The 113,002-nt window shown below is 61.6% G+C and carries 111 protein-coding genes, 1 tRNA gene and 5 pseudogenes (1 of these 117 cut by a window edge); 67 read left to right on the top strand and 50 right to left on the bottom strand.

All coding sequences use genetic code 11. The features are described from left to right. On the bottom strand, positions 1-219 hold the 5' end (the start) of the coding sequence (locus N2600_RS00585; protein ID WP_017966815.1) for a sugar ABC transporter substrate-binding protein. It extends 801 nt beyond the left edge of the window; only the first 219 of its 1,020 coding nucleotides appear in the window; its start codon is at positions 217-219; its stop codon lies off the left edge, out of view. Positions 220-448: 229 nt separating this feature from the next. Here N2600_RS00585 and N2600_RS00580 point away from each other — a divergent pair, with 229 nt between their 5' ends. Both N2600_RS00580 and N2600_RS00575 read left to right on the top strand, forming a co-directional pair. After that, complete coding sequence (locus N2600_RS00580; protein ID WP_260297675.1) at positions 449-1,696, top strand: ROK family transcriptional regulator; 1,248 nt, start codon at positions 449-451, stop codon at positions 1,694-1,696. Continuing rightward, complete coding sequence (locus tag N2600_RS00575; RefSeq protein ID WP_260297674.1) at positions 1,680-2,150, top strand: RbsD/FucU family protein; 471 nt, start codon at positions 1,680-1,682, stop codon at positions 2,148-2,150. Before N2600_RS00580 ends, N2600_RS00575 begins: the two co-directional genes overlap by 17 nt. 115 nt (positions 2,151-2,265) lie before the next feature. Here N2600_RS00575 and N2600_RS00570 read toward each other — a convergent pair whose 3' ends face one another. Both N2600_RS00570 and N2600_RS00565 read right to left on the bottom strand, forming a co-directional pair. Beyond that, the gene (locus N2600_RS00570; RefSeq protein WP_260297672.1) at positions 2,266-2,748 is read right to left on the bottom strand and encodes a RidA family protein; all 483 of its coding nucleotides are present in this window, start codon (positions 2,746-2,748) and stop codon (positions 2,266-2,268) included. 19 nt (positions 2,749-2,767) lie between these two features. Next, the gene (locus N2600_RS00565) at positions 2,768-3,202 is read right to left on the bottom strand and encodes a cupin domain-containing protein (RefSeq protein ID WP_260297671.1); all 435 of its coding nucleotides are present in this window, start codon (positions 3,200-3,202) and stop codon (positions 2,768-2,770) included. Between the two features lie 116 nt (positions 3,203-3,318). Here N2600_RS00565 and N2600_RS00560 point away from each other — a divergent pair, with 116 nt between their 5' ends. The 7 genes and pseudogenes from N2600_RS00560 (at position 3,319) to N2600_RS00530 (ending at position 10,912) form a co-directional block, all read left to right on the top strand. Next, complete coding sequence (locus N2600_RS00560; protein WP_260297670.1) at positions 3,319-4,851, top strand: winged helix-turn-helix domain-containing protein; 1,533 nt, start codon at positions 3,319-3,321, stop codon at positions 4,849-4,851. A gap of 345 nt (positions 4,852-5,196) precedes the next feature. Then, complete coding sequence (locus N2600_RS00555; protein ID WP_260297669.1) at positions 5,197-5,871, top strand: hypothetical protein; 675 nt, start codon at positions 5,197-5,199, stop codon at positions 5,869-5,871. Positions 5,872-6,240: 369 nt separating this feature from the next. Next, positions 6,241-6,918: pseudogene (locus tag N2600_RS34570) on the top strand (diguanylate cyclase domain-containing protein); the annotation flags it as partial. 21 nt (positions 6,919-6,939) lie between these two features. Continuing rightward, complete coding sequence (locus N2600_RS34565) at positions 6,940-7,785, top strand: putative bifunctional diguanylate cyclase/phosphodiesterase (RefSeq protein ID WP_260298861.1); 846 nt, start codon at positions 6,940-6,942, stop codon at positions 7,783-7,785. A gap of 238 nt (positions 7,786-8,023) precedes the next feature. Then, positions 8,024-8,158 (top strand): annotated as a pseudogene (locus N2600_RS00540) (TetR/AcrR family transcriptional regulator); the annotation flags it as partial. 414 nt (positions 8,159-8,572) lie between these two features. After that, a protein-coding gene (locus N2600_RS00535) for an IS630 family transposase (protein WP_222282285.1) occupies positions 8,573-9,519 on the top strand; the annotation gives its coding sequence in 2 pieces (ribosomal slippage) (positions 8,573-8,911 and positions 8,914-9,519; 945 coding nt in all). A gap of 454 nt (positions 9,520-9,973) precedes the next feature. Next, on the top strand, positions 9,974-10,912 hold the full coding sequence (locus N2600_RS00530) for an IS110 family transposase (protein ID WP_260109994.1): 939 nt from the start codon (positions 9,974-9,976) through the stop codon (positions 10,910-10,912). A 175-nt stretch (positions 10,913-11,087) separates the two neighbouring features. Here the strand turns inward: N2600_RS00530 and N2600_RS00525 are convergent, their stop codons facing one another. The 5 genes from N2600_RS00525 to N2600_RS00505 all read right to left on the bottom strand — a co-directional run bounded on the left by N2600_RS00525 (position 11,088) and on the right by N2600_RS00505 (position 17,112). Further along, the gene (locus N2600_RS00525) at positions 11,088-12,125 is read right to left on the bottom strand and encodes a 4-hydroxyproline epimerase (RefSeq protein WP_260109968.1); all 1,038 of its coding nucleotides are present in this window, start codon (positions 12,123-12,125) and stop codon (positions 11,088-11,090) included. Positions 12,126-12,140: 15 nt separating this feature from the next. After that, positions 12,141-12,851 carry an SDR family oxidoreductase gene (locus tag N2600_RS00520; RefSeq protein ID WP_260297668.1) on the bottom strand — a complete coding sequence of 237 codons (711 nt, stop codon included), beginning with the start codon at positions 12,849-12,851 and terminating at the stop codon, positions 12,141-12,143. 9 nt (positions 12,852-12,860) lie between these two features. Next, positions 12,861-14,111 carry an NAD(P)/FAD-dependent oxidoreductase gene (locus tag N2600_RS00515; RefSeq protein WP_260297667.1) on the bottom strand — a complete coding sequence of 417 codons (1,251 nt, stop codon included), beginning with the start codon at positions 14,109-14,111 and terminating at the stop codon, positions 12,861-12,863. A 116-nt stretch (positions 14,112-14,227) separates the two neighbouring features. Then, positions 14,228-15,505, bottom strand: a complete 1,278-nt coding sequence (locus N2600_RS00510) for an alpha/beta hydrolase (protein WP_260297665.1) — start codon at positions 15,503-15,505, stop codon at positions 14,228-14,230. Positions 15,506-16,215: 710 nt separating this feature from the next. Next, on the bottom strand, positions 16,216-17,112 hold the full coding sequence (locus N2600_RS00505) for an aldo/keto reductase (protein ID WP_260297664.1): 897 nt from the start codon (positions 17,110-17,112) through the stop codon (positions 16,216-16,218). A 401-nt stretch (positions 17,113-17,513) separates the two neighbouring features. On the opposite strand from N2600_RS00505, the gene N2600_RS00500 reads away from it, so the two are divergent. The 3 genes from N2600_RS00500 (at position 17,514) to N2600_RS00490 (ending at position 20,073) form a co-directional block, all read left to right on the top strand. Further along, positions 17,514-18,863 (top strand): cation diffusion facilitator family transporter, encoded by a 1,350-nt coding sequence (locus tag N2600_RS00500; protein ID WP_260297663.1) that lies wholly within the window; start codon positions 17,514-17,516, stop codon positions 18,861-18,863. 72 nt (positions 18,864-18,935) lie between these two features. Beyond that, positions 18,936-19,214: a metal-sensing transcriptional repressor gene (locus N2600_RS00495; protein WP_024323399.1), complete on the top strand. Its 279-nt coding sequence runs from the start codon at positions 18,936-18,938 to the stop codon at positions 19,212-19,214. Positions 19,215-19,350: 136 nt separating this feature from the next. Continuing rightward, positions 19,351-20,073 (top strand): ABC transporter permease, encoded by a 723-nt coding sequence (locus N2600_RS00490; RefSeq protein ID WP_260297662.1) that lies wholly within the window; start codon positions 19,351-19,353, stop codon positions 20,071-20,073. Positions 20,074-20,181: 108 nt separating this feature from the next. Here N2600_RS00490 and N2600_RS00485 read toward each other — a convergent pair whose 3' ends face one another. The 5 genes from N2600_RS00485 to N2600_RS00465 all read right to left on the bottom strand — a co-directional run bounded on the left by N2600_RS00485 (position 20,182) and on the right by N2600_RS00465 (position 23,174). Continuing rightward, a complete protein-coding gene (locus N2600_RS00485; protein WP_260297661.1) occupies positions 20,182-20,817 on the bottom strand; it encodes a TetR/AcrR family transcriptional regulator in 636 nt (211 codons plus the stop codon). A 19-nt stretch (positions 20,818-20,836) separates the two neighbouring features. After that, complete coding sequence (locus tag N2600_RS00480; protein ID WP_260297660.1) at positions 20,837-21,508, bottom strand: class I SAM-dependent methyltransferase; 672 nt, start codon at positions 21,506-21,508, stop codon at positions 20,837-20,839. Between the two features lie 329 nt (positions 21,509-21,837). After that, positions 21,838-22,140: a hypothetical protein gene (locus N2600_RS00475; protein ID WP_260297659.1), complete on the bottom strand. Its 303-nt coding sequence runs from the start codon at positions 22,138-22,140 to the stop codon at positions 21,838-21,840. 153 nt (positions 22,141-22,293) lie between these two features. Then, positions 22,294-22,662 (bottom strand): cell surface protein, encoded by a 369-nt coding sequence (locus N2600_RS00470; RefSeq protein WP_260297658.1) that lies wholly within the window; start codon positions 22,660-22,662, stop codon positions 22,294-22,296. 191 nt (positions 22,663-22,853) lie between these two features. Next, positions 22,854-23,174: a hypothetical protein gene (locus N2600_RS00465; RefSeq protein WP_260297657.1), complete on the bottom strand. Its 321-nt coding sequence runs from the start codon at positions 23,172-23,174 to the stop codon at positions 22,854-22,856. A gap of 282 nt (positions 23,175-23,456) precedes the next feature. Here N2600_RS00465 and N2600_RS00460 point away from each other — a divergent pair. Next, a pseudogene (locus tag N2600_RS00460) lies at positions 23,457-23,693 on the top strand (hypothetical protein); the annotation flags it as partial. A gap of 348 nt (positions 23,694-24,041) precedes the next feature. Beyond that, the gene (locus N2600_RS00455; protein ID WP_064245140.1) at positions 24,042-24,287 is read left to right on the top strand and encodes a DUF982 domain-containing protein; all 246 of its coding nucleotides are present in this window, start codon (positions 24,042-24,044) and stop codon (positions 24,285-24,287) included. A 66-nt stretch (positions 24,288-24,353) separates the two neighbouring features. Here the strand turns inward: N2600_RS00455 and N2600_RS00450 are convergent, their stop codons facing one another. From N2600_RS00450 to N2600_RS00430, 5 genes are all read right to left on the bottom strand, one after another. Beyond that, positions 24,354-25,361: a COG3904 family protein gene (locus tag N2600_RS00450; protein ID WP_260297656.1), complete on the bottom strand. Its 1,008-nt coding sequence runs from the start codon at positions 25,359-25,361 to the stop codon at positions 24,354-24,356. Between the two features lie 202 nt (positions 25,362-25,563). Further along, positions 25,564-26,769, bottom strand: coding sequence for a hypothetical protein (locus N2600_RS00445; protein WP_260297655.1), 1,206 nt, complete (start codon positions 26,767-26,769; stop codon positions 25,564-25,566). A gap of 420 nt (positions 26,770-27,189) precedes the next feature. Then, positions 27,190-27,266: transfer RNA gene (locus N2600_RS00440), tRNA-Arg, on the bottom strand. Positions 27,267-27,388: 122 nt separating this feature from the next. Further along, positions 27,389-28,909 (bottom strand): ATP-binding protein, encoded by a 1,521-nt coding sequence (locus tag N2600_RS00435; protein WP_260297654.1) that lies wholly within the window; start codon positions 28,907-28,909, stop codon positions 27,389-27,391. A gap of 357 nt (positions 28,910-29,266) precedes the next feature. Beyond that, a complete protein-coding gene (locus N2600_RS00430; RefSeq protein ID WP_260109956.1) occupies positions 29,267-31,264 on the bottom strand; it encodes a methyl-accepting chemotaxis protein in 1,998 nt (665 codons plus the stop codon). A 418-nt stretch (positions 31,265-31,682) separates the two neighbouring features. On the opposite strand from N2600_RS00430, the gene rpmH reads away from it, so the two are divergent. The 8 genes from rpmH to N2600_RS00390 all read left to right on the top strand — a co-directional run bounded on the left by rpmH (position 31,683) and on the right by N2600_RS00390 (position 37,273). Next, complete coding sequence (rpmH, locus tag N2600_RS00425) at positions 31,683-31,817, top strand: 50S ribosomal protein L34 (RefSeq protein WP_003545006.1); 135 nt, start codon at positions 31,683-31,685, stop codon at positions 31,815-31,817. Positions 31,818-31,838: 21 nt separating this feature from the next. Further along, positions 31,839-32,240 carry a ribonuclease P protein component gene (rnpA, locus tag N2600_RS00420; RefSeq protein ID WP_017966790.1) on the top strand — a complete coding sequence of 134 codons (402 nt, stop codon included), beginning with the start codon at positions 31,839-31,841 and terminating at the stop codon, positions 32,238-32,240. Then, complete coding sequence (gene yidC / locus N2600_RS00415) at positions 32,240-34,033, top strand: membrane protein insertase YidC (RefSeq protein WP_260297652.1); 1,794 nt, start codon at positions 32,240-32,242, stop codon at positions 34,031-34,033. The genes rnpA and yidC overlap by 1 nt, the downstream gene beginning before the upstream one ends. A 153-nt stretch (positions 34,034-34,186) precedes the next feature. Continuing rightward, entirely contained in the window at positions 34,187-34,840 is a 654-nt protein-coding gene (gene yihA, locus N2600_RS00410; protein ID WP_017966788.1) for a ribosome biogenesis GTP-binding protein YihA/YsxC, read from the top strand. Positions 34,841-35,103: 263 nt separating this feature from the next. After that, complete coding sequence (locus N2600_RS00405; RefSeq protein ID WP_003588915.1) at positions 35,104-35,313, top strand: cold-shock protein; 210 nt, start codon at positions 35,104-35,106, stop codon at positions 35,311-35,313. A 132-nt stretch (positions 35,314-35,445) separates the two neighbouring features. Further along, the gene (locus tag N2600_RS00400) at positions 35,446-35,670 is read left to right on the top strand and encodes a hypothetical protein (protein WP_017966786.1); all 225 of its coding nucleotides are present in this window, start codon (positions 35,446-35,448) and stop codon (positions 35,668-35,670) included. A gap of 127 nt (positions 35,671-35,797) precedes the next feature. Next, a complete protein-coding gene (locus N2600_RS00395; RefSeq protein ID WP_003544996.1) occupies positions 35,798-36,073 on the top strand; it encodes a hypothetical protein in 276 nt (91 codons plus the stop codon). Between the two features lie 123 nt (positions 36,074-36,196). Further along, positions 36,197-37,273 (top strand): sensor histidine kinase, encoded by a 1,077-nt coding sequence (locus tag N2600_RS00390; RefSeq protein ID WP_260297651.1) that lies wholly within the window; start codon positions 36,197-36,199, stop codon positions 37,271-37,273. Positions 37,274-37,453: 180 nt separating this feature from the next. Here the strand turns inward: N2600_RS00390 and N2600_RS00385 are convergent. From N2600_RS00385 to N2600_RS00370, 4 genes are all read right to left on the bottom strand, one after another. After that, a protein-coding gene (locus N2600_RS00385; RefSeq protein WP_162115351.1) for an IS630 family transposase occupies positions 37,454-38,402 on the bottom strand; the annotation gives its coding sequence in 2 pieces (ribosomal slippage) (positions 37,454-38,065 and positions 38,067-38,402; 948 coding nt in all). 128 nt (positions 38,403-38,530) lie between these two features. Continuing rightward, positions 38,531-39,085 carry a fasciclin domain-containing protein gene (locus N2600_RS00380; RefSeq protein WP_222386630.1) on the bottom strand — a complete coding sequence of 185 codons (555 nt, stop codon included), beginning with the start codon at positions 39,083-39,085 and terminating at the stop codon, positions 38,531-38,533. 122 nt (positions 39,086-39,207) lie between these two features. Next, on the bottom strand, positions 39,208-39,927 hold the full coding sequence (locus N2600_RS00375; RefSeq protein ID WP_260297650.1) for an anti-sigma factor: 720 nt from the start codon (positions 39,925-39,927) through the stop codon (positions 39,208-39,210). Then, complete coding sequence (locus N2600_RS00370) at positions 39,924-40,463, bottom strand: sigma-70 family RNA polymerase sigma factor (RefSeq protein WP_260297649.1); 540 nt, start codon at positions 40,461-40,463, stop codon at positions 39,924-39,926. Before N2600_RS00370 ends, N2600_RS00375 begins: the two co-directional genes overlap by 4 nt. A 143-nt stretch (positions 40,464-40,606) precedes the next feature. On the opposite strand from N2600_RS00370, the gene argB reads away from it, so the two are divergent. Both argB and N2600_RS00360 read left to right on the top strand, forming a co-directional pair. Beyond that, positions 40,607-41,494, top strand: coding sequence for an acetylglutamate kinase (gene argB / locus N2600_RS00365; protein ID WP_018068726.1), 888 nt, complete (start codon positions 40,607-40,609; stop codon positions 41,492-41,494). Between the two features lie 68 nt (positions 41,495-41,562). Next, positions 41,563-42,711 carry an alpha-hydroxy acid oxidase gene (locus N2600_RS00360; protein ID WP_260297648.1) on the top strand — a complete coding sequence of 383 codons (1,149 nt, stop codon included), beginning with the start codon at positions 41,563-41,565 and terminating at the stop codon, positions 42,709-42,711. 171 nt (positions 42,712-42,882) lie between these two features. On the opposite strand, the gene N2600_RS00355 is transcribed toward N2600_RS00360, so the two are convergent. Together N2600_RS00355 and N2600_RS00350 are read right to left on the bottom strand one after the other, a co-directional pair. Beyond that, complete coding sequence (locus N2600_RS00355; protein ID WP_260297647.1) at positions 42,883-43,653, bottom strand: isocitrate lyase/PEP mutase family protein; 771 nt, start codon at positions 43,651-43,653, stop codon at positions 42,883-42,885. Further along, positions 43,650-44,726, bottom strand: a complete 1,077-nt coding sequence (locus N2600_RS00350; protein WP_260297646.1) for a bifunctional transcriptional activator/DNA repair enzyme AdaA — start codon at positions 44,724-44,726, stop codon at positions 43,650-43,652. The genes N2600_RS00355 and N2600_RS00350 overlap by 4 nt, the downstream gene beginning before the upstream one ends. A 102-nt stretch (positions 44,727-44,828) precedes the next feature. On the opposite strand from N2600_RS00350, the gene N2600_RS00345 reads away from it, so the two are divergent. Together N2600_RS00345 and N2600_RS00340 are read left to right on the top strand one after the other, a co-directional pair. Further along, positions 44,829-45,536 (top strand): pyrimidine 5'-nucleotidase, encoded by a 708-nt coding sequence (locus N2600_RS00345; protein WP_260297645.1) that lies wholly within the window; start codon positions 44,829-44,831, stop codon positions 45,534-45,536. Between the two features lie 104 nt (positions 45,537-45,640). Then, complete coding sequence (locus tag N2600_RS00340; protein WP_260297644.1) at positions 45,641-46,279, top strand: calcium-binding protein; 639 nt, start codon at positions 45,641-45,643, stop codon at positions 46,277-46,279. A gap of 98 nt (positions 46,280-46,377) precedes the next feature. On the opposite strand, the gene N2600_RS00335 is transcribed toward N2600_RS00340, so the two are convergent. After that, positions 46,378-47,244, bottom strand: coding sequence for an LOG family protein (locus N2600_RS00335; RefSeq protein ID WP_222386623.1), 867 nt, complete (start codon positions 47,242-47,244; stop codon positions 46,378-46,380). Positions 47,245-47,437: 193 nt separating this feature from the next. Between N2600_RS00335 and dapD the strand changes: the two genes are divergently transcribed. The 3 genes from dapD to N2600_RS00320 all read left to right on the top strand — a co-directional run bounded on the left by dapD (position 47,438) and on the right by N2600_RS00320 (position 50,176). Further along, a complete protein-coding gene (dapD, locus tag N2600_RS00330; RefSeq protein WP_260297643.1) occupies positions 47,438-48,298 on the top strand; it encodes a 2,3,4,5-tetrahydropyridine-2,6-dicarboxylate N-succinyltransferase in 861 nt (286 codons plus the stop codon). Between the two features lie 101 nt (positions 48,299-48,399). Further along, positions 48,400-49,593 (top strand): succinyl-diaminopimelate desuccinylase, encoded by a 1,194-nt coding sequence (dapE, locus tag N2600_RS00325; protein ID WP_260297642.1) that lies wholly within the window; start codon positions 48,400-48,402, stop codon positions 49,591-49,593. After that, on the top strand, positions 49,580-50,176 hold the full coding sequence (locus tag N2600_RS00320) for a hypothetical protein (protein WP_222292513.1): 597 nt from the start codon (positions 49,580-49,582) through the stop codon (positions 50,174-50,176). Before dapE ends, N2600_RS00320 begins: the two co-directional genes overlap by 14 nt. Here N2600_RS00320 and truA read toward each other — a convergent pair whose 3' ends face one another. The 6 genes from truA to N2600_RS00290 form a co-directional block, all read right to left on the bottom strand. Continuing rightward, complete coding sequence (truA, locus tag N2600_RS00315; RefSeq protein WP_260297641.1) at positions 50,177-51,001, bottom strand: tRNA pseudouridine(38-40) synthase TruA; 825 nt, start codon at positions 50,999-51,001, stop codon at positions 50,177-50,179. After that, positions 51,001-51,936: a methionyl-tRNA formyltransferase gene (gene fmt, locus N2600_RS00310; RefSeq protein ID WP_260297639.1), complete on the bottom strand. Its 936-nt coding sequence runs from the start codon at positions 51,934-51,936 to the stop codon at positions 51,001-51,003. The genes truA and fmt overlap by 1 nt, the downstream gene beginning before the upstream one ends. A 20-nt stretch (positions 51,937-51,956) precedes the next feature. Beyond that, positions 51,957-52,379, bottom strand: a complete 423-nt coding sequence (locus N2600_RS00305) for a type II toxin-antitoxin system VapC family toxin (protein WP_260297638.1) — start codon at positions 52,377-52,379, stop codon at positions 51,957-51,959. After that, complete coding sequence (locus tag N2600_RS00300) at positions 52,376-52,660, bottom strand: FitA-like ribbon-helix-helix domain-containing protein (RefSeq protein ID WP_260297637.1); 285 nt, start codon at positions 52,658-52,660, stop codon at positions 52,376-52,378. The genes N2600_RS00305 and N2600_RS00300 overlap by 4 nt, the downstream gene beginning before the upstream one ends. A 64-nt stretch (positions 52,661-52,724) precedes the next feature. Next, positions 52,725-53,240, bottom strand: a complete 516-nt coding sequence (gene def, locus N2600_RS00295) for a peptide deformylase (RefSeq protein WP_222292507.1) — start codon at positions 53,238-53,240, stop codon at positions 52,725-52,727. Positions 53,241-53,337: 97 nt separating this feature from the next. Further along, the gene (locus N2600_RS00290) at positions 53,338-54,834 is read right to left on the bottom strand and encodes a globin-coupled sensor protein (protein ID WP_260297636.1); all 1,497 of its coding nucleotides are present in this window, start codon (positions 54,832-54,834) and stop codon (positions 53,338-53,340) included. Between the two features lie 203 nt (positions 54,835-55,037). On the opposite strand from N2600_RS00290, the gene N2600_RS00285 reads away from it, so the two are divergent. The 3 genes from N2600_RS00285 to N2600_RS00275 all read left to right on the top strand — a co-directional run bounded on the left by N2600_RS00285 (position 55,038) and on the right by N2600_RS00275 (position 59,947). After that, a complete protein-coding gene (locus N2600_RS00285) occupies positions 55,038-56,264 on the top strand; it encodes a DNA recombination protein RmuC (protein WP_260297635.1) in 1,227 nt (408 codons plus the stop codon). Between the two features lie 104 nt (positions 56,265-56,368). Then, entirely contained in the window at positions 56,369-57,268 is a 900-nt protein-coding gene (locus tag N2600_RS00280) for a ribokinase (RefSeq protein ID WP_260297634.1), read from the top strand. 345 nt (positions 57,269-57,613) lie between these two features. Then, positions 57,614-59,947, top strand: a complete 2,334-nt coding sequence (locus N2600_RS00275; protein ID WP_260297633.1) for a methyl-accepting chemotaxis protein — start codon at positions 57,614-57,616, stop codon at positions 59,945-59,947. A gap of 88 nt (positions 59,948-60,035) precedes the next feature. Here the strand turns inward: N2600_RS00275 and ptsN are convergent, their stop codons facing one another. The 7 genes from ptsN to lptC form a co-directional block, all read right to left on the bottom strand. Then, a complete protein-coding gene (gene ptsN / locus N2600_RS00270; protein WP_017966761.1) occupies positions 60,036-60,500 on the bottom strand; it encodes a PTS IIA-like nitrogen regulatory protein PtsN in 465 nt (154 codons plus the stop codon). A gap of 70 nt (positions 60,501-60,570) precedes the next feature. Beyond that, positions 60,571-61,146 carry a ribosome hibernation-promoting factor, HPF/YfiA family gene (gene hpf, locus N2600_RS00265; RefSeq protein ID WP_017958734.1) on the bottom strand — a complete coding sequence of 192 codons (576 nt, stop codon included), beginning with the start codon at positions 61,144-61,146 and terminating at the stop codon, positions 60,571-60,573. A 293-nt stretch (positions 61,147-61,439) separates the two neighbouring features. Continuing rightward, positions 61,440-62,363 (bottom strand): DMT family transporter, encoded by a 924-nt coding sequence (locus N2600_RS00260; protein WP_260297632.1) that lies wholly within the window; start codon positions 62,361-62,363, stop codon positions 61,440-61,442. Positions 62,364-62,492: 129 nt separating this feature from the next. Continuing rightward, positions 62,493-64,052, bottom strand: a complete 1,560-nt coding sequence (rpoN, locus tag N2600_RS00255) for an RNA polymerase factor sigma-54 (protein WP_260297631.1) — start codon at positions 64,050-64,052, stop codon at positions 62,493-62,495. A gap of 155 nt (positions 64,053-64,207) precedes the next feature. Beyond that, a complete protein-coding gene (gene lptB, locus N2600_RS00250) occupies positions 64,208-64,984 on the bottom strand; it encodes an LPS export ABC transporter ATP-binding protein (protein WP_020486179.1) in 777 nt (258 codons plus the stop codon). A 40-nt stretch (positions 64,985-65,024) separates the two neighbouring features. Continuing rightward, complete coding sequence (locus tag N2600_RS00245; RefSeq protein ID WP_017966755.1) at positions 65,025-65,660, bottom strand: LptA/OstA family protein; 636 nt, start codon at positions 65,658-65,660, stop codon at positions 65,025-65,027. A 15-nt stretch (positions 65,661-65,675) separates the two neighbouring features. Then, positions 65,676-66,341 carry an LPS export ABC transporter periplasmic protein LptC gene (gene lptC, locus N2600_RS00240; RefSeq protein WP_017966754.1) on the bottom strand — a complete coding sequence of 222 codons (666 nt, stop codon included), beginning with the start codon at positions 66,339-66,341 and terminating at the stop codon, positions 65,676-65,678. A 225-nt stretch (positions 66,342-66,566) separates the two neighbouring features. On the opposite strand from lptC, the gene sppA reads away from it, so the two are divergent. The 3 genes from sppA to N2600_RS00225 all read left to right on the top strand — a co-directional run bounded on the left by sppA (position 66,567) and on the right by N2600_RS00225 (position 68,447). Then, positions 66,567-67,517, top strand: coding sequence for a signal peptide peptidase SppA (gene sppA, locus N2600_RS00235; RefSeq protein ID WP_260297630.1), 951 nt, complete (start codon positions 66,567-66,569; stop codon positions 67,515-67,517). Positions 67,518-67,546: 29 nt separating this feature from the next. Next, complete coding sequence (locus tag N2600_RS00230) at positions 67,547-67,846, top strand: integration host factor subunit beta (protein WP_003544934.1); 300 nt, start codon at positions 67,547-67,549, stop codon at positions 67,844-67,846. A 268-nt stretch (positions 67,847-68,114) separates the two neighbouring features. Beyond that, positions 68,115-68,447 (top strand): LapA family protein, encoded by a 333-nt coding sequence (locus tag N2600_RS00225; RefSeq protein WP_017966752.1) that lies wholly within the window; start codon positions 68,115-68,117, stop codon positions 68,445-68,447. Positions 68,448-68,486: 39 nt separating this feature from the next. Here the strand turns inward: N2600_RS00225 and N2600_RS00220 are convergent, their stop codons facing one another. Both N2600_RS00220 and N2600_RS00215 read right to left on the bottom strand, forming a co-directional pair. Beyond that, the gene (locus N2600_RS00220; protein ID WP_017966751.1) at positions 68,487-68,921 is read right to left on the bottom strand and encodes a GNAT family N-acetyltransferase; all 435 of its coding nucleotides are present in this window, start codon (positions 68,919-68,921) and stop codon (positions 68,487-68,489) included. Positions 68,922-68,958: 37 nt separating this feature from the next. Then, entirely contained in the window at positions 68,959-69,414 is a 456-nt protein-coding gene (locus tag N2600_RS00215) for an SRPBCC family protein (protein ID WP_017966750.1), read from the bottom strand. Positions 69,415-69,482: 68 nt separating this feature from the next. On the opposite strand from N2600_RS00215, the pseudogene N2600_RS00210 reads away from it, so the two are divergent. The 6 genes and pseudogenes from N2600_RS00210 to N2600_RS00185 all read left to right on the top strand — a co-directional run bounded on the left by N2600_RS00210 (position 69,483) and on the right by N2600_RS00185 (position 76,092). Beyond that, a pseudogene (locus N2600_RS00210) lies at positions 69,483-70,130 on the top strand (NUDIX hydrolase). 185 nt (positions 70,131-70,315) lie between these two features. Further along, positions 70,316-71,413, top strand: a complete 1,098-nt coding sequence (locus N2600_RS00205) for a class I SAM-dependent methyltransferase (RefSeq protein WP_222387260.1) — start codon at positions 70,316-70,318, stop codon at positions 71,411-71,413. Beyond that, the gene (locus N2600_RS00200) at positions 71,410-72,270 is read left to right on the top strand and encodes a TrmH family RNA methyltransferase (protein ID WP_017966748.1); all 861 of its coding nucleotides are present in this window, start codon (positions 71,410-71,412) and stop codon (positions 72,268-72,270) included. The genes N2600_RS00205 and N2600_RS00200 overlap by 4 nt, the downstream gene beginning before the upstream one ends. Continuing rightward, positions 72,267-72,770: a signal peptidase II gene (gene lspA / locus N2600_RS00195; RefSeq protein ID WP_017966747.1), complete on the top strand. Its 504-nt coding sequence runs from the start codon at positions 72,267-72,269 to the stop codon at positions 72,768-72,770. Before N2600_RS00200 ends, lspA begins: the two co-directional genes overlap by 4 nt. Before the next feature lie 55 nt (positions 72,771-72,825). Next, positions 72,826-75,108, top strand: a complete 2,283-nt coding sequence (locus N2600_RS00190; RefSeq protein ID WP_260297629.1) for a hybrid sensor histidine kinase/response regulator — start codon at positions 72,826-72,828, stop codon at positions 75,106-75,108. A 108-nt stretch (positions 75,109-75,216) separates the two neighbouring features. Next, on the top strand, positions 75,217-76,092 hold the full coding sequence (locus N2600_RS00185) for a GNAT family N-acetyltransferase (RefSeq protein ID WP_222387259.1): 876 nt from the start codon (positions 75,217-75,219) through the stop codon (positions 76,090-76,092). A 37-nt stretch (positions 76,093-76,129) separates the two neighbouring features. Here the strand turns inward: N2600_RS00185 and N2600_RS00180 are convergent, their stop codons facing one another. Both N2600_RS00180 and N2600_RS00175 read right to left on the bottom strand, forming a co-directional pair. After that, on the bottom strand, positions 76,130-76,669 hold the full coding sequence (locus N2600_RS00180; RefSeq protein WP_222387263.1) for a L,D-transpeptidase family protein: 540 nt from the start codon (positions 76,667-76,669) through the stop codon (positions 76,130-76,132). A 163-nt stretch (positions 76,670-76,832) separates the two neighbouring features. Further along, a complete protein-coding gene (locus tag N2600_RS00175; protein ID WP_162115403.1) occupies positions 76,833-79,115 on the bottom strand; it encodes an NADP-dependent malic enzyme in 2,283 nt (760 codons plus the stop codon). Positions 79,116-79,228: 113 nt separating this feature from the next. Here N2600_RS00175 and mutS point away from each other — a divergent pair. The 4 genes and pseudogenes from mutS (at position 79,229) to murJ (ending at position 86,859) form a co-directional block, all read left to right on the top strand. Continuing rightward, positions 79,229-81,953: pseudogene (mutS, locus tag N2600_RS00170) on the top strand (DNA mismatch repair protein MutS). 9 nt (positions 81,954-81,962) lie between these two features. Next, the gene (locus tag N2600_RS00165) at positions 81,963-82,238 is read left to right on the top strand and encodes a hypothetical protein (RefSeq protein ID WP_003544896.1); all 276 of its coding nucleotides are present in this window, start codon (positions 81,963-81,965) and stop codon (positions 82,236-82,238) included. 126 nt (positions 82,239-82,364) lie between these two features. Beyond that, a complete protein-coding gene (locus N2600_RS00160) occupies positions 82,365-85,271 on the top strand; it encodes a [protein-PII] uridylyltransferase (protein WP_260297628.1) in 2,907 nt (968 codons plus the stop codon). A 10-nt stretch (positions 85,272-85,281) separates the two neighbouring features. Further along, on the top strand, positions 85,282-86,859 hold the full coding sequence (murJ, locus tag N2600_RS00155) for a murein biosynthesis integral membrane protein MurJ (RefSeq protein ID WP_260297627.1): 1,578 nt from the start codon (positions 85,282-85,284) through the stop codon (positions 86,857-86,859). A 2-nt stretch (positions 86,860-86,861) separates the two neighbouring features. On the opposite strand, the gene N2600_RS00150 is transcribed toward murJ, so the two are convergent. Continuing rightward, positions 86,862-87,218, bottom strand: a complete 357-nt coding sequence (locus N2600_RS00150) for an endonuclease domain-containing protein (RefSeq protein WP_260298859.1) — start codon at positions 87,216-87,218, stop codon at positions 86,862-86,864. Between the two features lie 350 nt (positions 87,219-87,568). Continuing rightward, the gene (locus tag N2600_RS00145; RefSeq protein ID WP_260297625.1) at positions 87,569-87,997 is read right to left on the bottom strand and encodes a YcbK family protein; all 429 of its coding nucleotides are present in this window, start codon (positions 87,995-87,997) and stop codon (positions 87,569-87,571) included. Between the two features lie 188 nt (positions 87,998-88,185). Between N2600_RS00145 and N2600_RS00140 the strand changes: the two genes are divergently transcribed. From N2600_RS00140 to N2600_RS00060, 17 genes are all read left to right on the top strand, one after another. Beyond that, the gene (locus N2600_RS00140) at positions 88,186-88,584 is read left to right on the top strand and encodes a VOC family protein (RefSeq protein WP_260297624.1); all 399 of its coding nucleotides are present in this window, start codon (positions 88,186-88,188) and stop codon (positions 88,582-88,584) included. A 129-nt stretch (positions 88,585-88,713) separates the two neighbouring features. Further along, on the top strand, positions 88,714-89,778 hold the full coding sequence (gene trpS / locus N2600_RS00135; protein ID WP_017966736.1) for a tryptophan--tRNA ligase: 1,065 nt from the start codon (positions 88,714-88,716) through the stop codon (positions 89,776-89,778). Between the two features lie 84 nt (positions 89,779-89,862). Beyond that, positions 89,863-90,354, top strand: coding sequence for a universal stress protein (locus N2600_RS00130; protein WP_003544884.1), 492 nt, complete (start codon positions 89,863-89,865; stop codon positions 90,352-90,354). A gap of 219 nt (positions 90,355-90,573) precedes the next feature. After that, on the top strand, positions 90,574-91,140 hold the full coding sequence (locus N2600_RS00125) for a NifU family protein (protein WP_012755783.1): 567 nt from the start codon (positions 90,574-90,576) through the stop codon (positions 91,138-91,140). A gap of 88 nt (positions 91,141-91,228) precedes the next feature. Beyond that, on the top strand, positions 91,229-91,891 hold the full coding sequence (gene tsaB / locus N2600_RS00120; protein WP_260297623.1) for a tRNA (adenosine(37)-N6)-threonylcarbamoyltransferase complex dimerization subunit type 1 TsaB: 663 nt from the start codon (positions 91,229-91,231) through the stop codon (positions 91,889-91,891). After that, entirely contained in the window at positions 91,888-92,388 is a 501-nt protein-coding gene (locus tag N2600_RS00115; protein ID WP_205930524.1) for a GNAT family N-acetyltransferase, read from the top strand. The genes tsaB and N2600_RS00115 overlap by 4 nt, the downstream gene beginning before the upstream one ends. Positions 92,389-92,470: 82 nt before the next feature. Then, on the top strand, positions 92,471-92,899 hold the full coding sequence (locus tag N2600_RS00110; protein ID WP_017966732.1) for a Fur family transcriptional regulator: 429 nt from the start codon (positions 92,471-92,473) through the stop codon (positions 92,897-92,899). A gap of 27 nt (positions 92,900-92,926) precedes the next feature. Further along, positions 92,927-93,724 (top strand): lysophospholipid acyltransferase family protein, encoded by a 798-nt coding sequence (locus N2600_RS00105; RefSeq protein ID WP_260297622.1) that lies wholly within the window; start codon positions 92,927-92,929, stop codon positions 93,722-93,724. 96 nt (positions 93,725-93,820) lie between these two features. After that, positions 93,821-95,230: a tRNA (N6-isopentenyl adenosine(37)-C2)-methylthiotransferase MiaB gene (gene miaB / locus N2600_RS00100; protein ID WP_260297621.1), complete on the top strand. Its 1,410-nt coding sequence runs from the start codon at positions 93,821-93,823 to the stop codon at positions 95,228-95,230. An 18-nt stretch (positions 95,231-95,248) separates the two neighbouring features. After that, positions 95,249-96,301: a PhoH family protein gene (locus N2600_RS00095; RefSeq protein WP_017966729.1), complete on the top strand. Its 1,053-nt coding sequence runs from the start codon at positions 95,249-95,251 to the stop codon at positions 96,299-96,301. Continuing rightward, positions 96,301-96,816 carry an rRNA maturation RNase YbeY gene (ybeY, locus tag N2600_RS00090; RefSeq protein WP_162115410.1) on the top strand — a complete coding sequence of 172 codons (516 nt, stop codon included), beginning with the start codon at positions 96,301-96,303 and terminating at the stop codon, positions 96,814-96,816. The genes N2600_RS00095 and ybeY overlap by 1 nt, the downstream gene beginning before the upstream one ends. Continuing rightward, a complete protein-coding gene (locus tag N2600_RS00085) occupies positions 96,813-97,958 on the top strand; it encodes a hemolysin family protein (RefSeq protein WP_162115411.1) in 1,146 nt (381 codons plus the stop codon). The genes ybeY and N2600_RS00085 overlap by 4 nt, the downstream gene beginning before the upstream one ends. Positions 97,959-98,034: 76 nt before the next feature. Further along, entirely contained in the window at positions 98,035-99,639 is a 1,605-nt protein-coding gene (gene lnt, locus N2600_RS00080) for an apolipoprotein N-acyltransferase (RefSeq protein WP_260297620.1), read from the top strand. 152 nt (positions 99,640-99,791) lie between these two features. Then, on the top strand, positions 99,792-100,208 hold the full coding sequence (locus tag N2600_RS00075) for a helix-turn-helix domain-containing protein (protein ID WP_260297619.1): 417 nt from the start codon (positions 99,792-99,794) through the stop codon (positions 100,206-100,208). A 178-nt stretch (positions 100,209-100,386) separates the two neighbouring features. Further along, a complete protein-coding gene (gene metK / locus N2600_RS00070; protein ID WP_017966724.1) occupies positions 100,387-101,640 on the top strand; it encodes a methionine adenosyltransferase in 1,254 nt (417 codons plus the stop codon). Beyond that, a complete protein-coding gene (gene trmB / locus N2600_RS00065) occupies positions 101,637-102,341 on the top strand; it encodes a tRNA (guanine(46)-N(7))-methyltransferase TrmB (protein WP_170257379.1) in 705 nt (234 codons plus the stop codon). Before metK ends, trmB begins: the two co-directional genes overlap by 4 nt. A 229-nt stretch (positions 102,342-102,570) precedes the next feature. Then, positions 102,571-102,837, top strand: coding sequence for a DUF2277 domain-containing protein (locus N2600_RS00060; protein WP_162115414.1), 267 nt, complete (start codon positions 102,571-102,573; stop codon positions 102,835-102,837). Positions 102,838-103,210: 373 nt separating this feature from the next. Here the strand turns inward: N2600_RS00060 and N2600_RS00055 are convergent, their stop codons facing one another. Continuing rightward, a complete protein-coding gene (locus N2600_RS00055; protein ID WP_003556039.1) occupies positions 103,211-103,468 on the bottom strand; it encodes a BQ00720 family protein in 258 nt (85 codons plus the stop codon). 47 nt (positions 103,469-103,515) lie between these two features. Continuing rightward, positions 103,516-103,941 (bottom strand): Hsp20 family protein, encoded by a 426-nt coding sequence (locus N2600_RS00050; RefSeq protein WP_017966720.1) that lies wholly within the window; start codon positions 103,939-103,941, stop codon positions 103,516-103,518. Positions 103,942-104,218: 277 nt separating this feature from the next. On the opposite strand from N2600_RS00050, the gene N2600_RS00045 reads away from it, so the two are divergent. Then, positions 104,219-105,163, top strand: a complete 945-nt coding sequence (locus tag N2600_RS00045; protein ID WP_162115415.1) for a nucleoside hydrolase — start codon at positions 104,219-104,221, stop codon at positions 105,161-105,163. 42 nt (positions 105,164-105,205) lie between these two features. On the opposite strand, the gene grpE is transcribed toward N2600_RS00045, so the two are convergent. Both grpE and hrcA read right to left on the bottom strand, forming a co-directional pair. Further along, positions 105,206-105,838 carry a nucleotide exchange factor GrpE gene (grpE, locus tag N2600_RS00040; RefSeq protein ID WP_017966718.1) on the bottom strand — a complete coding sequence of 211 codons (633 nt, stop codon included), beginning with the start codon at positions 105,836-105,838 and terminating at the stop codon, positions 105,206-105,208. 111 nt (positions 105,839-105,949) lie between these two features. Next, positions 105,950-107,038 carry a heat-inducible transcriptional repressor HrcA gene (gene hrcA, locus N2600_RS00035; RefSeq protein ID WP_017966717.1) on the bottom strand — a complete coding sequence of 363 codons (1,089 nt, stop codon included), beginning with the start codon at positions 107,036-107,038 and terminating at the stop codon, positions 105,950-105,952. Positions 107,039-107,166: 128 nt separating this feature from the next. Between hrcA and rph the strand changes: the two genes are divergently transcribed. The 4 genes from rph to hemW are packed head-to-tail and all read left to right on the top strand — an operon-like array spanning position 107,167 to position 110,165. Further along, entirely contained in the window at positions 107,167-107,886 is a 720-nt protein-coding gene (rph, locus tag N2600_RS00030) for a ribonuclease PH (RefSeq protein WP_007633796.1), read from the top strand. Then, positions 107,883-108,308: a VOC family protein gene (locus N2600_RS00025; protein WP_260297617.1), complete on the top strand. Its 426-nt coding sequence runs from the start codon at positions 107,883-107,885 to the stop codon at positions 108,306-108,308. Before rph ends, N2600_RS00025 begins: the two co-directional genes overlap by 4 nt. Beyond that, positions 108,309-108,953, top strand: coding sequence for an RdgB/HAM1 family non-canonical purine NTP pyrophosphatase (gene rdgB, locus N2600_RS00020; RefSeq protein WP_260297615.1), 645 nt, complete (start codon positions 108,309-108,311; stop codon positions 108,951-108,953). 9 nt (positions 108,954-108,962) lie between these two features. Further along, positions 108,963-110,165 (top strand): radical SAM family heme chaperone HemW, encoded by a 1,203-nt coding sequence (gene hemW / locus N2600_RS00015; RefSeq protein WP_170257375.1) that lies wholly within the window; start codon positions 108,963-108,965, stop codon positions 110,163-110,165. Between the two features lie 67 nt (positions 110,166-110,232). Here hemW and N2600_RS00010 read toward each other — a convergent pair whose 3' ends face one another. Both N2600_RS00010 and dnaA read right to left on the bottom strand, forming a co-directional pair. Continuing rightward, complete coding sequence (locus N2600_RS00010; RefSeq protein ID WP_222332447.1) at positions 110,233-111,315, bottom strand: saccharopine dehydrogenase family protein; 1,083 nt, start codon at positions 111,313-111,315, stop codon at positions 110,233-110,235. Between the two features lie 136 nt (positions 111,316-111,451). Continuing rightward, positions 111,452-113,002 (bottom strand): chromosomal replication initiator protein DnaA, encoded by a 1,551-nt coding sequence (dnaA, locus tag N2600_RS00005; protein WP_222387245.1) that lies wholly within the window; start codon positions 113,000-113,002, stop codon positions 111,452-111,454.

Genomic DNA, 113,002 nt, shown 5'->3' with positions numbered 1-113,002 from the left:
CACCTGGCTTTCGCTGTCACCGTCGACCTTGCCGGCATAGGACTTCAGCGAGACGCCGAGTTCCTTGGCCTTGGCCGTCGCACCTTCCTTCATCTTGACGAAGAAGGGGTTGGTGTCGGTCTTGGTGATCAGGCAGGCAGCCACGTCAGCCGCCATGACAGGAGCGGAAAAGGTGACACCAAGCGCGAGCGCGCCGAAAGCGAGAACGGATTTCTTCATGGAACTCCTCCCAGAGTTTGCCGGCGCCGCCCCTGCGGGGCCGGAAGCTTAAGATATGACACTTCGCCGTGGATCGCTAATGCCTCCTAGCGGTCCCGTGCCCTTGACGACGGCAATTAAGAGCGAAAAGAAATTGGCTTGTCAATAAATAAATCCAATTGAATTATTAATTCGATGTGGCATGCTCGAACGAATTAGGGCAATAGGCCAACGATCGGGAGGAGCGGCCATGTCGTCCTTGGATGGACCGGAACACACGCCGGTCCCGCCACCAATTCTCAATCCGGCCGGAGGTGCGAACCAGGTCAGGGTGCGAGCCTATAACGAACGGCTCGTGCTGTCGCTGGTGCGTCTCTACGGCGCGCTGTCGAAGGCCGATATCGCGCGCCGCAGCGGGCTGTCGGCGCAGACCGTCTCCGTGATCATGCGGGTGCTGGAAAAGGAAGGGCTGCTGTCGCGCGGGGAACCGGTGCGCGGCCGTGTCGGCCAGCCGTCGATCCCGATGCATATCAATCCCGATGCCGTCTATTCCTTCGGCCTGAAGATGGGCCGGCGCAGCGCCGATCTGGTGCTGATGGATTTCGTCGGCCGCATCCGCATGCAGTTGCACCGGACCTATGCCTATCCGCTGCCGGATGAAATCCTCGCCTTCGTCACCTCGGGCATCCGCGAGCTCGAAGACCGGCTGGACGAAAAGCAGCGCGGCCGCATCGCCGGCCTCGGCATCGCCGCCCCCTTCGAGCTCTGGAACTGGGCCGAAGAGGTGGGTGCGCCGCCGGGCGCCATGGAGGTCTGGCGCGACGTCGACCTGCAGGCCGACATCGCCTCCCGCGTCTCCCATCCGGTCTTCATGCAGAACGATGCGACCAGCGCCTGCGGCGCCGAACTCGTCTTCGGCGTCGGGCCGTCCTACCCGGATTTCGTCTATTTCTTCATCGGCTCCTTCATCGGCGGCGGCATCGTCTTGAATTCGGCGATCTTTTCCGGCCGCACCGGCACGGCAGGCGCGATCGGGCCGCTGCCAGTGCGCGGCAAGAACGGCGAGACGAAGCAGCTGCTTGAAATCGCCTCGATCTTCGTGCTCGAGAACATGCTGCGCGAACGCGGCATCGATCCCGAGCCGCTGTGGTATTCCGCCGACGACTGGGTGGATTTCGGCGCGCCGATGGAAGCCTGGATCCGGGATAGCGCCAAGGCGCTGGCGCAGGCGATCGTCGCCGCCGCCTCGATCCTCGATTTCAGTGCGGCCGTCATCGATGGCGGCTTTCCCGATTGGGTGCGCAGCCGCATGGTGCAGGCCACCATCGACGAAGCTGCCAAACTCGACCTGCAGGGCGTCGTCATGCCTGAAATCATCGAGGGCGCGGTCGGCGCCCAGGCGCGCGCCATCGGCGGCGCCAGCCTGCCGATCTTCGCGCGTTACCTCACCGACCAGAACGTACTTTTCAAGGAGATAGACCATGCTGAAAGGACTTGATCCGCTGTTGAGCCCGGAGCTGCTTTTTACGCTTCGCGCCATGGGCCACGGTGACGAGATCGCCATCGTCGACGGCAATTATCCGGGCGTCGAACATGCCCGCCGGCTGATCCGGCTCGATGGCCACCACCTCATCCCGGTCCTCAACGCCGTGCTCAGCGTGCTGCCGATCGACGATTTCGTGACTGATGCGATCTTCCGCTCGACCGTCAAGGCCGAGCGCGACAAGCTCGACCCCGTGCACGAGGAGATGATCGACTGCTGCGCCCGCCACGAGCCGCATCGGCAGGTGGTGCCGCTGATCGGCCAGGATTTCTACGGTAGGGTGAAATCCGCCCATGCGGTGATCCAGACCGGCGAGCCCAGGCTCTACGCCAACATCATCCTGCGCAAGGGCGTGATCTATCCGAAGGAGGCGGACCCCCATGCTGAGGTTGATCCCTTCGTTTACTAGAGCATGATGCCGAAAGTGTGAGCGGTTATCGGACGACACCATGCTCTGACGATCTGGCGTGGAACAGGATTCAGATTTTAGGCCAAACTGGCCTAAAATCATCCTGTTCTGGCGGTCACCCGTCTATTTCGACTTCCGCTTCACAGTTTACGGGCGCATTCAAAGGGATGGCCATGCCGATTGACGAGCGGGCGTGGGCGCCAACGTTGGGGCCGTACAGCTCCAGTATCAGATCGGAATAGCCGTTTGTGACCAGCGGCGTCTCATTGAAACCCGGAGCAACATTCACCATGGCGAAGACGCGCAGCCAAGCCGTGACCCGATCAAGATCTCCGACAGCACGTTTGAGACTGGCGAGATGGGCCAGGGCAACGAGCCGGGCTGACGCGTAACCCTGCTCCGGCGAAACATCCGCTCCGACCTTGCCAAGCGGAGTTGCCAATGTCCCATCGCGGTTGCACGCGACGTGACCCGAAATGTAGGCGCGGGTGCCGCGCACCCGAACCCAGGCGAAGGGCATATGCAGCCCCTCGCGAACTTTCAAAGGTTCGGGCAATTCCAGACCGATTTCGGCCAGACGTTGTTCGATGATGGCCATGGTGCACCTCCGGGTGTGATTAAGGTACGATGTTGTCGAGCTCCGGCATCAGAACGACGCTCTCGTTAGCGGCAGGGTCGTTGCGGGCACCGAGGAATTCGGCGTTTTCGGTGCTGCGATTGACGGCCACGTGGGGAACGCCGGCCGGAATGAAGAGATAGTCGCCGGCGTGGACCAGTTCGCACTGTTCGAGCTCCGACCCCGACCAGATCTCGATCTCTTGGCCCGCAGTCATCAGAAGGGCCGTCTCGTGTCCCTCATGGCGATGGGCCTTGGTTCGTCTGCCTGCGGGCAGCGAAATCATCCCCAGCCACAGCATGCTTGACCCGACGCTTTGTGCCGAGACGCCCGAGCGATAGACCGACCCTTGCTCGGCGACATGGCTGCCGCTCCCGCGCACGACTTTCGCGGTTAATCCATGAGGATTTTTCGGTTGCGTTGCTTCGTTCTTCATCGCTCTCACCACTTCAACCGCTGCACTGGAGCAGACTCTGCGCGCTCAGCCGGCGCAAGTCCTGAAGCGGGGCCGAAAAATTCCGAAAAGCTGCGAAATCGCGTATCATCTCGGCCATGAACACCCAGCACCTTGCCTTCGGCAACTTCGAGTTCATTGCCGAGAACGGATGCCTGTTTCGCGACAATAGGCCTGTCGCTATTGGCGCCCGCGGTGCTTCCCTGCTTGCCGCTCTGCTTTCGGCACAGGGAGGTGTCGTCTCCAAGTCGGCCCTGATGGATGCGGTTTGGCCGGGATTGGCCGTCGAGGAAAGCAATCTTTCCGTTCAGATTGCCGCCCTTCGCAAGCTGCTCGGCCCTGCATCAGACGGCGGCGAATGGATCGTCACGGTCCCGCGGGTCGGGTACAGATTTGCCGGTCCGGTGGAGAGCCGGGCCGACGCAGCCGATAGCGGATGGCATGCGCAGACCAGTTCGATCCCGGCGATTGCCGTATTGCCGTTCGAAAATCTCGGCGGTGATGCTGAAAGACAGTATCTGGCCGACGGTATCGCCGATGATCTGATCATGGCGCTCGTTCGGTTCAGATGGTTCCGCGTCGCCTCACATGGGGCGAGTTTCACAAGGAGGGATGGCTCGAGGGATCCGCAATCTATCTCGCGCGAACTTGGCGTCGATTTTCTGGTGGATGGAGCTGTCCGGTATGCCGGCGATCGGATCCGAATATCGGTGCACCTCGCCGATGCAGCGAAAGGCGCCACAGTCTGGTCCGAACATTACGATCTTCAGGTGGCCGAGATATTTGCGGTGCAAGACGCCATCGCCGAGCGGATCGCGGCGGCGGTCGAGCCCGAGCTGCTGTTACGCCACGGGCTTCAGGTGGCTCCGCACACCGGCAACATCACTGCCTGGGACCTTGTACGGCAAGGCACATTCAAGTTCCACAAGGTCACGCAGTCCACCCACATAATCGCACGGCGATTGTTCCGCGAGGCTGCGGAGCTCGATCCCATGCTTCCGGAGGCGCAGATCTGGCGAGCGCGGGTCAATGCGGGCCTCATTGCCTACGGCTGGACTGATAACCCCGCCGCGGACGGGAGGGAAGGATTGGATGCGGCCCTGCGGGCGATCTATCTCGATGCGCGGAACCCATATTCGCACTATGCGCTGGCAATTGTGTCTGCCTATACAGGCAGGGCTGACCAGGCGATCCTCGCAGCGGAACGGTCCATTGAACTCGGTTCGAGTTTTGCCTTGGGCTATCTCGTCCTCGGCATGGCCCGTCTTTTTTCGGGGGATGCGGCCGGCGCGCGAAAGCCCCTGGCTCGCGGCCTCGAACTCAACCCCCATGATCAGCAGAATGGGGTTTGGTTCAGCCTCTTGATGCTTGCACTGTTCTTTTCGGGCAACGTCGAGAGCGCGCTCGAAACGGGACGTACGGCGCTAAAGGCGCGGCCTGACTGGCCGGCGCTTCTGCGCATTCAGGCGTGCTGCCATATGGCCGTGGGACATCGTGAGCAGGCTCGTCGCTTTGCTGCGGCTGCAAGCGATCTTTCCGAATCTGCCGGCGATGCGCTTGGTCCGTTCAGAGATGGCAACAAGGAATGGGCCACTCGCCTGAACGAACTGCTGCGAGAGGCAGAACTTTAAAACGGCCGGTTGGCAAAACCTGTTCAGGATAGGCGCCGAAGAAGGGGTGATCTATCCTAGAGGGCGGGGCCTGGGTGCCCGGCATGTACGATCCCCTTCGTCTGGAGGAACAACGGCAAAAGTGCGCAGCGGTTTGGTCATCGGTAAGCTTTGGCTTTCGGGCCGGCTAAGGTCAGTCTTTCGCCATTCGTTCGATAGATGTTATGGTGCGGCCGGTGCGTTGGTCCGCCGCGCCGGCAAATCGCTCGGCTGCGAACGGCGCCTCACCACCAGGAGCCGACGTCGCGCGGCTGTATGGAGACGTGCGGGATCAGGCCGGTGAAGCGATGAGGACACGGATCTCAGATGGCACCTGACATGAGCACGACTCCCCGTCGCAGCACCACCGGTCTGCGCAAGTTTCTGGATCCTGAGCAGCAGCGCGATTGGATAGAAGGCGAGGCGGAGTTGATCGACGCCGAAGAACGCGAGGAGTCCCTGGAACAGCGGTTCAGGTACGTCGCACGGTTCGAGAAGCTGCTTCGTCGCCCGCAGGCGCAAGATGTTCTGGAAATTCTCAGCGTATACGGACAAACCTGCATCCCCATCCCGCGCAAGACTGAGCGTCACTACTGGTCGGTTTCGTGCCTGCCCTCGACGTCCGACAAGCCGCTCATCCGCGTCAATGCGAGTTGGATGGAGCTTTTCACGCTCTACGCCGACGGCGAGGGCCTGCGTGCACGATTCCTGGTGCATCTTTCGCATTTCACCACCGACCATTCACCCGCGCAGGGCGATGTGGACGAGGCTTTTCTCGAGGACTGCGTCACGACGCTCGAAGACGTCGGTTATTTTTTCCCACGCGGCGAGGACATTTTCGGCATCACTGTGCGAGGCTCCGCCTCGATCCGCAAATTCCTGGCGGAGCGCCGCATCTTGCGCGCCATTCGGACTTTCAATGTGACGCACATGAACCGAGGTCGGAACGCCTATCAGGCAAGCCACTGCTACAGCCTGGGGGATAACATGCTGGCGGGTTGATCGGCCGTGGGATGCCCTACCCTGGCGAGACTGCGGAGCCGGCTCGCGGTCGCCGGCGACGCGCGGATGCTGACGGCGACCGGCAGACACCATCGAATCGAAGCCTCATCCGATTTACGGGAAAGATATCCAATTCACGCAGCGAAACGCTCGCACCTTCGTCAATACAAACGCGACATTAACCTTCGAAGGTGGACGATCTTACGGACTTGTCGGTGCTGCGCAGCTTGATCAACGACTGCAATGCCCGACGCGGCATTCGATGATACGAGCATCAGCCATGTCGGCTGTTGATTGAAAGCATCTTGGGGACGATGCGGTCCTTCGAGCTGGCCATGATGGCTCTTCACACAACAGGAGCCTGTTCATATGCCTCGCATCCAACCAACCAGACCGCAGGTGGAGATCGTTGCCTGGCTCGCGGTCTTCCTGCTTCTCTTCTGCCTGTCTTGTTTCCTCCAATGGCATGAAGGGCTGGATCGGTTCATCGAAAAGCATCATGACTATCCGCTGGACCATGCGCTCCTCGCCCTCAATATCTCCGGGTTTCTCGGGCTCATTTATTCCGCACTGAGAATCCGGGATCTTTCGAGGGAGGTCAATCGCCGGCTGCAGGCCGAAAAGAACGTAGACTGGATTGCCTGTCACGACACGCTGACCGAACTGCCTAACCGCAGGTTTCTGGATTCCGTATGCGCGCAGGCGATGACCGATCAAAGGGAAGAAGCCTACGCCGTGTTCAGCATCGATCTCGACGGCTTCAAGAAGGTCAACGACCTCCTGGGGCATGATCACGGTGATGCGGTGCTGAAGACTGTTGCTCAGCGGCTCTCTTCCCTCTTTCCCCGCGAACACGTTTTCCGCCTTGGTGGAGACGAATTCGTTGTCCTGGCGCGGCGAACCGGAAATCCCGATCTTGCCGTGTTGGCGAACCGCATAGTGACCGTGATCGGCAAGCCGTTCACATTCAATGGTGTCGGCGTTGACCTCGGCGCCAGCGTCGGCTTCGCGCTTTTTCCGGAGAACGGCGATGACCTCAGTCAAGTCATTCGACATTCCGACTGTGCGATGTATGTCGCCAAAAAGCAGGGGCGCAATCTGGTGAAGCCCTGCGTGCCTTCGATGCAGGACGAGTTGGCGAAGCGCATTCGGATGGAAGCCAATCTGAGAGCAGCCATCAGGAAGGCCGAGATCGTTCCCTACTATCAACCGCTCGTGGACCTGAAAACGAATAGGACTATCGGCTTCGAGGCGCTGGCACGCTGGAAGACGGCCTCCGGCGAATTCATCCGACCGAACGAATTCATTCCGGTGGCGGAGGAAGCCGGTCTGATCGTCGAATTGACCGACCAACTGCTTCGCCACGCCTGCACCGATGCGCTTTCCTGGCCAAGCGAGCTCGTCCTGTCATTCAACCTTTCTCCGATCCAACTGAGCGATCGGTTACTGGGGCTCAGAATTCTCAAGATATTGGGCGATGTCGGTCTGCCCGCGCACCGGGTCGAGCTGGAAGTGACGGAGAGCGCCATCATCCAGGACGCCGTTACGGCACGAATCCTCCTCGATGATCTGGTGAATGCCGGGGTCGGGATTGCTCTCGACGACTTTGGAACAGGTTATTCCAGCCTCTCGCAACTATCCAACTACCGGTTCGACAAGATCAAAATCGACAGGAGTTTCGTCTCTTCATTCGAAACCGACGATAAGCAAGACAAGGTGATCAGGGCGATCATCGCTCTCGGCGTGGGACTTGGCGTGACGATAACGGCCGAGGGTATCGAAGAGGAGAGCCAGCTTCAGCGGCTTCAGGACCTGGGTTGCGACATCGGCCAAGGTTATCTGCTTGGCAGGCCAGCGCCGGCCGAGAAGCTTGCCACAGGCCAGGCCAGCGCCAGAATTTTGCAACGCGGTTGATGGGCCGCGGTATGTCGGCTCTGAATCAGAGCCGACACGAGCTTACCGACTTCAAGTTACGCTTATCAATGCCTCACTTTTCGGTCAAAGCTGCTTGGCTTTGTCGGCATCGAACGCATAGGACCTGACGCCATCGGCAAACAAGCGCTGTCCATCTGGCCGACCAGCCGTTCCACACTCTCCAAAACGTTCATCCTAAACCTTAAGCGACGGATACTCACGCACTTGGGATGACCGAGGCAGCGAGGGTCACGTGGAACTCGGCGAACTCGTGCGCGCCGCCCGCGCCGTCACGCTCGACCGCCTGAAGGCGCGCCTGAACCAGGCGATATCAGCAGGCGAAATTCCAGCCTCGACCGACGTCCATGCGCTTGGCCACCGGTGGTGCTGAGCTCAGGCAGGGCTGATCGCGTTTCGAATATTGTTACGCGAGAGTGCGCCTGCGTCACCTTTGGTCAGTCGGTCGCGGAAGCTTGGTGGGGTCGCTGGCGCCGGCATTCAAGAGAGCCTCATCCTGAGGTGCCCCGAAGGGGCCTCGAAGGACGAGGCGGGCATTTCGGCGTCGGATCTATGCAAGGAGTGGCGTTTGCGACGTGTCCTTCGAGGCGATCCTGCGGATCGCACCTCAGGATGAGGAGCGTGGAGGATGCCGCGGCCGGCTCCCTCTACAACGGTTTTGAGCCGGGTCGGGCTAGAGCGGGATTGTTTTAGTCGGAATCGGAACAGGGATTCCCTTTCTGGTGCAAATCAGATTCACCATTCTGGCCGGTGCAGGAGGCCGGTCTGGATGGCGAAACCTTTTTCGGATGATCTTCGGGAACGCGTTGTTGGCGCAGTAACGCGCGAGGGCCTGTCGTGTCGAGCGGCGGCAAAGCGCTTCGGCATTGGCATCAGCACCGCGATCGACTGGGTCCGGCGCTTGCGTGAGACGGGCAGCGCGGCTCCCGGCCAGATGGGCGGGCACAAGCCACGGGCGATCTCAGGTAAACATCGGGTCTGGTTGATCGATCGCTGCCACATGCAGGCGTTCACCTTGCGCGGGTTGGTGGCGGAACTCGGAGAGCGCGGCCTGAAAGTGGATTACAGCGCCGTCCGGACCTTCGTGCATGAGGAAGGGCTGAGTTATAAAAAAAGACGTTGGTCGCCAGCGAGCGCGAGCGGCCCGATGTTGCCGCCCGGCGGGCGCGCTGGCTGAAGCATCGCCATCGCATCGATCCATCTCGCCTTGTCTTTATCGACGAAACCTGGACGAAGACGAATATGACGCCGCTCAGGGGCTGGGCGCCGCGCGGCGAACGGCTGTTGGGCCATGCGCCCTTCGGCCACTGGAATACCATGACTTTTGTCGCAGCCCTCAGGGCCGACCGCGTCAGCGCACCGTGGATCATCGACGGCCCGATCAATGGCGAACGCTTTCGCATCTATGTCGAGAGGGTGCTGGTACCGGAGCTCAAACCCGGCGACATCGTCGTCATGGATAATCTCGGCTCGCACAAGGCCGGCGCTATCCGTGCCGCCATCCGCAAGGCCGGCGCCAGATTGTTCTTCCTGCCGCAGTATTCCCCCGATCTCAATCCGATCGAAAAACTCTTCGCCAAGATCAAGCACGAGCTGCGCAAGGCGCAGGCTCGAACCCGACAGGCCATCGACGACGCGCTGGCAGCCACCCTTCAAACCGTCTCGCCGAAAGAGTGCCAAAACTACTTCAAGGAAGCCGGATATGAACGGACATAAAACAATCCCGCTCTAAGATCTCAGGCTGCTGACAAAGAGCGGACGCGCCATGCGAGAGGCGGGCGAGGAACGGAGAGGTCGCCGCATATCCTCTTCTCCCCTCGGGGAGAAGGTGCCGGCATGCAGATACAAGGGGGCCACACGGCACGCCCTTGCCGTAATTGCCACCCCGACGGCAAGCGCGCTGAACATGCAAAACGATACCGACATGGTCGAAGCCGCACGGGCGTTGTTGAAAAGACTGGCATCGGCGGCCCCCTTGTATCTGCATGTTAGATTTTATGTGCGATGGAAGCGATTGAGCCTCTGGCTGGGTGGCCACCCAGCCAGAGGCGTGACGAAGTCGCCCGTTTCCCCCTCCGGTTACAACCGTGGATGAGCCTGGGATCTTCGTCATCGTCACGTACGACCGAATAGTCGCTTGGCTTCAACCGCACGCACAAGGCAGGTTACCGTGAACAGAGTTATATGTGGAGTGGATGTTTCGAAGGACTGGCTGGATGCGTTTATCCGCCCGTCCGGGGTTTTTGAGCGTTTCAGCAACGATGCGGCCGGCATCGGCGCGCTGGCTGCGCTCTGCCGGGAGCAGGGTGTCGAGCTCGTCGTCATGGAGGCGTCGGGCGGCTACGAGCGTTCGGCCTTCCTGCTGTTGTGGGAGTTGGGGATCGCCTGCGCGCTTGCCAATCCGCGCCATGTGCGCCGCTTTGCCGAGGCCATGGGCTTTCTGGAAAAGACCGACCGGATCGATGCGGCGATGATCGCCCATTATGCCGAGGCCAGGCGGCTGTCTGCCCTGCCGCCGCCGAAAGCCGCGCAGCTGCGGCTGTCGGCGCTGATGACGCGGCTGTCTCAGGTCACCAGCGATCTGACCGTCCAGAGGCAGCGCCGCAGTGCTGCCCGCGATCAGCAGAGTGTGGCAAGCCTCGACGAAGTGATCGCGCTTCTGGTGCGCCAGAGCCGCACCCTTGAGGGCGAGATTGCCTCGATGATCGACGACGATCCGCTCTGGGCCTGCCTCAACCAAGCCTTTCGCTCGATCAAGGGGGTGGCGGACCGTACCGTTGCCCGGCTGATGGCCGAACTGCCCGAAATCGGCCGAATCTCCAACAAGGCGATCGTCAAACTGGCCGGCCTGGCGCCGATTGCCAACGATAGCGGCAAACGCAGCGGACCCCGGCCGGTGCGCGGCGGGCGCTCCGGACCGCGTGGCATCCTGTTCCTGGTCGCCGCCACCGCGGCCAGGTACGATCCGCATTTGGCTGCCTTCAGGCAAAGGTTGCAGAGCGCTGGCAAGCCAAAAATGGTTATCCGCATTGCGCTCGCCCGAAAACTGCTGGTCATTCTCAATGCAAAAGCACGGGATGCGCGAAGAGAATTCGAATGCGCAACTTGACAACCCAGATAGTCGCTCATCCGCCCTACGGGCACCTTCTCCCCGCTGGGGAGAAGAGGGAATCGAGACGTCGCGACATATCCCTTCGCCCCGTCTACGGTCGTCGGAAAGACGGGGCGAGACCGGTGGCTCGACCGAGGCAAGGTGGCGGCAGTCGGATGCGGCGTCCAACCGTTCATATCTCCCCGGCGGCCGGCCCCCAGACATCCGTCAGCGCAAAACCACCCGGATGCGGGTCAAAGGGATCTAACGCTACCTGGGTCAGGCCGAAGGTGAAGCCGCGGCCGGTGATGGTGGGGATGACAGCGGGGCGGCCGGCCACTTCGGTCACCGCCTGGAGGCCGACTTCGAATTCGGAGCCGATGATCGATTTCGAGGTGAAGGTGTCGCCGACCTTGGCCTTGCCGCGGGCATAGAGCGTCGCGAGATTGGCGGAGTTGCCGGTGCCGCAGGGCGAGCGGTCAGCTCGGCCCGGCCACATGGTGGTGCAGGTGCGCACCGTGCCATCGGCTTCGGTATCGCGGAACATGACATAGGCGACGCCGGAGATGGCCGGGATCTCGGGATGGACGACCTTGATGTCGCGGTTGATCAGTTCCTTGAGGATCATGCCGGCCTGGACGAGGCCGGCGGCATTGGCCTTCTCGATCGTCAGACCGATCTGGCCGACATCAACAAGCGCATAGAAGATACCGCCATAGCAGATATCGGCCTTGATCTTTCCCCAATGCGGCGTGTCGATTGCGACATCGAGCTCGTGCACGAAGGACGGCACCATGGTCAGCCGGACCTTCTCGCAGCGCCCGTCGCGGCAGGTCGCCGTCGCCTTGACGAGGCCGGCGGCGGTTTCGAGTGTCACGATCGTCTCCGGCTCCTTCATCTCGACGATGCCGGATTCGAGAAGCGCCGTCGTCACGCAGATCGAGTTCGAGCCGGAGCTCGCATGCGCCTGGTCGGGCTGCAGGATGATGAAGGCGGCGTCGGCCTCCGGGTGCCGCGCCGGCAGCAGCAGGTTGACCGAGCCGATCGGGGCGCCGCGCGGCTCCAGGCAAAGGAAGCGGCGGAGTTCGTCGCCCTTCGGATCGGTGTTCAGCCAGTGCAGCTGGGCGGCAATGGTATCGCCGGGAATCTTCGGCACACCGCCGATCGCGACGCGGCCGATCTCGCCTTCGGCGTGGACATCCAGCAGTTGGATCGTGCGCTTCCATCTCATATCGAAAACTCCAGATCAGACGTGACGGGTGACGCCGCCATCGACGCGGATATTCTGGCCGGTGATGTAACCCGCGCCTTCGGAGAGCAGGAAGGCCGCGGTCTTGGCGATCTCCTCCACATGGCCGATGCGCTTCATCGGGACCTTCTCGGCAGTCTCGGGCTTGTGGTTCAGGCTGTCGATATAGCCCGGCAGGATGCAGTTCATGCGGATATTGTCGGCCGCATAACGATCGGAATAAAGCTTGGTGAAGGCGCCGGCAGCGGCGCGGTAGGTGCAGGAAACCGGGAAGACCAGCGTCGGCTCGTAGGCGGCGAATGTGGTGATGTTGACGAAGGCGCCCTTGCCTTGTTTCAGCATGACCGGCGTCACCAGGCGGGCCATGCGCACCAGCGACAGGATCATCATGTCCGAGCCGAGCGTCCAGTTCTCGTCCGATATATCGAGCAGGTCGCCCTTCGGCGGATGGCCGCTCAGGTTGACGACGGCATCGATGCGGCCATAGGTCTTCATCGTCAGGTCGAAGATCGCCTTCAGATCCTCGGCCTTTTCGGCCACGCCGCGCGAAGCGACGCCGCCAAGTTCGGCCGCCAGCTTCTCGCAGCTTTCCGACGGCGACATCAGCGCCAGCCGATAGCCCTGCGCCGAGAGCTCGCGGGCGATTGCCTCGCCCATACCGCGGCCGCCACCGGTGATCAGCGCGACGGGTCTGGTGGTTTCGGACATCGGGGCCTCCTAATATCGGTCTATGCGGAACGGCGTCATGTCGAGGCATGGTTTAAGCCCGGTCACCATATCGGCGATCACCAGCGCTGTCGTTGCCGAAAAGGTCAGGCCGAGATGGCCGTGGCCGGTCGCATAAAAAACGCCCGGCATTTTCGACGAGGGCGAAATGATCGGGATCGTGTCGGGCAGCGCCGGGCGATGGCCCATCCATTCCGTCGTCTCCTCGACCTTGAGACCGGGCAGCGCACGCTGGGCGTGGCGCACCAGCACCCGCGGACGGCGGAAATCGGGCGCCGCATCGAGGCCAGCAAGTTCGACATTGCCGCCGACCCGGATGCCGCCCGCCGTCGGCGTCACCATGAAGGCGCGATGCGGCCAGATCACCGAATAGCGCATCGCGATGCCGGGCTTCATGATCTGCGTGTGATAGCCCCGCTCGGTTTCGAGCGGGATCGGCTCGCCGAGCTTTTCGGCAAGGAAACGGGTGTGGACGCCGGCGGCGAGCACCACCGAACCCGCCTCGATCCGCCTGCTATCCTCGAGGAGAACGACGGCGGTGTCATCGCCCCGGCGCTCGATATTCCGCACAGTACCGGAGACGAAGGTCGTGCCGGCAGCCTTTGCGGCGTCGGCGAGTTTGACCACGAGCTTGTAGGGGTCGCGGATCGACTTGTTGTTGGGGAGCAGCACGGCTTTGGCAATCGCCGGTGACAAAGCGGGTTCGTAATGTTGGATGGCGCCGTTGCTCAAGACCTCGAATTCGAGGCCGTAGCGCTGCATCATGGCGAGATGGCTGCGATCGGCGGCAAATTCCGCCTCGGTCTCGTAGATGGCGAGACAGCCCTCCTCGGTCATCAATTCGGGTGCGCCGATCGCCTCGAGCATCTCTTTGAAATCGCCAAGCGCCCGGTTCGACAGGCGCATGCCGGCGTCCTCGATCTCTCTGAGCCGCGAGGGCCGGCCGGCAGCGAGGAAGCGCAGGAACCAGGGCAGCATCCTTACGGCATAAGAGGGACGCAGCCAGACCGGGCCTTCAGGATCGAGCAGCCAGCCGGGGATCTTCTTCCAGGTCGAAGGGCCGGAACCGGCGGCAAAATCGAGCGCAATGCTTGCCATATTGCCGAAGGAGGTGCCGCGGCCCGGCTCGCCCTTGTCGATCAGCGTCACCTCAAACCTGCGCCGCTGCAGCTCGAAAGCGATCGAGGCGCCGATCACGCCTGCGCCGACGACGGCCACGTTTCTCTTCGTCTCATCCGCCATGCCATCAACCCATCGCACGGCAGACAGAAGTGCCGTCGTGCATCTGATATATCACAACAAGATGCGATGCCTAGAGAATTTCCGGTTTTTTCCGATTCACGGAATTGCTGGAATTTTTACTGGCTTTCCGGCAGGCCCGCACCGACGCTGTCGCCGACCGAACCGACGGTATTGTTCATCGACTGGCCGAGACGTTTCAGCTGGGCGTCGTAGTTGCGCCGGGTGCGCGGATCGAAGATCGCAATCGGCGTGCTGACGGCGACGCTGACAGCACTTCCGGCGGTCTGGGCAGCGCCCATCGCCACTGCGCCGACGGCCTCGCCGAGGCCGACATTGGAATCGGTGATCGTCTGGCCGGCAATCAGCCGGTCGCCGATCAGCTTCACCACTTCGGGGCTTTCGGCGAATTTGCCGTGGTTCAGCCGGTCGCCGCCCTTGAGCTTGGTGAGGTCGAGCACGGTGATGCCGGCCGCCTCGAGCTTGCTGCGATAGGGCTCGACTGAGGGATCGATCTGGCCGAGCCGGTCGACATTGCCGGAGATGCGCCGTGACAGCGCCAGAGCCCGATCATCCCTAGAGACGAAGATGGTGAAGTGCGGCCTGTCCTTGCCGAGGCTGGCGAACTGGCGGCCGAAGACATCGACATCGAGATCAGGCGAGGCAAGGATGACATTGTTGATCTTCGGAGCGACGTGGCCGTTGCGGATCGCCATCTGCCTGAGCGCTTCGACGGTGAGCCACGTGCCCATCGAATGCGCCATGATGGTGACGTCGCTGACGGCTGGATTGGCGGCGGTGCGGGTCAGCAAGTCCTCCAGCGCATCGCGGGAATAGTTGGTGCTTTCCTTGTCGTAATTATAATCGAAGATGCTGCCGCGCGACGGCCAGGTGAAGACGACGGGGGCAACGTCGGCATGCGAATCGTGGACGATCTGCGCGAAGCGGTAGACGGCATCCTCATAACGATTGTTGAAACCGTGGACGAAGACGAGCACCCGGCGGCTCTTCGGCATATGGGACTTCAGCCAGGTCTCGCCGGCCCGCTCGCCTTCCAGCGGATCGACGGAAACGGTGACGAAATCGCGCAGCGGATCGGCCGGCAGGCGGCTTGGCCATTGCACTTGGCCGACCTTGCGATTGGCTTCCGGCGGGATGGAGACATCGACGGCATTGACAGCGAGCCCGGTGCCGCGCTCACCGGAGAAAAGCACGGCGGGATTGTCGTCGGCAGCGCGTGTCGTGGCGACGAGCAGATCGACCTTCGACGTGCCGGGCGGCACGGTGCCGGTCGCCTGCATGACACCAACCGGCCTGCCGCCGCAGCCGGAAAGCGCCATCATTGCCACCAAAAGACCTGTCACGGCCGCGCGCGGGGCGCGTCTCTTGCCGATCATGACCAACTCCAATCGGTTCACGCAGCGGACAGGCGGCGCCCGTCCAAATAGTCCGACGACGCTTGCCGAGTCAAACCGCGGGCGGTCGAAGCCTTTTGGGCATGAGAGAAATGAGACTTGGGGGAAAAGAAAAAAGCCCGACGCGGGAGGAGGTGCGCCGGGCTCTTGATCCTGACTGACAACTGGGAGGAGGAGTGTTGTCAGTCCGATGTAAGAGCGCTGGGAGGAGGAGTGCGCTGCTTACGAAGATAGTAATAGCCAATTCTTTTGATTCGGAATAGCGAAAATACCGCAATGCAGCAATGCACTGCACGCAAGGCTTGCCCTCAAAACAACAGGTCGCCGCCTCATTTTGCAGCATGTTTGACCGGATGGTCAAAATTATGCCGAAAATTGCGGCCTCGGGGATCGCCGGCATTGCCCTCATCTGGAGGCCGCCACCTCTGCCGGGTCGAACCACAGCTCTCGACCCGTCCACGGTCACGTAAACGGAGCGAAGGGACATGCCGCGGCGTCTCGACTCCCTCTTCTCCCCAGCGGGGAGAAGGTGCCCGTAGGGCGGATGAGGGGGCCGGCGAAACCGGTCTTTCCTACAACGGGTGCGGGATAGGAATGGAAGGGCACGCCGTGTGGCCCCCTCATCCGCCTGCCGGCACCTTCTCCCCGAGGGGAGAAGGGAACACACCGCGACCTCTCCGTTTCCCGCCTCGTCAAGCAGCCTTGAAGACCTTCCTGCCTTCGCCGTCGAGGGCGGAGAATTCCTCGTTCGAGAGGGTGATGTCGACGGCTGCGACATTTTCCTCGAGATGCTTGACCTTGGAGGTGCCGGGGATCGGCAGCATGACCGGGCTGCGCTTCAGCACCCAGGCGAGCGCGATCTGGCTGGGTGCTGCATTGTGCTTCCTGGCGATCGTATCGAGCAGCGAGCCCGGCTTGGCGAGGTCGCCGGCGGCCAGCGGATACCACGGGATGAAGCCGATATTGTGCTTGGCGCAATAATCGAGCACGTCCTCGCTAGTGCGGTCGACGAGATTGTAGCGGTTCTGGACGGTCGCGACCTTGAAGTGCTTCGAAGCCGCCTCGATGTCGGCAACGGACACTTCGCTCAGACCCGCATGGCGGATGAGGCCGGTGTCGAGCAGCGATTTGATCGCATCGAACTGTTCCCTGACCGGCACCTTCGGATCGATCCGATGCAGCTGCCAGAGATCGATCTGCTCGACGCCGAGATTGCGCAGGCTCTTATGCACTTGCTGGATCAGATATTCCGGACGTCCGACGGGCAGCCAGATATCGGGCCCGTGGCGGGTCAGGCCGCCCTTGGTGGCGATGACAGACTTGCCGCCGTAGGGATGCAGCGCTTCCTTGATCAGCCATTCGGAGACATCGGGGCCGTAGGAATCGGCCGTATCGATGAAGTTGACGCCGAGTTCCGGCAGGCGCTTCAGCGTGCGGATGGATTCGGCATGATCGGAAGGCTCGCCCCAGATGCCCTTGCCGGTGACGCGCATGGCGCCGAAACCGAGACGATTGATCTCGATATCGCCGCCGATCCTGAAGGTGCCTGACTTTGCTGCGTTGTATTGGGCTGCGTTGTGACTGGACATGGTCTTTCCTCTCTTATCAATCAATCATTGAAATCTGTGGAACGCTCGGAGGCGGATTGCACAGCCGCGGCACGGATGCCGAGGCTTTCGGAGATGCCTTCGAGCGCGAATGTCTGCCCTGATCGAAAGCGATGCCCGGCATGGTGAAGATCCGCCTATCGCGGGGATCATCAGAATGTGGCCGCTGCGACGCTTGCAGATATAGGACAGGACAGACCCGATAACAGGGCTCGACAAACGGGGCCGACGAAAGAAATGGTGCTGGAACAGCGGCGCCGGATAGACTCGCAAGGAGCGTTCGAGCCTCGCATGGAATTGGATCGCATCTGCAGACAAGAAGCCAACTTGACCTATCCTCTCCAGGGGGATAGGTCTAAATCCAGTTTGGATAGAGATCTGCAATGTTGGTCAGCATCAGGGAATGGTTCGGTTTCGGTCAAGGCGGTCAATCCCATGGCCACAGTCACGGCTCGCACGGCCATTCGCATGGAGATGCCGGAGGCCAGGGGCATACGCACGGCGTCGTCGATCCGAACATCGCCTCGTCCGAGCGCGGCATCTGGGCGATCAAGTGGTCGTTCGTCATTCTGGCCATCACCGCAGCCCTGCAGCTCGTCGTCGTCTTCTCTTCGGGAAGCGTGGCGCTGCTGGCCGACACCATCCACAATATCGGCGATGCCGCCACCGCAATTCCTTTGTGGATCGCCTTCACACTGGTCCGACGGAAGCCGACGAAAACCTTCAACTATGGCCTCGGCCGGGTCGAGGACCTTGCCGGCATGCTGATCGTGCTGATCATTCTCTTCAGCGCCATCGTCGCCGGCTATGAGGCAATCGACCGCCTGCTGAACCCGCAGCCGATCACCCAGCTTCTGGCGGTCGCCGTCGCCGGCGTCGTCGGCTTCATCGGCAACGAGGCCGTGGCGGTGTTCCGCATCCGTGTCGGCAGGCAGATGAACAGCGCCGCGCTGATCGCCGACGGCTACCACGCCCGCACCGATGGTTTGACGAGCCTGGCCGTCGTGCTCGGTGCGGTCGGGGTCTGGCTCGGCTTTCCGCTCGCCGATCCGATCATCGGCCTGCTGATCACCATCGCGATCTTCGGCATCGTCTGGCAATCGGCGCGCGCCATCATCACCCGCAGCCTCGACGGCATCGAGCCGGGGATTACGGACGAGATCCACCATGCAGCAGAGCATGTCGCCGGCATCGAACGCCTGACGGACGTCAAGGCTCGCTGGATCGGTCACCGGCTCCATGCCGACGTTACGATCTCGGTCAGCGGCGACAAGCCCGTCGCGGATGCCAACATCATCGTGGCCACGCTTCGCAATGAGCTTCACGCCCATCTTCCGGCGCTGGGTACGGCGAGCATCCAGATCGCCGAGGCAGCCGCCGAAGCGCCCTCCAACCATCGCGGCCACGGGCATCACCACGCTCCCGCTGCGTTCACGGTGAGTTCCCGATTGGCGACCGGATTGCTGGAGATTGTCGACACGCCGGAGGGTGAACGCATGCGGCTTTCCATTTCGAAACACGCAAAGGGGCTCGAGGCCGTCGTGGAGATCGCCCGCGATGGTCTCGTCGTGCGGCTGCCGCTGCTCCCTTCGCCGGCCGATCATCACGCCTTGATCAGCAACGTCGCTCCGGCCGAGCCTCACGCGTTCGATGCGGTGCTGAAGCTGATGGCAGGCGTCGACGTCGACGACCTTCCGTTTCGAATGGAAGCGCCGGAAGGCCATCATCACTGACTTGTCCCGGAGGCGATCCCCGGCGTAAGGTCGAGCGCCCTTCTGCTCGGAAGGATCGAGAACATGGACACGATGACCGAACCTCACACCCACGCCACCCATCCGGAGATCGTCAAGCGCCTGAAGCGGGCCGAGGGTCATCTGAAGAGCGTCATCACGATGATCGAGGCAGGCAAGCCGTGTCTCGACATCGCGCAGCAGCTCTCTGCGGTGGAGAAGGCGATCATCAACGCCAAACGGACGCTGATCCAGGATCATCTCGACCACTGCCTCGAAGAGACGGTCGGCGCCCTGCCGCGCGACAAGCGGCAGTCGATCGACGAGTTCAAGACGATCACGAAATATCTTTGAGGAAATGACCGAGGTTACCTGGCGGCCTATTCTTCGTGGGTAATGGCGGCCGCTTCGATCCTGCCGGTCTGCCGGTGGCCATCGCCAAAGTGGGGCGCTATATCCTGCTTACAGTTTTGACGACGGGACTGGCCTGATGCCCTGGCAGCAGATCATCGAACTCCAGCGCGACATCTACCTGTCATTCGCAGAGCATATCAAGTCGTTCGCCGCTGGCGGCGGCTGGTTTGCTTTCCTTGCCTTTCTTCCAATGGGCGTCGCCTTCGGCGCAGCCCATGCCCTGACGCCGGGGCACAGCAAGTCCGTGCTCGCCACTTACCTCACGGGATCCTCGATAAAGGCCCACAAGGCGCTGTTGGTGTCGATGGCTCTGTCGTTCACCCATGTGAGCATGGCCGTGCTGATCGCACTGCTGGCGCTGCCTCTGGTCTCGCATTCCTTCGTCGATGCCGGGTCGGCACCCGTACTTCAGGCCGTAAGCAGTGGCCTGCTCGGCCTCATCGGCCTGTGGATGGTATCGAGCGCCCTCTTCCGACATGCACACACCCATTCAAGCGGCGAAGGCGTCGCCGTCGGTTTCATGGCCGGCTTGATCCCCTGCCCTCTGACCTTGTTCGTCATGACTTTCGCGATGATCCATCAGGTGGTCATCACCGGACTGCTCTTTGCCCTGTCGATGATGTTCGGGGTCTGCGTCACGCTTTCGGCGGTCGCAATCCTCGCCGTGATGTTCCGCGAGCAACTCGCCCGCCTGATGAGCACGCGGCCGAGGCTTCTGGCGGTGGTTTCGAAATCCATCGAGGCGGCGGCCGGCGCGATCCTCGTTGCCGTCGCTCTCCATGAAATCATTTTTGCCTGATCTTTTGCTTGCGGGCTTATGCACCGATCGAAAGCGGACGACTGAAATCGTCAGATCGACGGCGGTTGGAACCCGAAGCTGGGCTGCGCCGCCTCAGCCGGCCCCGCGTCAACGCCTGGTCTTTGCCTCGTCGCCGAATTCCGCCAGCATCTTCCAAAGGTCGGTGAAAATCTCCCGGGCGAAATCCTGCGGCGAAGCACTTGGCGGGCGCTGCTGCCAGAGCTCAGCCCCGACGCGCAGCGCACCGATGACGATGGCCGCAAGGACGCGCATGCGCGGCCGCTCGAGCGGATCACCTCCCTTGCGCAGCAGCAGCGCCTCGGCGAGCTTCTGTTCGAGCCTGGCGTATTTCAGCTGGTCGCGGGCCTTCAGCGCCGGCGTGCGATGGATGAGGTCGCCACTCGCCAAGCCAGGCTCGTCGACGGAGGCGATGACGGTTGCGGTGATCGCCGCCTCGACCGCGGCAACGGAGGATTCGTCCACTGGCCTTGCGGCGATTGCCGCCATCAGGCGATCGGCGAAGGCATCCTGCCAAGCGAAAACCACCTCTTCCTTGGAGGGGAAATAATCGAAGAAACTGCGTTTGGAGACATCGGCCGCCTCGGTGATGTCCTCGATCGTCGTGGCCTCGAAGCCGCGCTGCAGAAAGAGGTTCATGGCCGCCTGCTCGATGCGCGCGCGCGTCTGCCGCCGCTTGCGTTCCCGCCTGCCTTCGGTCGTCTCCGTCCGCTTGTTCTCAGCCATTCCGGCCCGGCATCATCGTTCAGCCGCCGGGTTCGTTGGAAAAGGCGGCGACGTCGTCGATATCAGTCTCGCTCTCGCGATAGCCGATGCGCTCGCGCGACAGTTCCAGCGGTTTGCTGCGCGAAATCCTGTAGACAGACGCCGGCGGCAGGTTGCGCACCGTGCCGCCGATGCGCACCGCCTTCAGGCCGAGACGCTCGAGGATCGGCCGCGGCACCGGGCAGCGCGGACCATAGGTAAACTGATAGACGGCCCCGCCCGGCCGCATATAGGCGAAGGCGCCGGCCATGATCGAGGCGATCTTGTCGGGCGACATGGAGAGCAGCGGCAGGCCGCTGACAACCGCGCCGACCGGTTCGCCTTCGAAAATATCGGCATGGGCGAGATGGGCGGCATCCATCTGCAATATGCGCGCCGTTGGGAACCGCGCCTGCAGCGAGGTGATGAACTCCGGGCCATACTCGATCAGGGTCAGATCCGCTTCGCTCACCCCGCGCGCCAGCAGCGCCCGGGTGAAGACGCCGGTTCCCGGGCCGAGCTCGATGATCGGACCGTCGGGTGCGGCAATTTCACCGGTCATGATCCTGGCAAGCGAATCCCCCGACGGCGCGATCGCCGCGACCCGAAGCGGATTGCTGATCCAGCAGCGGAAAAAATGCAGGAAATCGGCGCGCGCGGACTTTGCAGTCATGATTCTCCCACCCGTCTGAAATTCGATTGATTACGAAATGCGACCATCGCGGCGAGCATGGCAATTCCAAGGCAGACGCGTCAATCGCTCCTGGCTGCGGCTTTTCGCAACACCACCGTCAACTGTTTGCGCGATTCTGTACTTATTGCATTTTTGCATTTGGTGCAACATCGTAAGAACGACAGCTGGGAAGGACATGCCGTATCCGGCTGGCAAGGCCGAGGATGGTGCCGAGGGAAGAGCGATGTCTGCCAACAAACTGAGGGCGGCTCGGAGGCCGCCCTTCAGCTCAGACGGGGCCGCTCGATGGCGAACGGCCGAGCGCCTCGTCAGTAATTGCAGCTGGAGCTGCTCGTCGGGTTGAAGCCGAGCTTGCAATCCATGTTGAGCGGCTTCTTCGGGTTCATCATATAGTGTGTCGAGCCCGTGGTTTCCGAGGCGCGCTCGCCGATCGAACCGGTCGTGCGCCTGTCGTGTTCAACCTTGGTTTCTTGGCGCACGACCGGGCGCTTGGCTGCACCCTGCTCTGTCGCGCTGGACTGGAGGGGAGTTGCCGCGGCCGAGAAGGCCGAGAGGCCGAGGATTGCGCCGAAGGCAGCGGCCACCAGGCCGTTCTTGAAAGTCGTGGTCATCATCGTCTCCTTGGGAGGATCGTGGAATTTACGCCCCGGAGTTAGGAAGGCGATCTGTCACATACTACGGTGCCAAAGCAGAGGTCACGGACATGTGAGCGGCGGCCCGATCGAGAAAGAGGCGGCTCGTCGCCGCCTCCTTCATTTGCCGGCTCAATAGCCGTTATCACACGGCATGCTGCCAGGACCGATCGATCCGGAAAACTTGGGGTTGCACATTCCCGGGCGTGCGGGCCTCTTCACCGGCTGGCGGACGGAGCCCGTGGTGCCGGCCTCGGCGCCGAAGGCGGCAAGCGGATACCAGTAGCCATCGGAATGGCGGCGGGTGCCGGGACGCTCCGTGCGAAAGCCTTGATAGCCACGCCATGTACCGGCATGTTCTTTATTTTGCACCATTTTCACGTCCGAGACGATCGGTGTCGGAACGCTCTGCACGGTCGCCGCCCGCGCGGAAACGATCGGCGCAAGGCCAAGAATGAGACCAAGCGCGACGGTGGATGGGGCAAGACTGAGCATTTTCATGATAAACCCTCCTTACTGGATCTACGTCAGGAAAATGCTTTCTTGGCGCGCAGAGTTCCCTTGCCGCACGCGACTTCCAACAGTCGTGATTGCAGGCGATCCGGCGTGACTGAATCGGCCAAAATCGTGAAAAGCCGCGATCAGGAAGAGGGCTTAAACGGCGCTTCTGAGGAAACTTGAATTCTCTGTTCTCAATTCGCGTATAATGTCCGGTAACCCTGGCCGGAGAGGCAGGCGACATATTGGCGATGGGCGGCGGCGCGCGCTATCGTTTCGGCCTCCAGCTCATCGGCCCCGGCATATCCGGTCAGCTGGGCGCGCAGCTGATACTGCTTTCTCGCCTCGTCATACATGGCGTTGCCGTCGGTCATGCAAAGACCGTGCGCGACAGCGGGCGGATTGACCGGCACGCCGACCGCCAGGAGCACGGGATCATTGGCATGGTCGATGCAGCCGGCAAGGCCCGTCATCATCGCCAGGGCAGCCAGAGCCCGAAAAATTCGCACCGTCATGCATTCCTCCGGCTGAAGCCCCTCAAAGATCATCAGACCTGCGGATACATCAGGAAGGTTGCGCGAAACTAGGCAGACGGCTTGCCCGCCAATTTCGGCCGGGGGACGGGAGACGGAGTTCCTGATCGTGGCGAAATGTCTTGTTAGGGACACCCCACCAAAGATCTATATAGCACTTCGGAATCCCGAAATTGGTTGGGGCATTGAATTCATTCAACGTTTCTTCACCTGCACAGGTCACGAAACCCGGCGGATTTCGGAATCCCGAAGCGGAGGGATTTCGTGCCTGCATGGACTCGCGAGAAAGCCATAAGCGCCTATTTCGGAAACGATCCGCGGCTCCTAGCAAACCACGGACTTTGCAACGCCAAATTCCATAACGTCGTACTCTGCCAGCCGGGATGGGAAACGGGCAACCCGGATGAGTGCTCATATCTGGTTTGCAGCGGCTATTACTCAGCCCTGTTCGGGAAGGAAGAAAGGGAAGACTATTTGAGAGACTATCCGGACGCGCAATAACCCATCCTCTTCACCAGCAAATGACCTCGGACCTGCTCGGCACATCCACCAAGGGCTATTCGCTTGAACTTCCTGCAGTTCTGCAACCGGAACCTGGAATGGCCGGGCCTGGAAAGGTCTATCGTTGCTCGCCAGGGAGACGCCTTGCCCGGCGAAGCCTTGCTGGCATGGAGCGGCGGCGCATAAGCGCGCGAAACAGCGGCACGAAACTATTTTCGAAAAGCACATCTCAGCAGTTCGCTGATCGAGAAAGGCATCTCGTTCATGCTGCACCTCGCCACGCCGGATGAATCGCCCTATGTGTGCAGGCTGCAGCGGCAGAGAGCACGCAGCGGAGGTCCTGAGATCATGCAAACCATTTGGAAGAAGCCGGTAACGCTCGCCCTTGAAGGGCCGGATCAGTGGGTGGTTATCCAGACGACCCAGGCCGCGACATGGGCGCTGGTCGAGGACTGGCCGACCGAAGAGGGTCCTGCCTTGGATAAGGCTTGTGCGGTTTGCGCCGACGTCATGGCGGGAAAACGGAACCGGGAAGAGGCGCGACAGGCTTTCATCGACGCTGCGATCGAAGCCGGAATCCCGATTAAGGAATGAAGCTAGATGCGCTGAGGTGAGACAGGCCTAATATGCATGCGTGAGAGAGTGGAGTGCTCACGGAGGCTAGCAAAGTACTGAGAAAAGCGTCTCCAGTTGCTCCCGGCCACCTTCGGTATTCACTGGAGCTATTCCAAAGAACACAGGTGCCTCGTTTGACGCCCGGACTTGAACGCCGAAGCTAGTGGAGTAAGCAATTGCGCGCGCTTCGCCCTCCTCTAACTTAACGATGATGTTTACGTCGCCGCCATTGACGAAACGCAGCGCCCTTTCTGAGATGTCCGTGCTAAGTTCCCCGTCGTTCAATACAATTTCCACTAAAGAAAACTCGGTCAACTCCCTTTCCCGACCTTGAGCTTCAATCACAGCGTGGAATAAAAATCCGCTCCCTCTGGCGTACACAAGCATAACCTTATGATGGCCGTAGATTGAGTCTCGTTCGCCTCGCACGTAAATAGCGTCACCACGTGCCTGAACCGTCCAAGTGACATCAGTAACTCCGCCGGTAACAACCCTGAGATTCTTGAGTGTAGCCTGATCAACGAGCTTTATTTCCGTGCTCGGGGTGGAAGAGGATATTTCAAGAAATGCAGGCGAGGCGCCCATCTCAGCCACGTATGTTGCAATCTTTGCCGACAGCATCTGAGACTTGCCTAGATCTCCCGGGGACGGATTTTTATATGAGAATTGGTGAACCCCGAAGGCCGCAGAGTCATCGTGGTACCGAAGCCTACCTCCAAGAAAAATCAACGTGGCAGCACTCATGCATCGTCCAGGAAGTTTTTCACGCTTGATTATCGTATGATCGGCTCCATCGCACTTGAGCACAAAGAGACCGATATTAGTTGAGAACCAGTTCTGACGTATTTTTCGACCGATATTCATCGCCGTTTCAACGTCACCTCCCAAGGAATCAATGAACACTGGGGTCCGTGGTGGTGGGGTACTTTGAGTTAGGAATTTCTCGAACTTTGTGTCGTCGGCAGCCTTGATCGTCCCGAAGGCATTGACGCTATGGAAGCCGCCAAATGCTCTTTCCAGCTCGCTTTGCGGCTCAGTGTATTCGAAGTCCAAGCGACCTCCCACCTCGTTTCAACACTTACCATTCTCGCTCAAAGCTCGGTCAATGCTCATGGCGCGCCTCCTCGCCAATCATGGAATGTGTAACGCCAAGGTCCAGCGGCTCGCGCAGTGTGCGCCAGGTTGGTAGGAGAGCAACGGCAAGGGCGCTTGCTGATACGCGATTTGCGCCGGCTCGGTTCCTCAGCGCTAACTGTCATCGCCCCGTGCAACACACCTTGCGAACGAAAGCGTTGCCCCAGGTAGCAATGGCATCATCTGGTATTGATCCGCTGGCCTTTAGTTTGGTCAACAGCGCTTCGGCACCATCGGGATCAAAAGTTCGGTCCAACGTGATAGCAAACCAGCTGTTGCTTGCAAGGAAGGCCGTGAGCGGTAACGGCGAGCCGCGAACATATTGCTCGGTCTGCGCGTAGTTGTCGAAGCTCTTCACCTGTACGAACTGAGTGCCGTACGGGCCAGCGCCGTATTCCGCGACCCAAACCCAAGAGTGGAACATGTAGCCGACCCTATTGCCGATCTTGACGTGGAACCATTTACCTGTGTCGTCAAGAATGGTCAGTGGGCTGCCGTTCATGAAAGTCACAACGGTATGCGACGCCGAGGAGGGGCCGGCCTTGAGGGGAGCCTGTCCATTGTAATTCTGGACGCGACCGCCCTTAGCGGTGGGGATAGCGAACGACGGTGGCGGCTCTGCAGCGGGTGGCGGCAAGCTTGCTTGCGCGCCTGGATCCTGAGGTGCGCTTGGGGGCAGAACGGGTGGTGATGTGTTCGGAGGGGGCATGGAGGCCCTTTGGGGGTCGTGGTCCGCACTAGGCTGCGTACCAATAGTAGTCAAATGGTATTTCTCCATCTCGCTACCGGAAAGGTATCGAATGTCATCGCTGTTATACGTAAGAGCAAGCTGAAGTAGAGCTGGATCGACGCCCATCTCAGTCATGTAGGCTATCACATTAGCGGTCATTTGTTGGATGGCCGAAACTGCGTCGGCAACATTAAGTGTGGGGTCGTCTGAAAACGAGGACTTATGGACGCCGATGGAACCCGGCTGAGCGAAACGAGAGATGCCCCCCATAAAGGCCAGCGAACAGGCTGACGCGCATTCCATGTTGCGTATCTGTATGGTGTCGAGGCGCAAAGATCGAATGAGCCGACCAAGCTCCATGGCTTTCACCACGCTTCCACCGGGAGAGTTGAACGTTACGGCCTGCGTGTTGCTGATCTGGGCCGAGGCAACGAAGTTGGAAAGGTCATCTGTGGTCTCAAATTCACCGTTCACAACGAGGTATCGCAGACCGTTGTCGGTCACCTGCGGCGTGTAAGACAGCCCCGCCAACGCGGCATTAGCGCCCAACGTCAACAAGCCAAGCGCTGCGACCCACGCGGCGCCTTTGTATTTCACCCAACGCAAACTCGGCATAGCACGCAAGACCCCAACTGCCCGCAGTCATAGTGGGACATTGGCACGCATTCCACAAGGTGGGTGTGCTAACCAATTGGAATGATCGTTAAGCGCGAAGCAAGCAGGCAACTGCCGTATGCCCATCCCCCGCTCATGTCTTCAACACCGACCTGACTGACTTAGCGTTGGGCGTCACGATGATCGGTTTGCCACGGAGCCAACTCTCTGATCGGACCCGGCACGCCCACCTTTGGGGAAGCCGCTTACGAAACTCGTAGATGCCTGAAGTCCGTCTCTGCATATAGCTGAGCCCTGCCATCGAGTGTCCCACCCTTGTGCGATACCGATGTGTACTAGGCGGCTCTCGCTAAGGTTCTGAAACCCTAGATGTTTTAGGGCTTCAATGCATTAGGAAAAGAGTGGCGCACCCGAAGAGATTCGAACTCCTGACCCCCAGATTCGTAGTCTGGTGCTCTATCCAGCTGAGCTACGGGTGCGTGCAAAATGCGGCGGTGCCGCTTGCGTGGCGATCCTCTAAAACGTCCTTCGGGACAATGCAAGAGCATTTCTGAAAAAATCGCGTCTTTGTCTGCCAGCAGCGGCGCCTTCGGAAATCACGTCACTTCTCGATATGCGTCCGGCTGCGATAATCCTCCAGCGAAACCGGGCGATCGGGGATCTCGATGCGGAACTGCGTGCCGACCGTCGGTTTTTCCACCAGCGCGATGGTGCCGCCATGGGCAAGCACCAGCTCGCGGGCGATAGTGAGGCCGAGGCCGGTGCCGCCGGAACGGGCGGAGCCGCGGAAGGCGGCAAAGAGGTTTTGGCGCGCTTTCAGCGGCATGCCGGGACCGGTATCATCGACCGTGATGCTGACGACGCTGCCGACGCGCTGGGCGGCGACGGTGATGCGCTTCAAGGTGCCAGGCGCACCCTCGCTCGGCGCGGTCAGCGCCTGCAGCGCGTTGCGGCAGAGATTGTGGATGACGCGGAACAGCTGTTCGCCATCGGCATCGACCTTGAGATCGGCGCCGATCTGCTCGATGAATTCGATGCCGCTCTGCGGATCGATCGCCAGTATATCCTTGACCTCCTGGGTGAGCTCCAGAAGCAGGATATGACGGCGGCGCGGCGCGGATTCGCTCGCCTTGCCGTAGGACAGCACCTCGGTGGTATAACCGACGGCGCGGTCGATGGTGCGCAGCAGCTTCGGAGCGAAGCTTTTGACCATCGGATCATCGACATCGACCAGCCGGTCCGACATCAGCTGCGCGGAGGCCAGGATATTGCGCATGTCGTGATTGATCTTGGACACGGCAAGTCCGAGAGCGGCAAGGTTCTTCTGCTGCTTCAGCGTCTTCTGCAGCTCCATCTGCATCGAGGTGAGGTTGCGGCCGGCGACCGCCAGTTCGTCGCGGCCGCCGTCACCGATATAGATATGGGCCGGGTTGTCCGGATCGGAGGAGAATTGCTGCATGCTGCCGGTCAGCCGGCGGATCGGGCCGATGAGGATGCGGTTGATCGCAAAGAAGATCAGCGTTGCCGTGAACAGCGAGATCAGCACCGACAACAACAGGACATTGCGGGAATAGACGAACATCGCCCTGCGCAGCGGCCGGTCCTTCATCACCACCTCGACGCCGGTGTTGGTGTCGCCGACGGGGCCATAGACGCGGATCATCCTGTTGCCGCCGAAGACCAGCGTGTCGAGCGCATCGCGTATCGCCGTTAGCGCCGGCACGTCGGTCAGATCGTAGGCTTCGTCGACGGAGGTCGGCATATCGGTCGTCGCCAGCAGCCGCGAGGTGCCGTCCTTGCGCAGCACAATCGCCTTGGTGCCGGTCGCCTCCAGCGTCTCCTTCTGCAGCGCGCGCGGCAACTCGACCGGCTGCAGCCCATCGATGACGATGGCGGCGGCAGCGGCCGTGTTCAGCCTGTCCTGCAGCCAGCGCAACCGCATGCTGGCGACCGAGGGAAAGAAGATCAGGATTTCGGCGAGCATGATGAAGACGATGGTGAGCCAGAGCAGCTTGCCGGAGAGACCGCCGAACAGGCCGGCAGACGGGCACCGCGCCCTTGCGGCCTCGCCGGCCGCCGGGTTCTCCGCCGAAGGATTGTCGCCCTGGTCTCTTATCGGCATTCTCGTCTCGCCCGACCGGCAGCATTTCAGCCGCCCTTACCGCTGAGCTCTATATTAGACCAAGATGCTCCGCTTTCAAATGTTTGCGAGCAGCGTCACCTCGTCACAAGAAAATGCCGCCGGAGAGGAGGAAAGCCCCTCCCCAACCCCTCTCCACAAGGGGGAGGGACTAATCGCGGCGCCCGCGCAGCAAATGTCAGCCTTTCCGCGGATGAAACGACGAAGTGGGAAGCGCCAGCGCGACAGGTTAAGCCCCTCCCCCTTGTGGGGAGGGGTTTGGGGCGGGGTCTTTGCCGATCGGGCAGAAAAACTAACGCCGCCCGGAGGCGGCGTTAAAAGGCGCGTGATCAGTAAAGCTTAGAACTCTTCCCAGCTCTGCTCGGCTGCGGCCGCATTACCGCCGAAGGCGCGGGCGACCTTGGCGATTGCGCGGCGGGCGGGCGAGGCAACCGGTCTTTGCGGCTCGTTGCGGACTAGCGCCACCGGTGCCGGCGCATCATCCGACAGTTTGAAGCGGGCAATGAGGCGCACCAGTCCACCGGCTTCGGCCGACAACCTGTGGGTGGCGGCGGAGGTTTCTTCCACCATCGCCGCATTCTGCTGTGTCACCTGGTCCATCTGATTGACGGCGGTATTGACTTCCTTGAGGCCGGTCGACTGCTCGGTCGCGGCCGTCGCGATCGAATGGATATGGTCGTTGATGGCGATGACACGGGTGCCGATTTCGGCCAGTGCCTCGCCGGTCGCCTGCACCAGCTTGACGCCGACCTGCACCTCGTTGCCCGATTTGGTGATCAGCGCCTTGATGTCCTTGGCGGCCTTTGCCGAGCGTTGGGCGAGTTCGCGCACTTCCTGGGCGACCACCGCAAAACCCTTTCCGGCCTCGCCGGCGCGGGCCGCCTCGACGCCGGCATTCAGCGCCAAGAGGTTGGTCTGGAAGGCGATCTCATCGATGACGTTGATGATCTGGCTGATTTCACGCGAGGCCTGCTCGATGCGGCCCATCGCCTCGACTGCATTGCCCACAACGACGCCGGAGCGGCCGGCATTCTCCTTGGCTTCGGACACCATGATGGTGGCTTCATGCGCCCGCTCGGTGGAATTCTGGACGACGGCGGTGATTTCGTCGAGGGCTGCCGAGGTCTGTTCGAGGGCGGCTGCCTGCTGCTCGGTGCGCTTCGACAGGTCGTCGCTGGCGTTGCGCAGCTCGGCGGTGTTGCCGTTCATCGCCTCCGTCGTCTGGCGCACTTCGCGCATCGTCGCCTGCAGGGTGACGAAGGTATTGTTGACGTTCTGCTGCAGCTCGGCGAAGGCGCCCTGGAAGTTGCCGCTCATCGTCTGGGTGAGGTCGCCTTCGGCAAGGCTTGCGATGACGCGGCGGGTCTCGCCGATGCCGGCATCGACGCTCGACAGCAGCGTGTTGATGTTGCCGGCGAACTGATTGAGGTTGTCGTCCTCGTAGTCCTTGCTGATGCGGTGGCCGAAATCGCCGGCTGCAGCCGCGGCCACGACGACCGACATGCTCGACTGCAAGTCGTCGCTCTTGGCGCGCATCGCCGCCTCCTGGGCGTTGAGGCGCTTGACGGCGAGGCCGTTTGCCTTGAAAACCGCAACCGCTGCGGCCATCTCGCCGATTTCGTCCGGCCGGCCGGCGAAGGGAACCTCGGCGTCGAAGTTGCCGTCGGCGACTTCCTTGATCGCATGGGTAACGCGCTTGATCGGGCGGCTGAGATGGCTGGTGCCGATATAGAAGCCCATGCCGATGCCGACCGCGATGCCGATGCCGGTGATGGCGAGCACGAGCATCAGCACCCAGGAGCGGAAGCTCTCGATCTCGGCATTGACGGTTTCCAGTGCTGCCTTGTCGGTGGCGACGACGGCATCGATTTCCGCCTGGAACGCCTTGCGGTTGGCGCGGTTGGCATCATTGTTGCCTTGTTGGCCGGCGGCTTCCGGGCCGACTTCCGTGCCGAGGCGGGCCGTTTCCGTGCGGAAGGTGCGGAATTCCGCGGCGCGGGCGACAAGCTTGGCAAAATCGGCCTTCTCGCTCTCGGGAACGAGCGGCGCCCAGCCCGAAATGACCTTGTCGATCTCGTCGAGGTCGGCCATCAGGCCCTTGGCGAAGTTCGGCGTGTCCTTGATCGTTTTGGCGGCATAGATGCCGCGCGCCTCCATGACCACAGCCGTGACGAAACGGTTGAGCCGTTCGCCGGCATAGGCGCGGGCGGCGGCCTGCTCATAAGCCGTCAGGTTGCGACTGTATTCGTGCATGGCGGACAATGCCGTTGCGCCGATCAGAAGTGCGACCGCGCCCATCACGCAAACCAGCAGATTAATTTTGCCCCGGATCTTCAATGCAATGCTCCTAGCTACGCCACTGCCTGGAAAGCAAATTCCCAGTCGATGCATTGAATATCGGCGAAATTAATTAAAGTTAGATTTCTAATATTTACGATTGTGGCTTCGGAAATGATCCATGCCGAATGCGGCCGGAAGGCGTAAGCGCCTGAAAACAGGGGCAATCGCCCTGCCGCGGCGGAAAACTACAACCACTCGGAGCATGCCTAATTTCTTAACACCAAAGTGCGAACTTACTTTGGAGGCGGCAGTGCAGAGTGAAATGATCCGGCATAATTGACTTTTGCGGGCTTCGTCCTTATAAGCCCGCGCACGTCCGGTCACTCAAGCCTTTCATGGTCAGCCCGTTCGAAAAACAACGCTCCTTGCATTATGCAAATTCAAGAAGGGCCGCACTCCGCGGTGTTTAAAATAAATGAAGCGTACCTACCAACCATCCAAGCTTGTTCGCAAGCGTCGCCACGGTTTCCGTGCGCGCATGTCCACGAAGGGTGGCCGCAAGGTCATCGCAGCCCGCCGCGCGCAGGGCCGCAACCGTCTGTCGGCGTAAGGCCGGGTTGCCCGGTAAGAGATGGCGGGCGAATTGACGACCAGTGAGATGAAACACACTGTCGGGCGGCTGAAGAGCCGCCCGCAGTTTCTTGCCGCGCGCGAGGGCGAAAAACGCCGGGGCGGCCTCTTCCTTCTCGAAGTCCTCGACCGGAAGGAACCCGACAGCCAGGCACGCGTCGGTTTTACAGTCACCAAAAAACATGGCAACGCGGTCGAACGGAACCGCATGCGCCGCCGCCTGAAAGAGGCGGTGCGGCTTCATGCGGGGTTTGCAATGCAGCCCGGACACGACTATGTGGTTGTCGCGCGCAGGGACGTGCTTGACGCGTCCTTCCAGGAATTGGCCGCGGAATTGAAATCCCGCGTGGAAACCAGGCCGAAACACCGGCGCTCCGGAGACGGACGCCCCAGGAACGTATGATGGAAAACAACCGCAATTACTTCATTGCGATCGCTCTCTCGGTGCTGATCGTCCTCGGCTGGCAGTTTCTCTATATGAATCCGCGCATCGAGGCCCAGCGCAAGACGCAGGAAGCCCAGAAGGAGCAGCAACAGACCGAGCAGGTGCAGCAGCCGGCAGCAGGCGGCCAGACGCCGGCCCAGCCGAGCGGTGCGGCACCGTCCAACCAGGCGGCCGCAACAGCGACGCTCGAGCAGGCGCTGGCAAAGACCCCGCGCGTCGTCATCGACACTGCTGCCCTCTCCGGCTCGATCAACCTTGCCGGCGCCCGCCTCGACGACCTGAAGCTCAAGGGCTACCACGAGACCGTCGACGACTCGAGCCCGATCATCACGCTGTTCAGCCCGGCCGAAACCAAGGACGGCTATTTCACCGAACTCGGCTATATCGGCAGCGACGCGACGGGCAGCGTTCCCGGTCCCTCGACGCTCTGGACCGCGCCCGAGGGGGCCAAGCTCACCGAAAAGACGCCGGTGACGCTTTCCTACACCAATGACAAGGGCCTGACGTTCACCCGCACCATCTCCGTCGACGAACGCTACATGTTCACCGTCGCCGACAAGGTCGCGAATACCGGCCAGGCTCCTGCCTCGCTCAATTCCTACGGCCGGGTCACGCGTTACAACAAGCCGACGACGCCCTCCGTCTACGTGCTGCATGAAGGCTTCATCGGCGTCATCGGCGATGACGGCCTCGTCGAAACCAAATATACCGCCGCCGAAAAGGAAGCCGTCAAGCCGGCCAAATCCACCGGCGGCTGGCTCGGCATCACCGACAAATACTGGGCGGCGACGATCATTCCACCGCAGAGTGCTCCCTATGAGGCAAGCTTCTCGCATTTTGCCGACGGTCAGCCGCGCTATCAGGCCGACTACAAGGAAGATGCCTTCACCGTTGCGCCGGGCCAATCGATCGAGCTCAAGAACCTCGTTTTCGCCGGCGCCAAGGAAGTGCCCGTCATCGACGGTTATGAGGCCAGCTACTCGATTCCGAAGTTCGACCGGCTGATCGACTGGGGCTGGTTCTATTTCATCACCAAGCCGATGTTCAAGCTGATGGACTTCTTCTTCCGCTACTTCGGCAATTTCGGCGTGGCGATCCTGTGCACGACCATCGTCGTCAAGGCGCTGTTTTTCCCGCTCGCCAGCAAGCAATACGCTTCGATGGCGAACATGAAGCGCATGCAGCCGAAGATGGAGGAGTTGAAGGCAAAATTCGCCGACGACCGCATGGGGCTGCAGCAGGCGACGATGCAGCTCTACAAGGAAGAGAAGATCAATCCGATCGCCGGCTGCTGGCCGGTGGCGTTGCAGATCCCGATCTTCTTCTCGCTCTACAAGGTGATCTACATCACCATCGAAATGCGGCATGCGCCCTTCTTCGGCTGGATCAAGGACCTTTCGGCGCCCGATCCGACGACGATCGTCAACCTGTTCGGCCTGCTGCCCTTCGAAGCGCCGACCATTCTGCATCTCGGCGTCTGGCCGCTGATCATGGGCATCACGATGTTCCTGCAGATGCGCATGAACCCGACGCCGCCCGATCCGACGCAGGCAATGATCTTCACCTGGATGCCGCTGGTGTTCATGTTCATGCTGGCAAGTTTCCCGGCCGGTCTCGTCATCTACTGGGCCTGGAACAACACGCTCTCGGTGATCCAGCAGTCGGTGATCATGAAGCGCCACGGCGTCAAGGTCGAACTCTTCGACAATCTGAAGGGTCTGTTCCGACGAAAAACGGCGCAGTCGAAATGATGCTTGCAGAGCCCCGCTCCGGCGGGGCTTTTCATTTCCGGGCGGCGGACGAAGGAGACAAGGCATGCCGCGCAGGCGCCTGAAAAGCTTGACATCCGCCCGCAAAACCATGAAGCCCGGTAAAAGACCCAACCCAGAGATTGCCGAGCCTGCATGTCCGACATCGAAAAGCCGCTCTTCGGCCACCCATGGATCTTCATCCGCGGCGTACCGTCCCTGAATTTCCTGCCGCCGGAAGGGCCGCTGGAAGTGGCCTTCGCCGGTCGCTCGAATGTCGGAAAGTCGTCGCTGATCAATGCGCTGGTCGGCCAGAAGGGCCTAGCACGCACCTCGAACACGCCGGGGCGTACGCAGGAACTGAACTATTTCGTTCCGGACGGTTATTCCGGCGAAGGCCAAGACCTGCCGCCGACTGCGATCGTCGACATGCCGGGCTATGGTTATGCGCAAGCACCGAAGGAACAGGTCGACAAGTGGACCAAGCTCGTCTTCGATTACTTGCGTGGCCGCGCAACGCTGAAGCGCGTCTATGTGCTGATCGACAGCCGCCACGGTATCAAGAAGAACGACGATGACGTGCTTGATCTGCTCGACAAGGCAGCCGTCTCCTACCAGATCGTGCTGACCAAGACCGACAAGATCAAGGCGGCTGGTGTACCGAAGCTCATTGCCGAAACGGCGGAAAAGATCCGCAAGCGCCCGGCCGCTTATCCCGGCGTGCTGTCCACCTCGTCAGAAAAGGGCGATGGGCTGGACGAATTGCGCCAGGCGATCGCCGAAACCGTCGGCATCGCCCGCTGGAAATAGACGGCCTGAGCACCCGGACGCGAAGTCATTTGGTGTAAAGGTCGCCGCGGCATCCCGCAGTTGAACATAGCAGGGCCTAAAAACTAACGGTTGACGACCCAGCTTTGATGAGCTAGATAGCGGTCATCGAATTTTGCTTGCTGGCTTGGTTATCGCGCGATTGGCACCGCGCTCTGAACGAACTTCCTTTCAAAAATCGCTATCACCATCGGCATCGCCTCGGCGTTGCGGTTCTTCAATTTGCTATGAAAGGGTTCATCATCATGACCACCGGCACAGTTAAATGGTTCAATTCCACCAAAGGCTTCGGCTTCATTCAGCCTGACAACGGCGGCGCTGACGCCTTCGTTCACATCTCCGCCGTCGAGCGCGCCGGAATGCGCGAACTCGTCGAAGGCCAGAAGATCGGCTTCGACCTCGAGCGTGACAACAAGTCGGGCAAGATGTCCGCTTGCAATCTCCAGAACGCTTAACTCGGTATCTGCTTTCCTTTGACCACGGATGTACTGGCACTGCCGGAAGCACGTTATCAATCCAAGGCCAGGCGATTTGCCTGGCCTTTTTGTTTTCGCTCGCGCGTCGAGCCCACGAGTATCGGAGCCAACATGACAGAAACATACAGCAAATCTCGCCAGCGGGCGGAGATTGCCTTCGGCAGCGTCCAGACCCAGTTTTTCGCGAAGAACCAGGCGGCCGAGGAGCTCGAATCCGACGCCCAATCGCAGCAGGCAAAGACATTGCGGCTTCGGGAGGCCCGGCTTGCGAGGGAACAGAGTAACCGGGTGTCGGCCACCTCTGCCCTCATTGCAAAACGCGCCAGGGCCTGCTGAGATCACAAGCCGATTGACAAGGCTCGAAATTTAGACCGCGCCTGAAACGATGGGCTTGCAGATCGCGCGCTGAAGGACGACCCGAAGCGTGCTGACATTCACTCGCATCGCATCAAGGAATTCATCAATGGCAGAGACTCCGCAGGAACTTCAGTCGATCAATACGGCCTGGCAGATCGCCATTCAGGAAATTCTGCGCATGGTGATCAGAGACATGTATCACGGCGGCGGCGAGGCTTCGTTCAAGACGCATATCAAGCGTATCGAAGAAGCGGCCGTCGACAGTATTTACACGGATTTGCGGCTGCGCGGGACGGATGAATGGACGGAAGTGCTGGTCAAGGAAAGGGCGAGCAATTTCGTCACGACGCTGCTGACGTCATTTACCTACGACCGGACTTAAATCACCCTTTGGCCGGCAGTCGATGGACGCGCCGCCGATCAACGCTTGCGTCCCCGCAGTTTTTAAGCCAACGCTTAATTCTCCTGCCGTGTCGGGAGCAGCCGTGTCCACGAGTAATATTTGATGACCGATAGCAAAGACCAGCCCCTTTCGCCCGAAGGTGTGGACAGCCTGCCTCACCTTGCCGAAGCCCTTGATGATAGCCGGTTTCGGCACTTTCTCGATCATGTCCCATTCGCGGTGGCTGTCTCCGAACTCAGTGGCAATGAACCGCTGATTTACGTCAACCTCGAATTCGAACGGCTGACGGCGCTGGAGGCAACCGAGGTCCAGGGAAAACCCTGGCCGGAAATTGAATTGAGCTTCACCGCCGTCTCCGGAGAGGTGCCGCTCACCGCCGCCGTGACTTCTGCGGAGGAGTATATCGGTGCCTTCTCGCTGGTGGCCGAACCCGAGAGCACCGTCATTGTCGATGTCTGGTCGAATACCATCGTTGACGATGATGACACCCCACTTTTCCGTTTGGTGGCTTTTGCTGCCCGCAATGAGACGACGGCCGCTGAGAGCTTCGGCGAACTGCTGACGGAGAAAGATGTCCTTCTGCGGGAACTTCAGCATCGCGTGAAGAACAATCTGCAGATGATCACGGCGCTCATCCGAATGGAGGCGCGCAATGCTCAACAGAATGAGGAAAGCGAAAGGTTTGCGCGGCTTGCCGGGCGGATTGAAGCCTTGGCTCTGCTCTATCGCTCGCTGTCGGACGAAGAGAAGGGCGCCACGATCGATCTTGGCACCTATGTGAGCCAGATTGCCGCTTCTGTGATGGCGGCCCATGCGGTGGAAGGGATCAGGCTGGACATGAAGGTCGATACCTGGCCAGTCTCCGTCGATGTCGCCATGCCGGCCGGCCTCGTCATCAATGAACTCCTCACCAATACGCTGAAGCATGCTTTCGTGGGGCGCGATGGCGGCGAGATCACGCTTCGCTGTGTCGTCAGCGATACCGGCTGCAGGATTACCGTTGCTGATAACGGGGTCGGTCTTCCTCAGGATGTGACCTGGCCGCAGCCCGGGAAGCTCAGCGCGATGATCGTACAGTCGCTGAAACAGAATGCCCGCGCCGAGGTTGAAGTCACCTCGTCCCCTGACACCGGCATGAGTGTCAGCCTCGTCTTCCCGAGAGCTGATGCGGCCCAATAGAGCGGCGCGCGTCTTTTCAGATGCGCTAAGGACGCTCTATCTGCGCGGAATTTTTTCTTGGGGCGCCCTTAGAGCGGTTCAGCTTTCCATGGACGCACAGAACCGCTCTAACCTTTTGTTTTTGCGCAATTCCGGACGGAAAACCGCTCTGCACTTTTCCTGGAATTGCTCTAGAGCGTTTCAGGTTTTGACGGAAGCGTATCCGGCATTGTCGAAGTAGTTGCTGCATTCGCTGGGCTCGATGGTTGTGACGAGGTGTCCGATGTGGCGCCAGGTGTCATCGATGGTTCGCTTCTGAGCCAGGCGCATCCAGTGCTTGATTTTGGCGAAAGCCTGTTCGATCGGATTGAGGTCGGGGGAGTATGGCGGCAAGTACCAGAGCCGAGCACCAGCGTTGCGGATCATCTGACGGATGGCGACCGACTTGTGGGAGCCGAGATTATCCATCACGACGATGTCGCCGGGTTTGAGCACCGGTACGAGTTGCTGCTCGACATAGGCGCGAAAGCACTCACCGTTGATCGGTCCATCGAAGACACAGGGTGCGGTAAGCCGATCGCAGCGCAACGCGCCGAGGAAAGTCAGGGTGCGCCAATGTCCGTGCGGCGCGAAGCTGCGCAGGCGTTTGCCCTTCGGCCCCCACCCTCGAAGCGGCGCCATGTTGGTCTTGATCCAGGTTTCATCGATGAAGACCAGCCGTCTTGGATCGAGGCCAGCCTGCCAGGATCGCCAGCGCTGTCGCCGTCGCGCGACGTCAGCGCGCGCCTGCTCAAGGGCGAACAGTGTTTTTTTTGAACCGCAATCCCTCACGCCGCAGGAACTGCCATACCGTATCGTGGGATACCTTCACCCCTCGCGCGGCCAGCTCTTCCTTCAACCTGTGCAGTGACACATGCGGCGTCTGGTTGATCCGCTCCACGATAAACGCCCGATGCGGCTCCAGAACCCGCTTGCGGTGGCCGCCCATCTTCCCAGGCGCGACAGATCCGCTCGAACGATAACGCTGCGACCACTTTACCGCTGAAGACACGGCAATACCGAACCGCGCCGCAACCGACCGGCAGCTCTCACCGGCTTCGATTGCAGCAACAACACGCTCACGAAGATCATTGGAAAGAGGTCGCGTCATTCGATGCTGGCCTCCACTCCAGCCAGCATCTTGAATCACAAAACACACAAAAACGGAATCCCTTCCGATTCAACTAAATCCGGATACGCTCTAGGAGCGCCCCAATGCGTCTGCCGATTGGAGCGGGCTTACATCTTCGGCAGCAGCACCTTGTCGACGACGTGGATGACGCCGTTCGATTGTTTGACGTCGGCGATCGTCACATGGGAGACACCGCCGTTTTCGTCGGTCAACGTGATCTTACCCATGCTTTCCTTGGCTTTCAGCACACAGCCGCCGACGGTCTTGATGTCGTGCTCGCCGCCGTCATCCTTGATCAGCTTGGCAACGGTCTTGGCCATCGCATCGGCGGCAACGACGTGGCAGGTCAGGACCTTGGTCAGCGTCGCCTTGTTTTCCGGCTTCAGCAGCGTATCGACGGTGCCTTTCGGCAGCGCGGCGAAAGCTTCGTTGGTCGGGGCAAAAACGGTGAAAGGACCCTTGCCCTCGAGCGTGCCGACCAGGCCGGCGGCCTTGACGGCTGCGACCAAGGTCGTGTGATCCTTTGAATTCACGGCGTTCTCGATGATGTTCTTGCTATCGAACATGGCAGCACCGCCAACCACCGGGTTTTTCGCGGCGGCAAAGGCGACAGCGGACATGGCGGCGGCGAGCGCGACGCCGCGCAATACGGACTTGATCATGATTTTCTCCTCACCGGACCATCCGCGGGCTTTATGCCTGAGCGTCGTCCGGACATTTCGAACTACGGAGGGCCGTGCGGAAGAGTTTCAGGCAGGAGAATATGATTTATGGCCGGCGCAGATTATGGTCGGCGCAGGGGGCCGCTTGCGATCACCGGGCCGGTCGTCTGGCCGGTCGGCGAGCCGCCGAAGGGTTCGAGGCTGACGGCAAGTGTTGCGCCATCGGCGACCTGGCTGCGCAGATCGGCGGGAATGACGAGTTCGCCGCTTTCGCCCGGCTGGAAAACGCCGAGCGGTTTCGGCAGGCCGCTGCCCGGCACCAGCCAGAGTTCCAGCGACTTCTCCTTCGGCTTGCCGGCCGCGACTGGCACGATCTTCAGCCGGCCGCTCTGCAGCTCGTAGGAGGCGAGAAGATTGATGGTGCTGTTCTGGCCTGAAAGCGAGGCCACCAGCGGTGCCGGCCCCTGCGGCTGCGGCACCACGCCGGAGGCGAAGATGACGGCGCTGACGGCGACGACGGCGCAGGCGAAGCTCAGCGAGCGCCAGAAAACGGCGGAATTCCAAAGCCCTTGCGAAAAGGATGCGGGCTTTTGGCCATCGCCGAAAAGCCGCGCCTCGATCTGCTTGAAGGTTTCCCGGTTCGGAACGACACCTTCATACTCGTCGTTGAAGGCGGAGAGGTTGGTTTCCCAGCGGCTGACGATCGCAGCGAAAGGCCGGTCGTGGCGCATCCGCTCTTCGACCACCCGGCGATCCTGCAACGACAGGACGCCAAGCACATATTCGCCGGCGAGAACCTCGTCGCGGGAGCGGTCTCCCTTGCTTTTGTCGGGCGATGTCATCGTTCCATGCACTCTCTCAGTTTCAAGAGGCTGCGCCTGAGCCAGGTCCGCATCGTGTTCAGCGGGACACCAAACTGATCGGCCAGTTCCTGATAGCTCAGCCCTTCGACATAAGCCCGTTTCACCGCGACCGCACGATCAGCTTCCAACTCTTCCATGCAGGTGTCAATCCGCCTTCCTTCATCCTTTGTCATGGTCTGTCTTTCCGGATCTGGTCCGGCATCGGCGAGATCATAGACCGTATCCAATTCGTCGGCGACGGGCTTGCGCGCCCGCAGCGCATCGATCGACCGGTTGCGAGCAATCGCAGCCAGCCACGCCGAGGACGAACCCGAAGCGACGGAGAAGCTGCGAGCGCGCTGCCAGATGCCGATATAGACTTCCTGCAGGACCTCTTCGGCTTCCGTGCGATCCTTCACGATACGCAGGCAGATCGAGAAAAGTTTCGGTCCGGTCTGATTGTAGAGGGCTGCGAAAGCCCTGCGATCGCCGAGTGCGACGCGGCCGATCAGGTTTGCAATCTCATCGCCTTGCATGCCGTTCCCCATATCAAGCTTGCGTGCGCCGGACGGTAGCGGCTGCCGGCTTCGCGCCAGATACGAAAAACTATTGCCCTCTGGATTATTCCCTCTGTCAGAAAGTTGCGATAAAAGGCCGCGAACAATTCTGCGGGGTTCCCATGAACGAAACCGAAAGCGAAATGCAGGCACGGCTTCTGGCCAAGGCGCTGCCCTTCATGCAGCGCTACGAGAACAAGACGATTGTCGTGAAATATGGCGGCCACGCCATGGGTAATCCCGAGCTCGGCAAGGCCTTTGCCAGCGACATCGCCCTTTTGAAGCAGTCCGGAGTCAACCCGATCGTCGTTCATGGCGGCGGCCCGCAGATCGGCGCCATGCTGAGCAAGATGGGCATCGAATCGAAATTCGAGGGCGGGCTTCGCGTCACCGACCAAAAAACGGTCGAGATCGTCGAGATGGTGCTCGCCGGCTCGATCAACAAGGAAATCGTCGCCCTCATCAACCAGACCGGCGAATGGGCGATCGGCCTTTGCGGCAAGGACGGCAACATGGTCTTCGCCGAAAAGGCGCGCAAGACCGTGAAGGATCCGGATTCGAACATCGAGCGCGTGCTCGATCTCGGCTTCGTCGGCGAAGTGGTCGAGGTCGACCGCACGCTGCTCGATCTGCTCGCCCGTTCCGAGATGATCCCAGTCATCGCGCCCGTGGCGCCTGGCCGTGACGGCGCCACCTACAATATCAATGCCGATACCTTTGCCGGCGCCATTGCCGGCGCGCTGAACGCCACCCGGCTGCTGTTCCTGACCGATGTGCCGGGCGTGCTCGACAAGAACGGCCAGCTCCTCAAGGAGCTTTCCGTCGCCGAAGCCCATGCGCTGATCGCCGACGGCACGATTTCGGGCGGCATGATCCCCAAGGTCGAGACCTGCATCGATGCGATCAAGGCCGGCGTGCAGGGTGTCGTCATCCTGAACGGCAAGACTGCCCATTCCGTGCTGCTCGAGATCTTCACCGAGCACGGCGTCGGAACGCTGATCGTTCCCTGATCGAGGCTGCGCCCTTCACCACCAAGGGCGGATCTTTCTCACATGGGAACAGGATATCGAGGAAAGAAATGCGCCTGACAGATTGCTATAATTTTCACGATTTCCGGCGCATGGCCAAACGGCGTCTTCCCGGGCCGATATTCGACTATATCGACGGCGGCGCCGATGACGAGGTGACGTACCGGCGCAATACGGCGGCCTTCGAGGCTTGCGATCTGGTGCCTAACGTTTTGCGCGGCGTGGCCGAGGTCGACATGTCGGTGACCGTCATGGGGCAGAAGCTCGCAATGCCGGTCTATTGCTCGCCGACGGCGTTGCAGCGGCTTTTCCACCACCAGGGGGAGCGGGCGGTCGCAGCGGCGGCGGCAAAACACGGCACGATGTTCGGCGTCTCCTCGCTCGGCACGATCAGCCTGGAGGAAGCGAGACGGATCAGCAGCGGACCGCAGGTCTATCAGTTCTATTTCCACAAGGACCGCGGCCTCAACCGCGAGATGATGGCGCGAGCGAAAAATGCCGGCGTGCAGGCGATGATGCTGACGGTCGACAGCATCACCGGCGGCAACCGCGAGCGCGACAAGCGCACGGGCTTTGCCATTCCCTTCAAGCTCAATCTTGCCGGCATGACCCAGTTCGCGATCAAGCCTTCCTGGGCAATCGACTGGTTGACGCACGAGCGCTTCCGGCTGCCGCAGCTCGAAAACCACGTCAAGATGGATGGCGGCACGTTGTCGATCAGCCGATACTTCACCGAGATGCTGGACCCTTCGATGTCGTGGGACGACGTGGCGGAGATGGTGCGCGAGTGGGGTGGGCCATTCTGCCTTAAGGGCATCATGTCGGTCGAAGACGCCAAGCGCGCGGCCGAGATCGGCTGCAGCGGCATCGTGCTTTCCAACCATGGCGGGCGCCAGCTCGACGGCTCGCGCAGCGCATTCGACCAGCTGGCCGAGATCGTCGACGCCGTGGGCGACCGGATCGACGTGATGATGGATGGCGGTGTGCAGCGGGGAACGCATGTTCTTAAAGCGCTGTCGCTGGGGGCGAAGGCTGTCGGGCTCGGGCGCTACTATCTCTTCCCGCTTGCCGCTGCCGGACAGCCCGGCGTCGAACGGGCGCTGGAGACGATGCGCACCGAGATCGAGCGCGGCATGAAGCTGATGGGCTGCACCTCGATCAGCCAGCTCAGCCGGCGGAATCTGCGCTTCCGTTCCTGAGCGGAGCGGGATTTCATTCCGGAGCCGCAGCCTTTCTCACTAAAGCGCGTCGCGATCTTTCGGATTCGCTCGTCGCGCTTTAGCTCTTTGTTTTTCGCATGCCGTTGTCGCAAAACCGCTGCACACTTTTGCGCGACATGCTTTGGATCTGCGGTCCTCGGGCATTCGACGTCAGAGCGGGCTATAGATCGTCGCCGCCTCCTGTTTCAGCTTTTCCATCATCGACCGGTAAGGCCCCGGACCATAACTGACGCGGCCGACGCCGAGCTTGGCCAGCGCCTTCACATCGGGGGCGCCTGTTCGCATCATGATGTTGACCGGCAACGGCGAGGCGGCACAGATCTTCTCGATCAAGGCGGGATCGATCAAGCCAGGCACGAAGAAGCCGCTGCCGCCGGCGGCCGCATAGGCCTTGCCGCGCTCGATCGCCTCGTCGACCAGACCGGCATGTTTGGAAAGATCGCTCTCTGCCAGGAAGAGATCGGTGCGAGCGTTGATGAAAAAGGGAATGCCCTTCCCTTCGGCCATGGCGCGAATGGCGCGGATGCGGGCCGCCTGCCTCTCGGCCGGATAAAGCCCGCCACCGCCGATCACCTGATCCTCGAAATTGATGCCGACGGCACCGACATCCACCAGCTTGGCGACGTTGGCGGCCGCTCCCTCAGGCTCGGCCGAATAGGCGCCTTCGAAATCGACCGAAAGCGGCAGATCGACGACAGCGGTGATGGATTTCGCCGTCTCGACCAGCACCGACATCGGCAGCTTCTCGCCGTCGGCATAACCATGGGCAGCGGCGACCGACCAGCTTCCCGTGGCAAGCGCCCTGGCGCCGGCATCGGCGACGGCCTTTGCCGTGCCGACATCCCAGATATTGTAGAGAACAACCGGGTCGCCCTTGCGGTGCAATGCGTCGAATGCCTTGGCCTTTTCAATCTGATTCATGCCGTCTCCTCCATGTTAGGTGCGTGTGCTCTGATCTTCCCTTCATGCCGCAGCAACCATTGCTTGCGCCATAGTCCGCCACCATAGCCGGTCAACGAACCATCCGCGCCGAGGATGCGGTGGCAGGGCACGATGATGGCAAGCTGGTTGGCGCCGTTGGCGCGGCCGACAGCGCGCACGACCTCCGGCCTTTCCATCTCCCTCGCAAGATCGCCATAGGCGCGCGTCTGGCCGGCAGGAATCTCCATGAGCTTTGCCCAGACGTGCTTTTCAAAGGGCGTGCCACCAAGGGCCAATGGCGTTCTGAAAACCGTCAACCGCCCTTCGAAATAATCCCGGATTTCTGCTTCAACCTGGTCGATCGCCGGCGTGCGGCCGATCGCAACCGAGGAGCGGACACGCTTCTGCAGCGCCTCGAGTTCGGTCGGCAGTGCCTTACGGTCGTGGAATTCGAGAAGATGCAGATGCGTCTTGTCGGCGACGGCCACCATCGGCCCGAGCGGGGTGTCGAACCAGTCGGCAAAGAGTAGTTCGCGGTTCTGCGACAGCGCCGGCGCCTTGCCGACGAGTCGCTGAAAGGCCGTCCGGAAACCGCTTGGAGAGTCGTATCCCGCCTCAAGCTGAGCATCGATGACGCGCGCGCCATCGGCCAGTTGCCGGGCCGCTTCGCCCAGCCTGATATAGCGGACGATATCGTGGAAGGTCATGCCGAGCCTGCGTTTGAAGGCACGGCGCACGGTCGAGGGATCGTGGCCGCGGCGCACAAGCTCATCCTCGGTCCAGCGCAGCTGCGGCTCGCGGTCGAGTGCGGCAAGCAGCTCGTCGACGATCGGCTCCCTGCCCGGCTGCTCCAGCGGCCTGCAGCGCTGGCACGGGCGGAATCCCGAGTGCATGCAGGCGGCGATCGTGTCGAAGAAGAGCGTATTTTCCCGCTTCGGCTTGCGCGCCGGGCAGGTCAGACGGCAGAAGATGCCGGTCGTCTTGACGCAGACATAGGCCTGGCCCTCATAATCGGCACTGCGCGCGATCAGGGCATCATAGAGCGTATCATCGTCGGGGCGTTCGAAAAGCATGAGCGCTTTCTAGCATTCCGTGCCTGCGCCGTCCGCCGAAAATCGGGCGTCTATTCTTTCTTGCCGATTTCCTTGGCGGATAAGCCGTGCCATAAGACCGCCATGACCAAGATCGACCGCACGCCTAATAAAACCGATTTCCAGCACGTCACAGACTGGGTCTTCGACCTCGACAACACGCTCTATCCGCATCATGTCAATCTCTTCGCGCAGATCGACAAGAACATGACTGCCTATGTCGCTGCACTCTTGCAGATGGAGCGGAAAGAGGCGCGCAAGCTGCAGAAGCAATATTACCTCGAGCATGGTACGACCCTGCAAGGCCTGATGATCCATCATGGCATCGACCCGAACGACTTTCTCGAAAAGGCGCATGCGATCGACTACACGGCGCTGACGCCGCAGCCGGAACTCGGCGAGGCGATCAAGGCGCTGCCGGGGCGCAAGTTCATCTTCACCAATGGCAGCGTCAAACATGCCGAAATGACGGCGGAGGCGCTCGGCATCCTCGAGCATTTCGACGACATCTTCGATATCGTCGCTGCCGACTACGTGCCGAAGCCGGCGCAGGCGACCTACGACAAGTTCACGGCGCTGAAGCGGGTCGAAACCACCAAGGCGGCGATGTTCGAGGATCTGCCGCGCAACCTGACGGTGCCGAAGGCGCTCGGCATGCAGACCGTGCTGCTGGTGCCGCGCAATCTGGAAGAGACGGTCGTCGAATGGTGGGAGAAGACCAGCGGCGAGGAGGATCATATCGATTTCGTCACCGACGATCTCGCCGCTTTTCTCCGCGGGATTATCGGCTGAAGCATTACCAAGTTTTCATTCATCTTACCGATGTTTAACTGGGTCTTGCGAGCCTGCTGCCATATCTTCTTTCGTGAGGGGACACCTTACGAAAGGCAAACACGATGTACCGCAACAAGCTGATACTGGCAGCGCTTTCCTCCACCCTCATCTTCGGCGCCGCCGCCGGGGCAGGTTTTGCCGCACCGGGTGACGGACCGCGCCAGCATGCCGGCATGGGCCGGCCCGGTCCGGGAGCTGCCTTCCGCGAAATCACCTATGTCCGCATGCTGAAGCAGTTCGACACGAACAAGGACGGACAGATCTCCAAGAACGAGGCGACCGCCGGCATCGACAAGATCTTCGCTTCGATCGACACCAACAAGGACGGTTCGCTGACACCGGGCGAAATCCGTGAGTACCGGAAAACGCAGATGCAAGCGATGAGAGATCAGCGCAAACAGGAGGCCGGCGAAAACAAGGATGCGAACGCCGCACCCACGGCACCTGAAACCGCCGACAACAATGACCAGGGACGACCGCCGCGCGACGGCCACGACGGTCGTGACGGACATCGCTGGATGCGCCATGGCGGCAACTTCATGCGCGCCTCGCTGATGATGCAACGGATCGACACCGACCAGAACGGCCAGATCTCCAAACAGGAAGCCGAAGCCGCCTTCGACAAGCTGTTTGCGCGAATGGACCGCAACAAGGACGACGTCATCTCGATCGACGACATGCCGGACCGGCCGCTTCTGTAGGGCCGGACGAACCGTTCCTCCCGCTCCATTCCCGCTCCGGCAGAAAGGAGCGGGGGGAATTGTGAATGCGTGTCGTTCGGCCGAACCGCGCTTGAGCCTTACTCGCGGTGTTCGTAGAAATCCTGCACGATCTTCCATGCCGCTTCTGCCGTATCGACGAAGCTGATCAGCTTTACGTCGTCCGGCGCGATCGTGCCGAATTCGGCCAATGCCTCGAAATTGATGATGCTCCGCCAGAACGCCTCCCCGAACAGGATCAACGGCAGGCGCTCCATGCGGCCGGTCTGGATCAGCGTCAGGCATTCGAAGAATTCGTCAAGTGTGCCGAAGCCGCCGGGAAAGACGGCGATCGCCTTGGCGCGCACCATGAAGTGCATCTTGCGGATGGCGAAATAGTGGAAGTTGAAGCTGAGTTCCGGCGTCACATAGGCGTTCGGCGCCTGCTCGTGCGGCAGTACGATGTTGAGGCCGATCGAAGGTGCGCCCTCGTCGGCCGCGCCGCGATTGCCCGCCTCCATTACCCCGGGGCCGCCGCCGGTGACGATGACATATTCTTGGAAATTCAAGGTGGCCGAATATTTCGAGCAGAGCCGGGCGAATTTGCGCGCCTCGTCATAATAGACGGAGGCCGCCTCCAGGTTGACGCGCTGGATATCGTTGCGGGCTGCCCAGGCGCTCTGGCCGGGGGCGGGAATGCGGGCGCCGCCGAACATGACGACGGTCGACCTGATGCCGCGCTCGGTCAGCATCATCTCCGTCTTCAACAACTCCAGCTGCAGGCGGATCGGCCGCAATTCCTCGCGGCAGAGGAAATCCTCGTCGACATAGGCAAGGCGGTAGGCAGGCGACAGCGTCTGCGGCGTCTTCGGCACGGCTTCGGCGCGCTGCCTGTCGGTCGAACTGCTCTTCAGCGGGTCCCATACGCCATCCTTGCGCCGCGAACCGCCGTTTCGTCCCTTCGCCATGTCGAAATGCCTTTCAGTATTGCCGGCTTCGAAGCCGGATATGTCGCTATAACGTCTTGAATCCAGGTATCATCTTGTCGGAAAAATCTTTCCGTTCTACGGCTTCATGCTGTAGAGCAGGGTAAAACCCCGCCAACCACAATTTCGGAGACACCCCGTCTCCACGATAAAGATCGAAGTTTAAGGAATTCTCATGAGCGCCACCGACCTCGCATCCCTCGAAAAGATCATCGAAGCCGCCTTCGACAATCGCGACAATGTGAACACGTCGACGAAGGGCGAGGTTCGCGATGCGGTCGAATCAGCCCTCGATCTGCTCGATGCCGGCAAGGCCCGCGTCGCCGAACGCTCCGCCGACGGCGCCTGGACGGTCAATCAGTGGCTGAAGAAGGCCGTGCTGCTCTCCTTCCGCCTCAACGACATGGACGTGGTCAAGGGCGGCTCGGGCAATTCCACCTGGTGGGACAAGGTTCCTTCGAAATTCGAAAACTGGGGCGAGAACCACTTCCGCGCCGCCGGCTTCCGCGCCGTGCCGAACTGCATCGTGCGCCGCTCGGCCTATATCGCCCCGAACGCCATCCTGATGCCCTCCTTCGTCAATCTCGGCGCCTATGTCGGCGAAGGCACGATGGTCGATACTTGGGCGACGGTCGGCTCCTGCGCGCAGATCGGCAAGCATGTGCATCTCTCCGGCGGCGTCGGCATTGGCGGCGTGTTGGAACCGATGCAGGCCGGCCCGACGATCATCGAGGACAATTGCTTCATCGGTGCCCGTTCCGAGGTGGTCGAAGGCTGCATCATCCGCGAAGGCTCGGTGCTCGGCATGGGCGTCTTCATCGGCAAGTCGACCAAGATCGTCGACCGCGCCACCGGCGAGGTGAGCTACGGCGAAGTGCCGCCTTATTCCGTCGTCGTCGCCGGCTCGATGCCGTCGGGCAATGCAACGATGGGCAACGGCCAGCCGGCGCCGCATCTCTACTGCGCCGTCATCGTCAAGCGCGTCGATGAAAAAACCCGCTCGAAGACCGGCATCAACGAGCTGCTCAGAGATTGATGACTTCAGGACATTGATCCGGTAAACAGACGGCGTCTTTTTACGCGAGGCGGCCCCGCCTTGCCATGTCTTTGCCATTCCCGCCGGATAGTTCGACCGCTATGACCGCTACCGATCCCGTCGCCAATCTTCAGATGCTGATTCGTTGCCCCTCCGTGACGCCCGCCGAAGGCGGCGCGCTCACGGCGCTGGAGGCGATGCTTGCGCCGCTCGGCTTTGCGGTCGACAGGGTGAAGGCGAGCGAAGAGGGAACACCGGAGATCGAAAATCTCTATGCCCGTCTCGGCAAGGACGGCCCGCATCTGATGTTTGCCGGCCATACCGATGTCGTGCCAGTCGGCGACGAAGCCGCTTGGACGCATCCGCCGTTTGCCGCCGAGATTTCCAAGGGCGAGCTTTTCGGCCGCGGCGCCGTCGACATGAAGGGCGGCATCGCCTGTTTTGTCGCCGCCGTCGCCCGCCATGTCGAGAAAAACGGGCCGCCCAAGGGCTCGATTTCCTTCCTGATCACCGGCGACGAGGAAGGTCCAGCGATCAACGGTACGATCAAGCTGCTGCAATGGGCGGCCGAATGCGGCGAGCGCTGGGATGCCTGCCTGGTCGGCGAACCCACAAATCCGGACAGGCTCGGCGACATGATCAAGATCGGCCGGCGCGGCTCGCTGTCGGGCAGGATCACCGTTCACGGCGTGCAGGGCCATGCCGCCTATCCGCATCTCGCCGACAATCCGGTGCGCGGCATGCTGCAGCTGACGCACGCGCTGATGGACCCGCCGTTCGACGGCGGCACCGACGATTTCCAGCCGTCGAACCTGGAAGTGACCACGGTCGATGTCGGCAATCCGGCGACCAACGTCATTCCGGCCAAGGCGTCGGCGAGCTTCAACATCCGCTTCAACGACAGCTGGACCGTCGAAACGCTGCGGGCCGAAATCCTGCGCCGTCTTGACGCCGCCGCCCGCGATGGCGCCTTGCGGCCGGGCCGCGACCCGGTGAAATACGATATCGTCTGGGCCGACCGGCCGAGCCATGTCTTCCTGACGCGCAACAATGCGCTGATCGCCTCGCTGTCATCGGCCGTCGAAAGCATTTCCGGCCAATCGCCGCGGCTTTCGACCACCGGCGGCACATCGGATGCGCGCTTCATCAAGGATTACTGCCCGGTCGTCGAGTTCGGCCTCGTCGGCCAGACGATGCACATGGTCGACGAGCGCGTCGCTGTCGGCGATCTGGAGACGCTGACGGCGATCTACGAAACCTTCATCGCCCGCTGGTTCGCCAATGCCGGGCTTTAGAGAGGTTCAGTATTACCTGGCCGGCCTCTGGCTGCTGATCCGGCTGGATTCGCGCGGCTTCCGCTACCTCGACATGTCCGAGCGCGGCGTCAACCGCTCGTTCTGGGCGATGGCCTGGTGCCTGCCGCCGATGGGCATTTCCTGGCTCTGGTGGCGGCAGGCCTTCCTGCGCTCTATGCCGCCGGAAGCCGATGTCGATTTTGCCTTCTATTTCAGGCTCGGCCTCGTCGAGGTCGCCAACTGGTTCGTGCCGCTGGTCTTTGCCGGGCTGCTGCTGCTTGCTTTTCGCATGGGCGAGCGTTTCGCCCCGGTCGTCGTCAGCGTCAACTGGCTCGGCGTGCCGCTCTCCTATATCAACGGGCTGCTGCTGGCGCTGGTGTTCTTCCTGCCCGGCTCCGTCGGCCTCGTCTCGCTGCTGCTGCTCGCCTTCATGCTAGCGCAGGTCTTCGTGCTGGCGCGCATTCTCCGGATGATCTGTCACGGTCATGCGCTGATGGTCGGCGCGATGACACTGGTGCTGCTCGTGCCATCGATGATCCTTTCGGAATATCTGCAGCACTTCCTCGGCATCTATCCTGCCTGATCAAGCCTCCGATAGATCATCGCTTTCATCGGCACCGTCATCATTAACGGTGACCGGCCTCCGGCGGTCGGGAATCACGTCGGGATAATCCACCTGCATGAAATAGAGCCCGTCCGGCGGCGCCACCGGGCCGCAGGCCTTGCGGTCGCGCGCCTTAAGCGCTGCCTCGACATCATCAGGCGTCCACTTGCCTTCGCCGGCAAGCTTCAGCGTGCCGGCGAAGGAACGGATCTGATTGTGGAGGAAACTCTGCGCCGTGGCGCGGATCTCGATCAGCTCGCCGTTACGCGTCACATCCAGCCGGTCGAGCGTTCGCACCGGGCTGTTTGCCTGGCAATGGGCGGCGCGGAAGGTAGAAAAATCGTGCCGACCGACCAGCCGCTGGGCGGCGGCGTGCATGACCTCGTGATCGAGCACCTTCGGCACCCACCAGGCCTTGCCGGCTTCGAGCGCCAACGGCGCCCGGCGACTGACGATGCGATAGAGGTAATGGCGCCGTAGCGCCGAAAAGCGCGCATCAAAGAATTCGGGAGCCACCTCGACGTCGAGAATGGAGACACGCTCGCCGGCAATCCTCAGATGCGCGTTCAAGGCATTCTGCAGCTGGTAGGGCGACCAGTCCTTCGAAAGATCAGCATGAATCACCTGCCCAATGGCGTGGACGCCGGAATCGGTGCGTCCGGCGCCGCGCGCCGAGACCGTCTCGCCGGTCAGCGACAGCACCGCCGCCTCGATCGCGCCCTGCACCGAGGGGCCGTTCTCCTGCCGCTGCCAGCCGACATAGGGGCCGCCGTCATATTCGACGGTCATGCGGAAACGCGGCATCAGCTAAGCCTCGTGCCCGCCGCAAGCGGCGTGCCCCTGAGGAAGTCGGCCGCCGCCAGCGGCTTGCCGCCGGCCTTCTGCAGCCTGGTCAGCCGCACAGCACCCGAAGCGCAGGCAACCACGAGATCGTCCGTCAGCAGTTGCCCGGCCGCACACTGACCTTCAGCCAGTTCGGACCCCAGCACCTTTACCCGTTCCGACTTACCGCCGATCTCCAGCTCGAACCAGGCCCCCGGAAACGGCGCGAGGCCGCGGATGTGATTGTGCACATCCCGCGCATCGCGGGCGAAATCGATGCGGGTCTCGGCCTTGTCGATCTTGGCGGCGTAAAGCACGCCGTCTTCCGGCTGCGGCGTCAGCGGCAGGTCGTTCATCTCGAGTTTCACCATAGCCTCCGCCATCGCCTTGGCGCCGACCAGCATCAGCCGGTCGTGCAGCTCGCCAGCGGTCATGTTCGGACCGATCTCGACCTCGCGGGTGAGTGCGACGGCGCCGGTATCCAGACCCTTGTCCATCTTCATCACCATCATGCCGGTCTTTGCGTCGCCGGCCATGATCGCCCGCTGGATCGGTGCCGCACCGCGCCAGCGCGGCAGCAGCGAGGCATGACCGTTGTAACAGCCATCCCTTGTCCCGTTCAAAATCGCTTCCGGCAGCAGCAGCCCGTAGGCAACGACGACGCCGACATCGGCATTGAAAGCACGAAACCTCTCGCGCTCCTCGGGGTCCTTGAAATTGACCGGGGTGAAGACCGGCAGGCCGAGCAGTTCGGCCGCCTGGTGCACCGGCGATTTCTGCAGATCGAGCCCGCGCCGCCCGCCCGGCCGCGGCGGCTGCGTATAGACCGCAACGATCCTGTGGCCGGCATCGACGAGCAGGCGCAGGGTCGGAACCGAAAACTCCGGAGTTCCCATGAAGATGATGCGAAGAGACATTTTATCTCGCCAATTGAGGATCAACCGTCTTCAAACGGGTTTACGAGCTTGAGATCAAGCCCTTCGAAATCTCGGGTGTTGCGGGTCGCAAGCGTCGCGCCGTTTGCAAGGCAGATGGCGGCAATCACGGCATCCTGGACCGAAATCGGCCGTCCCATGTTCTCGCGTTTCGCCCGCAAGCGACCGGTTGCCATGGCCGTTTCCAAATCCCAGCCGGCGATACGATCGCGAAACTGGCCTTTCACCAAATTCTCGATCGCGCGAGAGAAGCGGTCCGATCCTGTCTTCAAGAAAACCCTTTCGGCTCCGTAAATCTGCTCCATCAAGCCAACCGTGCAAAGCCAGATTCTCGAACCATCCTGCCGCAGTATCCAGGCCTTCACGTTTTCATTCGGCAATGGCCTGGCGAACTCGGAAATCACATTCGTATCGAGAACGATCATTCGAAATCCTCGAACGGCCGGCCGAAATCGTTTTTCCGCGCCGCCTCGATTTCGTCCATGATTGCAGCGAATTCATCGTCTACCGCGTTTTCGCCGACGAAAGCGGCGCGTATCGCTTCATAGGCCGACGAAGTCTCTTGCTTTGCTTCGGTTTTTCTTTTCAGCGCTTCCCGCAAAAGCTCCTTGGCCTCGTCAGAAAGGCTGTTTCCGCTCCGCTGCGCCGATTCCGCAATGTCTCGCTTCATTGCCTCGGAAATATTTCTGATCAGAAAATCACCCATTCGGCACCTCCGTCATGATATCAGTGATATCATAGTGCCTCGCCGGCAAATTTTCAACGCAGCGTCAGAGCGCCTTGGACTTCGCTGCCTTGGTGAATTTCTTGATCACCATCTCCCGCTTCAGCCGCGATATGTGATCGATGAAGAGCACACCGTTCAGGTGGTCGATCTCGTGCTGCAGGCAGGTGGCGAGCAGGCCGTCGGCTTCCACGGTCTGTTCCTTGCCGTTGCGGTCGAGATACTTGACCGAGACGGTGGCCGGGCGTTCGACCTCGGCATAATAGTCTGGAATCGAAAGGCAGCCTTCCTCATAGACGGAGCGCTCGTCGGAGGATGTCAGGATCTCCGGATTGATGAAGACCTGCGGCTGCTTTTCCTCGCCCTCGCGCGAGATGTCGATGACGAGCATGCGGCGCGGCACGCCGATCTGGATGGCGGCAAGGCCGATGCCCGGCGCGTCGTACATCGTTTCCAGCATATCGTCGGCAAGACGCTGGAGGTCGGCATCCACCCGCTCGATCGGCTTGGACAGCTGGCGGAGAACGGGATCGGGAAGAATGATGAGTGGCTTGATGGTCATGGCGTTCCCATAACCCATCTTTTCCGACTATGGAATTATCCGGCAGGCGGGGAATACGCTTTTTTGCATCCCCGCCTGGAATTTTGCCATATTGGCCTCAAGCAGCCCGTCGAGCAGCACCGGCGGAACGTCCCTCCGGCCGGGCGCGGAAGCGCCGCAGCAGCTCAATCAGGCTCTCCACCTCATCCTTGAGCCGGCGGGTTTCCGCCGAGGAGTGCTCGACCATGTCCGAATTCTGCTGGGTGATCACACCCATGTTGCGGACGGCGAGGCTGACCTCGTTGACGCCGGTCGCCTGATCGCGGGCAGCCGCGGCGATATCGGCGACGAAACGGTTGATGATATCGATGCGGCTGATCATATCGCTCAGCGCCTCACCGGTGCTGGAGACGATGCCGACGCCCTCGTTGACTTGGGTCGAGCTCTGCGAGATCAGGTTCTTGATCTCCTTGGCCGCTTCCGCGGTCCGCTGGGCGAGCTGGCGGACCTCCTGGGCGACGACCGCAAAGCCCTTGCCGGCATCACCGGCGCGGGCCGCCTCAACACCGGCGTTCAGCGCCAGCAGGTTGGTCTGGAAGGCGATCTCATCGATAACGCCGATGATCTTGGAGATCCCGGTCGAGGATTTCTCGATGCCGGCCATCGCCGAAACGGCGCTGGTGACGAGTTCGCCGGAGTTCTTCGCCTTCTCTTGCGTCTCGCGCACCGCGGCCGAAGCCTTCTCGGCATTGGCGGCCGTCTGGCCGACGCTGACAGACAGCTGCTGCAGGGCGGCCGAGCTCTCCTCGACGCCTGCCGCCTGCTGGGCGGTTCGTAGCGCCAGATCGTTGGTCGCATTGGATATAACGTCGGCGCCGCTCATGATATGGCCCGAGGTCTCGCGTACGGAGGCGAAGGACTGGCTTAGCGCCCTGACGGCGCGGTTGTAATCCTCGGCCATCTGCCTGAAATTGCCCGGCAGGTCGGACGGCAGGGTGGCTTCAAGATCGCCTTTCGACAGCGCTTCCAGACCGCGGCGCAGTTGCTCCAGGGCGATCGCCTGGTCGGATTCGGCCTGGGCGCGCTCTTCTTCCAAGGCGCGACGCTTGGCTTCGAGCGTTTCCAGATAGACCGAGATGGAATAATCCATGTCGAGCATGCCTGATTTGATGACGGCTGACAGCTTCTCGGCCAATGCCTTGCCCTCTCGGCGCGCAAAGATCGACGGCCACTGCTTCTCCATGATGCCTTTGACGAGCTCGGACATGACGATGGCGTAACCGCCGATATACCAGCGCGGCTCCAGCCCGATGCGGGCGTGGGTGCTGCCGACTGCGGTCACGCCGTTGACATAGCTCTCATCGAACGCGCCGCCGGCAAGATTGGCCCAATGATCCTGCTGGCGCTTCTTGGCATGGCCGACGTGATTCTTATCGGCGAAGAAGCCGGCGACAGCAGGGGTCTTGGCGATCTTGGCGTAGAATTTGTCGAGGGCGCCGCCGATCAGCTCTGATATCACAGGGCGCAGATCCCGCATCGACTTGCGCGCCGCCTCATCCAGTTCGATGAAATCGAGGCGCTGCCTGAGGGCATTGTCGGTCTGCTGGGCGGTCATGGAGATCTCTGTACTTGGCGCGCGGCGCGGGACGGAATTTCTGCGCCGCAGGTTTTGGCCAATATGGTTGAGCAATCGTTAAATCGGACGGCGATTTCTTCTCGCCGAGCGAGAAGAGCGATAGCGTGCGAGGATATTGCACGCCGTCCATTCCGTTCACGTTTTGATCTATATATCGCCGTTTCTTCTGTTATGCTTGCCGCATGACCATCCATTCCGAATCGCTCGCCCTTTCCCTTGCCTCGATCAGTCCGGCCATGCTGGCGCTTGCCGGCGGCGTTCTCGCCGCCCTCGCCCTGCTAGTGATCGTGCTTCTGCTGCGCGGCGCCAGCCTTCGCCGCGAGCAGGCGGAGGAAGCGAGCTTTCGTGCCGAGGAAAACGAAGCGCGGATGGCCGAGCTTTTGAAGATCCAGGCCGAGATGCAGGGCCGCATCGCGGCGATGACCGAGGTCTTCGGCGCGCGGCAGAGCGAACTCAACCAGACGATCAGCCAGCGCCTCGACGGCATGTCGCAGCGCATGAGCTCGACGATCACCGAGCAGACGAAATCGACGCATGAGAACCTGCAAAGGCTGCAGGAGCGGCTGGCGGTCATCGATGCCGCGCAGAACAATATCCAGACGCTCGCCAAGGATGTCGTCGGACTGCAGGCCATTCTGTCCAACAAGCAGACGCGCGGCGCCTTCGGCCAGTCCAGGATGGAAACGATTGTTGCCGACGGTCTGCCGATGGGCGCCTACGCCTTCCAGCAGACGCTGTCCAACGGTTCACGGCCGGACTGCACGATCCGCATGCCGAACGGCGCGCCGCCGCTGGTGATCGACGCGAAATTTCCGCTCGAAGCCTGGAACGCGATCCGCGACGCCGGCAGCCCCGAGGCAGGCAAGATCGCCGGCCAGCAGTTCCGCCGCGATATGGAAATCCATATCCGAGACATTTCCGAGAAATATCTGATCCAGGGGGAAACGCAGGATACGGCCTTTCTCTTCGTGCCATCCGAATCGATCTTCGCCGAGATCCACGAGCACTTCGAGCCGGTGGTGCAGAAGGCGCACCGCGCGCGTATCGTCATCGTCTCGCCGTCGCTGCTGATGTTGTCGATCCAGGTCATCCAGGCCGTGCTCAAGGATCAGCGCATGCGGGCGCAGGCGCATCTGATCCAGGGCGAGGTGGCAATCCTGATGGACGATCTCAGCCGCCTCGACGAGCGGGTGCGCAAGCTGCAAGGCCATTTCGCCATGGCGCAGAAGGATATCGACATGGTGGTCACGTCGGCCGACAAGCTGACCAAACGCGGCGCCAAGATCGAAGCGCTGGAATTTGAGGCGGGCGGCGGCGATGCACCCCCCGCCCGCGACGGCGAGGCCGCGGTCAAATCGGTAGAAAGCCGCACCGGTCTTCTGAAGCTCCGGGTGGTTGACGAGGAGTGATCGCTTCGGGCAGTGTCTCGCCCGCATGAAACAGTAGGAGCATGATGTCGGCCGAAAACCGATCACACTTTTCGGCATCATGCTCTAGAAGACGGGACACATTCATGATCACAGTTTTCGGGTCCATCAACATGGATCTCATCGCCACGACCGAGCGCCTGCCGAAGCCCGGTGAGACGGTGGCCGGCAACGGCTTTGCGACGGCCGCCGGCGGCAAGGGCGCCAACCAGGCGCTGGCAGCGCGGCGCGCCGGCCGCTACGTGCATATGGCCGGCGCCGTCGGCAAGGATGCTTTCGCTGCGGAGGCGCTGGCCCTGCTCGATGATGCAGGCACCGACCTTTCCCTCATCAACCATGTCGACGGTCCGACAGGCACGGCGCTGATCCTTGTCGGCGGCGACGGCGAGAACATGATTGCCGTCGTTCCCGGCGCCAATGGCCAGGTCACGCCTGCCGATGCCGAGACGGCGATCGGCCGCATGAACGAAGGCGATATCCTGATGCTGCAGCTCGAAGTGCCAGCTGCTGCCGTCGAACGTGCGCTGTCGGCCGCCCGCGCCAAGGGCGTCACCAGCATCCTCAACCTCGCGCCGCTGATCCCCGATGCGCCGCGTCTCGGCCGACTTGCCGATATCGTCATTGCCAACGAAACCGAGTTCGAGCGGCTTGCCGGACAGGAGGGCATGGACGCCCAAGCACGCGAGGCAGCCCTTGCGCGCCTGCATGCGGAGACGGGCCAGACGCTGATCGTGACGCTCGGTGCCGACGGGGTCGTCGCCATCCGCGACGGGGCGATTTCACGAGCGCAGGGTCTCAAGATCGAACCTGTCGATACGGTCGGCGCCGGAGACACATTCTGCGGCTATTTCGCTGCCAGCCTCGACGAAGGCCTCGATTTTGTCTCGGCGCTGCGTCGTGCGGCGGTTGCCGGTTCGCTCGCATGCCTCAAGGCCGGGGCGCAACCTTCGATCCCCTTGAGCGAGGAAGTCGCAGACAGGATATAGGGGCGTCTCTTTGCGAAACCGCCGGCGAAACGCCCTGTAATTCAGGGCGTTCCGGCAGTTTTCCTTGTCTCGACCGATCGAGTTTCATTCAAATTTAAGAGATTTCCGGCGATGTTCCTCGTGGCCGCCGGTTCCCTGCGCTTTTGGAATCCAGCTGTCGACTGCATAATTCCTTAAATCGGAATCGATTTAAGGATGAAATTATGCAGCCATTCAAAGTGCTACAGCGTCCTTTGCGCGTCTCGAAAAGACGCACGGCGCTGTAGGCGGCTGCCCCATGATGGGGCGAGCCTTCGCTCCTGCGCCGGAGAATGCCCGTTCGGCGCATCCTTGCCCGAGGACCCCATGTTCATTTTTCGCATGAAATCGCTTGCCGCGAAACTCATCGTCATCACCGGCATCGCCATCGCGCTTGTTCTCATCGTTTCGAATTTTTTCCTCATCGGCCAGACCCGGGATCGCGTCCAGACGCTGACGATGGATCAGGCCAACCTCGAAGCGAAATCGATCGCCAATGAAATCGCCGCCAATGTCGGCGAACTCGCCAGCGCCGCTCGCACCATGTCGGGCGTCATCGGCCGCGGCCATGAAGGCAAGTCGCTCGACCGCAAGGGCATGATCAACGTACTGAAGGCCAATCTCGAGCAGAATGCCTTCGCCTTCGGTAGCTGGTTCTGCGAAAAGCTCGGCGCGCTTGACGGCAAGAGCACCGAGATCGCCAACAACAATGACGAAGGCACCAACAAGAACGGCGCCTTCACGCCCTACTGGTCGAAGACCAAGGACGGCGGCATCCAATATTCGACCTTCGACAATGATTATACCGCCGCATGGTGGAAGCTTGCCGCCGACAGCGGCAAGGGCGCGATCACCACGCCCTATATGGCCGAGGGAACGGACGTGCCGACGCTGCTGACCTCGATTGCCTATCCGGTCATGTCTGGCGGCAAGATGATCGGCGTCGGCGGTGTCGATATTTCGCTGAAGTCGCTGACCGACAAGCTGCAGGCGCTGCATCCGTTCGGCTCGGGCCGCGTCACGCTGCTGTCGCAGGCCGGCAACTGGATCGTCGCGCCGATCCCCGACCTTATGACCAAGGAATATGACGGCGAGGGCGCCGACATCGTCAAGACGGCGCTGTCAAGCAAGCAGCCCGGTCTGGTCAGGGACCTCACCTATGACGGCCTCGATCCCTTTGATCGCGTCGTCTATCCGTTCGCGGTTCCCGGCGTCAACGCCACCTGGGTCGTGCTCGTCGACGTGCCGCACACGGCGATCAACGCGCCGGTGCGAGACCAGACCTACGTGATGATCATCAACGGGCTGATCGTGCTTGGCGCCGTCATGCTGGCACTCTATTTCGCGGTCCGCTCTTTCGTGCAGCGGCCGCTCGGCGGGCTCGTTGCCAGCGTCAAGGCACTGAGCGACGGCCAATATGGCGAACCGATCGCCGCCCAGGACCGCAGCGACGAAGTCGGCTCGGTCGCCAAGGCGCTCGAAGGCTTCCGCTTCACGCTCGCCGACAGCCGCCGCCTCGAAGAGGAGGCCGCCGACCAGCGGCAGGCCGCCGAGACCGAGCGCAGCCGCTCGGAATCGGAACGCCAGCAATCGGTGTCGCTGCAGCGCCATATCGTCTCGATCGTTGGCGCCGGCCTTTCCGCGCTGTCGCAGGGCAATCTCAGTCATCGCATCACCGACGAATTTCCCGGCGAATACGGCAAGCTGAAACAGGATTTCAACGCCGCCCTTGCGAGCCTCGAAGAGACGATCAACACGATGAACCTCAGCGTCGCCAACATCGGCTCCGGCACCGGCGAAATCAGTAACAGCGCTTCCGACCTCGCCAAGCGCACCGAGCAGCAGGCCGCAAGCCTGGAAGAGACGGCGGCGGCGCTCAACGAGCTCACCGCGCAGGTCGATTCCAGCGCAGAAAATGCGCGCACGGCAGCCGACAACGTCAACCTCGCCTGCCAGGATGCGGAAAAGTCCGGCGAAGTGGTACAGAAGGCGATTGCCTCGATGCAAGGGATCGAACAATCTTCGACGGAGGTTTCGCGGATCATCGGCGTCATCGACGAGATCGCCTTCCAGACCAACCTGCTCGCCCTGAATGCGGGTGTCGAGGCGGCGCGTGCCGGGGAAGCCGGCAAGGGTTTTGCCGTCGTCGCCCAGGAGGTGCGTGAACTTGCGCAGCGTTCGGCCAATGCCGCCAAGGAAATCAAGACGCTGATCAACACCTCGGCCGTCCAGGTCAAGGAAGGCGTCGATCTCGTCGGGCGCGCCGGCGGCACGCTGCACAAGATCGCCGAACAGGTGATGGGCATCAATGACCTCATCCGGCAGATCTCGGCATCGGCCAGCGAACAGGCTGTCGGCTTGAAGGAAATCAACCAGGCCATGAACCAGATGGACCAGGTAACGCAGCAGAACGCGGCGATGGTGGAGGAAGCGACTGCTGCGAGCGTCGCACTCAACGACGAGGCACAGACGCTGAAGCAGCTCGCCACCCGCTTCAATGTCTCAGGTTCGAGGAACGCCGCAGCGCTTGCCTCGGTCGCACAAAAGATGCGGGCGCCGGCAGCCGCGGCCCCTTCGCCTCGCTCCCCGGCGGTCCGTCGCTCCGTTGTTCCGTCGCGCGGGTCCGCGGCCGTGGCGCAAGACAGCTGGGAAGAGTTCTGATCGTTCAACCCCTCATCATGTAAAAAGGCGCCTGAGAGATCAGGCGCCTTTTGCATTCGAGAATAGATGCGTTATCGCGCGGCGTGCGTCAGGCAGCGTTCGACGCCTGCTCTTCGTTGAGGAAGGCATAGATCGCCTGGGAGGAATCGGTGGCGCGCAGCTTGGCGACCAGATCGTGATCGCGCAGCACGCGGGCGATCCGCGACAGAGCCTTGAGATGATCGGCGCCCGCGCCCTCCGGCGCAAGCAGCAGGAACACGAGATCGACCGGCTGGTCATCCAGCGCCTCGAAATCGACCGGCTGCTCCAGCCGGGCGAAGATACCGACGATCGAATGGATGTTTCCCAGCTTGCCGTGGGGAATGGCGATGCCGTTGCCGACGCCGGTCGAGCCCAGGCGTTCGCGCTGCAGGATAACGTCGAAGATCTCCCGTTCGGAAAGCCCGGTGATCCTGGCGGCTCTTGCGGCCAGTTCCTGAAGCAACTGTTTCTTGGAATTTACTCTGAGGGCGGGAATGATCGCATCCTGATGGAGCAAATCTGCCAATGCCATTTCTTTTTCCTTCTGTCGCCGGGATCAAATGCAAGGAGCGGCGGCAACACCGCCGCTCACCACGCTGATCTCAGCCTTTGATACTGGCTGAATCGATCCAGCCAATATTTCCGTCGTGCCGACGGTAAACGATGTTCAGATGTTCCTTGCCGGGGCTGCGGAACAGGAGAAGCGGCTCGTCGGTCATGTCGAGCGCCATCACGGCGGTGGCGACCGACATGGTCTTCAGCTGCTTGGTGCTTTCAGCGACGATCGCCGGAGCGAAATCGTCGGCGATTTCATCATCGTGATCAGGAACGGAATCCATAACCGTGTAGGAGACCTCTGCAAAACCATTCAGATGGTTTCCGGCGTGATGGTCCTTGAGCTTGCGCTTGTAACGCCGCAGCCGTTTTTCGATCCGCTGGGAGGCGGCGTCGAAAGCCAACTGCGGGTCGGTCGCCTCGCCGGCCGCATGCAGTACCACCCCGCTGTCGAGATGCAGCTTGCAGTCCGCCGAGTAACGGGAACTCGCCTTTTCCACGGTCACCTGGCCGGAATATCCCCCGTCGAAGTATTTCGTGATGGCCATACCAATTTGGTCCTCGATCTTTTGACGGAAGGATTCACCAATTTCCATATGTTTCCCGGATACACGCACACTCATGGAGTTTCCCTTCTTATGGTCGTTTGCGGGTATCAGTTTACGCCAAGCCTCGGGTTCATCCAAGCACTTCGCACAATCTCAAGCAAGATCGGCTTAGGCCCGCGGGTCCTTGGTACCCTTCTGATGCTGGGGATAACTCCAGATGCCGTTCGCGGCATCGATTGCGGCGGGCTTCTAGCCAGAGGCTACCGAAAAGTCAATAGGGCGGAGAATCACCATCGCCCACGCCCGGGTAACGTGTAGTCGATACCTTGCTTGGCAAAGTTATGCCGCCGATTGCCACCCCATCCACTTTATGCGCCTCGCGCTTGCGTTGCGCTCGTCCTCGCGGGGATCGTCATGGCTGCGACACCTGATATGACGCAGACGAGTCCGATCCAGGCCGTCTGGCTCAGCCTTTCGCCGAGAAAGACGATGCCGATTGCAACACCGATCGGCACTCTGAGATAGGCTTGCGAGGTGGTTCCGACCGAACCCAGCGTCTGGACGAGACGGAAATAGATCGTGAAGGCAAGGGCCGTCGAAAAGGCGGAGAGGGCAAGCAGCGCCAGCATCGATGCCGCCGACGGATTGAGCTCCCATGGCCGATCGGCGACGAGGCTAACAGGCAGGAGAACGACCGCGCCTGAAATCAACGAGCCGGCCGCCGGCACTGCGGGATCGAGCCCCTTGAAGGTCTTGCTGAAAATCGCGGCACCTGCATAACAGATGGTCGCCAGGATGATGGCAAGCTGCGCCATCAGGCTATCGCCGAGACCGTCGAGCGCTTCGACGCCGATGACGAGGCAGATGCCGACAAGCCCGGCGATGACGCCGAAAAGCCTTCGCAGCGTCATCTGCTCATGGCCGGTGATCAGCACGGTCAGCAGGAAGGTGAAGATCGGCGTTGCCGAATTCAGGATCACCGCCAATCCGGCATCGACGGACTGTTCTGCCCAGGCAATCAGCGTGAAGGGGACGACGCTGTTCAGACAGGCCTGAACGAAAAACCGGCGCCAGGTCGCACCATCGCGCGGCAGGCGGACACGCCGGCGGCGCAGCACGGCAAGCAGAATGCCGCCGGCAATCAGCGTGCGGGCGGCGATCAGCGTTATCGGCGGGATCGTCTCGACGCCGATCTTGATGAAGCTATAGGAGGAACCCCAGAGGCTCGCCAGCACCAGCAGCAGGAAAAGCTCCCTGGCAAGGTTCGGATTTTGCGGCGTCATGGTCGGCATTTCGATTTCGTTGAAGACAATTCAAAGGGTTGCAGCGCCGTTGCGCGTCTGAAAAGACGCTGGGGCGCCGGAGAGGAATAGCGGGATTTGCGGGCCGGATGCTTCGATCGAGGTCGAAGCATTGCTGCGTCAGAAGCCTGCGACCTTGGCGAGCGCCCGCTTCTCGCGGCGGCGCTGGACCGAAGAGGCGATGTTCATTGCCTCCCTGTATTTCGCAACGGTGCGGCGGGCGAGATCGACGCCGCCCTTCTTCAGCATGTCGACGATATCGTCGTCGGAAAGCACCGCCTCCGGGCTCTCCTGCAGGATCAGCGCGCGGATCTTGTGACGCACGGCCTCGGCCGAATGGCTGTCGCCGCCGGCGACGGCGCTGATCGAGACGGTGAAGAAATATTTGAGTTCGAAGAGGCCGCGCGGCGTCAGCATATATTTGTTCGACGTGACGCGGCTGACGGTGGATTCATGCATCTTGATCGCTTCGGCGACCGTTTTCAGGTTGAGCGGGCGCAGGTGATCGACGCCGTGCAGCAGGAAGGCGTCCTGCTGGCGGACGATTTCGCTTGCCACCTTCATGATGGTTTTTGCCCGCTGGTCGAGGCTGCGGGTCAGCCAGTTGGCGCTCTGCAGGCAATCGGAGAGGAAGGCGTGGTCCTCGCCGTTCTTCGTCACACGGGAAAAATAGGACTGGTTGACCAGCACGCGCGGCAGCGTATCCGGATTGAGCTCGACCAGCCAGCCGCCGTCCGAGGCGGATCTGACGACTACATCCGGCGTGATCGCTTCGGAAACACCCGCTTCGAAGCCGCTGCCGGGCTTGGGATTGAGCTGACGGATCTCGCCGAGCATGTCGAGAAGATCCTCCTCGTCGACGCCGCAAAGCCGCTTCAGCGTGGCAAAATCACGCCGGGCGAGCAGTTCGAGGTTTTCGACCAGAGCCTGCATGGCCGGGTCGTATCGGTCCTTCTGCCTGAGCTGGATCGCCAGGCATTCGGCGAGGCTGCGGGCGAAAACACCTGGCGGATCAAGGCTCTGGAGGGTGGCGAGCACGCGCTCGGCCTGTGCGAGGCTCGTGCCCAGCCTCTCGCCCGCCTCGACGATATCGGCCTGCAGATAACCGCAGTCGTCGAGCTGATCGACGAAATTCTGCGCGATCAGACGGTCGGCCATGTCAGGCAGGACGAAGGGGATCTGCTGGGCGAGATGATCGCGCAGCGACACCTGGCCGGCGACGAAATCGTCGAGATCGTAGTCGGCGCCCTCGCCGCTGCCCGGCATCGACTTCCACTGGCTGACGAGCTCCGGCGCATCGAGGCGCTGCGGGGCACCGTCATCAGGAAAGACATTGGTGTAATTGGCGTCGAGTTCGTCGTTCAGCCGGCTCGTGCTGGCGCTGCCGCCATTGTCATACCAGTCGCTGGAAAGCGCCTCGGTCCGGTTGTCGTAACCGTCATCCGACCCGGCATCCTCCGGCTGATGAGCGTACTCTCCATCTTCGGATTCGCCGTGTTCGCCGGCCCCCTCGCCGTCATTCGACGGAAATTCGAGCAGCGGGTTCTTCTCGACTTCCTGGGCGATGAACTGGGTGAGTTCAAAATGCGTCATCTGCAGCAACTGGATGGATTGCATCAGTTGCGGTGTCATCACCAGGGACTGGGTCTGGCGCAGGAAAAGATTGGCGGACAGTGCCATGACGGACGCGAAACTCCCCTCAATTCCTCCGAGAATCCGCGTCCGATCAAGGCTTCAGGCCACGGAAATCCAAGTTGGCCCAAAAATTGCTTTTTTATTGGATTTGGTCAAGCGGAACTATGCCGACAAGGTGAATTTCTGCGGGCGGCCCGGTATCAGAGGCTGAAATTGTCACCGAGGTAGAGCCGGCGCACTTCCGGATTGTTGACGATGTCGTTCGCCCGGCCATGGGTCAGCACCTCACCGGCATGGATGATGTAGGCGCGGTCGATGAGACCCAGCGTCTCGCGCACATTGTGGTCGGTGATGAGAACGCCGATGCCGCGCGCCGTCAGGTGGTGAACGAGATTCTGGATGTCGGCGACCGAGATCGGGTCGACGCCGGCGAAGGGCTCGTCGAGCAGCATGAAAGTCGGGTCGGTCGCAAGCGCACGCGCGATTTCGAGGCGGCGGCGCTCACCGCCGGAAAGGGCGACGGCGGCACTCTTGCGCAGCTTCTGGATATGGAATTCCTCCAGCAGCTCGTTCAGCTTTTGCTCGCGCTCGGCCTTGTCCTTCACATGCACTTCGAGGACGGCGCGGATATTCTGTTCCACCGTCAGCCCGCGGAAGATCGAGGCTTCCTGCGGCAGGTAGCCGACGCCAAGGCGCGACCGGCGGTACATAGGCATGGTCGTGACGTCGTTGCCGTCGATCTCGATCGTGCCTTCATCCACCGGCACAAGGCCGGTGATCATATAAAAACAGGTGGTCTTGCCGGCGCCGTTCGGGCCGAGCAGGCCAACGGCCTCGCCACGGCGCACCACCAGCGAAACGCCGTTGACGACGCGCCGCGTCGCATAGGTCTTCGTCAGACCGCGTGCGATCAGCGTTCCCTGATAGCGGCTCTTGTCGGCGGCACCCGCAGCTTGTGGCCCGGGCTTGCCGAACATGGTGGATAGCGATGATAATTTCACGTGGGAGGCCGGCTTCTCAGTTCTGCTTCTGCTGCGGTGTATTCGGCTTCGATTTCGGATCGAGCTGAATCTGGACACGCCCGCCGCAGCTTTCAAGCTCCGCCTGGCCAGTCTGCATGTGAACCGTCAGTTTGCAGCCGGTGAAGACGTTCGGCCCGTCCGACAGAATAACCTTGTTCCCTTCACCTGCCGTGAGGATGAATGTTTGCGAGGCCATGTCGAAATTGCCGTCATCGGCGGTCGCCGTCTGCGTGCCAGAGGTCAAGAGGACCTTGTCCGTCACCGTGATCTTGTCGATATCAGCACTTCCCGATGCAAGCGAGGCCGACTGCTCCGGCTGGGCGGCGGGTTGCGCGCCATCAGCAGCCGGCTTTGCTGCCTTGTCCTTGTAATAGACGGTCATCTTGCCGGACTGCATCGTCGTCGTGCCCTGGACGACCTTGACCTTGCCGGTGAAAAGCGCGGTGTGTTCCTGGTCATGGATCTCAAGCTTGTCGCTTTCGATCTGGATCGGCTGGTCGTTGGAAAGCTTCATGCCCGACATCGTGGTCGACTGCGCACCCGCGCCCGAGGCCGTCAGAATAAGGGCAAATGCGCCGGCAACGAATGCCATGCCTGTCTTGCAAGTGGAAATGCGACAATCTTTTGTCATGGATGACCCGGCTGGTTAAGTGCCCTGTTTATGGATGGTGGATGGATCGACATTCATTCGAACATTCCCCTCGAATGTGATCACCCGCCCCTTATCGGATATCTGAAGCGTCTTCGCAACAATGGAGGCATTGTCCTTGGTGATGGTGACGGGGTCGTCGCTCCGCATGTTGCCGCCCTTGATGTCGAGCTGCGCGGACTGGAAATTCGCATTGAGGCCGCTGCTCAGCACCAGGGTGAAGGGGGCCGTCATATGCAGGTTGTCGGTGGTGCGGTTGTAATCAGCGGTCGAGGCGACGACGCGGGCGATCAGGCCGTCATTCATCGGCACGGCGGCCTTGATCGTCTCGAGCGTGATGAGATTGGGATTGCGGATATCCTGCAGGGCCCTTTCGGCCAGCATCGAATAGTTGATGCCGTCGGAATTGCGTCCTGATATCGCCGGCTTTTCCATCACGACCTTGCCGTTCTCGATCTTGGCGCCTTCCATCTTGACATTCTCGGGCAGATAGATGCTGACCAACGCCACCGCCGTGAGGCTCGCCGCGATGGTGAGGGCCGCCACCGGCAGCAATATCTTCAGCCGCCGCACGCGGGCGGAATGGAACAACGCGTCGCCATAGGCGCTCCTGCCGGACCCTGAATAGGCGGCATGTCCGTTGTTCTTCAGGGTATCGAGCATAGGCCTCGTCCATGTGCGGTGATCGCCGCGCCTCAATAACAAAGCGGGCCGCCAATCACAGTTCGTTTCGCATTATTACATTGGCTTGCCAATATGGAATTTTTTCTGCAACAAGCAACACAACGGAAAAACATTCAAAAGTGGCATTCGTACGGGCCGCTGCTACCTTATTCCACCGGATTGATCGGCGGCATGCCGAAGCCGGTGCCAGCGCTGGAGGTTTCCATGGACAGTTCGATCATCGCGGATCGCCGGCGGCTGCGCCGCAAGCTCGGCTTCTGGCGCCTCTTCGCGGTGGCCCTCATCGTGGCACTTGGTTTCGCCTTCTACCGCTTTGCCTTCGGCGATGCCGGGACGCAGCGCCCGCATATCGCCCATGTGACGATATCCGGGCTGATCGTCGATGACGACGAGCTTCTGGAGCGGCTGAAGAAGGTCGAGACCAACGACCAGGTGAAGGCGGCGGTGATTTCGATCTCCTCGCCCGGCGGCACGACCTATGGCGGCGAAAAAATCTTCAAGGCGATCCGTGCGATATCGGCCAAGAAGCCTGTCGTCTCCGACGTGCGCACGCTTGCCGCCTCCGCCGGATACATGATCGCCACCGCCGGCGATACGATCATTGCCGGCGACAGCTCGATCACCGGCTCGATCGGCGTCATCTTCCAGTATCCGCAGATCCAGCCGCTGCTCGACAAGATCGGCGTCTCGCTGCAGGAGATCAAGTCTTCGCCGCTGAAGGCAGAGCCCTCGCCCTTCCACGAGGCGAGCGAAGAGGCCAAGGCGATGATCCGCAGCATGGTGGTCGACAGCTATAACTGGTTCGTCGACCTGGTTGCCGACCGGCGCAAGCTGCCGCGCGACGAGGTGCTGAAACTGGCCGACGGAACGATCTATACCGGCCGCCAGGCGCTGAAGGTGAAACTCGTCGATGCAATTGGCGGCGAGGCTGAGATTCGCGCCTATCTGAAGTCGCGCGGCGTCGACGGCGAACTGCCGATGGTGGACTGGGACAAGAAGAGCAATACGCCCTTTCTGCTCGCTGGGGCTGTTTCGCGGTTGATTACGATCTTCGGTTATGATGATCTCATGAAAACCCAGGATATCAATGGAATCCTGCCCCCAAAGTTGCTTCTTGACGGGCTGCTTTCAGTTTGGCAGGTTGGCCACGATTGATAAGAAATCAATAATTTAAGGGGGCGAATGTGATCAAGTCCGAATTGGTGCAGATTGTTGCGGCACGCAACCCGCATCTCTATCATCGCGACGTCGAGAATATCGTCAACGCGGTTCTCGACGAGATCACGGATGCACTGGCTGCGGGCAACCGTGTCGAATTGCGCGGCTTTGGCGCCTTTTCGGTCAAGAACCGCCCTTCCCGCTCCGGCCGCAACCCGCGGACCGGCGATACCGTCTTCGTCGAGGAGAAGTGGGTTCCCTTCTTCAAGACCGGCAAGGAACTGCGCGAGCGGCTCAATCCCGGCCAGGCCGACGAAGAGGATTGAGCAGTTCCTCAAGCATGTCGCGCAAAAGTGTGCAGCGGATTTGCGATAACGACATGCATCGACATAAAGACCTAAAGCGTGCGGAGCAAATCTGAAAGATTGCGACGCGCTTTAGCCGCCTGCGGCAAAACCGCACTTGAACTCGAGGGCCGTTTTCCTATTCTGGCAACGCATCGTATTTTACGCCTCTCACAAAGATGCGTGGCGCAGTAAGGACGAAACGCGCCCTGCAAAAAGACCGGCGCAATCTGCCGCGTGGAGACCTCAAATGGCCAAGAAGATCGTCAACCTGCTGATTCTGCTGCCGCTCGGCGTCATCCTCATCGTCTTTTGCGTCGCCAACCGGCAGAGCGTCACGCTCGCCTTCAATCCGTTCCGGCCCGAAGACCAAGTGCTTGCAGTTTCCGCGCCCTTCTTCGTCTTCCTGTTCATCGCGCTGATCACAGGCATGCTGATCGGTGCGGCCGCCACCTGGTTCAGCCAGGGCAAACACCGCAAACGCGCCCGCACCGAGGCCAAGGAAGCCATTCGCTGGCAAGGCGAGGCCGACCGCCACAAAAACCGTGCCGAGGAAATCGCCGGGCAGCTGCCGGCGCGGTAAAGCCGGATTGGCATGTCGACGGCCAGTTTTGGCGGCGTCTCAAACCGGAAAAAAGCTCAATTCCTCATAGTCACCCTCCGGCGAGGCGCCGTTGCCGGTCACCTGGAACCCGTGGGAAAGGTAGAACGCCTTTGCCCGCCGGTTCTTCACCAGGCATTTCAGCCTGTACCGGTGTTGCGGCCATTCCGGTAGGGCGTGCAGCAGCGCCGTGCCAGCGCCCTGCCCCTGGAATTCAGGGCTGATATAGAGCATGTGGATGAAATCGTCCTCCGGCCAGAGCGACAGGAAGCCGGCGACGCTGCCGCTTTCATGCGCGCAGACGAAGACCGTCTCGCCGTTCGTATGGGCGGCGAAATCCTCGCGGTAGAACTTGCCGGGGTCGACCCAGACGAATGTTTCGCGGCGCACGGAAAGATAAATCTCCGCGAGCATTTCCTGGTCTTCCGCCCGCGGCGGCCTGATGGTCCACGTCATGACGTCGATTTAAACAAACCCTCAGCCCGCGCCAAGCCTAACCGGCCGCCATCTTCGCGACGACAGCGGCATTGAAATCCGAAAAGAACCCTTCGGCGAGCTTCTGCGAGGTCGAATCGAGCAGACGGGCACCGAGCTGGGCGAGCCTGCCACCGAGTTCGGCCTTCGACCGGTACTGCAGTATGGTCTCGGCACCCCTTTCCTCGAGCACGACATCGGCGCTGCCCCTAGCGAAGCCGGCAAGACCGCCCTTGCCTTCGGCCGACAACGTGTAGCTCTTCGGCGCATCCACATTGGAAAGCGTCAGCAGCCCATGAAAGGTGGCAGACAGCAGGCTGAACTTGACCTTGATCGTCGCCTCGAAAGCGCTCGGCGACAGCCGCTCGATGCTCTGACAACCTGGGATGCAACCGCGCATGATCTCGGGATCGTTGAGCGCTGCCCAGACGACGTCCCGCGGCGCGGCGATGCGTTCTTCGCCGGTGAAATCCATTCGATTGCCCCATCTCCGATCGGTTCATCTTATCCCAGCGGGAAAGCGCTTTGCCAAGGCGGGACGGAATGGTATCTGCCGGGCTCCGACCTGGCACATATTTGACACACATAGGGGATGGGCCGATGAACGACGAACTGAAGCCGTGGAGTGTGACGGCAAGCCGCATCACCTGTGAAGATCGCTGAATCCGGGTCCGGAGCGACGATTGCGTCACTGCCGATGGAACCGTCATCGCGCCATTCCATGTGCTCGATTATCCTGACTGGATCAACGTCATTCCGCTGATGCCCGACGGGCGCGTGCTGCTAACGCGGGAATACCGGCACGGCCGCGGCGAGATCGTGGCCGGTCTCGTCGCCGGCGGCGTCGAACCCGGCGATAGCAAGACCGGCGATGCGGCAATGGCGGCGGCACGGCGCGAATTGCGGGAAGAGACCGGCTATGAAGCCTCGAGCTTCGTCAAGCTGCTCACCTCCTATCCGAATGCCGCCAACCACAGCAATGTGGTGACGAGCTGGCTGGCGCTCGGCCTGAGCAAGGTCGGCAAACCGGCATTCGACCCCGGCGAGAAGGTCGACCTGCTGTTTGCCGATCTCGCTGCCATCCTGAGCGACCTGCAGTCCGGCACCGTCATCATGCAATCGATGCATGTCGCAGCTCTCTATGCGGCGGAAAGCTGGCTTCGCACACAGACCTTCGAGGGCTTGAAATAGGCGCCGCCCCGGGTGACCCTGTCGTTTGCCCGGGCCAGGTCGGCTGCGCAGTTGATCCGGCACGGTTTTCTGCGCTACTGCATAATTCAAGTGCTGCAGCGTCCTTTGCGCGTCTCAAAAGACGCACGGCGCCGTAGCGGACGCAAAGCCGATAAGCCACCCCGACAGAGATGCGGAAGAGCACGTTGAAACAAAGAGAAGGCCGGCCGGGCCAGAAAAAAACATCAGGTCCTTCCGGTGAAAGCCGCAGGGACGATCGGGCAGGCCGGCCGCCAAAGCCGGCCGCGCGGCCCGCGGCAACCCGCGAGGCGGCGCGCGAGGCTGCCTTGCCTGCCGCCGTCGTGCGTCCGCTGATGACACGCAGCGGCGAGCGTCCGACGGAGCGCGTGCCCGTCATCCTCGAATCGCTCGGGGCCGGCGACTTCCACCTGATCGACAGCGGCAACGGCGAAAAGCTCGAGCAATACGGCCCCTACCGCATCATCCGCCCCGAGGCCCAAGCGCTGTGGCGGCCTTCGCTGGCGCCCCAAGTCTGGGAAAAGGTCGATGCCGTCTTCACCGGCGACACCGACGAGGAAGGCACGGGCCGCTGGCGCTTCCCGAAAGAGGCGCTCGGCGAGACCTGGCCGCTCAATCTGCTCGGCGTCGATTTCCTCGGTCGCTTCACCTCCTTCCGTCATGTCGGCGTCTTTCCCGAGCAGATCGTCCACTGGAGCTGGATGAAGGAGCAGGCCGAAAAGGCCGGCCGGCCGCTGAAGGTGCTGAATCTCTTCGGTTATACCGGCGTCGCCTCGCTTGTCGCCGCCGCAGCCGGCGCCGAGGTCACCCATGTCGACGCCTCGAAGAAGGCGATCGGCTGGGCAAGGGAAAACCAGGCGCTCGGGCGCATGGAGAAACTGCCGATCCGCTGGATCTGCGAGGATGCGATGAAATTCATCCTGCGCGAAGAACGCCGCGGCAGCCAGTACGATATCATTCTCACCGACCCGCCGAAATTCGGCCGCGGCCCCAATGGCGAAGTCTGGCACCTCTTCGAGCATCTGCCATTGATGCTCGATGTCTGCCGCGAGATCCTGTCGCCAAAGGCAGTGGGCCTGGTGCTGACGGCCTATTCGATCCGCGCCAGCTTCTATTCGATCCACGAGTTGATGCGCGAGACGATGCGCGGCGCCGGCGGCGTGGTCGAATCCGGCGAGCTGGTGATTCGCGAAGCCGGCACCGACGGCAGGACGCAGGGCCGCGCGCTTTCCACCTCCCTCTTTTCCCGCTGGGTGCCGAAATGAGCAAGGACTTCCACGATCAGGGGCCGCGCAGGGTCGGGCAGGTGAAGGAAGTCACCTCACTTGCCAATCCGATCATCAAGGACATCAAGGCGCTGACGAACAAGAAGTCGCGCGAGGAAAGCGGCACTTTCCTCGCCGAAGGGCTGAAGCTCGTCATCGATGCGATCGAACTCGGCTGGGCGATCCGCACGCTGGTCTATGCCAAGGCCGCCAAAGGCAAGCCGCTGGTCGAGCAGATGGCGGCAAGGACCGTCGCCTCGGGCGGGCTGGTGCTCGAAGTCAGCGAAAAAGTGATCGCCTCGATCACCCGCCGCGACAATCCGCAAATGGTCGTCGGCATCTTCGAGCAGCGCTGGACACCGCTCAAGGGTATCCGGCCAAGGGAGGGCGAGACATGGGTGGCGCTCGACCGGGTGCGTGACCCCGGCAATCTCGGCACCATCATCCGCACGGCCGATGCGGCCGGCGCTTCCGGCATCATTCTTCTAGGAGAAACGACCGACCCTTTTTCGCTCGAAACCGTGCGGGCCACCATGGGCTCGGTCTTTGCCGTTCCGGTCGCGCGGGCGACACCGGAGGAATTCATCGCCTGGCGGAAATCGGCCGGCGTTTCCGTCGTCGCGACGCATCTTGCCGGCGCGGTCGATTACCGGACGATCGACTACCGGAAAAAGCCGGTCGTGCTGTTGATGGGCAACGAACAATCCGGCCTGCCCGAGCAGCTGGCCAGGGAGGCCGACGCGCTTGCCCGCATTCCGCAGCAGGGCCGCGCCGATTCGCTGAACCTCGCCGTCGCTACCGCCGTCATGCTTTTCGAGGCGCGCCGCCATCTCCTCTCACTTGCCGAGGGCAAATGACCGAACAGACGCATGCACACCCCGCGCTGTTTTCGCGGCCGGCACCGATCCTCTTCTTCATCGTCGTCGCCGTTCTCATCGACCAGGTCGTCAAGATCACCGTTGATCATTACCTGCCGCTGCAGGAGGCGGTGCCGGTTATTCCGATGCTGGCGCTCTACCGCACCTACAATCTCGGCGTCGCCTTTTCGATGCTGTCTGGCATGGACGGCTGGTTCATCGTCGGCATGCGGCTCGTCATCGTCGCCTTCGTCATCTGGCTGTGGCACCGCACGGCGAAGGACCGCTGGATCGCTCATCTCGGTTATGCGCTGATCATCGCAGGCGCGATCGGCAACCTCGTCGACCGCTTCGCCTATGGACATGTGATCGATTACATTCTTTTCTACACCGAGAGCTGGTCCTTCGCGGTCTTCAATCTCGCCGACAGTTTCATCACCATCGGCGCCGGTTGCGTCATTCTCGACGAGCTGCTGCTGCCAAAAAAGGCCGGCCGCTAAAATCTTATCGAAATCCTGAAGGCATTCGGAACGGGCCTCATGTTATCCAGATAGCATGCAGAACCTGGGACAGTTGCAGGAAAGATTGTCCGCCGCCTTCGGTGGACCCGCCGCCAAGCCGCATGAGAAGCGGATGGAGGCCCCTTCCTCACGACCCGGCGCATCGACACCTCAGGGACCCGATGATCGTCAGAGGGGAACCGCACCGACAAGGCGGCTGCTGTTCTACTGGCTGGGCGGCGCCGGCCTTCTTGCCGCAACGATCCTGATGCTGCTTGCCCATGCCGGCGATCCGTTGCTTCTTTCGGGCGGCCTTGTCGTTCTTGGCCTTGCCGTCATTGCCGGTTATGCCCTGCTGATGGTTCGGCCGCGCAAGGCCGGGCAGGGCCCCGGCAAATCCCTGCAGGATTGGAACGCTGGCGCAAAGCTGTTTGCCGACGTGCACGACGTGCTCGGCGACATCACGGTCAGCCGGACCATGGATCGGTGCATCATCTCCGCCAACGATACTTTTCGCCGCCTGAGCGGGCGGCTGCGTCCGGAAGGAAAAACCTGCGAGGAGATCGGGCTTGCCTTCCGCCCCGGCCCGATACCGCACTGCTACGATGTCGAGATCTCGACACCGGAGGGCCAGCGCATCTTCCTCTGGCGCGACGTCGTCACCCGCGACCCGGCAAATGGCCGCCTGCTGTTGCAGAGCGTTGCCCGCGACGTGACCGACGAGCGGCTCATCGCGCAGGGTCGCGAAGAGGCCCGGCAAAAAGCCGAATATAACAGCGCCGCCAAATCGAGGTTGCTTGCCACTGTCAGCCACGAGGTGCGCACGCCGCTTTCCGGCATCCTCGGCATGACGCATCTGATCGCCGAGACGCGGCTGACGCAGGAACAGCAGAACTATCTCGCGAACATCCGCCAGTCCGGCCATGCGCTGACGCAACTCGTCGAGGACCTGCTCGACTTCTCCACCATCGAGGTCGGCCGTTTCGCGCTGCACCCGCGCTCGGAATCGTTGCGCAAGCTTCTGGAAAGCGTCGTCGAGATGCTCGCCCACCGGGCGCATGAAAAGGGTATCGAGATCGGCGCCACAGTGTCGTCCGACGTGCCCGAAAATATGAACTTCGACCCGGCGCGGCTGCGTCAGGTCCTCTTCAACGTCATCGGCAATGCGGTGAAATTCACCCAAGTCGGCGGCGTCTTCATCCGCGTATCGCTCGACCCCGGCGATATTTTGATCACCGTCACCGATAGCGGTCCCGGCATGACGACGGAGGAGCAGGCGCGCGTCTTCGGCGAGTTCGAGCAAGGTGGGAGTGTTGCCGACAAGAGCAGCGGGACCGGGCTCGGCCTTGCCATCTCCGCCCGCATCATGCGCGAATTTAACGGCGCGCTGACGGTTGCCAGCGAAAAGGGTAAAGGCAGCGAATTCACCATCAGCTTCCCTGTCGATATCGGCAGTGAGCGCCCCGACCGGCGAAACACGCTGCTTGCCGGCAACAGTGTCGTGCTGCTGGCCCCAGCCGGTGCGGCGCGCACAGCCATTGCCGAGACGATCACCACGCTCGGCGGCCTCTGCCATCTCGTCGGCGACGGCGAGACGGCGCGGGCAACGCTGCTCGGCTTGGCAAAGGGCGGACGGCGGCCGACCGATATCATCATCGACCACCGGATGTCGGCGGAATTTTCCGCCCATCTTGCCGATCGCACCGAAATCGCCGCGCTTGGCCTGCGCAAGGTGCTGCTCGTCAATCCGGAAGAGCGTAGCGCCCATCCGCTCGACCTTTTCGACGCCTGGCTCATCCGCCCCCTGCGCGAGCAGTCGCTGATCGACGTGCTGCGCGGGCGCATGCGCGGCATGGAAAAACGCGACGCGCTGAACGACAACCAGCCGGGCTTCGGCCTTTCGGTGGCGGAGACATTTGTTGCCGCCAGCGGGCTCAGCATCCTGCTCGGCGAGGACGACCCGATTAATGCCATGCTGGTGCGCGTCGTCCTGGAAAAGGGCGGGCATAAGGTGCGCCATGTCGAAGATTTCGAGGCGCTGCTCGACTACGCGCTCTGCGAGGCGAATGCCCGGCCCGATATCATCATCAGCGACCTCTCGATGCCTGGTGGTAACGGCATCGAAATGCTGGGACGCCTGCGCGGCCATGAACGGCGGCTCGATCTTGCCTCGGTGCCGGTGATCGTGCTGACCGCCGACAAGAGCGACGAATCGCGCCGCCAGGTCTTGCTCAACGGCGCCAACCGCGTCATGGTAAAGCCGGTCGATCCGGTGCGGCTGCTGACCGAAGTTCAAGCGGTTGCCGCCCTTTCCGCCCGCCGGGCAGAGGCGCGGTGAGCGCCTCAAAAACCGGCACGCTTCTTGCGCCTGGAAATTCAAAATGTCACTTTCCTGTCGCAGAGAAGTGTTTTATGGCGTCGATAAGCCGGCAACGGGAGAATCGTCATGTCCGCCATCGACATCCTGAATCGTGACACCACCGCGGAGCCCGCACGGCCCTCGACGGCTGTACAGAAGGACGGCGATATCCTCGGCCGCATCGGCAATCTGGAGACCCGCCTTGCCCGCACGGCACGCGAGATCGATGCCGCCCAGGCCGTGCGCTACCGCGTCTTCGTTGACGAAATGAAGGCGCAGCTGCCGCTGGATGCCATGCGCCGCCAGCGCGACGTCGATGCCTATGACGCCGTCTGCGATCATCTTCTCGTTCTCGACCGCTCGATCGAGGGCGACCCGGAAGACCAGATCGTCGGCACCTACAGGCTGTTGCGTCAAGATGTCGCCATCGCCAATGGCGGTTTTTACTCGGCTTCCGAATTCGAAATCGACGGCCTCATCGCCAAACATCCGGACAAGCGCTTCATGGAGCTCGGCCGCTCCTGCGTGCTGCCGGAATACCGCACCAAGCGCACTGTCGAGCTGCTGTGGCAGGGGAACTGGGCCTATGCGCTGAAGCATGGCGTCAGCGCCATGTTCGGCTGCGCCTCTTTCCCCGGCGTCTATCTCGAAAGCCACGCGCTGGCGCTGTCCTTCCTCCATCACAATGTGCTGGCGAAGAACGAATGGGCCGTCGGCGCCCTGCCGCATCTGGCCCGCAACATGGACCTGATGCCGGTCGAGGCCATCAACCCGAAGCGGGCGCTGATGGCCCTGCCGCCGCTGATCAAGGGCTATCTACGCCTCGGTGCGATGGTCGGCTCCAGCGCGGTCGTCGATCATGCCTTCAACACGACGGACGTGCTGATCGTGCTGCCGATTACCAGCATTTCGGACCGTTACCTGAATTATTACGGCGCCGACGCCGGCCGCTTCGCGAGCTAGAGCCTTTCCTAAAGCCTTTCCGGGCGCCGGCAATGCTTCAGGGCATGATCTCTATCGGGGTATGAGCGGGGACGCGGGCCCAGATATCGCGGATCTCCGCGTTGGTTACGGCAACACACCCATCCGTCCAATCCCAAAGGTGATGGACGTTTCCGAACAGGCCCCAGCCATTGGGAAGCCCGTGGATCATGATATCGCCCCCGGCTGGAAAGCCTCCGGCTTCAGCGTTGCGCCGATCATCCGTGTTTGGATAGGAAATGTGCAGGCTCAGATAGTCCATCGACTTTGGATTTCGCCAGTCTATTTCATAACGCCCTTCAGGTGTTTTCTCGTCACCTTCTCGTTGCTTGGGCCCCGCATCGGCAGCCGTGCCGAGAGAAATCCGGTATGTAGAGATGGGAGCATCGCCTCTGAGAAGGACCATGCGACGTTCGGATTTATAAACGCGAATGAGGTCAGCCCGTTGTTCAAATGGCGCATCTGGAGGCGGCGAGCCTGAGCCGACCCTGGCCATCATTTTCGTATAAGCGAAACAGCTGGCGACCACGATGGCTAAAACGACAAGCTTGTTTCTCAACATGATCTCATCTTCAGGAGCTGCGCTCGAGGCTGGGCACGATCGGGTGGCAACGGCTAGAGCATGATGCCCTCACCCTTCGGCGCCATTTTAAGCCGGATAAGCGCCCAGCCGATGTGCTGTCGGCCGGGCACCAATAAGCGCCTCACATGCGCAAGCGAGTTTACGAACCCCCGTAGGCGGCGATCGCCGCCATGTTGACGATGTCGCTGTCCTTGGCGCCCATCGAGGTGATCTGCACCGGTTTGTCGAGGCCGACGAGGATCGGGCCGATGACCGTGGAGCCACCGAGCTCCTGCAGCATCTTGGTCGAGATCGAGGCCGAGTGGAAAGCCGGCATGACGAGGACGTTGGCCGGCCCGGAGAGGCGGCAGAAGGGATATTGCTCCATCACCTTGCGGTTCAGGGCGACGTCGGCCGCCATCTCGCCGTCATATTCGAAATCGACGCGGCGCTTGTCGAGGATCTTCACCGCCTCGCGCACCCGCTCGGAGCGTTCGCCTGAGGGATGGCCGAAGGTGGAATAGGCCAGCATGGCGACACGCGGCGGATAGCCCATGCGCCGCGCCAGACCTGCGGCCTCTTCGGCGATATCGGCAAGCTCTACGGCGGTCGGCATATCGTGCACCGCGGTATCGGCAACGAAGACCGTGCGGCCGCGGCAGAGCGCCAGCGACACGCCGATGACGCGATGACCTGGCTTCTCGTCAATGCAGCGGCGCACATCTTCGAGCGCCGTCGAATAGTTTCGGGTAATGCCCGTCACCATGCCGTCGGCATCGCCGAGTGCCACCATGGTGGCGGCGAAGTGGTTGCGGTCGTTATGGATCAGGCGCTGGGCGTCGCGGTGGAGATAACCCTGCCGCTGCAGCCGGGCATAGAGGTAGTCGATATAGGCCTCTACCCGGGTCGAAAGCCGGGCATTGACGATTTCGAGGCCCGGCCGGTTGAGATCGATGCCGGCGCGTTCCGCCGTCGCCCGAATCAAGTCCTCGCGGCCGAGCAGGATGGCGGTGCCGAGCTGCTGGTTGGCGTAGGACATCGCCGCACGCAGGACCTGTTCTTCCTCGGCCTCGGCAAAGACGATCCGCTTCGGGCGGCGGCGGACGCGCTCGTAAAGGCTGGCAAGTGTCGAGGCGATCGGATCGCGACGCGCCGAAAGCTCGCGGGCATAACCCTCCATGTCGGTGATGACCTTGCGGGCGACGCCGCTTTCGATCGCGGCTTGCGCGACCGCGACCGGGATCGCCGAGATCAGGCGCGGATCGAAGGGAACGGGGATGATGTATTGCGAGCCGAAACGCGGCCGGTTGCCCTGATAGGCGGCAACCACGTCATCGGGCACATCCTCGCGGGCAAGGTTTGCCAGCGCGTTGACGGCGGCGATCTTCATCGCATCGTTGATTGTCGAGGCGCGGACATCGAGAGCACCGCGGAAGATATAGGGAAAGCCGAGGACGTTGTTGACCTGGTTCGGATAGTCCGAACGGCCGGTCGCCATGATGGCGTCGTCGCGGATGCGAGCCACCTCTTCCGGCGTGATCTCGGGATCGGGATTGGCCATGGCGAAGATGATCGGCCGCTCCGCCATCGAGCGGATCATCTTGGCCGAAAATGCACCTTTCTGCGACAGGCCGAGAATGACATCCGCGCCTTTCATCGCCTCTTCCAGCGTGCGCGCGTCAGTCTTTGCCGCATGCGCCGATTTCCACTGGTTCATGCCCTCGGTGCGGCCCTGGTAGATGACGCCCTTGGTATCGCAGAGGATGACGTTCTCCGGCGCAAAACCCATTGCCTTGATGAGTTCGACGCAGGCGATCGCCGCAGCACCGGCACCGTTGCAGACGAGCTTCGTCGTCTTCAGGTCGCGGCCGGTCAGCTCCAGCGCGTTGATCAGGCCGGCAGCGGCAATGATCGCCGTTCCATGCTGGTCGTCATGGAAGACGGGAATGTCCATCAGCTCGCGCAGCCGGCTTTCGATGACGAAACAATCCGGCGCCTTGATATCCTCGAGGTTGATGCCGCCGAAGGAAGGACCGAGGAAGCGCACGCAGTTGATGAACTCGTCGACGTTTTCCGTATCGATCTCGAGGTCGATGGAATCGACGTCGGCGAAGCGCTTGAAGAGCACCGCCTTGCCTTCCATGACGGGCTTCGAAGCCAGCGCGCCGAGATTGCCAAGACCGAGGATTGCCGTGCCGTTGGAAATGACGGCAACCATGTTTCCGCGCGCCGTGTAATCGTAAGCCGTCTGCGGATCGGCGGCGATTGCCTTCACGGGCACGGCAACACCCGGCGAATAGGCAAGCGAAAGGTCGCGCTGCGTCGCCATCGGCTTGGTCGCGTTGATCTCCAGCTTGCCGGGGCGGCCCATTGCGTGAAAATCGAGCGCCTCCTGGTCGGTAACAGACGTTACCAGCCGGTCCTTCTTATCGATATCGGGCATAAATCCTCCAACGTCCTGTGGGCGACGCTTTGCTCTTCCTCAAATGCTGTTGTCATCTATAGCGGCGCGCGGATAGGGTTGGCACCTGTTTTTTTGGGAAAAACTCCACCTCCGTGAACGCACGAATAGACACAGGGAATGAAGCCTTTTCGGCTGCCGAGCTCGCCACGGCGGAAAGCCGTGCCTCGGCGACGCCGATGATGGAGCAATTTATCGAGATCAAGGCGAACAATCCCGGTTCCCTGCTGTTTTATCGGATGGGCGACTTCTACGAACTGTTCTTCGAGGATGCGCTGGAAGCCTCACGCGCGCTCGGTATCACGCTGACCAAGCGCGGCCAGCATATGGGCCAGGATATCCCGATGTGCGGCGTTCCGGTGCATGCGGCCGACGATTATCTGCAGAAGCTGATTTCGCTCGGTTTCCGCGTCGCCGTCTGCGAGCAGATCGAGGATCCCGCGGAAGCGAAGAAACGCGGCGCGAAATCCGTCGTCAGGCGCGACGTCGTCCGCCTCGTCACTCCCGGCACGATCACCGAGGAAAAGCTGCTTTCGCCCTCGGAATCCAACTATCTGATGGCGCTGACCCGCATTCGCGCCAGCGGCGAGGCCTTGCTGGCGCTTGCCTGGATCGATATTTCCACCGGCGTCTTCCGGCTTGCCGAGACCGAAGCCTCGCGGCTGCTTGCCGATATCCTGCGCATCGATCCGCGCGAACTTATCCTGCCCGACACCATCTTCCACGATCCCGAACTCAAGCCAGTCTTCGACGTGCTCGGCCGCACAGCCGTGCCGCAACCTTCCGTGCTCTTCGACAGCGCCAGCGCCGAAGGCCGGATCGCGGGATTTCGGCGTCGCGACGCTCGACGGCTTCGGCACCTTTTCGCGTGCCGAGCTGGCGGCCGCCGCTGCCGCAATCGCCTATGTCGAGAAGACGCAGATCGCCGAGCGGCCGCCGCTTGGAAAGCCCGAACGGGAAAGTGCGGCTTCGACGCTGTTCATCGATCCCGCCACCCGCGCCAATCTCGAGCTTGCCCGCACGCTGTCCGGCGATCGGAACGGTTCGCTCTTGAAGGCGATCGATCGCACCGTCACCGGCGGCGGCGCCAGGCTTCTCGCCGAGCGGCTGATGTCGCCGCTGACCGACCCCGCCCGCATCAATGCGCGGCTCGATTCGATCGGCTTCCTGATCGACGAACCCTTGCTCTGCGGCAATCTGCGCGACACGCTGAAACATGTTTCCGACATGCCGCGTGCGCTGTCTCGCCTGGCGCTCGACCGCGGCGGCCCGCGCGATCTCTGGGCGATCCGCCAGGGGCTCGACGCGGCGGGCGGAATTGCGGCGATGCTCGGCAAGGCGATGCTGCCCGAAGAGCTCGGCCAGGCGCTGTCGGGGCTGCAGGCCCTTCCCGCGGCCCTGGAAAAGCTGCTTGCCGAGACCCTGGCCGACGAATTGCCGCTGTTGAAACGCGATGGCGGTTTTCTTCGCGACGGCGCCAGTGCCGAGCTCGACGAGGTCCGGGCACTGCGCGACCAGTCGCGTCGCGTCATTGCCGGCCTGCAATTGCAATATGCCGAGGAGACCGGCATCCGGTCGCTGAAGATCAAGCACAACAACGTCCTCGGTTATTTCATCGAAGTCACCGCCGGCAATGCCTCGCCGATGACGGAGACGGCGGAGGCGAAGGCCCGCTTCATCCACCGCCAGACGATGGCGAACGCGATGCGCTTCACAACAACCGAACTTGCCGATCTCGAAAGCCGCATCGCCAATGCCGCCGACCGGGCGCTGACGATCGAGCTCGAAGCCTTCGACAGGATGACGGCGGCCGTCGTTGCGGAAGCCGAGGCGATCAAATCGGGCGCCCGGGCGCTTGCCGTCATCGACGTCGCCGCAGGCTTGGCGCTTCTCGCCGAGGAGCAGGCCTATTGCCGCCCGCAGGTCGACGGCTCGAAGATGTTTGCCATCGAGGGCGGGCGCCATCCGGTCGTCGAGCAGGCGCTACGGCGGCAGGCGGGCGGCCCCTTCGTCGCCAATCATTGCGATCTCTCGCCCAAGACCGGCGACCGCGACGGGGCGATCTGGCTGCTGACCGGCCCTAATATGGGCGGCAAGTCGACCTTCCTGCGCCAGAACGCGCTGATATCAATCCTGGCGCAGATGGGCTCCTTCGTGCCGGCGACATCGGCCCATATCGGCATCGTCGACCGGCTTTTCTCGCGCGTCGGCGCCTCCGACGATCTGGCGCGCGGGCGCTCGACCTTCATGGTCGAGATGGTGGAAACGGCGGCGATCCTCAACCAGGCGAGCGACCGTTCCCTCGTCATCCTCGACGAGATCGGCCGCGGCACCGCCACGTTCGACGGTCTGTCGATCGCCTGGGCCGCCGTTGAGCACCTGCATGAGGCCAACCGCTGCCGCGGCCTGTTCGCCACGCATTTCCATGAGCTGACCGTGCTTTCGGAAAAGCTTGGCCGGCTATCGAACGCGACGATGCGCGTCAAGGAATGGGACGGCGACGTCATCTTCCTGCACGAGGTCGGGCCGGGTGCGGCGGACCGCTCCTACGGCATCCAGGTCGCGCGCCTTGCCGGGCTTCCGGCCTCGGTGGTGGCGCGGGCCCGCGACGTGCTGACCCGTCTGGAAGATGCCGACCGCAAGAACCCGGCGAGCCAGCTGATCGACGACCTGCCGCTTTTCCAAGTGGCGGTGCGCCGCGAGGAAACGGCCCGCGGGGCCTCCAAGGTCGAGGAGGCGCTGAAGGCGATGAGCCTTGACGACATGACGCCGCGCGAGGCAATGGATGCGCTTTACGATCTCAAGAAGAAGCTGAAATAGGAGCGCGCCATGTTCATGGAAAAACTGGTTCGCGAAACCGAGCGCCTCTCGCTCATCTGCTCCATGCTCGACACGATGCGGCGCGCCGATAAGGACCGCAACGCGCGCGGCTGGACGTCGCCGATCGGCATGCTGAAAATCACCCGCTGCTGCGCTGTGATCTCAGAGCTCGGAACGTCGATCGCCAAGGCCGGCTATCGCGAATGCGACAGGCAGGCGCTTGAGGAGATCATGCGCGAGACACGGCAGGTGCTGCATTTGCTGAATGCGCGGGCCGCCGGCTGAGGAAAACCGGCGCCTTGCGTCAAAGCGCCCTCGCCTGTTGCAGCGAACCAACACCATTTCGCCAAATTTAAAGGTTCTTGCACTATCAAAGCCCGTGTCAATCGCCGGGCAAAGGGGCTATAGCGCATGCAGACGAAACAAGCGGCAGGCCGTGAACCGGCAGTCCGGCATGAACAGGAAACCGCCCCGGCGACAGCGATGCGCGACCTCGATTTCTCCAACATCCTCGACATCGAGCTCTTGCAGAAGCAGTGTGACGCCGTTGCCGAGGCCAACCGCAACCGGCCCGACATCCTGCGCGCCGATCTTCTGGCCGTGCTGAAGAAGGCGAGCACGGAGGGCCGGCAGAAGGCGCGCGAGGCACTGATGGCCGACGGCGGCGGGCTGAATTGCGCCTACCGGATTTCCTGGCTGCAGGACCAGATCACCACCGTCCTCTACAATTTCGCCACCGCCCATATCTTTCCGCATCAGAAAAACAAGTTCGCAGTGACCGCCGTCGGTGGCTATGGCCGCGACACCCTGGCGCCAGGCTCGGATATCGACCTGCTGTTCCTCTTCCTGCCGCGGCCGGCGGAGGAGACGCACAAGGCGGTCGAATTCATGCTCTACGTGCTCTGGGACATGGGCTTCAAGGTCGGCCATGCCACCCGCACGGTGGAGGAATGCATCGCGCTTTCCAAGTCCGACATGACGATCCGCACGGCTATCCTGGAGATGCGCTACATCTGCGGCTTGCAGCGGCTGGGAACCGAGCTCGAGACCCGCTTCGACAAGGAAATCGTCACCGGCACCGGTCCCGAATTCATCGCAGCCAAGCTTGCCGAGCGCGACGAACGCCACCGCAAGGCGGGCGACACGCGTTATCTCGTCGAACCGAACGTCAAGGAAGGCAAGGGCGGGCTTCGCGACCTGCACACGCTGTTCTGGATCTCGAAGTATTATTATCACGTGCGCGACCAGGCGGAGCTGGTCAAACTCGGCGTGCTGTCCAAACACGAATACCGTCTGCTTGAGAAAGCCGACGATTTTCTCTGGGCGGTGCGCTGCCATATGCACTTTCTGACCGGCAAGGCCGAGGAGCGCCTGTCCTTCGACATCCAGCGCGAGATCGCCGAAGCCTTCGGCTATCACACGCGCCCGGGCCTTTCGGCCGTCGAGCGCTTCATGAAGCACTATTTCCTTGTCGCCAAGGATGTCGGCGATCTCACGCGCATCCTCTGCGCTGCGCTTGAAGACCAGCAGGCGAAGTCGATCCCGGGCCTCACCGGCGTCATCAGCCGCTTCACCCATCGCAATCGCAAGATCGCCGGCAGCGTCGAATTCGTCGAAGACCGCGGCCGTATCGCGCTCGCCGACCCCGAGGTCTTCAAGCGCGATCCGGTCAACATCATCCGGCTCTTCCATGTCGCCGACATCAACGGGCTGGAATTCCATCCGGACGCGCTGAAAGGCGTCACCCGTTCACTCGCCTTGATCGACACCAGCCTGCGGGAAAATGATGAGGCGAACCGCCTGTTCATGTCGATCCTGACGTCGAAGCGTGATCCGGCGCTCATCCTGCGACGGATGAACGAGGCCGGCGTGCTCGGCCGTTTCATCCCGGAATTCGGCAAGATCGTCGCGATGATGCAGTTCAACATGTATCATCACTATACGGTCGACGAACATCTGATCCGCACCGTCGACATTCTCTCCGAGATCGACAAGGGACGCGCCGAGGATCTGCATCCGCTCGCCAACAAGCTGATGCCCGGCATCGAGGATCGCGAGGCGTTGTATGTCGCCGTTCTCCTCCACGACATCGCCAAGGGCCGGCAGGAGGATCATTCGATCGCCGGCGCCCGCGTCGCCCGCAAGCTCTGCGCCCGCTTCGGCCTGTCGCAGAAGCAGACCGAGATCGTCGTCTGGCTGATCGAGGAACATCTGACCATGTCGATGGTGGCACAGACCCGCGACCTCACCGACCGCAAGACGATCACCGATTTCGCCGACCGCGTGCAGTCGCTCGACCGGCTGAAGATGCTCCTGATCCTGACGATCTGCGATATCCGCGCCGTCGGTCCGGGTGTGTGGAACGGCTGGAAGGGCCAGCTGCTGCGCACGCTCTATTATGAAACCGAGCTGCTGCTCGCCGGCGGCTTTTCAGAGGTCTCCCGCAAGGAGCGGGCCAATGCCGCCGCCGAGGCGCTGCATTCAGCGCTGGCCGACTGGAGCCAGAAGGACCGCAATACCTATACCAAGCTGCACTACCAGCCCTATCTGCTCTCGGTGCCGCTGGAAGACCAGATTCGTCACGCCCATTTCATCCGTCAGGCCGATAAGGCGGGCCAGGCGCTCGCGACCACGGTGCGCACCGACAGTTTCCACGCGATCACCGAGATCACCGTGCTGTCGCCCGACCATCCGCGGCTGCTCGCCGTCATTGCCGGCGCTTGTGCCGCGGCCGGCGCCAACATCGTCGACGCCCAGATCTTCACCACATCGGACGGGCGGGCGCTCGATACCATCCATGTCAGCCGCGAATTTACCGACGATGCCGACGAGCTGCGGCGGGCGGCGACGATCGGACGGATGATCGAGGACGTGCTGTCCGGCCGCAAGCGGCTGCCCGAGGTCATCGCCACGCGCGCGCGCAACCGCAAGAAAAGCAAGGCTTTCGTCATTCCGCCGTCGGTCAACATCACCAACAGCCTGTCGAACAAGTTCACCGTCATCGAAGTCGAATGCCTCGACCGGCCGGGACTGCTGTCCGAAATCACCGCCGTGTTGTCCGATCTGTCGCTCGACATCCAGTCAGCCCGCATCACCACCTTCGGCGAGAAGGTGATCGACACCTTCTACGTCACCGATCTGGTCGGCCAGAAAATCTCCGGCGACAGCAAGCGCGCCAACATCACCGCCCGGATGAAGGCCGTCATGGCCGAGGAGGAGGACGAACTGCGCGAGCGCATGCCCTCCGGCATCATCGCGCCGGTCGCCACCGCCCGGACATCGCCCTCCACCGACAAGAAAGCCGGTTCCCCCGTATGAGCCCAAACGCATGAGCCTCGTCAAGAAATTCGCGACCGTCGGCGGCGCCACCCTCGGGAGCCGCATCTTCGGCTTCGCCCGCGAAACGCTGATGGCCGCCGCCCTCGGCACCGGGCCGATGGCCGACGTCTTCTACGCCGCCTTCCGCTTTCCGAACCTGTTCCGCCGGCTGTTTGCCGAGGGTGCCTTCAATGCCGCCTTCGTGCCGCTCTTTGCCAAGGAGATCGAGGCGAACGGTACGGACGGCGCCAAGCGCTTTTCGGAAGAAGTCTTCGGCGTGCTGTTTTCGGTGCTGCTCCTCATCACCATCGTGATGGAGCTTGCCATGCCGCTCTTGGTGCGCTTCGTCATCGCGCCGGGTTTTGCCGATGATCCCGAGAAGTTCTCGATCACCATCCGCATGGCGGCGGTGATGTTTCCCTATCTGATGTGCATGTCGCTGACGGCAATGATGAGCGGCATGCTGAATTCGCTGCATCATTTCTTTGCCGCCGCCATCGCGCCGGTCTTCCTCAATGTGGTGATGATCGGGGCGCTGTTTTATGCGCTTTATACCGGCGCCGATCCGCTGGCGACGGCCTGGTATCTCTCCTGGGGCGTTCTTGCCGCCGGCGTCCTGCAGCTCATCGTCGTCTATGTCGGCGTGCTTGCGGCCGGCATGAGCATCGGCCTCCGTTTCCCGAAGATGACGCCGAATGTCAAGCGGCTGCTGATCCTGGCGGTGCCGGCTGCGGTGACGGGCGGCATCACCCAGATCAACCAGCTGATCGGCCAGGCGATTGCGTCGTCCCGCGACGGCGCGATCGCAGCGCTGCAATATGCCGACCGCATCTATCAGCTGCCGCTCGGCGTCGTCGGTGTCGCCGTCGGCGTGGTGCTTCTGCCGGAACTGGCCCGGGCGCTGAAGGGCGGCAACCTGCGCGAGGCCGGAAACCTGCAGAACCGCTCGTTCGAATTCGTGCTGTTCCTGACGATCCCTGCCGCCTTCGCGCTCTGGATCCTGTCCGACGAGATCATCCGCGTGCTCTACGAGCGCGGCGCCTTCCATCAGGAAAATACCGCCGTCGTCGGCTCGATCCTGGCGATTTACGGCATCGGCTTGCCGGCCTTCGTGCTGATCAAGGCGTTGCAGCCAGGCTTCTACGCCCGCGAGGACACCAAGACGCCAATGCGCTTTTCGGCCATCGCGGTTGCGACCAACTGCGCCACGGCGCTGACCCTCTTTCCTTACATGGGCGCTCCCGGCATCGCGGTTGCCGAGGCCACCGCCGGCTGGATCAGCACCGTGCTGCTGTTCACTACGCTTTTGCGCCGCGGCCATCTGACATGGGAATGGGCGCTGGCAAAGCGCACAGCTCTGCTGATCGTCGCTGCGGCCGTGATGGGTGCTGCCATCGTCTTCCTCAAGCAGCACTGGGCGCCGTGGCTTGCTTCCGGCGCGCCGCTTATCACCAAGATCGGCACCCTCGGGCTGCTGATTGCGATCGCCATGCTGATCTATTTCGCCGCCGCCTTCCTGGTCGGCGGGGCAAATCTCGGCATGATCCGACGCAATCTCAACCGCAAGCCGGCGAAGACCGAAGGGTGAGCTTATTCGCCTCGATTTCGTAGTTGCGGCAGGATGGAAGCGCAGACGAAATCGAGGCTGTTTTCGACTTCATCGTTCCAAAAGCGAAGGATACGGAAGCCTTCGGCCTTGAAATGATCGTCGCGAACTGTGTCGGCTGCGCTCTCCGCATGCTGCGAGCCGTCGACTTCGATAATGATCTTAGCTTCGAAGCAAACAAAGTCGAGAATGTAGCGCCCCAGAGGCACCTGTCGTCTGAACTTGAAACCTTCGAGTTTCCGATCTCGAATGACCTGCCACAACATATTTTCCGCGCGAGTCGAATCCTTCCGCATCGCCTTGGCACGGCTTCGATTGATCGGCGGCGGTATGTGGCGCATCACGTCCCTCCCTGCATCGCGCTCGACGATAGGGTATGATCCCCTCACCTGCAATTTCTAACACTTAGCTGAAGCTAAGTTGTTGAAATTGCTTCCTCTCCCACAACGGGGAGAGGGGGAAACGCGGCGCTCGCCTGGAAATACCTCTCCCCCTGTGGGAGAGGATACAAAATCAAGATCTTAGCCGAAGGCTAAGTCTTAGATTTTGTTGGTGAGGGGGAGTTCGTTGTGTCGACGCCTCCCATTGCCTTGGCCCGCGCTGCGAGCCTCACCTGTTCAATTGGCCGATATCATGATGGCTGCAATGGATAGGATAAACCGGAACGGGAAGAGGCGGCCGGATGGATCCTCTAGCAATCCACCCATCGTCGCTGCGGTCCGACGTCGACATGGATGATGCCGTTGCAATAGCTGCCGATGCCGCCTATGCCCGGCGCGCTTCTTGCGACAGCAATGATCGTGCGCTCCGACAGGCCAGGCATCCTGAAATCGGCCGCCAGACATGTCCCGTGCAGGGACCCGTGGCGGCGGGGATGCGGCCTGTGGCCCGAGGTTATCACCGGGCGGCGGCCGGTCTTCGCAGCAATATACGACAGGACCGCTCGCAGGCGCTCGGGAAAGCAGCCGGCACGAACGCTGACGGTCTGGACCGTGTAGGCGAGGCGTGCCTGATGTTTTGGAAGATGAACACCATGCCTTTTCATGTCTTGACCGACGGCGCCGGTTGCTGATTGTAGGGCGAAAAGGCCTGCCATGGCGAGCAAAGTTGCGTTCTGCATGGTCCCTCCGATCGGCTATCGCAGCAACCCCATCGGCGCCGGTGCCACGCGGCGGATTTTCAGTTCAAAAAAAGCTTTTTTGTGAAATTTTATACTCCAATATAAGTAAGACGGTTGATCAATTCGGCTTAAAACCCGGGATATCGCCGCTCAAAACTGGAATAAACATCTCAAACGCGAGGCAACACATGATGATCCAGTCTCTTTTCCTCGTCACTCTCGTCGTCGACGACTACGACCGCGCCAAGGCCTTCTATTGCGACGGCCTCGGTTTCGACTGCCTTCAGGACGAGCCGCAGCCGGAGGGCAAGCGCTGGGTGGTGGTGAAGCCAAGGGGTGGGGACGGCGCCGCGTTTCTGCTGGCGCAGGCGGCAGACGAGACGCAGCGCGCGGCCATCGGCAATCAGACCGGCGGGCGTGTCGGCTTCTTTCTGAAGACCGACGATTTCGCCCGCGACCATGCCGCCATGCTGGCGGCCGGCGTGCGCTTTCTGGAAGAGCCGCGTCACGAGGTTTACGGCACGGTGGCCGTCTTTGCGGATCCCTACGGCAACACTTTCGATCTGATCCAGCACACTGCCGCCTGAACCCCTTGATTGCGACCGGTTGCCCGTGCATAAGCCGCGGCGTTAGCAAATGGGCGAAAAGCCCTGCTGCATTCTGCAGCAATTTAAACCATGACAGCGTGGGCCCTCCACCAGCCTATTGAGGACGACATGAACGAATTCAAGAAACTCGTATTCTCCGGCGTACAGCCGACCGGCAATCTGCATCTCGGCAATTATCTCGGCGCGATCCGCCGGTTCGTGGCGCTGCAGGAAGGCAACGACTGCATCTATTGCGTCGTCGACATGCATGCGCTCACCGCCCAGCTCGTGCACGAGGACATGCCGAGCCAGACGCGCTCGATCGCGGCTGCCTTCATCGCCGCCGGCATCGATCCGGAAAAGCATATCGTCTTCAATCAGTCGGCCGTGCCGCAGCATGCCGAACTCGCCTGGATCTTCAACTGCGTCGCCCGCATGGGCTGGATGAACCGGATGACGCAGTTCAAGGACAAGGCCGGCAAGGACCGTGAACAGGCCTCGCTCGGCCTTTACGCCTATCCAAGCCTGATGGCTGCCGACATTCTCGTCTATCGCGCCACCCATGTGCCTGTTGGTGAGGACCAGAAGCAGCATCTGGAGCTTGCCCGCGACATCGCGATGAAGTTCAACCTCGACTATGCCGAGCATATCAGCAGGACCGGATACGGCGTCGATATCACCGTCGGCAACGAGCCGGTGCATGCCTATTTTCCGATGGTCGAGCCGCTGATCGGCGGACCGGCACCGCGTGTCATGTCGCTGCGCGACGGCACCAAGAAAATGTCGAAGTCGGACCCCTCCGATCTCTCGCGCATCAACCTGATGGACGACGAGGACGCGATCTCGAAGAAGATCCGCAAAGCCAAGACCGATCCGGACGGCTTGCCGAGCGAGATCGACGGGCTGCAGGGCCGTCCGGAAGCCGACAATCTGGTGGCGATCTATGCCGCACTCGCCGACAAGTCGAAGGCTGACGTGCTTGCCGAATTCGGCGGCCAGCAATTCTCCGTCTTCAAGCCGGCGCTGGTCGATTTGGCGATCAACGTACTCGCGCCGATCACCGGCGAGATGCGCCGGCTGATGGACGATACCAGCCATATCGACGCGATCCTGCGCAAGGGTGGCGAGCGCGCAAGGGCGCGCGCCGAGGTGACGATGCGCCAAGTGCGCGACGTCATCGGCTTCCTCTATTGAGAGTGATCCCCCTTCTCCCTGTCGCGGGGGAAGGGGAAAAACTGGACTTGCAAATTTTCCGCTTCGGGTGTCAGAGTCCGCGCCATGGTATCGAAGCGACTCTCACGGCTCGAAGGTCACCGCCGCAAATTCATGGCGGTAATTGACGGCACACCGGAATGCCAACGCGCCGTTCATTATGCCGGCCGGCGCGCGAAGAATTCCAATGGCGGGCTGGTGCTGCTCTACGTGATCCCCGATGGGGATTTCCAGCAATGGCTCGGCGTCGAAGAGATCATGCGGGCCGAAGCGCGTGAAGAGGCCGAGGCTGTGGTTGCCAAGATCGCCCAGATCGTGCGCGAGACCATCGGCATCGAGCCTGAGGTCGTCATCCGCGAGGGCGGTGCTGCCGAACAGATCAACGCCGTGATCGAGGAAGACCGCGATGTGGCGATCCTGGTTCTGGCCGCCGGTTCGGCGAAGGAAGGTCCAGGGCCGCTGGTCTCCTCGGTCGCCGGTCGCGCGGCGGCGTTTCCGATCCCGGTCACCGTGCTGCCGGATACGCTGACCAACGAGGAAATCGACGCCCTCTGCTAGAGCATGATGCCGAAAAGTTTGAGCGGTTTTCGGACGACATCATGCTCTAACTCTTTAAGTTAGAACAGGATTCTAGTTTCAGGCCGACCGGGCCTGAAATCGTCCCGTCCCAGCATTTCTTGAGTACAAGTCTCTTGATTAGAGCCGTCAATCGGCTTATCTTCTTTTGAAGAATTCTAAAGACGGCCGAGACCATGGGCAGGCCGCATGGAGAACCAGATGTTCATTCAGACCGAAGCCACGCCGAATCCCGCCACGCAGAAGTTCCTGCCGGGCAAGGTGGTGATGGAAAACGGCACGGCCGAGTTCCGCAGCACTGAGGAGGCTCAAGCCTCGCCGCTCGCCGCCCGCCTGTTCGAAATATCAGGCGTCACCGGCGTCTATTTCGGCTATGATTTCATTTCCGTCTCCAAGGACAATGCCGACTGGCAGCATCTTAAGCCGGCTATCTTAGGCTCGATCATGGAGCACTTCATGTCCGGCAAGCCGGTCATGGGCGATGCCTCCATCCTTTCCGAAGACGCCGATGCCGGCGACGAATTCTTCGATGAAGGCGATGAATCGATCGTGCTGACCATCAAGGAGCTTCTGGAGACCCGCGTGCGCCCGGCCGTTGCCCAGGACGGCGGCGACATCACCTTCCGCGGCTTCAAGGACGGCAAGGTCTATCTGAACATGAAGGGTTCCTGCGCCGGTTGCCCGTCTTCGACGGCAACGCTGAAGCACGGCGTGCAGAACCTGCTGCGCCATTTCGTTCCGGAAGTGCAGGAAGTGATTGCCGCTTAAAAATCTTGAATTCGTCCGGCCGTTCATCTCAGGTTCGGCCGAACGGATTTATCGATAGGCGACACTGGTTTATTCGGAAATTGATGGCATGATCATTCTGGCGCTCGACACGGCGGGTGTGGACTGCGCTGCCGCTGTCTATGACAGCGACAGGAATACGGTGCTGGGGGAGGCATCGGACATGATCGGCAAGGGGCATGCTGAACATCTGATTGGTATCGTCGATCGCGCGCTGAATCAGGCGGGACTGGCGCTTTCTCATATCGACCGCCTTGCCGTCACCATCGGTCCCGGCTCCTTTACCGGCATCCGCGTCGGCGTTGCCGCAGCCCGTGGTTTTGCGCTCTCCCTCAATGTTCCCGCCGTCGGCATCACCACGCTCGAAGTCATGGCATCAGCCCAGCGCGACAAGACGCCTCATCGCGCCGTGCTGGCGGCGATGGATGCCAAGCGCGACGAAATCTACCTCCAGTCCTTCGCAGCCGACGGTTCGTCCCTCGACGCTCCAAGGGCGGTCAGCATTGCTGAAGCGCAGGCTTTTGCCGCCGGCTTCGACGGCGAGATCACCGGTTCGGCGACGCCCCTCCTGAAGGCGGACGCCCTCGGCGATCACACCAACAGGTTCTCGATCTCCGTGGTGGCGCGCCTGGGCGCTGCCGCCTCCCCCGATGCCGGAAAGCCGAAGCCCCTTTATCTGCGCGGACCCGATGCCAAGCCGCAGGCCGGGTATGCGATTGCGCGACGAGTATGACGATGCTGGAAAGCTATCTGACGCTGAAACCGGAATTCGAGATCATCGCCATGGAGCGCGAGGATTGCCGCGATGTCGCCGCCCTGCACGGCGAGCGGTTCGCCCGGCCCTGGGGCGACGGTGAATTTCACGGCCTGCTGATGCAGGATACCGTCTTCGGCTTCGTCGCGCGCCAGACCAATGCCATCCTGAAAAAGCCGCTTCCGGGGTTCATCCTAGCCCGCCATGTCGCCGGCGAGGCGGAGATCCTGACAATTGCCGTGCAGGCGAAGGTCGCCCGTGCCGGACTGGGCTGGCGGCTGATGCAGGCGGCGATGCGAGAAGCACGCGCGCGCGGCGGCGAGAGCATGTTTCTCGAGGTCGACAACGGCAATACGGCAGCGCTCGGCCTCTACCGCAAGCTCGGCTTCGAAAAGGTCGGCGAACGTCAGGGTTATTATAAACAAGAAAACGGCGCCCTCTCCACGGCGCTTGTCATGAAGCGCGTTCTTCGGTAGTTCCCTGGCAGCGAGATGACCTGCAGGCCGGCGCAAATGCCGTGCGGCGTTGTCGAAACACGAATATCTCTATAGGCCGGCGATGACTGATGTAGCCAAGACCCTTGAGGAGCTTTGCACCGAACGCGGCATGCGCATGACCGAGCAGCGCCGCGTGATCGCGCGTATCCTGGAAGAGTCGGAAGACCATCCCGACGTCGAAGAACTCTACCGCCGCTCGGTGAAGGTCGATGCGAAGATCTCGATCTCGACCGTCTATCGCACCGTGAAACTGTTCGAGGATGCCGGCATTATCGCCCGGCACGACTTCCGCGACGGGCGCTCGCGCTACGAAACGGTGCCGGAAGAGCATCACGACCACCTCATCGACCTGAAGACCGGCACGGTCATCGAATTCCGCTCGCCGGAGATCGAGGCGCTGCAGGAGCGCATCGCCCGCGAGCACGGCTTCCGGCTGGTCGACCACCGTCTGGAGCTCTACGGCGTTCCGTTGAAGAAAGAAGACCTCTGAAGCAATGGCAGCCCGGGAGACCAGCATTTGATCGCCTGGCTGCGCATCGCCTTCGCTGCGGTCGTCATCCTTGCCGTCAGCATCGTCCTCATGCCGCTGCAGATCCTGGCGCTGCGGTTCGACTGGCGGCTGCGGCGCCGGCTTCCGCGCGCCTGGCACCGGATCGCCTGCTATTGCCTCGGCATCCGCGTCCGCGTGAGCGGCAAGCTGGAAGACCGCCGGCCGCTGATGCTCTGTTCCAACCATTCCTCCTGGCTTGACATCATGGTGCTGTCGGCCGTTGCCGACGTCGTCTTCATCGCCAAGATCGAGGTGCGCGACTGGCCGATCTTCGGCACGCTTGCCAAGCTGCAGAAGAGCGTCTTCGTCGTGCGCGAGGAACGGCGCAAGACCGGCCATCAGGCAAACGAGATCGCCGGGCGCATGGCCGACGGTGAGATCGTCGTGCTCTTTCCCGAGGGCACGACCTCGGACGGCAACCGGCTGCTGGAGGTCAAGTCCTCGCTGTTCGGCGCCGCCGCGATGGCGGTGCCTTATTCGCCGACGGGGACGGTCGTGGTGCAGCCGGTCGCGGTTGTCTATACCAGGGTGCACGGCATCGCCATGGGGCGTTATCATCGGCCGCTCGCCGCCTGGCCGGGTGATATCGAGCTGCTGCCGCATCTCATCGACATCGTTCGCTGCGGCGCCATCGACGCCGAGGTTTCCTTCGGCGAGGCGGTGGATTACCGCGCCGATACCAGCCGCAAGGAGGTGAGTGCGACGATCGCCTTGCGCATCCGCAACCTCCTGAACAGCCGCCTGCGCGGGCGGGAAATCTCTTAGGGGCTTTCCTGGTCAGATTGAAGCATTCTGAGCAGGAAAGGCTCTAAAGCAAGATTTCGATTTTCTCCGGCGGCAAAAACCACTAAATAGCGCGCCATGACACAGGACAGCGCCCTTCTCCAGGCCCCGGAATCGACACCCCGCGATGGCAGCAACAACCGCAAGGTCTTCATCAAGACCTATGGTTGCCAGATGAACGTCTACGATTCCATGCGCATGAGCGACGCGCTCGCCCGCGACGGCTACGAGCCGACGGAAGATATGGAAGAGGCGGACCTCGTTCTGCTCAACACCTGCCATATCCGCGAAAAAGCGGCCGAGAAGGTCTATTCGGCGCTCGGACGGCTGCGCGAGATGAAAAAGAAGAAGGCGGCTGACGGACGGGAGATGATGATCGGCGTTGCCGGCTGTGTCGCCCAGGCCGAAGGCGAGGAAATCCTGCGCCGCGCACCCGCCGTCGACGTCGTCATCGGCCCGCAAACCTACCACCGCCTGCCGGAGGCGCTGCGCCTGGCCAAACAAGGCCAGCGCGTCGTCGATACGGAATATGCGATCGAGGATAAGTTCGAGCATCTGCCGATCGCCGAGAGCCGAAAGATCCGTGCCCGTGGCGTCACCGCCTTCCTGACGGTGCAGGAGGGCTGCGACAAGTTCTGCACCTTCTGCGTCGTGCCCTATACACGCGGCTCGGAAGTGTCGCGGCCGGTTTCCCAGATCGTCGAGGAAGCCGAAAGGCTCGCCGACAGCGGGGTGCGCGAGATCACCCTGCTCGGACAGAACGTCAATGCCTGGCACGGCGCCGGGAGCCAAGGCGAGGCATGGAGCCTCGGCGATCTGCTCTATCGCCTGGCGGATATCCCCGGCCTTGCGCGGCTGCGCTATACCACAAGCCACCCGCGCGACATGGACGACCGGTTGATCAACGCTCATGGCGACCTCCGGGCGCTGATGCCCTATCTGCATCTGCCGGTGCAATCGGGCTCGGACCGCATCCTGAAAGCAATGAACCGGCGTCACACCGCGGCCGAATATCTGGCGCTGATCGAGCGCATCCGCACGGTGCGGCCTGACATCGCCCTGTCGGGCGATTTCATCACCGGCTTTCCGGGGGAGACAGATAAGGATTTTGAGGATACACTGAGGCTTGTGGAGGAGGTCCGTTATGCACAGGCCTTCTCGTTCAAATACTCGACACGGCCGGGCACACCCGGCGCGGAACTGAAGGACCAGGTGCCGGAAAAAATCAAGGCAGAACGGCTGGAACGCCTGCAAATGCTTCTCCTGAAGCAGCAGCAGGAATTTGCCGAATCCTGCATCGGCAAGGAGATCGACCTGTTGCTCGAAAAGCCCGGTCGCATGCCGGAACAACTAATCGGACGTTCTCCCTGGCTTCAATCAGTGAATGTTGATGCAAAAGCATCGCAAATCGGTGACATTATTAAAGTGCGAATCACCGGAACCGGAACAAACAGCCTGTTTGCCGAACGCGCAGAGGCTGCGGTTTAACCTAAGGAGCCCGACCGCTTGAACGGACAAGAATTGGTTTCTTCTTCACCGCGCCACCCCCGCACGCCGAGCGACACCAATCACTTCGTCCTGACGTTCGAGAACAACCGGTTCGCCAGCGAGTTGTTCGGGCAATTCGACCAGAACCTCAAGCTGCTCGAGCAACGGCTCAATATCGATGCGCGGGCACGCGGCAATTCCGTCGTCATCACAGGCGATGTCGTGACCACCAATCAGGCGCGGCGCACGCTCGACTATCTCTATGAAAAACTTCAGAAAGGCGGCAGCGTGGAACGATCCGACGTCGAGGGAGCAATCCGCATGGCGGTCGCCGCCGACGACCAGCTCAGCCTTCCGACAATGGAACGCAAGGCCAAACTGACGATGGCGCAGGTTTCGACACGCAAGAAGACGATCATCGCCCGCACGCCGACGCAGGACGCCTATATCAGGGCGCTGGAGCGCGCCGAGCTCGTCTTCGGCGTTGGCCCGGCCGGCACCGGCAAGACCTATCTTGCCGTCGCGCATGCCGCCCAGTTGCTGGAGCGCGGCGCGGTCGAAAAGATCATCCTGTCGCGCCCGGCGGTCGAGGCCGGCGAGCGCCTCGGCTTCCTGCCCGGTGACATGAAGGAAAAGGTCGATCCCTATCTTCGCCCGCTCTATGACGCACTCTACGACATGATCCCCGCCGACAAGGTCGACCGGGCGATCACTGCCGGCGTCATCGAAATCGCGCCGCTCGCCTTCATGCGCGGCCGCACGCTCGCCAACGCCGCCATCATCCTCGACGAAGCGCAAAACACGACATCGATGCAGATGAAGATGTTCCTGACGCGTCTCGGCGAGAATGCGCGCATGATCGTTACCGGCGACCCGAGCCAGATCGACCTGCCACGCGGCGTCAAATCCGGCCTCGTCGAGGCCTTGCAGCTTCTGAACGGCGTCGAGGGCATCTCGATCGTGCGCTTCAAGGATACCGACGTCGTCCGCCATCCGCTGGTCGGGCGCATCGTCAGGGCCTATGATTCCACCTATGCCGTTGAAACCGAAGACGTCAGCCGGCAGGACTGATGGCCGAACTCGACATCCAGATCAGCGTCGAGGACATCGGCTGGCCCGGCGAGGAAACGCTGCAGTCGTTTTGCGAACGGGTGCTCGACGCCGCGGCAATCTATCTCCGCGACAGCGAGAAGCAGCCCTTCCCGACGATGCCGCCCGAGGTCTCGCTTGTCTTTACCGACGATGCCTCGATCCAGGACATCAACGCCGAATGGCGCGGCAAGGACAAGGCGACCAACGTGCTCTCCTTTCCCGCCTTTCCGGTTCGGCCCGGCAAGATGCCCGGTCCGATGCTCGGCGACATCATCATCGCCCGGGAGACGGTGGAGCGGGAAGCGACCGAGCTCGAAAAGAGCTTCGACGACCACCTGACCCATCTTCTGGTGCACGGTTTCTTGCATCTTCTCGGCTACGATCATATGAATAGTACCGAAGCCGAAATTATGGAGGGGCTGGAGACTCGCATTTTGGCGCAGCTCGGCCTATCTGATCCTTACGAGGGTCAAGACCTTAAAATGGAACCATGAGCGACTTTACGACGAAGCCGGCGGCAGACGCCAAGGACTCCGAGCCATCCTCCTCTTCGGACGAGGCAGGCAGTAGTAGTCGGCCATCCGGCCGATCCCAATCCTTCTGGTCGCGCGCCGCGCGCATCCTTCGCCCGCAGCAGGGCTCGCGACTGCGCGAGGATCTCGCCGACGCGCTGATGACCGATGCGGCCGGCGACGACGCCTTTTCGCCCGACGAACGGGCGATGCTCAACAACATCCTGCGCTTTCGCGAAGTGCGCGTCGCCGACGTGATGGTGCCGCGCGCCGATATCGAGGCGGTCGACCAGAACATCACCATCGGCGAGTTGATGATCCTCTTCGAGGAATCCGGCCGCTCGCGCATGCCTGTCTATGCCGATACGCTCGACGATCCGCGCGGCATGGTGCATATCCGCGATCTGCTCTCCTACATCGCCAAGCAGGCGCGCAACAAACGCCGCGGCCCGACGAAACCGGCCGCTGTCTTGCCGGCGATCGAGGTTGCGCCCGAAAACATCCAGAAGACCACGCGTTCGGCCAAGCAGAATTTCGATCTCGCCCGCGTCGACCTGCAAAAGACGCTGGCCGAGGCCGGCATCATCCGCAAGATCCTGTTCGTGCCGCCGTCGATGCTGGCGTCCGACCTGTTACGCCGGATGCAGGTGAACCGCACGCAGATGGCGCTCGTCATCGACGAATATGGCGGCACCGACGGGCTTGCCTCGCATGAAGACATCGTCGAGATGGTGGTCGGCGACATCGACGACGAACATGACGATGACGAAGTGATGTTCAAGCGCGTCGCCGAAGACGTCTTCATCGCCGACGCCCGCGTCGAACTGGAAGAGATCGCCGCAGCGATCGGGCCGGATTTCGACATCAGCGAGCAGGTCGACGAGGTCGATACGCTGGGCGGCCTGATCTTCTCGGCGCTCGGCCGCATTCCGGTGCGCGGCGAAGTCGTCCAGGCACTGCCGGGCTTCGAATTCCACATCCTCGACGCCGATCCGCGCCGCATCAAACGGCTGCGCATTACCCGCAAGCGCCACGCGGTTCGCCGCCGCGCCAAGACGGATGGCGACATCGCTCCCGGCTCCGAGGCCGGCGAAGACCGGCCGGCGGAATCGACCGCCAACTAACAGGACCTAACGGGACAAAGAGCCGCTTTTTTGAAAGACTGCGGATGGGTTGATTCGCGGTTTGATGGGAGTGCGCATGGAGCGGCTTGCGGACAGGGCTATCCTCGTCTGGGGTTTCAAACGGTCGCTGCTGGCCATCGCCGCCGGGGCATTCGCGGTTCTGGCGCTGCCGCCCTTCGGCTTTTTTGCGGCAATGTTCGTTTCCTTCACGCTGCTCGTCTGGCTGATCGACGGGGCGGCGGCTTCGCCTGAGAGCGGCCTGATCGGCAGGCTGTGGCCGGCGTTCACCACCGGCTGGCTGTTCGGCTTCGGCTATTTCGTCGCCGGCCTCTGGTGGCTCGGCCATGCGCTGCTGGTCGATCAGGAAGAATTCGCGTGGGCGCTGCCGTTGGCAATCCTCGGCCTGCCGGCCTGTCTTGCGATCTTCTACGGGCTGGCGGCCGCCCTTGCCCGCATCGTCTGGTCTGATGGCATGGGGCGGATCGCCGCGCTTGCGGCTGGCTTCGGGCTGATGGAGTGGCTTCGAAGCGTGATCCTCACCGGCTTTCCCTGGAACGCCATCGGCTACGGCATGATGCCGGTTCCGCTGATGATGCAGTCGGCGCATGTGATCGGGGCGACGGGGGTGACTGCCCTTGCCGTCTTCGTCTTTTCTGCGCCTGCCCTTGCCGGGACGCGGCAAGGCGCGCGGCCGGGAATCGCGCTCGCCGTCCTGCTCTTTGCCGCCCATCTCGGTTATGGCGCTTATGCTCTCTATCTCGCGCCCCGGCCGGACACATTGCCGGAGGACAAGCGGCCGGTGGTGCGGTTGGTGCAGCCGGCGATCGACCAGGCGGCGAAGATGGACAACGACGCCGACCGCGCCGCGATCTTCGAGACGCATCTGAAGCTTTCGGCTGAAGCACCGAAAAATGGCGGACGCAAACCCGATATCATCGTCTGGCCGGAAACCTCGATCCCCTTCATCCTGACCGACAACCAGGATGCGCTGACGCGGATCGCCGATACGCTCGATGACAACCAAGTGCTGATCGCCGGCGCCGTCCGCGCCGAGGAGATGGGACCGGGCATTCCGACGCGCTATTATAATTCCATCTACGTGATCGACGGCCGCGGCCAGATCATCGGCGCCTCCGACAAGGTGCATCTGGTGCCTTTCGGCGAATACCTGCCCTTCGAGGACGTGCTCACCGAATTCGGCATCCAGAACGTCGTCGAAATACCGGGAGGATTTTCGGCCGCGGCAAGCCGGCACCTGCTGACGCTGCCCGGCGGCCTCAATCTCTATCCGCTGATCTGCTACGAGATCATTTTCCCCGACGAAATGACCGGCGACATCAAAGACGCCAACGCGATCCTCAATATCACCAATGACGCCTGGTTCGGCGCGACGCCCGGCCCCTACCAGCATTTCCAGCAGGCGCGAGTACGGGCTGTTGAAACCGGCATGCCGCTGATTCGTGATGCCAATAGCGGCATTTCAGCGCTGGTGAACGCCCATGGGGAAATTATTGCAGGCCTCGATCTTGGGGAAACCGGCTTCATCGATGCAACGCTCGATAGCATCAGCGCGGGACTCGGAACCACATACCCCCAGCAAACATACTTCTGGTTGACCGAGGCGTTGCTGATTCTGATTGCGCTAATTTCTCGCAGAGGTTTTATTTCCGGGTTGAATTGACCAAAAACCCCTAAAATTGCATAGTGATGACAATCGGCGTTCTTAACGTATGTTCGAAGGTGGGTTCCTCACCTCTTGCAACGTGGCGTTTTGGGATGGATCTGGGGCATGCCGGTTAGAAACAGGTTGAAATTCTTAGCTAGGGCACGACCATGATTGAAAACAAAAAGAAGCCGAATCCGATCGACATCCATGTTGGCAGCCGTATTCGCCTCCGTCGTACGATGCTGGGCATGAGCCAGGAAAAGCTTGGCGAAAGCCTTGGCATCACCTTCCAGCAGATCCAGAAATACGAAAAGGGCACCAACCGCGTCGGCGCAAGCCGTCTGCAGAACATCTCGAACATCCTCAATGTTCCGGTGTCGTTTTTCTTCGAGGACGCGCCCGGCGAACATTCGCCCGGCGGCGGCGGCATGGAAGCCTCCAGCTCGAATTACGTCGTCGATTTCCTCTCCTCCTCGGAAGGACTGCAGCTCAACCGCGCCTTCGTCAAGATTTCCGATCCCAAGGTTCGCCGCAAGGTCGTGGAGCTGGTGAAAGCCTTGGCGGCTGAAGCCGACGCCGACTGAACCAAGACCGGTGCATAATTCGAAAGGCGGTCGAAAGGCCGCCTTTTTTGCGTTTTTGGGGCAAAATTTGTCATCTTGCCACAGATATAAAGATATATTTATGTCCTTCTGCGCTTGTCATCGGCCCTCGAACTGAGTACCTACTAGCTGGCTTTTATTCTTTGAGGGGAATCCCGAAATGCGCGCGAATTATCTCTTTACCAGCGAATCTGTTGCCGAAGGTCATCCGGACAAAGTCTGTGACCGCATCTCCGACGAGATCGTCGATCTGGTCTACCGCGAAGCGGCCAAGACCGGCGTCAATCCATGGGGCGTGCGCATTGCCTGCGAGACGCTGGCGACGACCAACCGCGTCGTCATCGCCGGCGAAGTTCGCCTGCCGCCGAGCCTGATGAAGAAGGACAAGGACGGCAAGGACGTCATCAACCCGTCGAAGTTCAAGGCCGCCGCCCGCCGCGCCATCAAGGATATCGGCTACGAGCAGGACGGCTTCCACTGGAAGAAGGCAAAGATCGACGTGCTCTTGCACTCGCAGTCGGCCGATATCGCGCAGGGCGTCGACAGCGCCGCCGACCAGCAGGGCGACGAAGGTGCCGGCGACCAGGGCATCATGTTCGGTTATGCCTGCCGCGAAACGCCGGACCTGATGCCGGCGCCGATCTATTATTCCCACAAGATCCTGCAGCTGCTCGCAGTTGCCCGCAAGAAGGGCGACGGAGAAGTTGCCAAGCTCGGCCCCGACGCCAAGAGCCAGGTGACCGTGCGTTACGTCGACGGCAAGCCGTCGGAAGCAACCTCGATCGTGCTTTCGACCCAGCATCTCGACGAGAGCTGGGATTCGAACAAGGTCCGCGCCGTCGTTGAGCCCTATATCCGCGAAGCGCTCGGCGAGCTGAAGATCGCCGACGATTGCAACTGGTACATCAACCCGACCGGCAAGTTCGTCATCGGCGGACCGGACGGCGATGCGGGCCTCACCGGCCGCAAGATCATCGTCGACACCTACGGCGGTGCCGCTCCGCATGGCGGCGGTGCATTCTCCGGCAAGGACACGACGAAGGTCGACCGATCGGCTGCCTATGCCGCCCGCTATCTTGCCAAGAACGTCGTTGCCGCCGGTCTTGCCGACCGCTGCACGATCCAACTCTCTTACGCGATCGGTGTTGCTCAGCCGCTGTCGATCTATGTCGACCTGCACGGTACCGGCAATGGCATCAGCGAGGATCAGGTCGAAGCCGCAATCCGCCAGAACATGGACCTGTCGCCGTCGGGCATCCGCCGCCATCTCGACCTCAACAAGCCGATCTATGCCAAGACCTCGGCTTACGGCCATTTCGGCCGCAAGGCCGGACGCGACGGCTCGTTCTCCTGGGAGCGCACGGACCTCGTGAAGGCGCTCAAGGAAGCCGTCAAGACCAAGGCTGCTGCATGACGGATATGGAGCGCCGGGGCCGGGCGACCGAAGCTTTCTTCGGTCGCCGTAAGGGAAAGGCCCTGCGTGAACAGCAAGCGGAGACGCTGAACAGTCTGCTTCCGGCGTTCCTTATCGATCTGACGGCGGCTCCCCCGGAGCCGCTGACATCATCCCTCTTCCCGATCCCGGTCGAGAGATTGCGGCTGGAAATCGGTTTCGGCGGCGGCGAGCACCTGATCCACCGCGCGCTGGAGATGCCTTCGACCGGCTTCATCGGCGTCGAACCCTTCGTCAATTCCATGCAGAAGCTGTTGTCGCGCATCGGCGAGACCAGCGCCTCCAATATCCGCGTCTATAATGACGACGCGACGCAACTGCTCGACTGGCTGCCGGACGGCTCACTCGATCAGATCGACCTGCTCTATCCGGACCCCTGGCCGAAGCGGAAACACTGGAAGCGGCGTTTCGTCTCGAAAACCAATCTCGGCCGCTTTCATCGCGTGCTGAAGCCTGGTGGCCTGTTCTGCTTCGCCTCCGACATCGACACCTATGTGAACTGGACGCTGATCAAATGCCGCGACCATGGCGGTTTCGAATGGATGGCCGACAATGCAGCCGATTGGCTGACCCCCTATGAGGGCTGGCCGAGCACACGCTACGAGGCCAAGGCGCGGCGCGAGGGCCGGTCTTCGGCCTATCTGACATTCAGGAAGATCTGAGGCTGCCCGCAAGTCGGCGAACGCGCCGTGATGTTCCTCGCGTGAGCAATCGCCTGGGACGCCGGTCTGATGCCGACAGCGACAAAAAAACCGAACTGGAGGAGCTGCGCCCTGCCTTGCGACGCGGAGAGACCCGCCGTTGGACCGGTTGCCATTAGCGCTCACGCGACTATTTTCTGTGCTGGTCACCCTCCTCTCAAATGGAAGAGAAAATGACCGGGAGCAAGTCATGTGCCGAAATATAAAACCCCTGTTCAATTTCGATCCGCCGGCGACTGACGAGGAGATCCACGATGCGGCGCTCCAGTTTGTACGGAAGGTGAGCGGAACGACCAAACCGTCGAAGCGCAATGAGGTCGCATTCGAGCGCGCGGTCAGTTCGATCGCGGCATGCGCCCGCGAGCTGCTCGATTCGATGGAAACGTCCCAACCTCCTCGTGATCGCGAGGAGGTAGCGGCAAAGGCGCGCGCGAGAACGGCGGTCCGGTTCGGGTGAGAGAGCCTGGCACGGATAGGAGATCTCAATCACGCCTCAACTGGTCTACTGACGGGTCTCGGCCCGGAGCGGACAACCCTTGGGCTTGTCAGGATTCAAATCAGGAAAATCTGCTCAAGCGGCACAAGAATGCCAAGCGTAGCTTGCCCATAATTTCTTGGCCAGAGTGCTTAGTTCCCGATGAGAGGTCGGCATCTTCAATGAGTTCGATTCATTCAGTTGCTACCGGATCCTGGAATTTTCAACGTCATCGCAGGTACGGCGCCGGAAGACGGCTACGCGCATATGTCGCGACATCCGTCCCGATCGCAGCGAAATCGAATAGAGCGACCGTGCGCCGCAAGCAGTGAAACGGAGCTGACGGTTTTGACGGTCAGTGCAGGCTGACCGTCTTCAATTCGTCCTCGGCAGCCTTGAAAAAAGTGCTGGAGCGGTTGTCCGTCAGCAGGATCGGCGTGCCGTCGGCGCCGAAGAGCGCCCAGAGATCGACGGTCGGATCGATATCCGGCGCCTCGGGAAAGCACTTGGCGACCTCATCGGTCCGCATTTTTCTGATATAGGCGACCTCGCCGTTGCCGATGTGGGCAAGCTCGGATTTGGTCAAGTGAGACGTGGCTTCTTTCATCAACATTCCTGTTCCTCCGGGAGAAGGGACCAACGGTTCGACAAACCATTGTGCTACTGTGAGACCGAAATGTTAATTTTCTTGACCATGCGCGCAGGTTCCGGGCGAATTAGATCGACGGAGAGCAGCCCGTTCTTCAGGGCCGCACCCAGCACCTGCATGCCGTCGGCAAGAACGAAGGTGCGCTGGAACTGGCGAGCGGCGATGCCGCGATAGAGATAGTCCCGCTCGCCCTGTTCCACCTGGCGGCCGCGGATGAGAAGCTGGTTCTCCTCAATGGAGACATCGAGTTCCTCCTCGCTGAAGCCAGCCACGGCAAGGGTGATACGCAGACGCTCCGGCGCGCCGCTGTCGGCGCCGATGCGTTCGATATTGTAAGGCGGATATCCGTCGCTCGTCTTGGAAATGCGCTCCAGCGTCTTTTCCATGGCATCGAAGCCCAGAAGCAGCGGGCTGGCGAAAGGGGTAATGCGGCTCATCTCTTTTCAAGTCCTTGGCGCAAGCGACCATCCCGGACCTTCAGTGCAGCATCCGGATGCCGCTAATATGGGGACAAGAGCCTGGCGCTGCAAGGCATGGGGCACGACGTGTCGGCGCCACCTGCTCAATTTTAAGCTGACGTCAGGCTCTTTCCTTGACAAAGCAGCTGCTGCCTCGCATCAAAACATGTCCGCGCGGATTGTGCTGATTTGTGACGGGACGTGAAGAAATCGGTGCATGCCCGGTAACACGCAGTGCGAGGATGGAACGATCGGAATGGCAAGCGCAAGAAAGATCATCATCGACACGGATCCTGGCCAGGACGACGCGGCCGCCATCATGCTGGCCTTCGGCAGTCCCGACGAGCTGGAAGTGCTGGGGATCACGACGGTCGCCGGCAACGTGCCGCTTCCGCTCACCAGCCGCAATGCGCGCATCGTCTGCGAACTCTGCGGCCGGACGGAGACCAAGGTTTTCGCCGGCGCCGACGCGCCGATCGCCCGCAAGTTGGTGACGGCCGAACATGTGCACGGCAAGACCGGCCTCGACGGTCCGGAACTCAGCGAGCCGACGATGGCGCTGCAGCCTAGCCATGCCGTCGACTTCATCATCGAGACGTTGCGCCGCGAGCCGGAAGGCACGGTGACGCTGTGCACGCTCGGGCCGCTCACCAATATCGGCATGGCCTTTCAGAAGGCACCCGACATCGTCCCCCGCATCCGCGAACTGGTGATGATGGGCGGGGGCTTCTTCGAGGGCGGCAACATCACGCCGGCGGCCGAATTCAACATCTATGTCGATCCGGAGGCGGCCGATATCGTCTTCCGCTCAGGCGTTCCGATCGTGATGATGCCGCTTGATGTGACGCATCAATTGCTGACCCGCAAGGACCGGGTGAAACGCATGGCCGAGATCGGCACGGCGCCGGCAAAGGCCATGGTCGAGATGCTGGAATTCTTCGAACGCTTCGACATCGAGAAATACGGTTCCGACGGCGGGCCGCTGCACGACCCGACCGTTGTCGCCTACCTGCTGGAGCCGGAACTTTTCCAGGGCCGCGACTGCAATGTCGAGATCGAGGTCCAGTCCGAACTCACCGTCGGCATGACGGTCGTCGACTGGTGGCATGTGACCGAGCGCAAGCGCAACGCCAAGGTCATGCGCCATGTCGATGCGGATGGCTTTTTCGATCTGCTGATCGAACGCTTCGCCCGCATCTAACGCTTCGGCTTTTCCTTCTGCACGAGGCAGAAGGAAGGGATATCAGGCGTCTTTCTCGTCGAAGACGGAGTTGGTTTCGGCTTCGGTCGGCTTCGGGCCGCCCTTGGCGACGCCGACCATGGCCGGGCGCAGCACGCGCTCGCCGATGGAGAAGCCTGCCTGCACGACCTGCACGACCGTATTGTTCGGCACGTCGGGGTTCGGCACCTCGAACATTGCCTGATGGAAATTCGGATCGAACTTCTGGCCAACCGGCTCAAGCTTGCGAACGCCGTGGCGCTCGAGAGCCGACAGCATGGCGCGCTCGGTCATCTCGACACCCTCGATCAGCGTGCTCAGGCCGGCATCGGCGGCAGCCTTGGTCTCCGGAGGGATGGCATCGAGCGCGCGGCGCAGATTGTCCGAGACGGCGAGCATGTCACGAGCAAAGCCGGCGACGGAATAGGACTTGGCATCCTTTACCTCGCGCTCGGTGCGCCGGCGCAGATTGTCCATCTCGGCAGCAAGGCGCAAATAGCGGTCGCGCAGCTCGCCGTTTTCGGCTTTCAGAAGCTCGATTGGGTCCGGCTGGGCGGGCTCTTGCTGCGCAGTTTCGTTCTCGACGTAGGCGGCAGCGTCGGCTGCGGCATCGGCCGCAGTTGCGTCAGGTCCGTTTTTCGTCGTGTCATCGGTCATGACGGTCTCCGGTTGGTGTCTTCAGATGCGCCCGATATCGAGGTTTGACCGAAAAAAATCAAGTCTGCGTGACAAAGAAGCGAAAATTCCGCGTGCTTGGCGGTTGCTGCGTCAAAGCTGATTGCGCGAAAGGCGGGAAACGAGCTGGGCTGTATAGTCCACCATCGGCACGATGCGGGAATAATTGAGCCGCGTCGGGCCGATGACGCCGACGGCACCAACGATGCGATCGTCGTCGTCACGATAGGGCGCGACGATGAGCGATGAGCCGGACAGCGAGAAGAGCTTGTTTTCCGAACCGATGAAAATGCGCACACCCGGGCCGCTTTCGGCGAGATTGAGGATCTCGATCAGGCTGTCCTTCTTCTCGAGATCATCAAACAGCAGCCGCAGCCGGTCGAGATCGTCGGCGCCGGCGAGGCCTTCGAGCAGGTTGGCGCGGCCGCGGATGATCAGCTGCGTCGGCTTCCCCTCATCCGGGCTCCCAGCCCAGACAGCAATGCCGCGCTCGACCAGATCGCGCGACAGGGCATCGAGCTCGTGACGGACGTCGTCCTTCAGGCGGCTCAATTGTTTGCGGAGCTCCGGCAGGGTCTGGCCGGACATATGGGCATTGAGAAAATTCGCCGCCTCCGTCAGCTGCGAGGACGTGACGCCCGCCGGCAGCTCGATAATGCGGTTTTCCACCTGATCATGATCGCCGACGAGCACGGCCAGCGCCTTTGTCGGTTCGAGCCGGATGAACTCGACATGTTTCAGCACCGGATCGCTTTTCGAGGTGATGACGAGGCCCGCGCCGCGCGAAATGCCCGACAACATGCGGCTTGCCTCGTTCATCATCGATTCAACGGGATTGCCGCCGCTTTCGGCCCGCAGCTGACGGTCGATGTTGGCGCGCTCCTCGGCGGAGAGGTCGCCGACCTGCATGAAGGCATCGACGAAGAAGCGCAGGCCGATCTGGGTCGGCAGCCGGCCGGCGCTGACATGCGGCGAATAGATCAGGCCGAGCTCTTCGAGATCGCTCATGACGTTGCGCACCGAGGCCGGCGACAGCGACATCGGCAGGATACGGGACAGGTTGCGCGAACCGAGCGGCTCGCCGCTTTCCAGGTAACCTTCGACGATGCGACGAAAAATTTCCCGGGAGCGCTCGTCCAGCGCAGCTACGGCATCCGAAACCGACGTCGACCTGATGCCCATGAAGCTTTCAAACCCATGCTGATGATACTTCCCGAAAAGTAAGTCAAACTCACACCCGTGGCAAAAGGGAATTTGCAAATGAGCGCCGCCAATCGTAGAAGCGGTCAAATAAACCCCAGGAGATAAGAATGCGGCCTTCAGGCAGAAAAATCGACCAGATGCGCAAGGTCTCGTTCGAGCGCAATTTTTCCAAGCATGCGGAAGGCTCCTGCCTGGTGAAATTCGGCGATACGCATGTACTCTGCACGGCGAGCCTCGAAGAAAAGACGCCGCCATGGCTGCGCAATTCCGGCAAGGGCTGGGTCACGGCCGAATACGGCATGCTGCCGCGGGCGACCGGCGAACGCATGAAGCGCGAAGCCGCCGCCGGCAAGCAGGGCGGTCGCACCCAGGAAATCCAGCGGCTGATCGGCCGGTCGCTGCGCGCCGTCGTCGACCTGCAGGCGCTCGGCGAACGGCAGATCACGCTCGATTGCGATGTCATCCAGGCCGATGGCGGCACACGGACAGCCTCGATCACCGGCGGCTGGATCGCGCTTTACGACTGCCTGAAATGGATGGAAAGCCGCAACATGATCAAGGTCGACCGGGTCCTGAAGGATCATGTCGCCGCCATTTCCTGCGGTATCTTTGCCAGCCAGCCGGTGATCGATCTCGATTACCTGGAAGACTCCTCGGCCGAGACCGATGCGAACTTCGTCATGACGGGCACCGGCGGGATCGTCGAGATCCAGGGCACCGCCGAAGGCACGCCGTTCAGTGAGGGCGAATTCACCTCGCTGATGCAGTTGGCCAGAAACGGCATCGGCGAACTCGTGGCACTGCAGAAGCAAGCCGTCGAAGGATGAACCCCATGCTGGAAGGCATGTTGGAAACGGCGCTCTATGCGCGGGATCTCGATAAGGCCGAGACGTTCTACGAAGACGTTCTCGGGCTTGAAAAGATCGCGCGGGCCGCCAACCGGCATGTCTTCTTCCGCTGTGGGCCCGGCGTTCTCCTGATCTTCAATCCCGAGGAAACGGTGAAGCCGCCGGCGCCCGAAGCACTGCAGGTGCCGCCGCACGGCACGAACGGCCAAGGCCACGCCTGTTTCCAGGTGTCCGGCCGCAATATCGATGCCATGGCTGAACGGCTGTCGGCGGCGAGCGTTGCGATCGAATCCGAGGTGCGCTGGCCGAACGGCGGCCGCTCGATCTATTTCCGCGATCCGGCCGGCAACAGCCTGGAATGCGCGGAGGCTAAAATCTGGGGCATCGAACAGGAAATCTGAATGCGCAAGCTTGAAACGAAGACCATCGTCGTCGCCAGCCACAATGCCGGCAAGATCCGCGAGATCCAGGAATTGATCGGGCCGCTCGGCTTCACCGCCAAATCGGCCGCCGAGCTGAACTTCGTCGAACCGGATGAGACGGGCACGAGCTTCGAGGAGAATGCGACGATCAAGGCGGTCGCATCGGCCAATGCATCAGGCATGCCGGCGCTTTCGGACGATTCCGGGCTGGTGGTCGACGCGCTTCGCGGCGATCCTGGTGTCTACACCGCCAATTGGGCGGAGACATCCAACGGCACGCGCGATTTCGACATGGCGATGGCAAAGGTGGAAAAGGCGCTGCAGGATGCGGGCGCGACAGAGCCGGAACAGCGCAGGGCGCGTTTCATCAGCGTGCTCTGCCTTGCCTGGCCGGATGGGCATACGGAGCTGTTCCGCGGCGAGGTGGAAGGCAGCGTCGTCTGGCCGCCGCGCGGCACCCAGGGCTTCGGTTATGATCCGGTCTTCCAGCCTGCGGGCTACGACATCACCTTCGGGGAAATGAGCGGCGAGGAAAAACACGGCTGGAACGTCGGCAAGCCGCAAGCGCTGTCGCACCGGGCCCGTGCCTTCAAACTCTTTGTCGAAACCTGCCTGGAGGCATAGAGTCGGTCCGTGGGCAATTTCGATACGCCAAGCACCTCGCGCGACGCGGCTCTGCTGCCTGATACCGGCGAGCCGGGCTTCGGCGTCTATGTGCATTGGCCCTTCTGCGCGGCGAAGTGCCCCTATTGCGACTTCAACAGCCATGTGCGCCACCAGCCGGTGGACCAGGAGCGCTTTACATCTGCCTTCCTGAAGGAGATGGCGGCGGTCCGGTCGCTCAGTGGGCCGAAGACGGTGACAAGCATCTTCCTGGGGGGCGGCACGCCGTCGCTGATGAAGCCGGAAACGGTTTCCGCCATTCTCGACGGCATTGCGCGGCACTGGCATGTGCCTGATGGCATCGAGATCACCATGGAGGCCAACCCTTCGAGCGTCGAGGCCGAACGTTTCCGCGGCTACCGGGCGGCGGGTGTCAATCGCGTCTCGCTTGGGGTGCAGGCGCTGAATGACCGGGATCTGAAATTCCTCGGCCGGCTGCATGATGTCGCCGACGCGCTGAAGGCGATAAGGCTGGCGCGCGACATCTTTCCGCGCATGTCCTTCGACCTGATCTATGCCCGGCCCGACCAGACAGTCGAGGAGTGGGAAAAGGAACTGAAGGAGGCGATCTCCTACGCGGTCGACCATCTTTCGCTCTATCAGCTGACCATCGAGGAAGGCACGCCCTTCTACGGCCTGCACAAGGCCGGCAAGCTGGTCGTGCCGGACGGCGAGCAATCGGCATTGCTCTACGAGGCGACGCAGGAGATCACCGCGCGCGAGGGCATGCCGGCCTATGAGGTTTCCAATCATGCCCGGCCGGGAGCTGAAAGCCGACATAACCTGACCTACTGGCGCTACGGCGATTATGCAGGCATCGGCCCGGGCGCTCACGGCCGGCTGACGCGTGGCCCCGAGAAGCTCGCGACCGCCACCGAGCGCAAGCCGGAAGCCTGGCTCGACATGGTCGAGCGTGATGGGCACGGCATTCTCGATGAGGAGCGGCTCGGCTTCGAGGAACAGTCCGACGAGCTGCTGCTGATGGGGCTGCGGCTCAGGGAAGGCGTCGATCTCGCTCGCTGGCAGCAGCTTTCCGGCCGCGACCTCGACCCGAAGCGCGAGGAATTCCTGCTCGAGCACAAATTTATCGAGCGGATCGGCAATTCACGCCTGCGCTGCACACCATCCGGCATGCTGATCCTCGATTCGGTCGTCGCCGATCTCGCCTGCTGACACCGATACGACGGATTGGTTTTCGGTGCGGCGGCATTGATATTGCCGCCGCACCGGAGACTATTTCTTAGCCGTGGCTGGTCGCGCCCGCCTTGAAGAGGCTGCCGGTCGGCGTCTTCAGGAACATCTCCAACGGAATATGCTCCTGGTGCAGGAAGCCGGTCGTCGGCAGCAGGCCGTCGCGGACCATCTCGATGACGGCGACGACGGAGGCTGACGTCGTCCAGGCGATTGCCGTGCGGCGCGCGCCGGCAATCTCGATCGGGTAATAGGCGCGCACGAATTCCTTGCGGCGCAGGCTGCCATTCTCGGTGCCCTCGGCGGCGACATGGACATAGACGACATCGTCTTCAACCGGCGGCTTGGCATTGGTCAGGATCTCGCCGGCGAGCTTGCGCTTGTCGCGCATCAACAGCTCGTGGAAGAAGAAATTCATCAGCTCCATATGGCCGGGATAACGCATGGTCTTGTAATCGAGATTGTCGATCTTGCCGAGCATGGTGTCGCACATGGTGCCAAGGCCGCCGGACGTCGTGAAGGCTTCGAGCTTGACGCCGCCGACATAGACGGTCTCGTGCCATTCCATCGGCGAGACGAGCTTGCGCACGCCGCCCTCGATGACCTCGCAGTCGTTCAGATATTCGTTGACGACGCCTTCGGGCGACCAATTGAAGGCGTAACCGAGCAGTCCGGTCGGATGCTGCGGCAAGGCGCCGACGCGCATGCGGATCGACCGGCAGCGATCGAAGCCGTCGGCCAGGCTTGCGCCGACGATGCCGACGAAACCCGGCGCCAGGCCGCATTGCGGCGCCATCAGGCCGCGTGATGTCTTCGACAGCTCGATGATGAAATTGGTTGTGGGAACGTCTTCGGTCAGATCGAAATAATGGATGCCGGCAAGATGGGCGGCGCGCGCCAGCTCGATGTTCAAATGATAGGGCAGGCAGGAGAGCACGGCCTCGACATTCGAGAGCAATTCGCCGATCACCTGGGGATCGGAGATATCGCCGGTGCGGCACTTGAAAGGGACGTCGCTCAGCGGCAATTGCGCATCGACGCCGATGACCTCGAAGCCGCCTTCATGCAAAAGCGTCGCCGCCAGCCGTCCGACCTTGCCCAGGCCGAGAACGGCGATCTTTTCAAAACTCATTCATTCCTCCCACGCGCCGTTTTGGCGCTTCAGTCTTTGATATGCACGTGATGCGCGGGAGGTATAGAATAAAAAACTTATAAAGGAAAACGGCCGGAATCGCTTCCGGCCGTCGATTTTTTGGAAAACCCGCCGATTATTCGTTGATCAGCCGCTTCAGAAGCTCGACTTCGTGCGAAAGCTTGGTGTCTCCAGAAATCAGCTCTTCGATCTTGCGCACGGCGTGCAGCACGGTCGTATGATCGCGCCCGCCGAAACGGCGGCCGATCTCCGGGAAGGAGCGCGGCGTCAGCGTCTTCGACAGATACATGGCGATCTGGCGCGGCTTGACGATGACGCGGGTGCGACGGTTCGAGACCAGTTCCTGGCGCGAGACATTGTAGTGCCTTGCGACGATGCGCTGGATATCCTCTATGCGTACACGGCGGGGCTCGCCGGAGCCGACCAGATGGGCGAGCAGTTCGTCGACGCGTTCGATCGACAGGTTCGGCTCGAAGGAGCGGCGGAAGACCAGCTGGTTGAAGGCGCCTTCGAGTTCGCGGCCGCTGGCCGTGACGTTGCGGGCGACATGCTGGAGCAGTTCGGCTGGAATTTCGAGCGACGGATCTTCGAGCCGGGCGACAGCAAGGCGACGCTTGAGGATTTCGAGACGCATCTCGTAATCCGGCGCGTCGAATTCGATCGCGACACCGCCCTGCAGGCGCGAGCGGACGCGGGGGTCGAGCGACTCCAGCTCCCAGGGCGCGCGGTCGGCGGCAACGACGACCTGTTTGGCGCTGTCGAGCAGCATGTTCAGGAGATGGCAGAATTCATGCTGGATCATCTTGCCCTGCAGGAACTGCATGTCGTCGATGATCAAGAGATCGATGTTGCGCAGCGAATCCTTCAGCGTCAGCGCATCATTGTCGCGGATCGCGGTGGCGAAGCGCCACATGAAATATTCAGCCGTCAGATAGACGACGCGCAGAGCCCTGGGGTTCTGCACCGCCGCATTGGCGACCGCCTGCAGCAGGTGGGTCTTGCCGAGGCCGACGGCCGAATGGATGAAGAGCGGGTTGAAGCGCACGGCGCCCTGGCCAGCTTCTGCGATCGTCTTCGCAGCCGCAAGCGCGACGCGGTTCGAGCTGCCTTCGACGAAAGTGTCGAAGGTAAAGCGGCTATCGAGCGGCGAACCGAAGAGCGGCGAGCCGAAGCTTGCAGGCCTTGCGGCGGCAACGGCCGAAACCGCCTGCTGGACGGCCTGACCGGCCGGCTGAGCGCTTGCCGGGCGGCGCATTTGCGTCGGGGCGGCGGGTTCCGGCGCGACCGCCTCATCGAGCGCCTTCGTGCCGTGGCGCGTCGCCGTACGCACCAGGACTTCGATTTTCAGAATTTCCGGATCTTCGGCCTGGAACAGACCGGTGATGAGGTCGAGATAACGATTGTTGATCCACGACTTCAGGAAGGTCGTGGGGACCGAAAGGCGAACGACGCTCTTCGATACCGAATGCAGCTTCAGTCTGGCGAACCAACTGGCGTAGACATCCTGACCGACCTGAGCCTTCAAGCGCGCACTGACGCGCTCAAACAATACGTTCTGCTTCGTATCCGCCTTTACTTCCGCCGCTTCCAGGCGAATGGAGCCGAACGCCTGCGGTGCCGCATCCCCATTGTCGGGCCCGCTCGTCGTCATCGTATTCATCTGCAT

This window comes from Rhizobium sp. WSM1274 (genome assembly GCF_025200775.1).
Taxonomy (GTDB): domain Bacteria; phylum Pseudomonadota; class Alphaproteobacteria; order Rhizobiales; family Rhizobiaceae; genus Rhizobium; species Rhizobium leguminosarum_I.
Note: the sequence above shows the minus strand (reverse complement) of the source record. Positions and strands in the feature narration are given on the sequence as shown.

Bases quoted from the DNA above. Each gene is read 5' to 3' on its own strand.
- N2600_RS00580 (WP_260297675.1), top strand. From the start codon at position 449: ATGTCGTCCTTGGATGGACCGGAACACACGCCGGTCCCGCCACCAATT.
- N2600_RS00575 (WP_260297674.1), top strand. From the start codon at position 1,680: ATGCTGAAAGGACTTGATCCGCTGTTGAGCCCGGAGCTGCTTTTTACG.
- N2600_RS00570 (WP_260297672.1), bottom strand. From the start codon at position 2,748: ATGGCCATCATCGAACAACGTCTGGCCGAAATCGGTCTGGAATTGCCC.
- N2600_RS00565 (WP_260297671.1), bottom strand. From the start codon at position 3,202: ATGAAGAACGAAGCAACGCAACCGAAAAATCCTCATGGATTAACCGCG.
- N2600_RS00560 (WP_260297670.1), top strand. From the start codon at position 3,319: ATGAACACCCAGCACCTTGCCTTCGGCAACTTCGAGTTCATTGCCGAG.
- N2600_RS00555 (WP_260297669.1), top strand. From the start codon at position 5,197: ATGGCACCTGACATGAGCACGACTCCCCGTCGCAGCACCACCGGTCTG.
- N2600_RS34565 (WP_260298861.1), top strand. From the start codon at position 6,940: ATGTATGTCGCCAAAAAGCAGGGGCGCAATCTGGTGAAGCCCTGCGTG.
- N2600_RS00525 (WP_260109968.1), bottom strand. From the start codon at position 12,125: ATGAGATGGAAGCGCACGATCCAACTGCTGGATGTCCACGCCGAAGGC.
- N2600_RS00520 (WP_260297668.1), bottom strand. From the start codon at position 12,851: ATGTCCGAAACCACCAGACCCGTCGCGCTGATCACCGGTGGCGGCCGC.
- N2600_RS00515 (WP_260297667.1), bottom strand. From the start codon at position 14,111: ATGGCGGATGAGACGAAGAGAAACGTGGCCGTCGTCGGCGCAGGCGTG.
- N2600_RS00510 (WP_260297665.1), bottom strand. From the start codon at position 15,505: ATGATCGGCAAGAGACGCGCCCCGCGCGCGGCCGTGACAGGTCTTTTG.
- N2600_RS00505 (WP_260297664.1), bottom strand. From the start codon at position 17,112: ATGTCCAGTCACAACGCAGCCCAATACAACGCAGCAAAGTCAGGCACC.
- N2600_RS00500 (WP_260297663.1), top strand. From the start codon at position 17,514: ATGTTGGTCAGCATCAGGGAATGGTTCGGTTTCGGTCAAGGCGGTCAA.
- N2600_RS00495 (WP_024323399.1), top strand. From the start codon at position 18,936: ATGACCGAACCTCACACCCACGCCACCCATCCGGAGATCGTCAAGCGC.
- N2600_RS00490 (WP_260297662.1), top strand. From the start codon at position 19,351: ATGCCCTGGCAGCAGATCATCGAACTCCAGCGCGACATCTACCTGTCA.
- N2600_RS00485 (WP_260297661.1), bottom strand. From the start codon at position 20,817: ATGGCTGAGAACAAGCGGACGGAGACGACCGAAGGCAGGCGGGAACGC.
- N2600_RS00480 (WP_260297660.1), bottom strand. From the start codon at position 21,508: ATGACTGCAAAGTCCGCGCGCGCCGATTTCCTGCATTTTTTCCGCTGC.
- N2600_RS00475 (WP_260297659.1), bottom strand. From the start codon at position 22,140: ATGACCACGACTTTCAAGAACGGCCTGGTGGCCGCTGCCTTCGGCGCA.
- N2600_RS00470 (WP_260297658.1), bottom strand. From the start codon at position 22,662: ATGAAAATGCTCAGTCTTGCCCCATCCACCGTCGCGCTTGGTCTCATT.
- N2600_RS00465 (WP_260297657.1), bottom strand. From the start codon at position 23,174: ATGACGGTGCGAATTTTTCGGGCTCTGGCTGCCCTGGCGATGATGACG.
- N2600_RS00455 (WP_064245140.1), top strand. From the start codon at position 24,042: ATGCAAACCATTTGGAAGAAGCCGGTAACGCTCGCCCTTGAAGGGCCG.
- N2600_RS00435 (WP_260297654.1), bottom strand. From the start codon at position 28,909: ATGCCGATAAGAGACCAGGGCGACAATCCTTCGGCGGAGAACCCGGCG.
- rpmH (WP_003545006.1), top strand. From the start codon at position 31,683: ATGAAGCGTACCTACCAACCATCCAAGCTTGTTCGCAAGCGTCGCCAC.
- rnpA (WP_017966790.1), top strand. From the start codon at position 31,839: ATGGCGGGCGAATTGACGACCAGTGAGATGAAACACACTGTCGGGCGG.
- yidC (WP_260297652.1), top strand. From the start codon at position 32,240: ATGGAAAACAACCGCAATTACTTCATTGCGATCGCTCTCTCGGTGCTG.
- yihA (WP_017966788.1), top strand. From the start codon at position 34,187: ATGTCCGACATCGAAAAGCCGCTCTTCGGCCACCCATGGATCTTCATC.
- N2600_RS00405 (WP_003588915.1), top strand. From the start codon at position 35,104: ATGACCACCGGCACAGTTAAATGGTTCAATTCCACCAAAGGCTTCGGC.
- N2600_RS00400 (WP_017966786.1), top strand. From the start codon at position 35,446: ATGACAGAAACATACAGCAAATCTCGCCAGCGGGCGGAGATTGCCTTC.
- N2600_RS00395 (WP_003544996.1), top strand. From the start codon at position 35,798: ATGGCAGAGACTCCGCAGGAACTTCAGTCGATCAATACGGCCTGGCAG.
- N2600_RS00390 (WP_260297651.1), top strand. From the start codon at position 36,197: ATGACCGATAGCAAAGACCAGCCCCTTTCGCCCGAAGGTGTGGACAGC.
- N2600_RS00380 (WP_222386630.1), bottom strand. From the start codon at position 39,085: ATGATCAAGTCCGTATTGCGCGGCGTCGCGCTCGCCGCCGCCATGTCC.
- N2600_RS00375 (WP_260297650.1), bottom strand. From the start codon at position 39,927: ATGACATCGCCCGACAAAAGCAAGGGAGACCGCTCCCGCGACGAGGTT.
- N2600_RS00370 (WP_260297649.1), bottom strand. From the start codon at position 40,463: ATGCAAGGCGATGAGATTGCAAACCTGATCGGCCGCGTCGCACTCGGC.
- argB (WP_018068726.1), top strand. From the start codon at position 40,607: ATGAACGAAACCGAAAGCGAAATGCAGGCACGGCTTCTGGCCAAGGCG.
- N2600_RS00360 (WP_260297648.1), top strand. From the start codon at position 41,563: ATGCGCCTGACAGATTGCTATAATTTTCACGATTTCCGGCGCATGGCC.
- N2600_RS00355 (WP_260297647.1), bottom strand. From the start codon at position 43,653: ATGAATCAGATTGAAAAGGCCAAGGCATTCGACGCATTGCACCGCAAG.
- N2600_RS00350 (WP_260297646.1), bottom strand. From the start codon at position 44,726: ATGCTTTTCGAACGCCCCGACGATGATACGCTCTATGATGCCCTGATC.
- N2600_RS00345 (WP_260297645.1), top strand. From the start codon at position 44,829: ATGACCAAGATCGACCGCACGCCTAATAAAACCGATTTCCAGCACGTC.
- N2600_RS00340 (WP_260297644.1), top strand. From the start codon at position 45,641: ATGTACCGCAACAAGCTGATACTGGCAGCGCTTTCCTCCACCCTCATC.
- N2600_RS00335 (WP_222386623.1), bottom strand. From the start codon at position 47,244: ATGGCGAAGGGACGAAACGGCGGTTCGCGGCGCAAGGATGGCGTATGG.
- dapD (WP_260297643.1), top strand. From the start codon at position 47,438: ATGAGCGCCACCGACCTCGCATCCCTCGAAAAGATCATCGAAGCCGCC.
- dapE (WP_260297642.1), top strand. From the start codon at position 48,400: ATGACCGCTACCGATCCCGTCGCCAATCTTCAGATGCTGATTCGTTGC.
- N2600_RS00320 (WP_222292513.1), top strand. From the start codon at position 49,580: ATGCCGGGCTTTAGAGAGGTTCAGTATTACCTGGCCGGCCTCTGGCTG.
- truA (WP_260297641.1), bottom strand. From the start codon at position 51,001: ATGCCGCGTTTCCGCATGACCGTCGAATATGACGGCGGCCCCTATGTC.
- fmt (WP_260297639.1), bottom strand. From the start codon at position 51,936: ATGTCTCTTCGCATCATCTTCATGGGAACTCCGGAGTTTTCGGTTCCG.
- N2600_RS00305 (WP_260297638.1), bottom strand. From the start codon at position 52,379: ATGATCGTTCTCGATACGAATGTGATTTCCGAGTTCGCCAGGCCATTG.
- N2600_RS00300 (WP_260297637.1), bottom strand. From the start codon at position 52,660: ATGGGTGATTTTCTGATCAGAAATATTTCCGAGGCAATGAAGCGAGAC.
- def (WP_222292507.1), bottom strand. From the start codon at position 53,240: ATGACCATCAAGCCACTCATCATTCTTCCCGATCCCGTTCTCCGCCAG.
- N2600_RS00290 (WP_260297636.1), bottom strand. From the start codon at position 54,834: ATGACCGCCCAGCAGACCGACAATGCCCTCAGGCAGCGCCTCGATTTC.
- N2600_RS00285 (WP_260297635.1), top strand. From the start codon at position 55,038: ATGACCATCCATTCCGAATCGCTCGCCCTTTCCCTTGCCTCGATCAGT.
- N2600_RS00280 (WP_260297634.1), top strand. From the start codon at position 56,369: ATGATCACAGTTTTCGGGTCCATCAACATGGATCTCATCGCCACGACC.
- N2600_RS00275 (WP_260297633.1), top strand. From the start codon at position 57,614: ATGTTCATTTTTCGCATGAAATCGCTTGCCGCGAAACTCATCGTCATC.
- ptsN (WP_017966761.1), bottom strand. From the start codon at position 60,500: ATGGCATTGGCAGATTTGCTCCATCAGGATGCGATCATTCCCGCCCTC.
- hpf (WP_017958734.1), bottom strand. From the start codon at position 61,146: ATGAGTGTGCGTGTATCCGGGAAACATATGGAAATTGGTGAATCCTTC.
- N2600_RS00260 (WP_260297632.1), bottom strand. From the start codon at position 62,363: ATGCCGACCATGACGCCGCAAAATCCGAACCTTGCCAGGGAGCTTTTC.
- rpoN (WP_260297631.1), bottom strand. From the start codon at position 64,052: ATGGCACTGTCCGCCAATCTTTTCCTGCGCCAGACCCAGTCCCTGGTG.
- lptB (WP_020486179.1), bottom strand. From the start codon at position 64,984: ATGTTCGGCAAGCCCGGGCCACAAGCTGCGGGTGCCGCCGACAAGAGC.
- N2600_RS00245 (WP_017966755.1), bottom strand. From the start codon at position 65,660: ATGACAAAAGATTGTCGCATTTCCACTTGCAAGACAGGCATGGCATTC.
- lptC (WP_017966754.1), bottom strand. From the start codon at position 66,341: ATGCTCGATACCCTGAAGAACAACGGACATGCCGCCTATTCAGGGTCC.
- sppA (WP_260297630.1), top strand. From the start codon at position 66,567: ATGGACAGTTCGATCATCGCGGATCGCCGGCGGCTGCGCCGCAAGCTC.
- N2600_RS00225 (WP_017966752.1), top strand. From the start codon at position 68,115: ATGGCCAAGAAGATCGTCAACCTGCTGATTCTGCTGCCGCTCGGCGTC.
- N2600_RS00220 (WP_017966751.1), bottom strand. From the start codon at position 68,921: ATGACGTGGACCATCAGGCCGCCGCGGGCGGAAGACCAGGAAATGCTC.
- N2600_RS00215 (WP_017966750.1), bottom strand. From the start codon at position 69,414: ATGGATTTCACCGGCGAAGAACGCATCGCCGCGCCGCGGGACGTCGTC.
- N2600_RS00200 (WP_017966748.1), top strand. From the start codon at position 71,410: ATGAGCAAGGACTTCCACGATCAGGGGCCGCGCAGGGTCGGGCAGGTG.
- lspA (WP_017966747.1), top strand. From the start codon at position 72,267: ATGACCGAACAGACGCATGCACACCCCGCGCTGTTTTCGCGGCCGGCA.
- N2600_RS00190 (WP_260297629.1), top strand. From the start codon at position 72,826: ATGCAGAACCTGGGACAGTTGCAGGAAAGATTGTCCGCCGCCTTCGGT.
- N2600_RS00185 (WP_222387259.1), top strand. From the start codon at position 75,217: ATGTCCGCCATCGACATCCTGAATCGTGACACCACCGCGGAGCCCGCA.
- N2600_RS00175 (WP_162115403.1), bottom strand. From the start codon at position 79,115: ATGCCCGATATCGATAAGAAGGACCGGCTGGTAACGTCTGTTACCGAC.
- N2600_RS00165 (WP_003544896.1), top strand. From the start codon at position 81,963: ATGTTCATGGAAAAACTGGTTCGCGAAACCGAGCGCCTCTCGCTCATC.
- N2600_RS00160 (WP_260297628.1), top strand. From the start codon at position 82,365: ATGCAGACGAAACAAGCGGCAGGCCGTGAACCGGCAGTCCGGCATGAA.
- murJ (WP_260297627.1), top strand. From the start codon at position 85,282: ATGAGCCTCGTCAAGAAATTCGCGACCGTCGGCGGCGCCACCCTCGGG.
- N2600_RS00150 (WP_260298859.1), bottom strand. From the start codon at position 87,218: ATGCGCCACATACCGCCGCCGATCAATCGAAGCCGTGCCAAGGCGATG.
- N2600_RS00145 (WP_260297625.1), bottom strand. From the start codon at position 87,997: ATGCAGAACGCAACTTTGCTCGCCATGGCAGGCCTTTTCGCCCTACAA.
- N2600_RS00140 (WP_260297624.1), top strand. From the start codon at position 88,186: ATGATGATCCAGTCTCTTTTCCTCGTCACTCTCGTCGTCGACGACTAC.
- trpS (WP_017966736.1), top strand. From the start codon at position 88,714: ATGAACGAATTCAAGAAACTCGTATTCTCCGGCGTACAGCCGACCGGC.
- N2600_RS00130 (WP_003544884.1), top strand. From the start codon at position 89,863: ATGGTATCGAAGCGACTCTCACGGCTCGAAGGTCACCGCCGCAAATTC.
- N2600_RS00125 (WP_012755783.1), top strand. From the start codon at position 90,574: ATGTTCATTCAGACCGAAGCCACGCCGAATCCCGCCACGCAGAAGTTC.
- tsaB (WP_260297623.1), top strand. From the start codon at position 91,229: ATGATCATTCTGGCGCTCGACACGGCGGGTGTGGACTGCGCTGCCGCT.
- N2600_RS00115 (WP_205930524.1), top strand. From the start codon at position 91,888: ATGACGATGCTGGAAAGCTATCTGACGCTGAAACCGGAATTCGAGATC.
- N2600_RS00110 (WP_017966732.1), top strand. From the start codon at position 92,471: ATGACTGATGTAGCCAAGACCCTTGAGGAGCTTTGCACCGAACGCGGC.
- miaB (WP_260297621.1), top strand. From the start codon at position 93,821: ATGACACAGGACAGCGCCCTTCTCCAGGCCCCGGAATCGACACCCCGC.
- ybeY (WP_162115410.1), top strand. From the start codon at position 96,301: ATGGCCGAACTCGACATCCAGATCAGCGTCGAGGACATCGGCTGGCCC.
- N2600_RS00085 (WP_162115411.1), top strand. From the start codon at position 96,813: ATGAGCGACTTTACGACGAAGCCGGCGGCAGACGCCAAGGACTCCGAG.
- lnt (WP_260297620.1), top strand. From the start codon at position 98,035: ATGGAGCGGCTTGCGGACAGGGCTATCCTCGTCTGGGGTTTCAAACGG.
- N2600_RS00075 (WP_260297619.1), top strand. From the start codon at position 99,792: ATGATTGAAAACAAAAAGAAGCCGAATCCGATCGACATCCATGTTGGC.
- metK (WP_017966724.1), top strand. From the start codon at position 100,387: ATGCGCGCGAATTATCTCTTTACCAGCGAATCTGTTGCCGAAGGTCAT.
- trmB (WP_170257379.1), top strand. From the start codon at position 101,637: ATGACGGATATGGAGCGCCGGGGCCGGGCGACCGAAGCTTTCTTCGGT.
- N2600_RS00060 (WP_162115414.1), top strand. From the start codon at position 102,571: ATGTGCCGAAATATAAAACCCCTGTTCAATTTCGATCCGCCGGCGACT.
- N2600_RS00055 (WP_003556039.1), bottom strand. From the start codon at position 103,468: ATGTTGATGAAAGAAGCCACGTCTCACTTGACCAAATCCGAGCTTGCC.
- N2600_RS00050 (WP_017966720.1), bottom strand. From the start codon at position 103,941: ATGAGCCGCATTACCCCTTTCGCCAGCCCGCTGCTTCTGGGCTTCGAT.
- N2600_RS00045 (WP_162115415.1), top strand. From the start codon at position 104,219: ATGGCAAGCGCAAGAAAGATCATCATCGACACGGATCCTGGCCAGGAC.
- grpE (WP_017966718.1), bottom strand. From the start codon at position 105,838: ATGACCGATGACACGACGAAAAACGGACCTGACGCAACTGCGGCCGAT.
- hrcA (WP_017966717.1), bottom strand. From the start codon at position 107,038: ATGGGCATCAGGTCGACGTCGGTTTCGGATGCCGTAGCTGCGCTGGAC.
- rph (WP_007633796.1), top strand. From the start codon at position 107,167: ATGCGGCCTTCAGGCAGAAAAATCGACCAGATGCGCAAGGTCTCGTTC.
- N2600_RS00025 (WP_260297617.1), top strand. From the start codon at position 107,883: ATGAACCCCATGCTGGAAGGCATGTTGGAAACGGCGCTCTATGCGCGG.
- rdgB (WP_260297615.1), top strand. From the start codon at position 108,309: ATGCGCAAGCTTGAAACGAAGACCATCGTCGTCGCCAGCCACAATGCC.
- N2600_RS00010 (WP_222332447.1), bottom strand. From the start codon at position 111,315: ATGAGTTTTGAAAAGATCGCCGTTCTCGGCCTGGGCAAGGTCGGACGG.
- dnaA (WP_222387245.1), bottom strand. From the start codon at position 113,002: ATGCAGATGAATACGATGACGACGAGCGGGCCCGACAATGGGGATGCG.